Annotated in this window: 92 protein-coding genes and 1 pseudogene (2 of these 93 cut by a window edge); 43 read left to right on the top strand and 50 right to left on the bottom strand. The window is 72.4% G+C overall.

The features are described 5' to 3' along the window. Positions 1-443, top strand: the final stretch of a protein-coding gene (locus AB0J55_RS12835; RefSeq protein WP_364246883.1) for a PLP-dependent transferase. Its footprint begins 883 nt before the window's first position; 443 of the gene's 1326 nt are visible here — the last part of the coding sequence; its start codon lies off the left edge, out of view; it ends in the stop codon at positions 441-443. Beyond that, on the top strand, positions 440-1198 hold the full coding sequence (locus AB0J55_RS12830) for a gamma-glutamyl-gamma-aminobutyrate hydrolase family protein (RefSeq protein WP_364246881.1): 759 nt from the start codon (positions 440-442) through the stop codon (positions 1196-1198). Before AB0J55_RS12835 ends, AB0J55_RS12830 begins: the two co-directional genes overlap by 4 nt. On the opposite strand, the gene AB0J55_RS12825 is transcribed toward AB0J55_RS12830, so the two are convergent. The 4 genes from AB0J55_RS12825 to AB0J55_RS12810 all read right to left on the bottom strand — a co-directional run bounded on the left by AB0J55_RS12825 (position 1126) and on the right by AB0J55_RS12810 (position 5599). Next, a complete protein-coding gene (locus AB0J55_RS12825) occupies positions 1126-1710 on the bottom strand; it encodes a hypothetical protein (RefSeq protein WP_364246878.1) in 585 nt (194 codons plus the stop codon). The two genes, AB0J55_RS12830 and AB0J55_RS12825, sit on opposite strands and share 73 nt — an antisense overlap. Beyond that, positions 1707-2822 (bottom strand): hypothetical protein, encoded by a 1116-nt coding sequence (locus AB0J55_RS12820; RefSeq protein WP_364246875.1) that lies wholly within the window; start codon positions 2820-2822, stop codon positions 1707-1709. The genes AB0J55_RS12825 and AB0J55_RS12820 overlap by 4 nt, the downstream gene beginning before the upstream one ends. Positions 2823-2953: 131 nt before the next feature. Next, on the bottom strand, positions 2954-4894 hold the full coding sequence (locus AB0J55_RS12815) for an NPCBM/NEW2 domain-containing protein (RefSeq protein WP_364246872.1): 1941 nt from the start codon (positions 4892-4894) through the stop codon (positions 2954-2956). A gap of 57 nt (positions 4895-4951) precedes the next feature. After that, on the bottom strand, positions 4952-5599 hold the full coding sequence (locus AB0J55_RS12810; protein ID WP_364246869.1) for a TetR family transcriptional regulator: 648 nt from the start codon (positions 5597-5599) through the stop codon (positions 4952-4954). Between the two features lie 74 nt (positions 5600-5673). Here AB0J55_RS12810 and AB0J55_RS12805 point away from each other — a divergent pair, with 74 nt between their 5' ends. Then, a complete protein-coding gene (locus tag AB0J55_RS12805) occupies positions 5674-6477 on the top strand; it encodes an SDR family NAD(P)-dependent oxidoreductase (RefSeq protein WP_364246866.1) in 804 nt (267 codons plus the stop codon). Position 6478: 1 nt separating this feature from the next. On the opposite strand, the gene AB0J55_RS12800 is transcribed toward AB0J55_RS12805, so the two are convergent. From AB0J55_RS12800 to AB0J55_RS12785, 4 genes are all read right to left on the bottom strand, one after another. Beyond that, on the bottom strand, positions 6479-7120 hold the full coding sequence (locus AB0J55_RS12800) for a Scr1 family TA system antitoxin-like transcriptional regulator (RefSeq protein ID WP_364246863.1): 642 nt from the start codon (positions 7118-7120) through the stop codon (positions 6479-6481). Beyond that, complete coding sequence (locus AB0J55_RS12795; protein WP_364246860.1) at positions 7117-7500, bottom strand: hypothetical protein; 384 nt, start codon at positions 7498-7500, stop codon at positions 7117-7119. The genes AB0J55_RS12800 and AB0J55_RS12795 overlap by 4 nt, the downstream gene beginning before the upstream one ends. A 182-nt stretch (positions 7501-7682) precedes the next feature. Further along, the gene (locus AB0J55_RS12790) at positions 7683-8219 is read right to left on the bottom strand and encodes a helix-turn-helix domain-containing protein (protein ID WP_364246857.1); all 537 of its coding nucleotides are present in this window, start codon (positions 8217-8219) and stop codon (positions 7683-7685) included. Then, the gene (locus tag AB0J55_RS12785; RefSeq protein ID WP_364246854.1) at positions 8216-8548 is read right to left on the bottom strand and encodes a hypothetical protein; all 333 of its coding nucleotides are present in this window, start codon (positions 8546-8548) and stop codon (positions 8216-8218) included. Before AB0J55_RS12785 ends, AB0J55_RS12790 begins: the two co-directional genes overlap by 4 nt. Positions 8549-8705: 157 nt before the next feature. On the opposite strand from AB0J55_RS12785, the gene AB0J55_RS12780 reads away from it, so the two are divergent. The 3 genes from AB0J55_RS12780 to AB0J55_RS12770 all read left to right on the top strand — a co-directional run bounded on the left by AB0J55_RS12780 (position 8706) and on the right by AB0J55_RS12770 (position 10015). Next, positions 8706-9569 carry a helix-turn-helix transcriptional regulator gene (locus tag AB0J55_RS12780; RefSeq protein WP_364246851.1) on the top strand — a complete coding sequence of 288 codons (864 nt, stop codon included), beginning with the start codon at positions 8706-8708 and terminating at the stop codon, positions 9567-9569. Positions 9570-9590: 21 nt separating this feature from the next. Further along, a complete protein-coding gene (locus AB0J55_RS12775) occupies positions 9591-9776 on the top strand; it encodes a DUF397 domain-containing protein (RefSeq protein ID WP_364246848.1) in 186 nt (61 codons plus the stop codon). Between the two features lie 65 nt (positions 9777-9841). Next, positions 9842-10015, top strand: coding sequence for a DUF397 domain-containing protein (locus AB0J55_RS12770; RefSeq protein WP_364246845.1), 174 nt, complete (start codon positions 9842-9844; stop codon positions 10013-10015). Here AB0J55_RS12770 and AB0J55_RS12765 read toward each other — a convergent pair. Both AB0J55_RS12765 and AB0J55_RS12760 read right to left on the bottom strand, forming a co-directional pair. Further along, positions 10008-10409: a YkvA family protein gene (locus AB0J55_RS12765; protein WP_364246842.1), complete on the bottom strand. Its 402-nt coding sequence runs from the start codon at positions 10407-10409 to the stop codon at positions 10008-10010. The two genes, AB0J55_RS12770 and AB0J55_RS12765, sit on opposite strands and share 8 nt — an antisense overlap. Beyond that, on the bottom strand, positions 10406-10957 hold the full coding sequence (locus tag AB0J55_RS12760) for a Chromate resistance protein ChrB (RefSeq protein ID WP_364246839.1): 552 nt from the start codon (positions 10955-10957) through the stop codon (positions 10406-10408). The genes AB0J55_RS12765 and AB0J55_RS12760 overlap by 4 nt, the downstream gene beginning before the upstream one ends. 142 nt (positions 10958-11099) lie before the next feature. On the opposite strand from AB0J55_RS12760, the gene AB0J55_RS12755 reads away from it, so the two are divergent. After that, the gene (locus AB0J55_RS12755) at positions 11100-11504 is read left to right on the top strand and encodes an STAS domain-containing protein (protein ID WP_364246836.1); all 405 of its coding nucleotides are present in this window, start codon (positions 11100-11102) and stop codon (positions 11502-11504) included. 18 nt (positions 11505-11522) lie between these two features. On the opposite strand, the gene AB0J55_RS12750 is transcribed toward AB0J55_RS12755, so the two are convergent. Next, positions 11523-12209 carry an SDR family oxidoreductase gene (locus tag AB0J55_RS12750; RefSeq protein WP_364246833.1) on the bottom strand — a complete coding sequence of 229 codons (687 nt, stop codon included), beginning with the start codon at positions 12207-12209 and terminating at the stop codon, positions 11523-11525. A 77-nt stretch (positions 12210-12286) separates the two neighbouring features. Here AB0J55_RS12750 and AB0J55_RS12745 point away from each other — a divergent pair, with 77 nt between their 5' ends. The 4 genes from AB0J55_RS12745 to AB0J55_RS12730 all read left to right on the top strand — a co-directional run bounded on the left by AB0J55_RS12745 (position 12287) and on the right by AB0J55_RS12730 (position 15673). Then, positions 12287-12856, top strand: a complete 570-nt coding sequence (locus AB0J55_RS12745; RefSeq protein ID WP_364246830.1) for a TetR family transcriptional regulator — start codon at positions 12287-12289, stop codon at positions 12854-12856. 71 nt (positions 12857-12927) lie between these two features. Next, the gene (locus AB0J55_RS12740; protein WP_364246827.1) at positions 12928-13653 is read left to right on the top strand and encodes a (Fe-S)-binding protein; all 726 of its coding nucleotides are present in this window, start codon (positions 12928-12930) and stop codon (positions 13651-13653) included. Positions 13654-13670: 17 nt separating this feature from the next. After that, complete coding sequence (locus AB0J55_RS12735) at positions 13671-15098, top strand: lactate utilization protein B (RefSeq protein ID WP_364248177.1); 1428 nt, start codon at positions 13671-13673, stop codon at positions 15096-15098. Continuing rightward, the gene (locus tag AB0J55_RS12730) at positions 15095-15673 is read left to right on the top strand and encodes an LUD domain-containing protein (protein WP_364246824.1); all 579 of its coding nucleotides are present in this window, start codon (positions 15095-15097) and stop codon (positions 15671-15673) included. The genes AB0J55_RS12735 and AB0J55_RS12730 overlap by 4 nt, the downstream gene beginning before the upstream one ends. Before the next feature lie 34 nt (positions 15674-15707). Here the strand turns inward: AB0J55_RS12730 and AB0J55_RS12725 are convergent, their stop codons facing one another. Next, a complete protein-coding gene (locus tag AB0J55_RS12725) occupies positions 15708-18407 on the bottom strand; it encodes a tetratricopeptide repeat protein (protein ID WP_364246821.1) in 2700 nt (899 codons plus the stop codon). Between the two features lie 3 nt (positions 18408-18410). Between AB0J55_RS12725 and AB0J55_RS12720 the strand changes: the two genes are divergently transcribed. Next, positions 18411-18755 carry a hypothetical protein gene (locus AB0J55_RS12720; protein ID WP_364246819.1) on the top strand — a complete coding sequence of 115 codons (345 nt, stop codon included), beginning with the start codon at positions 18411-18413 and terminating at the stop codon, positions 18753-18755. Between the two features lie 219 nt (positions 18756-18974). After that, positions 18975-19673 (top strand): VOC family protein, encoded by a 699-nt coding sequence (locus tag AB0J55_RS12715; protein ID WP_364246816.1) that lies wholly within the window; start codon positions 18975-18977, stop codon positions 19671-19673. Positions 19674-19715: 42 nt separating this feature from the next. On the opposite strand, the gene AB0J55_RS12710 is transcribed toward AB0J55_RS12715, so the two are convergent. Continuing rightward, positions 19716-22163 (bottom strand): glycoside hydrolase family 3 N-terminal domain-containing protein, encoded by a 2448-nt coding sequence (locus tag AB0J55_RS12710; protein WP_364246813.1) that lies wholly within the window; start codon positions 22161-22163, stop codon positions 19716-19718. A gap of 162 nt (positions 22164-22325) precedes the next feature. Beyond that, positions 22326-22976, bottom strand: a complete 651-nt coding sequence (locus tag AB0J55_RS12705; RefSeq protein ID WP_364246810.1) for a DUF4230 domain-containing protein — start codon at positions 22974-22976, stop codon at positions 22326-22328. Positions 22977-23071: 95 nt separating this feature from the next. Between AB0J55_RS12705 and AB0J55_RS12700 the strand changes: the two genes are divergently transcribed. The 4 genes from AB0J55_RS12700 to AB0J55_RS12685 all read left to right on the top strand — a co-directional run bounded on the left by AB0J55_RS12700 (position 23072) and on the right by AB0J55_RS12685 (position 28156). Then, complete coding sequence (locus AB0J55_RS12700; RefSeq protein ID WP_364246808.1) at positions 23072-23218, top strand: hypothetical protein; 147 nt, start codon at positions 23072-23074, stop codon at positions 23216-23218. Positions 23219-23246: 28 nt separating this feature from the next. Next, positions 23247-24128, top strand: a complete 882-nt coding sequence (locus AB0J55_RS12695; RefSeq protein WP_364246806.1) for a DUF1963 domain-containing protein — start codon at positions 23247-23249, stop codon at positions 24126-24128. 147 nt (positions 24129-24275) lie between these two features. Continuing rightward, entirely contained in the window at positions 24276-26564 is a 2289-nt protein-coding gene (locus AB0J55_RS12690; RefSeq protein ID WP_364246804.1) for a tetratricopeptide repeat protein, read from the top strand. 389 nt (positions 26565-26953) lie between these two features. Next, entirely contained in the window at positions 26954-28156 is a 1203-nt protein-coding gene (locus AB0J55_RS12685; protein ID WP_364246801.1) for a hypothetical protein, read from the top strand. 171 nt (positions 28157-28327) lie between these two features. Here the strand turns inward: AB0J55_RS12685 and AB0J55_RS12680 are convergent, their stop codons facing one another. Together AB0J55_RS12680 and AB0J55_RS12675 are read right to left on the bottom strand one after the other, a co-directional pair. Next, positions 28328-29074, bottom strand: a complete 747-nt coding sequence (locus AB0J55_RS12680) for a methyltransferase domain-containing protein (RefSeq protein WP_364246798.1) — start codon at positions 29072-29074, stop codon at positions 28328-28330. Positions 29075-29358: 284 nt separating this feature from the next. Continuing rightward, positions 29359-30093 (bottom strand): helix-turn-helix transcriptional regulator, encoded by a 735-nt coding sequence (locus AB0J55_RS12675; RefSeq protein ID WP_364246796.1) that lies wholly within the window; start codon positions 30091-30093, stop codon positions 29359-29361. Between the two features lie 54 nt (positions 30094-30147). Between AB0J55_RS12675 and AB0J55_RS12670 the strand changes: the two genes are divergently transcribed. Beyond that, the gene (locus AB0J55_RS12670) at positions 30148-31407 is read left to right on the top strand and encodes an MFS transporter (RefSeq protein WP_364246793.1); all 1260 of its coding nucleotides are present in this window, start codon (positions 30148-30150) and stop codon (positions 31405-31407) included. A 78-nt stretch (positions 31408-31485) separates the two neighbouring features. Here the strand turns inward: AB0J55_RS12670 and AB0J55_RS12665 are convergent, their stop codons facing one another. Then, positions 31486-32073, bottom strand: coding sequence for a TetR family transcriptional regulator (locus tag AB0J55_RS12665; protein ID WP_364246790.1), 588 nt, complete (start codon positions 32071-32073; stop codon positions 31486-31488). 96 nt (positions 32074-32169) lie between these two features. Between AB0J55_RS12665 and AB0J55_RS12660 the strand changes: the two genes are divergently transcribed. After that, entirely contained in the window at positions 32170-33216 is a 1047-nt protein-coding gene (locus AB0J55_RS12660) for an NAD(P)-dependent alcohol dehydrogenase (protein WP_364246787.1), read from the top strand. On the opposite strand, the gene AB0J55_RS12655 is transcribed toward AB0J55_RS12660, so the two are convergent. Continuing rightward, positions 33168-33596: a MerR family transcriptional regulator gene (locus tag AB0J55_RS12655; protein WP_364246784.1), complete on the bottom strand. Its 429-nt coding sequence runs from the start codon at positions 33594-33596 to the stop codon at positions 33168-33170. The genes AB0J55_RS12660 and AB0J55_RS12655 overlap by 49 nt on opposite strands. A gap of 14 nt (positions 33597-33610) precedes the next feature. Here AB0J55_RS12655 and AB0J55_RS12650 point away from each other — a divergent pair, with 14 nt between their 5' ends. Beyond that, entirely contained in the window at positions 33611-34423 is an 813-nt protein-coding gene (locus tag AB0J55_RS12650) for an SDR family oxidoreductase (RefSeq protein WP_364246781.1), read from the top strand. A gap of 9 nt (positions 34424-34432) precedes the next feature. Here the strand turns inward: AB0J55_RS12650 and AB0J55_RS12645 are convergent, their stop codons facing one another. Both AB0J55_RS12645 and AB0J55_RS12640 read right to left on the bottom strand, forming a co-directional pair. Then, positions 34433-34936: a GNAT family N-acetyltransferase gene (locus AB0J55_RS12645; protein WP_364246778.1), complete on the bottom strand. Its 504-nt coding sequence runs from the start codon at positions 34934-34936 to the stop codon at positions 34433-34435. Between the two features lie 4 nt (positions 34937-34940). Continuing rightward, a complete protein-coding gene (locus AB0J55_RS12640; RefSeq protein WP_364246776.1) occupies positions 34941-35882 on the bottom strand; it encodes an SMI1/KNR4 family protein in 942 nt (313 codons plus the stop codon). Between the two features lie 98 nt (positions 35883-35980). Here AB0J55_RS12640 and AB0J55_RS12635 point away from each other — a divergent pair, with 98 nt between their 5' ends. Beyond that, a complete protein-coding gene (locus tag AB0J55_RS12635) occupies positions 35981-36391 on the top strand; it encodes a Rid family hydrolase (protein WP_364246773.1) in 411 nt (136 codons plus the stop codon). Here AB0J55_RS12635 and AB0J55_RS12630 read toward each other — a convergent pair. Continuing rightward, positions 36369-37814, bottom strand: a complete 1446-nt coding sequence (locus AB0J55_RS12630) for an amidase (protein ID WP_364246770.1) — start codon at positions 37812-37814, stop codon at positions 36369-36371. The two genes, AB0J55_RS12635 and AB0J55_RS12630, sit on opposite strands and share 23 nt — an antisense overlap. A gap of 175 nt (positions 37815-37989) precedes the next feature. On the opposite strand from AB0J55_RS12630, the gene AB0J55_RS12625 reads away from it, so the two are divergent. After that, a complete protein-coding gene (locus AB0J55_RS12625) occupies positions 37990-38574 on the top strand; it encodes a hypothetical protein (protein WP_364246767.1) in 585 nt (194 codons plus the stop codon). A gap of 127 nt (positions 38575-38701) precedes the next feature. Beyond that, positions 38702-41386, top strand: a complete 2685-nt coding sequence (locus AB0J55_RS12620; protein WP_364246764.1) for a LuxR C-terminal-related transcriptional regulator — start codon at positions 38702-38704, stop codon at positions 41384-41386. A gap of 4 nt (positions 41387-41390) precedes the next feature. Here AB0J55_RS12620 and AB0J55_RS12615 read toward each other — a convergent pair whose 3' ends face one another. Next, positions 41391-42017, bottom strand: coding sequence for a TetR/AcrR family transcriptional regulator (locus AB0J55_RS12615; RefSeq protein WP_364246761.1), 627 nt, complete (start codon positions 42015-42017; stop codon positions 41391-41393). Between the two features lie 116 nt (positions 42018-42133). Between AB0J55_RS12615 and AB0J55_RS12610 the strand changes: the two genes are divergently transcribed. Genes AB0J55_RS12610 through AB0J55_RS12600 form a run of 3 tightly spaced genes read left to right on the top strand, consistent with a single transcriptional unit; the run spans position 42134 to position 45436 of the window. Then, the gene (locus tag AB0J55_RS12610) at positions 42134-43666 is read left to right on the top strand and encodes a long-chain fatty acid--CoA ligase (protein ID WP_364246758.1); all 1533 of its coding nucleotides are present in this window, start codon (positions 42134-42136) and stop codon (positions 43664-43666) included. Positions 43667-43676: 10 nt separating this feature from the next. Beyond that, positions 43677-44669: an LLM class flavin-dependent oxidoreductase gene (locus tag AB0J55_RS12605; RefSeq protein WP_364246755.1), complete on the top strand. Its 993-nt coding sequence runs from the start codon at positions 43677-43679 to the stop codon at positions 44667-44669. Positions 44670-44680: 11 nt separating this feature from the next. Next, positions 44681-45436, top strand: coding sequence for an SDR family oxidoreductase (locus tag AB0J55_RS12600; protein WP_364246752.1), 756 nt, complete (start codon positions 44681-44683; stop codon positions 45434-45436). Here the strand turns inward: AB0J55_RS12600 and AB0J55_RS12595 are convergent. Both AB0J55_RS12595 and AB0J55_RS12590 read right to left on the bottom strand, forming a co-directional pair. Continuing rightward, positions 45384-46412 (bottom strand): aldo/keto reductase, encoded by a 1029-nt coding sequence (locus AB0J55_RS12595; protein WP_364246749.1) that lies wholly within the window; start codon positions 46410-46412, stop codon positions 45384-45386. The genes AB0J55_RS12600 and AB0J55_RS12595 overlap by 53 nt on opposite strands. Before the next feature lie 59 nt (positions 46413-46471). Beyond that, positions 46472-46936, bottom strand: coding sequence for a VOC family protein (locus AB0J55_RS12590; RefSeq protein WP_364246746.1), 465 nt, complete (start codon positions 46934-46936; stop codon positions 46472-46474). Positions 46937-47046: 110 nt separating this feature from the next. Between AB0J55_RS12590 and AB0J55_RS12585 the strand changes: the two genes are divergently transcribed. Continuing rightward, a complete protein-coding gene (locus tag AB0J55_RS12585; protein WP_364248175.1) occupies positions 47047-48030 on the top strand; it encodes a WYL domain-containing protein in 984 nt (327 codons plus the stop codon). A gap of 5 nt (positions 48031-48035) precedes the next feature. On the opposite strand, the gene AB0J55_RS12580 is transcribed toward AB0J55_RS12585, so the two are convergent. After that, the gene (locus tag AB0J55_RS12580) at positions 48036-48695 is read right to left on the bottom strand and encodes a hypothetical protein (protein ID WP_364246743.1); all 660 of its coding nucleotides are present in this window, start codon (positions 48693-48695) and stop codon (positions 48036-48038) included. A gap of 132 nt (positions 48696-48827) precedes the next feature. On the opposite strand from AB0J55_RS12580, the gene AB0J55_RS12575 reads away from it, so the two are divergent. Then, positions 48828-51617, top strand: a complete 2790-nt coding sequence (locus AB0J55_RS12575; protein ID WP_364246741.1) for a BTAD domain-containing putative transcriptional regulator — start codon at positions 48828-48830, stop codon at positions 51615-51617. A gap of 35 nt (positions 51618-51652) precedes the next feature. Here the strand turns inward: AB0J55_RS12575 and AB0J55_RS12570 are convergent, their stop codons facing one another. Continuing rightward, a complete protein-coding gene (locus AB0J55_RS12570; protein WP_364246738.1) occupies positions 51653-52129 on the bottom strand; it encodes a hypothetical protein in 477 nt (158 codons plus the stop codon). 206 nt (positions 52130-52335) lie between these two features. Between AB0J55_RS12570 and AB0J55_RS12565 the strand changes: the two genes are divergently transcribed. Beyond that, positions 52336-53184 carry a hypothetical protein gene (locus tag AB0J55_RS12565; protein WP_364246735.1) on the top strand — a complete coding sequence of 283 codons (849 nt, stop codon included), beginning with the start codon at positions 52336-52338 and terminating at the stop codon, positions 53182-53184. Between the two features lie 4 nt (positions 53185-53188). Here the strand turns inward: AB0J55_RS12565 and AB0J55_RS12560 are convergent, their stop codons facing one another. After that, the gene (locus AB0J55_RS12560; protein WP_364246732.1) at positions 53189-56026 is read right to left on the bottom strand and encodes an XRE family transcriptional regulator; all 2838 of its coding nucleotides are present in this window, start codon (positions 56024-56026) and stop codon (positions 53189-53191) included. A 162-nt stretch (positions 56027-56188) separates the two neighbouring features. Between AB0J55_RS12560 and AB0J55_RS12555 the strand changes: the two genes are divergently transcribed. After that, positions 56189-56761, top strand: coding sequence for a hypothetical protein (locus AB0J55_RS12555; protein ID WP_364246729.1), 573 nt, complete (start codon positions 56189-56191; stop codon positions 56759-56761). Between the two features lie 126 nt (positions 56762-56887). On the opposite strand, the gene AB0J55_RS12550 is transcribed toward AB0J55_RS12555, so the two are convergent. The 5 genes from AB0J55_RS12550 to AB0J55_RS12530 form a co-directional block, all read right to left on the bottom strand. Further along, positions 56888-58873 (bottom strand): glycosyltransferase family 4 protein, encoded by a 1986-nt coding sequence (locus tag AB0J55_RS12550; RefSeq protein WP_364246727.1) that lies wholly within the window; start codon positions 58871-58873, stop codon positions 56888-56890. Between the two features lie 240 nt (positions 58874-59113). Next, on the bottom strand, positions 59114-59776 hold the full coding sequence (locus AB0J55_RS12545; RefSeq protein ID WP_364246725.1) for a DUF998 domain-containing protein: 663 nt from the start codon (positions 59774-59776) through the stop codon (positions 59114-59116). Between the two features lie 56 nt (positions 59777-59832). After that, positions 59833-61212 carry a HAMP domain-containing sensor histidine kinase gene (locus AB0J55_RS12540; protein WP_364246722.1) on the bottom strand — a complete coding sequence of 460 codons (1380 nt, stop codon included), beginning with the start codon at positions 61210-61212 and terminating at the stop codon, positions 59833-59835. Continuing rightward, the gene (locus AB0J55_RS12535) at positions 61209-61904 is read right to left on the bottom strand and encodes a response regulator transcription factor (protein WP_364246719.1); all 696 of its coding nucleotides are present in this window, start codon (positions 61902-61904) and stop codon (positions 61209-61211) included. Before AB0J55_RS12535 ends, AB0J55_RS12540 begins: the two co-directional genes overlap by 4 nt. Positions 61905-62017: 113 nt before the next feature. Next, positions 62018-65038 (bottom strand): LamG-like jellyroll fold domain-containing protein, encoded by a 3021-nt coding sequence (locus AB0J55_RS12530; protein WP_364246717.1) that lies wholly within the window; start codon positions 65036-65038, stop codon positions 62018-62020. A gap of 278 nt (positions 65039-65316) precedes the next feature. Here AB0J55_RS12530 and AB0J55_RS12525 point away from each other — a divergent pair, with 278 nt between their 5' ends. Continuing rightward, positions 65317-66873, top strand: coding sequence for a Na+/H+ antiporter (locus AB0J55_RS12525; protein ID WP_364246714.1), 1557 nt, complete (start codon positions 65317-65319; stop codon positions 66871-66873). 4 nt (positions 66874-66877) lie between these two features. Here AB0J55_RS12525 and AB0J55_RS12520 read toward each other — a convergent pair whose 3' ends face one another. After that, a complete protein-coding gene (locus tag AB0J55_RS12520) occupies positions 66878-69040 on the bottom strand; it encodes a hypothetical protein (RefSeq protein WP_364246711.1) in 2163 nt (720 codons plus the stop codon). Between the two features lie 107 nt (positions 69041-69147). Here AB0J55_RS12520 and AB0J55_RS12515 point away from each other — a divergent pair, with 107 nt between their 5' ends. Beyond that, positions 69148-69525, top strand: coding sequence for an STAS domain-containing protein (locus AB0J55_RS12515; RefSeq protein WP_364246708.1), 378 nt, complete (start codon positions 69148-69150; stop codon positions 69523-69525). Positions 69526-69537: 12 nt separating this feature from the next. Here AB0J55_RS12515 and AB0J55_RS12510 read toward each other — a convergent pair whose 3' ends face one another. The 3 genes from AB0J55_RS12510 to AB0J55_RS12500 form a co-directional block, all read right to left on the bottom strand. After that, positions 69538-69810, bottom strand: coding sequence for a hypothetical protein (locus AB0J55_RS12510; protein ID WP_364246705.1), 273 nt, complete (start codon positions 69808-69810; stop codon positions 69538-69540). A gap of 278 nt (positions 69811-70088) precedes the next feature. Next, positions 70089-71576 (bottom strand): non-reducing end alpha-L-arabinofuranosidase family hydrolase, encoded by a 1488-nt coding sequence (locus AB0J55_RS12505; RefSeq protein WP_364246703.1) that lies wholly within the window; start codon positions 71574-71576, stop codon positions 70089-70091. Positions 71577-71710: 134 nt separating this feature from the next. After that, on the bottom strand, positions 71711-72583 hold the full coding sequence (locus AB0J55_RS12500; protein WP_364246700.1) for a LysR family transcriptional regulator: 873 nt from the start codon (positions 72581-72583) through the stop codon (positions 71711-71713). A gap of 74 nt (positions 72584-72657) precedes the next feature. Here AB0J55_RS12500 and AB0J55_RS12495 point away from each other — a divergent pair, with 74 nt between their 5' ends. After that, positions 72658-73485 (top strand): TIGR03620 family F420-dependent LLM class oxidoreductase, encoded by an 828-nt coding sequence (locus tag AB0J55_RS12495; RefSeq protein WP_364246697.1) that lies wholly within the window; start codon positions 72658-72660, stop codon positions 73483-73485. Here the strand turns inward: AB0J55_RS12495 and AB0J55_RS12490 are convergent. Genes AB0J55_RS12490 through AB0J55_RS12460 form a run of 7 tightly spaced genes read right to left on the bottom strand, consistent with a single transcriptional unit; the run spans position 73478 to position 91193 of the window. Beyond that, a complete protein-coding gene (locus AB0J55_RS12490; protein WP_364246695.1) occupies positions 73478-74671 on the bottom strand; it encodes a glycosyltransferase in 1194 nt (397 codons plus the stop codon). The two genes, AB0J55_RS12495 and AB0J55_RS12490, sit on opposite strands and share 8 nt — an antisense overlap. A gap of 5 nt (positions 74672-74676) precedes the next feature. Next, on the bottom strand, positions 74677-76140 hold the full coding sequence (locus AB0J55_RS12485) for a serine hydrolase domain-containing protein (RefSeq protein ID WP_364246692.1): 1464 nt from the start codon (positions 76138-76140) through the stop codon (positions 74677-74679). A 2-nt stretch (positions 76141-76142) separates the two neighbouring features. Next, complete coding sequence (locus AB0J55_RS12480) at positions 76143-76823, bottom strand: hypothetical protein (protein WP_364246690.1); 681 nt, start codon at positions 76821-76823, stop codon at positions 76143-76145. After that, the gene (locus tag AB0J55_RS12475; protein ID WP_364246687.1) at positions 76820-78037 is read right to left on the bottom strand and encodes a cytochrome P450; all 1218 of its coding nucleotides are present in this window, start codon (positions 78035-78037) and stop codon (positions 76820-76822) included. The genes AB0J55_RS12480 and AB0J55_RS12475 overlap by 4 nt, the downstream gene beginning before the upstream one ends. A 10-nt stretch (positions 78038-78047) precedes the next feature. Next, a complete protein-coding gene (locus AB0J55_RS12470; protein WP_364246685.1) occupies positions 78048-78920 on the bottom strand; it encodes a TauD/TfdA family dioxygenase in 873 nt (290 codons plus the stop codon). Between the two features lie 22 nt (positions 78921-78942). Continuing rightward, on the bottom strand, positions 78943-87393 hold the full coding sequence (locus tag AB0J55_RS12465; RefSeq protein ID WP_364246683.1) for an AMP-binding protein: 8451 nt from the start codon (positions 87391-87393) through the stop codon (positions 78943-78945). Next, entirely contained in the window at positions 87390-91193 is a 3804-nt protein-coding gene (locus tag AB0J55_RS12460; protein ID WP_364246681.1) for an amino acid adenylation domain-containing protein, read from the bottom strand. The genes AB0J55_RS12465 and AB0J55_RS12460 overlap by 4 nt, the downstream gene beginning before the upstream one ends. A gap of 249 nt (positions 91194-91442) precedes the next feature. Here AB0J55_RS12460 and AB0J55_RS12455 point away from each other — a divergent pair, with 249 nt between their 5' ends. Then, on the top strand, positions 91443-96041 hold the full coding sequence (locus tag AB0J55_RS12455) for a DUF6531 domain-containing protein (RefSeq protein WP_364246678.1): 4599 nt from the start codon (positions 91443-91445) through the stop codon (positions 96039-96041). Positions 96042-96048: 7 nt separating this feature from the next. On the opposite strand, the gene AB0J55_RS12450 is transcribed toward AB0J55_RS12455, so the two are convergent. Next, positions 96049-97206, bottom strand: a complete 1158-nt coding sequence (locus AB0J55_RS12450; RefSeq protein WP_364246676.1) for a mandelate racemase/muconate lactonizing enzyme family protein — start codon at positions 97204-97206, stop codon at positions 96049-96051. Between the two features lie 72 nt (positions 97207-97278). Between AB0J55_RS12450 and AB0J55_RS12445 the strand changes: the two genes are divergently transcribed. From AB0J55_RS12445 to AB0J55_RS12425, 5 genes are all read left to right on the top strand, one after another. After that, complete coding sequence (locus AB0J55_RS12445) at positions 97279-98025, top strand: FCD domain-containing protein (RefSeq protein ID WP_364246673.1); 747 nt, start codon at positions 97279-97281, stop codon at positions 98023-98025. Between the two features lie 48 nt (positions 98026-98073). After that, positions 98074-99222 carry a Gfo/Idh/MocA family oxidoreductase gene (locus AB0J55_RS12440; protein ID WP_364246671.1) on the top strand — a complete coding sequence of 383 codons (1149 nt, stop codon included), beginning with the start codon at positions 98074-98076 and terminating at the stop codon, positions 99220-99222. An 88-nt stretch (positions 99223-99310) separates the two neighbouring features. Further along, positions 99311-100735 carry an extracellular solute-binding protein gene (locus tag AB0J55_RS12435; RefSeq protein ID WP_364246668.1) on the top strand — a complete coding sequence of 475 codons (1425 nt, stop codon included), beginning with the start codon at positions 99311-99313 and terminating at the stop codon, positions 100733-100735. Beyond that, entirely contained in the window at positions 100732-102741 is a 2010-nt protein-coding gene (locus tag AB0J55_RS12430) for an ABC transporter permease subunit (protein ID WP_364246666.1), read from the top strand. The genes AB0J55_RS12435 and AB0J55_RS12430 overlap by 4 nt, the downstream gene beginning before the upstream one ends. Then, positions 102738-103997, top strand: coding sequence for a mandelate racemase/muconate lactonizing enzyme family protein (locus AB0J55_RS12425; protein WP_364246664.1), 1260 nt, complete (start codon positions 102738-102740; stop codon positions 103995-103997). The genes AB0J55_RS12430 and AB0J55_RS12425 overlap by 4 nt, the downstream gene beginning before the upstream one ends. On the opposite strand, the gene AB0J55_RS12420 is transcribed toward AB0J55_RS12425, so the two are convergent. Then, a complete protein-coding gene (locus tag AB0J55_RS12420; protein ID WP_364246662.1) occupies positions 103994-104734 on the bottom strand; it encodes a ribonuclease activity regulator RraA in 741 nt (246 codons plus the stop codon). The two genes, AB0J55_RS12425 and AB0J55_RS12420, sit on opposite strands and share 4 nt — an antisense overlap. Before the next feature lie 109 nt (positions 104735-104843). Here AB0J55_RS12420 and AB0J55_RS12415 point away from each other — a divergent pair, with 109 nt between their 5' ends. Then, positions 104844-107027, top strand: coding sequence for a tetratricopeptide repeat protein (locus tag AB0J55_RS12415; RefSeq protein ID WP_364246659.1), 2184 nt, complete (start codon positions 104844-104846; stop codon positions 107025-107027). Between the two features lie 122 nt (positions 107028-107149). Continuing rightward, positions 107150-109426, top strand: a complete 2277-nt coding sequence (locus tag AB0J55_RS12410; RefSeq protein ID WP_364246656.1) for a tetratricopeptide repeat protein — start codon at positions 107150-107152, stop codon at positions 109424-109426. Positions 109427-109824: 398 nt separating this feature from the next. On the opposite strand, the pseudogene AB0J55_RS12405 reads toward AB0J55_RS12410, so the two are convergent. Then, positions 109825-110199, bottom strand: a pseudogene (locus AB0J55_RS12405) (class I SAM-dependent methyltransferase); the annotation flags it as partial. A 17-nt stretch (positions 110200-110216) separates the two neighbouring features. Between AB0J55_RS12405 and AB0J55_RS12400 the strand changes: the two are divergent. Beyond that, positions 110217-110648 carry an OsmC family peroxiredoxin gene (locus tag AB0J55_RS12400; protein WP_329048788.1) on the top strand — a complete coding sequence of 144 codons (432 nt, stop codon included), beginning with the start codon at positions 110217-110219 and terminating at the stop codon, positions 110646-110648. 40 nt (positions 110649-110688) lie between these two features. Here AB0J55_RS12400 and eno read toward each other — a convergent pair whose 3' ends face one another. Together eno and AB0J55_RS12390 are read right to left on the bottom strand one after the other, a co-directional pair. Beyond that, positions 110689-111972, bottom strand: a complete 1284-nt coding sequence (gene eno, locus AB0J55_RS12395) for a phosphopyruvate hydratase (RefSeq protein WP_364246652.1) — start codon at positions 111970-111972, stop codon at positions 110689-110691. Positions 111973-112046: 74 nt separating this feature from the next. Next, a complete protein-coding gene (locus AB0J55_RS12390) occupies positions 112047-113429 on the bottom strand; it encodes a PHB depolymerase family esterase (RefSeq protein WP_364246649.1) in 1383 nt (460 codons plus the stop codon). 144 nt (positions 113430-113573) lie between these two features. Here AB0J55_RS12390 and AB0J55_RS12385 point away from each other — a divergent pair, with 144 nt between their 5' ends. Continuing rightward, positions 113574-114563 (top strand): RNA polymerase subunit sigma-70, encoded by a 990-nt coding sequence (locus AB0J55_RS12385; RefSeq protein ID WP_364246647.1) that lies wholly within the window; start codon positions 113574-113576, stop codon positions 114561-114563. Between the two features lie 7 nt (positions 114564-114570). Here the strand turns inward: AB0J55_RS12385 and AB0J55_RS12380 are convergent, their stop codons facing one another. Both AB0J55_RS12380 and AB0J55_RS12375 read right to left on the bottom strand, forming a co-directional pair. Then, positions 114571-115137 (bottom strand): dihydrofolate reductase family protein, encoded by a 567-nt coding sequence (locus tag AB0J55_RS12380; RefSeq protein ID WP_364246644.1) that lies wholly within the window; start codon positions 115135-115137, stop codon positions 114571-114573. 88 nt (positions 115138-115225) lie between these two features. Further along, positions 115226-115343 carry the end of a hypothetical protein gene (locus AB0J55_RS12375; RefSeq protein ID WP_364246641.1) on the bottom strand. 623 nt of this gene lie beyond the right edge of the window, so only the last 118 of its 741 coding nucleotides appear in the window; the start codon falls outside the window, past its right edge — the gene reads right to left on this strand; its stop codon occupies positions 115226-115228.

The raw sequence follows: 115343 nt of genomic DNA, 5'->3' as shown, positions 1-115343 counted from the left end.
ACGCCTTCCTGCTGATCCAGGGCATCGAGACGCTGCCGCTGCGGATGCGGGCGCACGGGGAGAACGCGGCCGCGGTGGCCCGGTTCCTCGCCGCGCACCCGGCGGTGGCCTCGGTGCGCCACCCGGGCGTGACCGGGCAGGAGGAGCTGCTGGAGCGCTATCTGGGCGGCAACGGCGGGCCGCTGGTGCAGTTCGAGCTCACCGGCGGGCAGGCGGCGGGCCGCCGGTTCATCGAGGCGCTGCGCCTGTTCGCGCACGTGACGAACATCGGCGACGTCCGGTCGATGGCGACGCACCCGGCGTCGACCACGCACGCCCAGCTGCCCGAGGCCGACCAGCTCGCGGCGGGGGTGACCCCGGGTTCGATCCGGTTGTCGCTGGGCCTGGAGCACGCCGGCGACCTCCTCGAAGACCTCACCCAGGCGCTGGAGCGGGCCCGGTGAGCGCCCGGCCGCTGGTGGCGCTGGCCGCGTCGGCCGAACCGGTCGACGACGTCTCGCACATCGCCGTGCGCGAGGTCTACGTCCGGGCGCTGGAACGGATTTCCGGCTGCGCGGTGGCGGTCGTCGGCGGCCCGGCGCCGTACCTGGCGGACCTGCTCGGCCGGTTCGACGGCGTCGTGTTCGGCGGCCACCAGATCGACGTGCAGCCCGCCCGCTACGGCGGCCGGCCGCGGCTCGCCCCGGCGGACCCGGCTCGCGACGAACTCGCGCTCGGGGTGCTGCCGGCGGCGCTGCGGGAGGGGGTGCCGGTGCTCGGGATCTGCCGGGGCCTGCAGGAACTGAACGTCGCACTGGGCGGCACGCTGCGGGATCTGCCCGGTGGTGCGCACCGCGAGGACGTTTCGCAGCCCCGGGACCGCCAGTACCTGCCGGCGCACGAAGTCCGCCTGAGCGAAGGCGGCGTGCTACGGCGGTTGCTGGGCACGACGGCTGTGTCGGTCAATTCGCTGCACCACCAGGCGATCGACCGGCTGGCGCCGGGGCTGAGGGTGGAGGCGGTGTCGGCCGACGGCGTGATCGAGGCGGTCTCGACGGATTCGGGCTGCCTGGCGGTGCAGTGGCACCCGGAGTGGTACGCCGGCCGCGACCCGGTGTCCACGGCGGTGTTCCGCGAGTTCGGCCGTCAGGCTTTCGCCCGGTCCGTGTCCAGCATCGGCATGAACAGCTGGGCGAGCGGCCCGATGGCGCAGGCGTAGAGGACGGTCCCGATCCCGACGGTGGCGCCGAGCAGGAACCCGACCAGCAGCACGGCGAGTTCGATGCCCCACCGCACGGCCCAGATGGGGTGCCCGCGCGCGGCGAGCCCGGTCATCAGCCCGTCCCGCGGCCCGGGCCCGGCCCGCGCCCCGAGGTAGAGGCCGGTGGCGAACCCGTTGAGCACGATCCCGGCGACGAGCACGGCCCACCGCAGCCAGAGTGCCGGCAGCGGCGGCAGGACGGCGAGGGTGAGGTCCATGGCGGTGCCGACGAGCAGGACGTTGCAGAGGGTGCCGATCCCGGGTTTCTGCCGCAACGGGATCCACAGGAGGAGGACGGCGGCGCCGATGATGTTGGTCCAGACGCCGATGCTGAGGCCGATAGTGCGGGTGAGTCCTTGGGCGAGGGCATCCCAGGGTTCGACGCCGAGCCCGGCGGCGACGACGAGGGCGTCGCTGATGCCGTAGAGGACGAGGCCGGTGAGGAGCTGGGTGACCCGCCGGGTTTTCACTTGCCGCCTCTGGTGAAGTTCAGCGCCTCGGGGAATCGCGAGATTTCGTCCGGGTAATGACGGCTGACGGCGGTCAGCGCGAAGGTGGCCAGCCACGCACCGCCGAAGGTCAGGAAGGGAACGTCCACCGAGGCCGGGAAGATGTGGAAACGCCACTGCACCAGTGCTGCGGCCATCGGGATGACACTGACGGCCACCTTCACGGCCAGGCGTTTCGCCGAGGCGATGCGGTTGCGGATCGTGTAGGCGGCTCGGTCGGCATCGTCCGGCAGGTCACCGAGATTACCGGAGAGGAGGGTTTCGGCGAGCCGGATCGTCTTGATGAGGTAGCGCTCGCGGGTGCTCGCGTCCGGCAGGACCAAGGTGGCGCAGAGGATTTCGATCGATTGCCCGGCGTGCAGGCACCGTCGTTTGAGTTCCTCGACGGCGAGCGGGCTGCGCACCGGCATCGTCCGCCACAGCCCGTCCTGGAGGATGCGGGCGACCTCGTGCGTGTGGGTGACGATTCGGTACCTCGTTTGCCCTTGCCTGAACTGTTCGCGGTCGTGCGCGAGTTCGATACAGCGGAACAGGTCGTTCACCGCGTTGGCCGAAGGGTTCCAGCGCACCCGGCGCCGCTTTCCCGACCACACGATGATCGGCGCCAGGAGGAGAGCGCCGGTCAGGAACAACGCGAAGAGGAGGACGGCCTGCACCACGACTGACAGCCACGGGTTCGCCACGAGATCCCAGGTGGCCGAGTGGATCGGACCGCTGCCTCCGACCTCGCTGTACACGATCAACCCGGCCGCTGTCTCTGTCGCGATGAGAAAGAGCATCGACACGAGGAGTCCTGCCCTCGGGAAACGCCGAAGTCCCCACTGGAGCACGCCTGACAGCAGCAAGAGCAGGAGCCAGGACAGGAGTATTCCGCTGACCGTCGTGCCTCGCGTGGGGGATGCCTGGAAGTGATGAGCCGTCAGGTAGGAAAAAGGGAGGAGGACGACGAGGCACGTGAGCATGCCGAGGGTCCCCAGCCGCTCCGACCGGAGATCTTCCCCGATGACCCGAACGCGCAACCTCCGGTACTGCACCAGATCCAGGTCGACCGGCATCCCCAGCTCCGCGATCACCCCGCGGACCACCTGCTGCCTGCGGCGATCGCGCCTGACGAGGCTGCGGAGCCGGCCCACCCGTTTCGGCGAAAGGGGGCCCCAGCGGTCCCGTACCCGCCGGCGGATACGGGACCACCGGATCTGCACCGTCAACACGCGAGGTACGGCGACAACCAGTCACCCCAGTCGCCAACCGACCCGTCACTCGCGTCGTCCACCGCAAGTGCCAGCACCTGCACCCCCTTCACCGGCACCGCCAGGTACTGCGCCGCGTCCCCGTGCCGCATGTCCCCGGTCGCCTCCAGCTCCACCCCGTCACCCAGAACCCGGAACCCCAGCGTCCCGCCCGGCCCGCGGTCGTCCACCCCCACCGTCGCCGTGAACGTCTTGCACTTGCCGCCCAAGTAGTACCGCACCACCGAGGGGGCGTGCGCGCCGAGACCGCCGTGGGAATCCGTCTTGCCGTTGATCGTCAGCGGGTGGCCGTTGTCCGTGCTGTCGCGCTCGACCGGGCCCAGGCCGTTCTCGCTGGACATCCACGGCTGCGTGTTCAGCAACCCGTTGGTGTAAGGCTGGTTCGGCGCCAGCAGCAACGGCGCCTCCGCCGACGCCACCGAAGCACGCGAACCTGAAGCCGTCGTGTACGTGACGGAAACCGGCATCTTGAACGGCTGCGTCGCCGTCGAGACCGGGTGCAGCGTCACCGCCGTCTCCCACGTTGCACCCGGCTCGACCGTTCCGCTCGAAGCCTCGGGCGGGCTGTCGAACGCCCATTCCGCGGGCGCGGTCAGCTGCAGGTGCGCCCCCGTGACCGGCGTCGAGCCCGTGTTGGTGAACCGGACCGCCGCCGTCACCGGCTGAGCCGGCGGCACGGAGTCCGGCAGCTCCACCGTGAGCGACGTCCGCGGGGCCGCCGCCCCACTCGACGGCCACACCCGCAGCACCGTGGCCGCGTGCCGCCCGACAGTTCCGCCCAGAGCTCCCGTGGTTTCGGTCTCGTCGCCCGTCCACAGGTCGCGGACGCGGTAGCCGGCCGCCGCCGGGAGGCCGGCGTCGGCCACCGACGTGGTGATCGGTGCGGCCAGGTCGCCGCGGTTGAACAGCACCAGCACCGCCGAGCCGTCGGACATCGGTTTCGTCCACACCTCGGTCCAGCCCGTGTCGCGCACCTTGTGCCCGGCGACGCCCGCCCAGTCCTGGTCCACGGCGATGATGTCCGGGTTGTTCAGCTCGGCGGCCGGGAGGGTGGTGTCGGCCGCCAGCGCCATGTCGGTGATCAGGGGCGCGTTGAGTACCGCCCACAGCCCCAGCTTGGCTTGGCGCTCGCCGGTGTCGAGGTAGCTGAAGGTGAACGCGCCCGGCATGTTCCAGCCACCCGGGCCGTGGTAACCCCCCAGGCCGTACTGCTTGTCGAGGCTGCCCGCGGAATACCCGAAGTCGAACGTCGGGTTCTGGTACGTCCGCCAGACCTGTGCGCCGGCCGCCCGCGCCCACAGCCACGGGCTCAGGTTGCGGTCGGTGTCGTCGATCTCGAGGGTGATCGGCCGGCCGGTGCGGGCGATCGCGTCCGCCATCTTCCTGACCCGGCCGGGCACGTCGGCGGTGACGCTGGAACAGGTGTCGTAGCGCAGGTAGTCCGCGCCCCAGCCGGCGAGGGTCCGGGCGTCGAGGTCCTCGTGGTCGAGGGAGCCCGGCGCCTGGAGGCCGCAGGTCCGCTCGCCGGTGCCGCTGGTGAAGCCGATCTTCAGCCCGCGCGAGTGCACGTAGTCCACCAGCGCCGGGATGCCGGACGGATATCCGGGGCCCGCGGTGAGCTTGCCGTCGGCGTCGCGCTGCGCCGCCTGCCAGCAGTTGGGAAGCATGACGTACGTGTAGCCGGCGTCCCGCAGGCCGGAGCCGACGAGCTGGTCGGCCGCGGCCTTCACGCGGTCCTCGCCGAACTGGTAGAGGCAGTAGGAACTCCCGGCGCCCCAGGTGATCCCGAGCGGCGGTCTTTCCCCGGGCACCGGATCGGCCGGCGTGTCGGCCGCGGCGGGAACCGCGGTGGCGGTCAGGAAAACGGCGCAGAGCAGCACGGCGAGCCGTCGCATGGATCCCCCTCCGGAAGCCGACAAGACTCCCAGGATTGCGGGGCGCCCCAGAAGAGGTCAAGCAGGGCAAATTTCCCCTGCCGGCGGCCCGCCGCGGGCCAGCCCGGCCTCGGCGAAGGCGAGCACCTCGTCGACCAGCGGCGCCAGATCACTCGTCGCCGACTGCGCCCGGCCTTCGCGCGTCACGTAGATCTCGCGCAGCCCCGTCACGACGGTGACGGCCGTGAGCCGGGGGAGCAGCGCGTCCGCGGGCAGGCCGATGTCCTCGCCGATTCCGCCGGCCACCAGGACTTCCAGGTCGCGGTAGCCGGCGCGGGCGCGGCCGCGGAGGTCGTCGTCGGCCATGAGCAGGCGGGCGCGCACCGCGCGGCGCTGCCACACGTGCGCGGGATCCAGCCCGGAGTCGCGTTCGTCCAGCGCCCGCATGGTCGCGTGCATCCAGTCGCGGACCGCGTCGAGCGTCCGGCCCTGCCGCCCGCGCAGCCACCCGGCCAGGGACTCCGGCGTGAACGGGTCGTCGGCGAACAGCAAGTCCTCCTTGGCCGGGAAGTGCAGCGTCACCGTGCGCGTCGCGACGTCGGCCCGGGCGGCGATCTGCGCGATCGTCGTCTCCCGGTAGCCCTGGCTCGCGAAGAGGTCCAGGGCCGCTTCCTGGATGCGGGACCGGGTCTGGGCCTTCTTGCGCTCACGGCGGCCGTCACTCATGCCCAGTACCGTAGCATGCGACGCATTAATGCAGTCCATGCTACTGTTATGTCAGGACGTAGAGAGGAGCAGTCATGACGAAGAACTGGTTCATCACCGGGACCTCCAAGGGCTTCGGCCGGGAGTGGACCGAAGCGGCGCTCGAGCGCGGCGACCGGGTGGCGGCCACCGCGCGGGGCGTCGAGAGCCTCCGTCCGCTCGCCGACCGGTACGGCGACGCCGTGCTGCCGCTGCAGCTGGACGTCACCGACCGCGCCGCCGCCACCGAGGCGGTGCAGCGGGCGGCCGCCGAGTTCGGTTCGCTGGACGTGCTGGTCAACAACGCCGGGTACGGCCACTTCGGGATGGTCGAGGAACTCACCGAAGAGGAGGTCCGCGCGCAACTCGAGACGAACTTCTTCGGCGCCCTCTGGCTGACCCAGGCCGCCCTGCCGGTCATGCGCCGCCAGGGCCGCGGCCGGATCATCCAGGTCACCAGCGAGGGCGGTATCCGCGCGTTCCCCGGCATCGGCGCCTACCACGCGTCGAAGTGGGCCGTGGAAGGGCTTTCCGAGTCGCTGCGGCAGGAGGTCGCGGCGTTCGGGATCGACGTGATCTGCCTGGAACCCGGCCCGTACCGGACGGACTTCGGCGGCGCCAGCGTCCGGCAGAGCGAGCCGGACGCGGCCTACGACGCGGTGCGCGAGGCGACCCGGATCGAGTGGGACCTCGGCGATCCGCGGGCGACCCGCGCGCCGATGCTGGAGCTCGCGGACACCGACGACCCGCCGCACCGGATGTTCTTCGGCAAGTCGCTCGCGGCGGTCGAAGCCGAGTACCGGGAACGGCTCGACGGCTGGCGCAAGTGGGAACCGGTCGCGCTGGCCGCGTTCGGCTGAGTCACCGGGTCGGCGTCGCTGCTGCCTCCCGGGCCCGGTCGAGGGCTTTCCGGTGCAGCCGCGTGAAAGTCGCCCGGTAGCGGGCGATCGTGGGCGAATCGCCCAGGTGGATCCGGGCGTGCTCGTGGTCGAGGATCACCGTGATCGTGCCCGAGGCCAGTTCGAGGATCCGGAAGGCGTGGCTCGTGCCCGCGGCGTCCGGGACGACGTGGACCGTGACGTGCGCCGGCCGGGTCAGCTCGCCGGCCGCCCGCCAGGCGGTTTCGCTCACCAGGAGGATGCCCGGCGGAGCCGACGGCGGAATGTCCGGCACCTCGTGCGGGGCCCACTCCCATCCGCGGACCGCGTACCGTTCGGCCAGCGACGGCAGGCTGACGTCCTCGACGTAGGCCGGCTGGTCGCTCTGCCGGTGCAGGTGCATCAGCTGCCGGTACTCCGCCGGCTTCGCCTGCAGGGAGCCGAGGATGTACGCGGCGGCCTCGGCCGGGGGCCGCCGGGTGCCCAGTTCCCACGCCGACAGGTCGGCGGCGGCCAGGCCCAGCTTGCGGGCCAGGGCGCGCAGGCCCAGTCCCCGCGCGGTGCGCAGGTCGCGGAGACCGCTGCCCAGCAGGAGCAACGCCGGGCGCAGGGGCGGTTTCGTCATGCTGTTTCCCGATTCGTGTGGAAGAGGGGCCGCGGGGCCGCCAGGATCCCGGCGTCGACGTCGTCGGCGTGGGAGCGGAGCAGGTCGGCCAGGTCCTCGGCCTGGTCGGCGAAGGCCCGTTGCTCGTCCGGGCCCGCCGTGCCGTCGGCGAGCCGGGTGGTGAGCACGCCGAGCCGGGCCTGGGTGGCGCGGAGGAGGTCGACGAGGTGGTGCGTGGCGCGGGGCATGGCGGCTCCGGATGGGGCGGGACGGTCCGGAAAGGACAGTCGGCGTAGCCCGCCGAGGACACGGCACAGGAGCACGAACTCCGGGTGCTCGGCGAGCCGCAGGTCGGGTTCGGACGGCCACTCGGGTGCGGACGGCGGCACACCGGTCACCACCTCGGGACGGGATTCGGCGGGAACGGGCGTGACCGAGGGGGTTGACCCGCGTCGGTGACAAACGGCCGCGACCGGGCACCGGTTCGCTACCGTCGACGGGCCGGGCCCAGCAGCGCCTGGCGCCGGCGGCTTCCTTCCCGGACGTGGTTTCCCTCCAGTCTCCACGCCGGGGAGGGAGCCGCTCACCGGGGAAGCCCGCGGACGTGGGCAAACGACTCGTCGTAGCACCGCCGGATCACCTCCCCGGGGTCGAGGCCCAGTGCGTGGCCGACGATGGCGAACGCGACGAGCGGGATCGCCCGGCTGCCGCGTTCCCAGTGCCCGAGGATGGCCGGGCTGTAGCCGACGCCGCCGGCGGCGATGACCCGGGCCCGCGACCACCCGCGCAATCGCCGCGCCGCCAGGAGTTCCGCGCCGAGGGCGACCCGGAACTGTCGGGTGGACAGCGCGACGACGGTGCCACGCGGCGAGTGCAGCGTGGCCGGCCCGGCCGGGTTCGTCTGTCCTTTCGGGACGGTGCCGGTTTCCTGGAACACCCGCACCCAGCGCCGGATCGTCGTCGGCGAGACGTTCGCGCGGGCGGCCGCGTCGGCCTGGGAGCGGCCGTCGTACCAGTGCTGGAGGGCCGCGGCGCGGACGCGCCGGCCGCGGTCGGTGTCCCGCACGGCGGTGGCGAGGGTGCGGCGCTGCCGGTCCGACAGCGGGGGACGCAGGGTCATGGCGTCTCCTCGCCGGTCCAGCCCAGGACGGTGAACAGCACCTCGTCCGGGGCGCCGGTGACCGGGCCCCGCAGCGGCGAGGTGCCCTGCTTGCCCCAGTCGCCCGGGGCGAACCGGGCGCCGATGGCCTGCATCGGGTCCTTGCCGGCTTCGATGACCACGACGTCGTCGTGCGTGGCGGTGCACCGCCGCCCGAGCAGCTCGTGCGGCTCGGCCGAGCCGGCCGGGCGGGCCTGCCAGGTCCAGCCCCGTTCCCGGGCGACGGTGATGGCGCCGCTCGCCCGTTCCCACGCGGCGGGCACCCGTCCCCACGCATCCGCGCTGCTCATGTGGTCCTCCCCGGTCGGTTGTGCCCTCACTTTCAGGCAAAATTGCATGCCACGCAAGCGGGAAGAACTGTAAATTTACAGAGTCAGTCGATCGGGTGACCGCGCAAGTTGACGCGGCTGCCGTAGGCTCGGCGGCGGTTTCGAGGAGAGGAGCACCGTGCCCGACGAGGTCAAGGCGAAGACGTCCGGAGTCCGCATGCGCCGGATCGCCCGCACGATCCTGGCCTGGCGGCTGGAAAGCGGTCAGGACCAGATCGAGGTCGCGAAGGCGGTCGGCTGGTCGAACGCGAAGCAGTCGCGCATCGAGACGGCCAAGCTGCCGATCACCCCGGCCGACGTGATGACGCTGGCCCTGCACTTCAGCCGGCCACCGGACGAGCGCGACGCCCTGTTCCGCGACGCGCAGACCGCCCACAGTTCCCGCTGGCTGGAGCAGATTTCGGCCGACGCGTTCGCCGCGGACGTGCGCGAGTACGTGGCCCTGGAGTCCGAAGCGTCGGAGGTGCGGATCTTCAAGATCGATGTGGTCCCCGGCCTGCTGCAGACCGAGGAGTACGCGCGTGCCATCGAGGCATGGCTTCGAGCGCCCGGCGACGTGCAGCACGAGGATCGGGTCCGGGCACGCATCCGCCGCCAGGCTCGCCTACAGGACGAGTCACCGCTCGGCGTGCGCTGTGTGCTGACCGAAGCAGTGCTGCGGATTCAGGTCGGCGGTCGTGATACCTGGCTCGGACAGCTGCGCCGGATCGCCGAGCTCATGGAGCTGCCGAACGTCGAGATCAGGTTCCTGAAGAGCGAAAACGGCGCCTATCCGGCCATGGGATATCCGTTCAGCATCCTGAGTTTCGACGACAACGAGCCGGACATCGGCTACATCGAGCTGCTCGGAGCGGGCGTGTACCTGGAACGGGAAGGCGAGGTCGAACCCTACGTAGACTCGTTCGAGGAGCTGTGGCGCTCTGCCGAGGATCAGGGTGGATCTCGCAGCTTGCTCATGGAGATCATGGGTGCGAGCACATGATCAAAAGACTGGAGATGGACGATGGAAGACGTTCGTGTGAGGGAGAGTTCGTGGCGGAAGAGTAGCTACAGCGCTGCGGGCAACGAGTGCGTCGAGGTGGCGATCCTCGGCGATGGCGCTGCCGTTCGTGACTCGAAGGACCCGCACGGCGGGTTCTTCGCCGTGCCGGAAGCCGCCTGGACAACCTTCCTGGCGGCCGTGAAGTAGCGAAGTCCGGGCGAGTGCCGGGGCTGGCCGGCACTCGCCCGCTTCGCCGAGCGAAGGAGGCTGGCGTGGACGAAGCAGTGTGGCGCAAGAGCAGCTACAGCGGCCAAGAAGGCAACGAGTGCGTCGAGGTGGCGATCCTCCGCGACGGCGCCGCCGTCCGTGACTCGAAAGACCCGCGCGGCGGCTTCTTCACCGTCCCGGAGGCCGGGTGGTCGGCCTTCCTGGCCGAGATCAGCTGATCCCGGTCAGGCGCGCCAGCGCCGCGAACCCGTCGTCGGTGCCGGGCCAATGGGCGCGCACCGCGTCGAGCCCGGCCCGGCGGACGACGCTGCGCAGGACCGCCGTGACGATGATGGCGTCGTCGGCGTACCCGAGCACCGGGATGAAGTCCGGCACCAGGTCGATCGGCAGCGCGAGGTAGGCCAGCAGCAGCCCGAGCCGCACCCGGACACCGCGGGGGAGCGTCTTGTCGCCGGCGAGCCGCCGGATGAGCCGCAGGACGTCGGGCAGCAGCCGCAGCGCCTCCCGCAGCAGCCCGCCGCGCGGCCGGACCACCACCAGCGCCCCCACCAGGACGAGCCACGCCAGCAGCAGCGCCGCGGCGACGCCGATGAGCAGGTCCCAGCCGTTCATCGCCCGGCACCGGGATTCTCGGCCCGCAGCGCGGCTTCCTCGAACGCGGCCAGCTCCGCGGCGGCCTCCTCGACCGCCTCGCGGGCGGCGCGGCCGGCGGGGGCACCGAAGTAGTCGCGGGCGGAGATCTTGTCCAGCCAGCTCCGGAACCGCTGCAGGTCGGCTTCCGACTCCTCGACCTCGGCGTAGGTGGCGTTGCCGCGGGCCTGCTCGTCGGCGAGTTCCTGCCGCAGCTGCGGCAGCCGCTGGAGGACTTCGGCGTACTCGGAGTCGCGGGCGGTGTTGAAGTCGGTGATCACCGCCTGTTCCTCACCCGGATCGGTGAAGGTCATCGACAGCACCCGGACCGTGCCTCCCTGGTGGCGGATGCGGATGGTCAGCCGCCGGATCTCCTGCACCACCGGCGGTCGCGCGGGCAGCAGGCACACCGACTGCTGCAGGTAGAGAGCACCGAGCGAGCGGAGTTTCCGCCACACCTGCACCCGCAGCGAGTCCGGCGCACCCGCGGTCGACACGCTGACCACCAGCCAACCTGGTTCGGGAGTCACGTCGCAATGTTACACCCGTAACACCGTCGCCGGGTCCGGTGATCCGGGGTTGAACCGCAGGCGGGCTGGGCAGTAGCTCCACTGCCGGATGTCCGGCTGTCCGGGAGCCGCGGCCTCCCGGCCCGACGAGGAGGGCCACCTGATGCTTGCGACGCCCAGCCAGGTCGAGGTGTCCGACGTTCTCCCGGTGCGCACGCGCGTCACCGTGATCCCCACGGCCGGGCACACGGTCGTGGCGGTGACCGGCGACCTCGACCTGACGGTCACCGCGTCGCTGCACGAGCAGCTGGAAGCGGAACTGCGCCGGACACCGGAGGCCCTGGTCCTCGACCTGGCCGGGGTCACGTTCTGTTCCGCCGGGGCGCTGGCGGTGCTGCTCGACGTCGTCACCACCGCCCACGCCCGCGGCATCCCGTGCGCGATCATCGCCACCGGCCGTGCGGTGCTGCGCCCGGTCCGCGTGCTGCAGCTCGACCGCGTCCTGCCCCTGCACGCCGACCGCGCCGAAGCCGAGGACTGGCTTTCGCTCCTGCGCCGGCTGCGGTGAAGGCCGGCTCGCCGGCTGTCAGCGGGTGAGGAAACCGCCGTCGACGAACAAGTCGTGGCCGTTGATCCCGCCGTTGCGGAGCAGGAAGTCGGTCGCGTCGGCGATCTCGTCCATGGTGACCAGACGCCCGATCGGCGTGCGCTCGGCCTGTGGCCCCAGGTCGGCGTCGCGCCACCGGGGGCTGTCGCCGACCAGGCCCGGGTGCAGGGCGTTGACCCGGTGCGGCGCGAGCTCGATCGCCAGGGTCTTCACCAGGCCGGTGACGGCGCTGTTGAACGTCGTGATCACCGTCGAGCCCGGGTAGGGCCGTTCCTTGGCCAGGCCGCCGAAGAGGACGACCGACGCCTCCGGCGTGAAGTGCGCGCTCAGCACCCGGACGGCTTCGGTGTAGCCGACCAGCTTGGTCGTCACCGCGGTGATCGCCTCCGCGACGTCGAAGTCCTGCAGCGTGTTGGGGCGCTGGTGGCTGGCGGTGATCACCAGGTGGTCGAGCGGCGGCACGCCCGCGGCCGCGGCGGCGATGGTCTCCGGGCGGGCGAGGTCCAGGCCGAGGCCGGTGGCGGCGGGGCCGATCTCCTTCGCGACCGCCTCGGCGCGGGCCGCGTCGCGGCCGGCGACCACCACGGCGGCGCCGCGGTCCGCGTGCCGCTGGGCGATGAAGCGGCCGAGCCCGTCGGTGCCGCCGATGATCATCGTGGTGCTCATGGCTCTCTCCGTCCTGTTGACCACTTGGTCATTAACGAGCATAGAGGGCTTGCTGACCAGTTGGTAAATTGACCCGCATGACCCGACGCCCGCACCGCCGAGACCCGGAAGGGCACCGCCAGGACATCCTGGACGCCGCTCGCAGCTGCTTCGGCGAACGCGGGTTCGCCCGGGCGACCGTGCGGGAGATCGCGTCGCGCGCCGGCGTCACCCACGGCCTGGTCCTGCGGCAGTTCGGTTCGAAGGAACAGCTGTTCCTGGCCGCCGTGCCCGGCCACCGCGAGCTCGACGCGGTGATCGCCGGCGACCCGGACACGCTGCCCGAGCGCGTCGCCCGCGCCTACGTCGAGCGGATGGAGGCCGGCGCGGCCACCGACCCGCTCGTGGTCCTGCTGCGCAGCATCGCCTCGGACCAGCAGGCGGCGGCGAAGCTGTACGGCGCCATGGAAGAGAGCAGCATCCGGGCCTACCGCGAAGTCGTCGACGGCGAGGACGTCGCCATTCGCGTCGCGATGCTCGGGGCGCAGCTGATCGGCGTGACGGTCAACCGGTACATCGCCCGGACCGGGCCGCTCGCCGAGCTGCCCGCGGCCGCGCTCACCGACCGGCTCACCCGCGTTCTGCGGCACATCCTCTTCCCTACTTGAAACGTAATAATCGTCTGTAGTAGCGTCGCTGCACCAGAGAGTTGAAACCTTTTAATGGGGAAGGGGCGCGCGTGAAGGTCGCCGTCCTCGTCACGTGCATCAACGACGCGCTGTTCCCCGACACGGGCAAGGCGGTGTTCCGGCTGCTGCGCCGCCTCGGCGTGGACGCCGACTTCCCGGCGGCGCAGACCTGCTGCGGCCAGCCGATGGTCAACACCGGCTACCTCGACGAGGCCGTGCCGGTGGTCCGCGCGTTCACGCGGGCGTTCGCCGGCTACGACTACGTCGTGACGCCGTCGGGCTCGTGCGCGGGTTCGGCCCGGCACCAGCACGGTCTCGTCGCGCGGCGCGCGGGGGAGCCGCAGCTCGCCGAAACCGGACCGAAAGTGCTGGAGCTGAGCGAATTCCTCGTCGACGTGCTCGGCGTGACCGACGTCGGCGCCGCCTTCCCGCACCGCGTCACCTACCACCCGACCTGCCACTCGCTGCGCATGCTCGGCGTCGGCGACAAGCCGCTGCGGCTGCTGCGCGCGGTCCGCGGGATCGACCTGGTCGAGCTGCCCGCCGCGGAGGAATGCTGCGGCTTCGGCGGCACCTTCGCCGTGAAGAACGCCGAGACGTCCACCGCGATGGGCGCGGACAAGGCCCGGCACGTCCGCGAAACCGCGGCGGAGGTGCTCGTCGCGGGCGACAACTCCTGCCTGCTGCACATCGGCGGCCTGCTGTCGCGGCAGCGGTCCGGCGTCCGCGTGCTGCACCTGGCCGACGTTTTGGCCTCGACCGGGGAGGAACCGTGAGCGCCACGTTCGTCGGCATGCCCGCCTTCCCGGCGGCGGCCCGGGAGGCTTTGGCCGACACCCAGCTGCGCCGCAACCTCGCCCACGCCACCGGCACGATCCGGGCCAAGCGCGCGGCCGTCGTCGGCGAGGTGGCCGAGTGGGAGGAGCTGCGCCTGGCGGGCGCGGCGATCAAGGACAACACGTTGCGCCACCTCGACGAGCACCTGCTGACGCTCGAAGCGTCGTTGCAGGCCAGGGGAGTGACCGTGCACTGGGCGCGCGACGCCCGGGAAGCCTGCGACGTCGTCGCACGGATCGCCGTGGACCACGGCGTCGACGAGGTGGTCAAGGTGAAGTCGATGGCCACCCAGGAGATCGGGCTCAACGAGGCCCTCGCCGAGCACGGCGTCACGGCGTGGGAGACCGACCTCGCCGAGCTCATCGTGCAACTCGGCGACGACCTGCCCAGCCACATCCTGGTGCCGGCGATCCACCGCAACCGCGCGGAGATCCGGGACATCTTCCGCCGCGAGATGGCCGGTGCGCCCGAAGGCTTGACCGACGACCCGGCCGAGCTGGCCGGGGCGGCGCGGCTGCACCTGCGGGAGAAGTTCCTGCGGGCGAAGATGGCCGTCTCCGGCGCGAACTTCGCCGTCGCCGAGACCGGCACCCTGGTGGTCGTCGAGTCCGAGGGCAACGGCCGGATGTGCCTGACGCTGCCCGAGGTGCTGGTTTCGGTGGTGGGCCTCGAAAAGGTCGTGCCGACGTGGTCCGACTTGGACGTGTTCCTGCAGCTCCTGCCGCGGTCGAGCACGGGGGAGCGGATGAACCCGTACACGTCGACGTGGTCGGGCGTGACGCCGGGCGACGGGCCGCAGGAGCTGCACGTGGTGCTGCTGGACAACGGCCGCACGCGCGCGCTCGCCGACGAGGTGGGCCGGCAGGCGCTGCGCTGCATCCGCTGTTCGGCGTGCCTGAACGTGTGCCCGGTCTACGAGCGGACCGGCGGGCACGCCTACGGCTCGGTCTACCCGGGCCCGATCGGCGCGATCCTCAACCCGCTGCTCAAGGGCGTCGGCGTCGACGAGCAGACCGACTCCCTGCCGTACGCGTCCAGCCTGTGCGGCGCCTGTTTCGAGGCGTGCCCGGTCCGCATCGACATCCCCGAGGTCCTGGTCCACCTGCGGTCCCGGGTGGTCGACGCCCACCGCGGCGGAGCGCCGAAACCCGAAGCGGCGGCGATGAAAACGGCGTCCTGGATCCTCTCGGACGCCCGCCGGCTGGAGTTCGCCGAGCGCGGGTTGGGCATCGCGAGCCGGGCGTTGACGCGCTTCGGCCGCCGTCTGCTCCCGGGTGGACGCCGGGCCCTGTCCCGCCTGCCGTGGCCGGGTTCACTGTGGACGGACACCCGCGACCTGCCGGCCCCACCGCGCGAACCGTTCCGGGCCTGGTGGCGCCGATGACCGCCCGCGACGAAATCCTGGCGGCGGTCCGCGGCGCGCTGCGGAATGCGGACCGGACCGAAGCGGCGGTCCCGCGCACCTACCGCAGCGTCGCGGCGGCGGACGTCGTGGAACTGTTCGCTTCCCGCGTCGTCGAGTACCGCGCGGCCCTCACCCGCTGCACCGCCGCCGGACTGCCGGACGCGATCCGCACGGCGCTGGGACCGGCGCGGAAAGTGCTGGTACCACCGGGATTCCCGGTCGCCGTCGAGGGCGCGCCCCCATCCACGGCCCTGGCGGAGTACGACGCCGTGGTCACGACGGCGGCGCTGGGCATCGCCACCACGGGAACCATCGTCCTGGACCACGGCCCAGGCCAGGGGCGGCGGGCATCGAGCCTGGTCCCGGACGTGCACGTGTGCGTCCTGCGGGCGGACCGGATCGTCCCGGGCGTACCGCAGGCGGTGGCCGCACTGGACCCGGCCCGGCCGCAGACGTGGATCAGCGGCCCGAGCGCGACGAGCGACATCGAGCTGACCCGCGTGGAAGGCGTGCACGGCCCGAGAACCTTGCACGTCATCGTCGTGACGGAGTAAAGGCGGCGGGAACTTCCATCCCGCTCGCGCGAAGCTACTTCACCCGGACGCGGGCGGAGCCGGAGGAAAAACGACCACCCGGCAACGCTCCTCCCAGCCTGGCCAGAGCGGCCCGCACCGCCTTGGCCTCCGGAGCCTTCAGCTCATCGAACACGGCCAATGCCTCCTGCAGCCGGGCGACGCCATCCGCGACGTCCGCCGCGCGCAGGGAACACCGGCCGAGCCCCTCGAGCGCTCGTCCTTCCTGCAGGCGGATCCCGATGGCTCTCGACCGGTCGAGCGCCTGACGGTAGAACTCGAAAGCGTCGCCTGCTTCGGGCCACGCCAGGGCGAGACCGCCGAGGTTGTTCAGGTTTTCGGCCTGCCACGCCCGGTCGCCCCCGAACAGGATCCGAGCGCGCGTCAGATACAGGAGTGCCAGGCGGAAGTTGCCGCCCGCGTGGTGGAGCCGGCCGAGGTTGTTCAGGGCGACCGCTTCCCGGGTGCGGCTGTCCAGCCGGCTGTAGATCAGCTGGGCGCTGCTGTAACAGCTGTCGGCCTTTCCGTAGTCGCCGAGCTCGAAATGCATCCGGCCGAGGTTGTTGAGCGCCCTGGCCTCGGTGTAGCGGTCACCCAGTTCCCGGGACAGCGAAAGCACCTGGTCGAAGATGTCGATCGCGATCGCGTAGTCTCCGCAGACACCGTAGGTGCAGCCGAGGCAGAGCAGGCTCAAGGCTTCGCCGAGCCGGTTGCCGAGCTCGACGTACAGCGCCAGAGCCCGTTCGCCGTCGGCTCGGGCGGCGTCGTGCCGCCCGAGGCGGAACTGCACGCTCGCGAGGCTGCCGAGAGCACCGGCGATACCGAACGGGTTCTCCAGCTCTTCGTACAGCGCACGGGCCCGGGTGAGGTACTCGATCGCTTCCGGGTACTCGGAAAGCTCCATCCGGGCGAACCCGATCTCGGTCAACACGGCGGCCTCACCGAGCCGGTCACCGGACCGGGCGTACAGGTCCCGGGCCCGGAGCAGGTGCCCGACCGCGGCGGGGTGGTCGCCGAGCAGGCTCTGCACCCGGCCCAGGTCGGCGCGGGTGGCCGCTTCGTCCGTGAGGTTGCCCGCCGCCTGTTCCGCGGCCAGCACCGCCTGGTCGAGCCGGTGGGCGTCGTGCCAGTACCCGTGCTGCTCGAGGTACGGGTGGAGCGCGACCGCGAGTTCGGCGGCCCGGTGCAGGTGGTCGTGGACCGCGGCGTAGGTGATGCAGGCGCCGAGGTTCGCGCGTTCCGCGCTCAGCCAGGCGATCGCCTCGCCTTCCGACTCGAATTCGTGGGCCCCCGCCGGCGGCTCGGCGGCGATCTCCGGGCGCGGGCCGCGGGTGGCGACGAACCGGGTCGCCGACCGGACGGCGTGGAGGTAGTAGTCGAGGAGGCGTTCGAAGGCTTTGTCGTCACCGTCTTCGCTGCTCAGGGTCAGGCTGTAGGCCCGCGTCAGGTCGTGCAGGCGGTAGCGGCCGGGAGCCACCTCTTCCAGCAGGTGATCGAGGTACAGCGCGTCGAGACGGTCACCCGTGGGTTCCGGGTCTTCGCCGTCCAGCGCCGCCGCCGCGCGCGTGTCGATCTGGGTGCCGGGGTGCAGGCCGAGACGGCGGAAGAGGCGCTTCTCGGCCGGGCTCAGGTCCCGGTACGAGAGGTCGAACGCGGCGGCGACGGTCCGGTTGCCCGCGCGCAGCATCGTGATCCGGGTGCGGGAGCACCTGAGGTCGTCGGCCAGCTGCCCGGGCGTCCAGCAGGGGTGGTTCCGCAGCCGGCCGGCCGTGAGCGTGATGGCCAGCGGCAGGTACCCGCACATCGCCATCAGCTCGGCCACGGCCCGGGGATCATGCCCGGGCGCGCCGGTGTAGCGCTGGAACATCGCGGCGGCGTCCGGCGGCGGGAGGGTCTGCAGCGACACCGGGCTCGCATCGGCGACGGACTCGATCCGGCGCCGGCTGGTGACCAGCACGAGGCTGCCGGGGCTGCCGGGCAGCAGCGGCCGGACCTGCTCGTCCCCGACGGCGTCGTCGAGCAGCAGCAGGATCTTCCGCCCGGCCAGCTTCTCCCGCCACAACCGGGCACGGTCGTCCAGGCCGGCCGGGATGGCGCTCGCCGGGACGTCCCAGAGGAGCAGCAGCGACGCCAGCGCGTCGCCGGGATCCACGGGGGCCTGCCCGGGACTGTGGCCGTGCAGTTCGAGGAACACCTGGCCGTCGGGGAAGTGGGAGGCGAGCTGGTAGGCGGCGCGGACGGCGAACGTCGTCTTCCCGATGCCCGGCATGCCGTCGACGACGTGGACGGCCATCCCCAGGGTGCCCTGTCCCGCGGCGGTGGACACCGTCGCGGTGAGCTCGGCCAGCTCCGGCCCGCGGCCGGTGAAGGCCGGGAGGTCGCGGGGGAGCGTGGAGCGGCCGCTCGTCGACGCCGGGAAGGGCACCGCCTCCGGCCGCCGCGGCGGCGGCTCCGGTTCCACCGGAACGATCCCTTCGGTGTCCGGCGGATACGGGTGGTCCGGCCGGCTGATCCAGCCGACGGTCACCGTTTCCTTGACGGCCACCTGCACCGGCCGGAACGTCGAAGGATCCGCGACCGTGCTGCTGCGGACGACTTCGTCGAAGAACCACGCCGAAGTGATCAGCGCGAGCGTTCCCGGCGATTCCGCCAAAGCGATCTTGAGCTGGGGCGCCTCGATCAGGCGAAATGTCTGATTGATTGCGGGACCGGTCACCCCGTGGTCGTCGTAGGCGACTTCCCCCGCGTGAAGCGCCATTCTCAGCCGGATCTGCTCCTCGATTCGGTGCGTTTCATTGTGCCGCCGAAGCTCCCTCGCGAGCGACGCGGGAAGCACCTCGACAACCGGTCCTTTGAGGATCTGGGCCGGCACGAGCACGAGATTTCCGTCGCCGGTGCTCTCGTGCTTGCAGTCGAACCAGGGTACGCCGGCTTCCTTGAACGCCCGGCGCAGCGCGAGATCGAGACCTCGGCGAACCACCAGCCGATGCGGCGTGGTCCTGCTCCGGTGACCGTAACCTTCGATATCCACCGCGAGTATCGTGCGGTGCACGACCAGTCGTGAGTGCTCCATTTCCCCTCACACACACTTGCCCAGGATTCGAGTCTATGGACGGGCTCGTCGGGGCGGCAATCCTGTGGTCGGCGAACGGTGCCCTGGAGCGGATGAATGGTCTCGACGGTAAAACTGGCCTAAAAATGGTCAACGGTGCCACGGTCGCCGCACTCGATCACCTCGTTTATCGGCTTGCCTCCTCGCGGAGGTCGTGGCTACGTTCGGGTCATGCCTTCCCGACTGCTGGCACTGACGTCCGAGGCGGACGACCCGGCCGAACCGGCCCGCTTCTGGGCCGCCCTGCTCGGCCGGGAGGTCGTCGAGGACGACGGCGGTGTGCTGCTCCCGGGCGGGGAGACCCAGCTGGGCCTGCGGTTCGTCCCGGGCCGCGCCGGCCGGCCCGGCACGCACCGGATGCACCTGCACCTGACCAGCGCCGACCTCGAAGACCAGCGGCGCACGGTGGCCACGGCGGTCCGGCTCGGTGGCCGCCACCTCGACGTCGGGCAGCGACCCGAGGAGGGGCACGTCGTCCTGGCCGACCCGGCGGGCTACGAATTCTGCGTGATCGAGCCCGGCAACGCCTACCTCGCCGGGTGCGGCCCGCTGGGCGAGCTCACCGGTGCCGGCAGCCGGCAGGCCGGCGAGTTCTGGAGCAGAGCGCTGGGCTGGCCCCTGGTGTGGGACCGGGGCGAGCAGACCGCGATCCAGTCACCGGACGGCGGCACGAAAATCGCCTGGGACACGTGGGACAACGCGCCCGCGGAACCGCACCGGCAGCGCCTCGAACTGCTCCCGGCCGACAGCGGCCAGCAGGCGGCGATCGACGCCCTGATCTCCCTCGGCGCCACCCGGCTCGCCGCCCGCACCGACAGCACCGCCGCCCTGGCGGATCCGGACGGCACCGAGTTCCGCGTACGGACCTGACCGGCCGGCGGGGCGACGCGCCGGCGTCGCCCCGCCACCGTGCTACTGGATCACGAACGGCGCCGACACGTCCACCGCGTACGGCGTCGTGCTGTTCTTGTCCAGCTGCAGCACATAACTGCCCGGAACCACGACGGGCGGGCCGGACGCGTTGATGTCCGCCGCGCTTTCGGCCAGCGCGGCCGCCGGGAAGGACACGCGCACGACCTGTGACCGGCCCGGGTCGAGTGTCACCCGTGCGAAGCCGACCAGCCGTTGCGGCGGGACGACCACCGGGCTCACCGGCTGGGCCACGTACACCGGCACGATGTCGGTGCCCGCGCGGGTTCCGGTGTTGGTGACGGTGAACGTCGCGGTGGCCGTGCCGTCACGCCTGACCTTCGGCGTCACCGCCAGGTTCGTGTGGGTGAACGTGGTGTACGACAGGCCGTAGCCGAACGGGAACTGCGGGTTGTAGGCGTTGCCCGGACCGGACCCGGTGCTGGGCAGCTGGTCGAAGAACTTCGGCTGGTCGCCCAGCGGCGACGGGGCCGTGCCGGCGAAGTCGGCGCCGACGGCCGGCGCGTCGGACGGCCAGCTGATCGGCAGCTTGCCCGCGGGGTTCGTCTTGCCGAACAACACATCCGCCACCGCCGTGCCGGCTTCCGTGCTGCCCTGGTAGGCCATCAGCACGGCGTTCGCCTTCTCCGCCGGGCCCAGCCCGACCGGACGGCCCGCGACGACCACGACGATCACCGGTTTGCCGGTCGCCTCCAGGGCCGAGACGAGGGCCTGCTGGTCGGGCGCCAGTTCCGGCGCCGGGTTGTCGCCCAGCCCTTCCGCATAGGCCTTTTCCCCGACCACCGCCACGTAGGCGCTGGTGTCCGCCGCGGCCGCGACGGCACTGGCCTGGTCCGGCGCGTAGACCGCGGCCGGGTCCGCGGCCCGGATGCCGTTCAGCACGGTGGTGCCCGGCGGGATCTGGTTCTCGGGACCCATGCAGCACACGTGCCCGGCGCCGGCCACGCCCTGCCAGCTCACGCTCCAGCCGCCGAGCTGGTTGGTCATCGAGTCCGCGCTCGGGCCGGTCACCACGACCTTCGCGCCGGCCGGCAACGGCAGCGCGTTGTTCTCGTTGCGCAGCAGCGTGATCGACTCCCGCGCGGCTTTCAGCGTCTGGTCGCGGCTCGCGGTGACGGCGGCGTTGGCGGCGTTCGCGTCGACGCACGGTTTCGCCGGGTCGGCCACGCACGGCTGGTCGAACAGGCCGAGCTGGAACTTCAGCGTGAGGATGCGGCGCACGGCCTGGTCGATCCGCTGGGGCGGGATCCTGCCCGTGTCGACGGCCTGCAGGATAGCGGCCTGCCAGCCGGCCGGGTCGGAGACCTGCATGCTCATGTCGACGCCCGCGTTCACGGCGGCGGCGATGGCACCCGGGAGGTCCGCCGCGATGTGGTAGGCGGTCTGCAACGCGGTGACGTCCTGGTAATCGCTGATCACGACCCCCTGGAAGTGCATCTGGTTGCGGAGGATGTCGGTCAGCAGGTAGCGCGACGCGGTGGCGGGAACGCCGTTGATGGAACCGGAGTTGACCATGACCGTCCCGGCGCCCGCGTCGATCCCGGCCGCGTACGGCGGCAGGATCGTCGTCTGGAGGTAGTTCATCGGCAGCAGCGCCTCGGCCCGGTCGTGGCCGTTGATCGACTGCGAGTAGCCGGCGAAGTGCTTGACCGTCGCGCTGACGTTCAGCTCACCGCGCCTGCCGGGCGCCTGCATGCCCTTGATGTTCGCGGCGCCCATCGCGGCCGCCAGGGCCGGTTGCTCGGCCCACGTCTCGTAGGTGCGGCCCCACCGGTTGTCGCGCGCGATGTCCTGGACCGGGGCGAAGTTCCAGGTCCAGCCGGTGGCGCGCAGGGCGTCCGCGGTCGCCTTGCCGCCGGCCTGGGCGAGCGCGGGGTCCCAGGTGGCGCCCATGCCGATGGACTGCGGGAACAGCGGCGCCTGCCACGGGTGGCCGAAGCCGTGCACCGCGTCGACGCCGAACACGACCGGGAGGTGCAGGCGCGAGTTCTTGATCGCGAACTGCTGGATGATGTTGTACTCGGTGGCCCAGTCGTATCCGGTGTTGCCGACGCCGCCCTTGCCCGTGGTGTCGACCGGGTTTTCGGTCCCGCCCGCGAGAATCGAACCGACGTGGGCGTCGATGAGGACTTTCCGCAGGCAATCGGGATTGGGAAGGTTGAAACCGTTGTTCCCGCACGTGGTGCCGTTCGGATCGGTCAGCGTGGTGACCAGCTGCTGGTCCATCTGGCCGACCTTCTCGGGCAGCGTCATGGCGTGCAGCAGCGCCTCCACCCGCGCGGGCACCGGGCGATGGGTGTCGAGCCAGGGCGTGGCGCCCGGATCGATGGCGGCACTGCTGCTGGCGGTGAACGCGGGAACGGCGAGCAGAACCGCCGCCGCGAGCACCGTGATGGTGGCGCGGGTACTGCGTCTGTGGTGGCGGAACACCTGACCTCCTTCAGCCGTGAACGGCGCGGACCGGCCGCGTGGTGCGAGCGCACCGTAGGCACCTTCCGCCGGGCTGTAAAGCGCCGAACGGCCGCGTCGCCGGTTCAGGAGGGCAGGTCGGCCGGCACGCCGTGGAGGTCGGAGGTCAGGGTGGCGCCGGGGTCAGCCCGCGGCGTTGTCGGCGTACTTGACGGTGATGTTCTTGAAGCCCAGCGACTGCAGCAGCCCGACGAGCATCGTCCGGGTGTTGCGCTCCGCGTCGGCCACCAGCGAGCTCTTCGCGGCCGCCGCCTGGATCTGCTTCTGGGCGAGCTCGTAGAGCGCCTGCTGCGAATTCGGGTTGCCGGTGAGGAACTCGTTGATGCGCGTGAACAATCCCTGCTGCTGGGCGTACACATGCGACTCGTGGACGTCGAGGGTCGCCGGCTCCAGTTGCGCGTGGGGCAGCGTGATCGTGGCGGACTGGCGGTCGTCGGACACCTGGACCGCGTCCCCCTTCAGCCGCGAGAAGTCCACAAAGGCGTTGTCCGTGCCGACGCCGATGAACATCGTGTCGCTGCCCACGAGGAAGCTCGGCAGCGCCGAGCTGGTGGTGATGTCGACGACGACCTGGAACGACCCGCTGGCGGCCTCGTAGCGTGAGAGCTCGACGATCGACTGCAGCAGCACCGGGCCGGAGTGCTCCTCGGTCTGCTGGGCGAACGGATTGCGCAGCTGGGGTAACAGGTGCACCGCCGAGGCGACCAGTACCGCGGCGAGCAGAACGATCACGGACACGGCCAACGCGACGAGCCGCTTGCCCCAAGCACCCATACCGGGAGGTATACCCAATTCGTCACCCGGCTAAGCGACGGCCGCGGCGGTACGGTGACCTCGCTCGAATCTCTCCGACGACGAGGGGAACCGCCGTGCGCAAGTCCCTGTGGCTGTGGATCGTGCTCGCCGTTTTCGTCATCCTCCTGCTCGCCATGATCTTCGGCGGCTACCGCAAGGGCACCAAGCTCGGCGAGCCCGCGAACCGGGAGCCCGTGGCGGCGTGGTTCGTGGTCGGCTGATCATCGGGGTGTGCGAGAGTGCTCGGCCATGAACCATCTCGAACAGCTTCGGAGTGCGGCGGCCGAGCGCGGCATCCCGGCCGAAGCGGCCGACCGGATCGGCCGTTTTCTCCGGGTGGCGATCTGGGTGTGCAACGCCCACCGGTACGGCATCGGCCCGGCCGAGCGCGAAGGTGGTGTGGTCGGACAGAACGGCGGCCTGCCCCGCCTGCCGGCCGGCGCGGAATGGCCGTACGCCGACATCAGCGGCCCGGACCGGTTGCCGCTGCCGTTCGTCGCTTCGGTCGACTGCGCGAAGCTGCCGCGAGCCGACGGCCTGGAGCTCCCGGCGGACGGGTCGCTGTTGTTCTTCTTGGCGCACGAGCACGACCTGCACGCGCCCGGGTTCGCCCGGGTCGTCCACATTCCGGCCGGCACCGCCACCGTGCAGGTAGAACAGCCACCACCCCACGACGAGGTGTTCCTCCGGCCGCAGTCCGACCTCGTGGCGCTGGTCCAGCCGGAGATGCCGGGCTGGTTCGACGAACCCGAGAACCTCGAGTTCGAGTCGGACGCCGTCCGCCGGCAGGTCGGCGACACCACCCACCTCGAAGAGCTCCGCACCGTGTTCAAGCAGCTTTGGCCGCAGGTGACGACGGGCGCCGACCTCTACCTCGGCGGCTATTCGACGGAGCTGGGCATCGGCGAAAACGCCGAGTACGAAATGGCGGAGGACTCGACCCCACCGGACGCACCGGACCGCGACCGGCTCGTGGAGGAGGAGACGATCCGGCTGATGAGGGAGTGGATACCGCTGGCTCAGTTCCAGACGGAGGACCAGGTACACGTCGGCCGCTTTTTGATCCGCCACGAAGACCTGGCGGCTCGTCGCTTCGAGCGGGTTCGGTCGCTGACTATGTTCACGGAGTAGCTGAGGACCACGGGGCGCGACGTCTCCGCCGTTCGCGGAAGCCGTGAGCCCCCGCCGGCGGGCCGGTGCGGAGCGACTGGAACGTGCGCTGACGCCGACGAGGGAGTGCTCGATCGGAAACGATGACGCAGGGTCGATAATGTGGTCGTGACCGAGTCGCGTAACCAGCTGGCGGGCGATTTCATCGGAGGCGTCGTACAGGCCGGAAAGGTCGGCGCCGTGCATTTCCATGCACCCGCGCGAGCGGCATTGGCAGGGCTGCCAGCGGACGAGGGATTCACCGGACGCGAGGCCGAACTGACCGCGCTGGCAGCGGTGCTGGCGCCCGCTGAAGCAGCGACCGACGTGGCGCTGGTATGCACCGTCGCCGGACTGGCGGGCATCGGCAAGACCGCCCTGGTCGTGCGGGCGGCCCGGCGCGCGGAGGAGGCGGGCTGGTTCGTGGGCGGAGTGCTGTTCATCGACCTGCACGGTTACGACCGCGCACGGCGCATCGACGCCACGTCGGGGCTGGCCGTCCTCCTACGCGCTCTCGGCGTGGCCGGCGAGCACATCCCACCCGGTCACGCCGAACGGGAGATCCTGTACCGGTCGGAACTCGCCGCCCGGGCTGCCGAGGGCCGGCGGGTGCTGATCATCGCCGACAATGCCGCCGCACTGGATCAGGTCCGCCCACTGCGGCCGGGCAGCACTGCGCACCGAATGCTGGTGTCCAGTCGTCATACTCTGCCCATCGCCGGTGCCCGGCGGGTCGAAGTAGACGTGCTGCCGCAGGCTGAAGCCATCGCCGTCCTCGAACAGGCGTTGACCGCCGCACACCCGACCGACGCGCGGGTCAGGAATGACCCGGACGCGGCGGCCTTGCTGGCGGACCTGTGCGGATACCTGCCGCTCGCCTTGCGGATCACCGCCGAGTTGCTAGCCGATCAACCCGGCCAGTCGCTTGGCGAACTGGTCGATGTGCTCTCGACCGGTCGGGACCGGCTCGGAGAACTGGCCTACGGTGACTCGGTCGCGGTACGGATGGCGTTCGACGCGTCGTATCGACACCTGCCTACCGAACAGGCGCGACTGTTCCGGTTGCTGGCACTGAACCCGGGGCCCAGAGTCAGCCTGGGTGCGGCGGCAGCGCTGGCCGGCGCGCACGAGGACACAACCCGCCGCGAACTGAACGGGTTGCGGCGGGCACATCTGATCCACCACGCCGCCGAGGTGGCGGGCTATCGCATGCATGACCTGCTACGGCTGTATGCCCAGGAACGCTGCTACCAGGATGAGCCGGCGACCGATCGCGATGCCGCTCTCACCCGGCTGCTGGGCTACTACCGCGACGTGGCCCACGCGGCTGACACGCACCTGAATCTGCGTCTGACTGCCAATGACCGTGCCATGCGGTTTCCTGACCGCGGAGCGGCGTTGTCGTGGCTGGACGCCGAACGCGCCAACCTGGTGGCCGTTGTCACCGTTGCCCACCAGACCGGTCATGACGAACACGCACGCGACATCACGCTGAGCCTGTTCTTCTACTTCGACCTCCGCAAACACTGGTCCGACTGGATTGCCACCAACAGGTTGGCCCTGACTTCCGCACGTCGCCTGCGTGACCGCTACGGCGAAGCGGCGTGCCTGGGCAATCTCGGCATCGCCTGCCGGGAAGTGCGCCGTTTCGGCGAAGCGCTCGATCATTACCAGCAGGCGCTCACGATCCGCCGGGAAATCGGCGACCGGCACGGAGAAGGAATGAACCTTGCCAGCCTGGGAATCGCCTACCGGGACCTCGGAAAGGCCGACCAGGCAATCGACTGCTACCAACGGGCGTTGACCGTCTTCCGACAGGTCGGCGACACGTACGCGGAAGGGCGCACGCTGAACAACCTCGGCGTCGCTTACAACGATCTCGGCCAGTTGAGTGACGCCATATTCGCCTACCGGCGAGCGCTCGCCGTGTGCCGAGCGGGTGGCGACAGGTACGCTGAGGGCCGCATACTCGCCGATCTCGGTACCACGTATCGCGATCTTCGACGATTCGACCAAGCCCTCGACCACTATGAAAAATCGCTCGCCATACGCCGTGAACTGGGTGATCGGTATGGTGAATCCCGCGCGCTGTACGATCTGGGCGTCACGTACCGCGGACTCGGGCAACTCGACACGGCAGCCGACTGTCATCGACGGTCGCTTGCGGCCTGCCGGGAAATCGGCGACCGATACACCGAAGGTCATGTTCTGACTGATCTCGGAATTGTGTATGGCGAACTGTCACGATTCGATGACGCGGCGGACTGCTACCAACGAGCTCTTGTCCTGTTGCGCCCGCTGAACGAACCCGACAAAGTCCAACAGATCCAGGCCGCAACCGCCGAACTTACCGTGAAATGGGCAAAAGATCCATCGACAGCAAGGACCGATGATCCAGGACAACGCGACCAGCAGTGACATGGCATCCGAGTCCGTCAAGGCCGAGATCGTGAGTAGCGATGGCGGGGTTGTTTGATCAGGTTCGGCGGATTTGGTCCAGGTTCTGAGGTACGACCTTGGCGATGGGATGGTCGGGTTCGGAGACGGCCTCTGTCGGCGAGAGTGGCTTCCTGCAGCGGGATCGGCCCTGCCCGCGTCTCCTGCGGCCCGGTAGCGGTAGCGTGTCGCGGCACGCGGCTGTCCAGGGCCTCCAACTGTTGCCGGCGGGCGCGCGGCAGGCCTTCACCTCGTTCACCAGCGCGCGTAGCGGCACGACCTCGTGGACCTCGTCAACTGGACGGGTGACGTGGGTAACGCCAAGGCTTGCCGGAGTGATCGAGTAGAGAGTCGACACAAAGGAGCGGCTGATGTCTGAAGGCGACGGTGCGAGCCAGATGCGGGATGAGGTGCGAGCGAGGCTGAACCGCGTCATGCGCGGGTTCGGTCCCGCCGAGTCCAGCGCGCCTGGGTTCGCGCGATCCAGTGCTACGCCCTCGTGGCGCTTTTCCGTCAGCCGCGAATCTTTGCCCTTGAGCCCCGTGGTCAAGCTGATCTACATCTTCCTCGGGTGTCACGGCCTGGGCCGTTCGGAGAAGCTGGACTGGGAGTTTGTCTTCCAAGTCGGGCAGACGACCTGCTCCATCGCGTCGGAGAAGTTCGGGCTGCGTGTCTACGTCGACCGTACCGGCATTGCCGAGGAGGCGGAGGCGAAGAGACTGTTCCAGTGCATTGTGCAGGCCACAGTCAAGGGCCAGAAGGTGATCGAGAAGGATGTGTTGGAGCCGATCAGCAAGGAGCAGGTCAGCGCGGGAGACGTTGTGATCGGCAACCAGTACCACCGGTTGCGTGAGGCCTACCGCTACTTCCGCGACGGCGCGGAGATCGCCTTCCGGGGCGACGGCCGTGTGGAGGTGCTGACGAACGCGGATGACGCTTCGAACATCCTTGTCGACGCCTTTGCGGCTTGGCGCCGCCAGGCCGATGCTGACGCAGAGGGCTGGTGGAACACGTTCGCCATGATCATGGCGTACTTCAGCCTGCTCGAGCACACCCTCGTCGGGTGCCTGGCGTTCGCCGACTTCAACCCCGAAGAAGAGACCGTCACCGGCTTCATCGGCCTGAACTGGGGCGACAAGTTCAAGCGCTTGTTCGACCTGAACGCCGACCTGGTCGCCCAAAAGAAGTACGAGGCGTTGCGGGACCTCGCCGAGACCTACCGCAACACCTACGGCCACGGTGGGTTCGACAAGCGCGGCGCGACCGTGCACTTCCACGTTCCAGGAATCGGTGTCATCCCCGCGACACTGAGCAAGATCAGCAAGTCGCCGCACTTCGGCCTCGTGCCCGCCGTTGTCGAGGACTACAACAGGATCTGTGCGGTCTTCGACGACTTCGACTCCTGGATCGCCGCGGGCGCTTACCGTAACGCCATCAAGTGGATCGAGGACGGCATGGACTACGCCTTCGACGCCAAGACCCGTGCTGAACTCGCAGCGAACGCGCACGATTTCGACGCCTACCTGGAGGCGATGAGCTACCGGTTGGATCAAGTTACGAACATGGACTGGTGATCGTCCGGTCTGGTGGACCGACGAACCACCGGTGGCCGTACCGGCGGCACCGATTCGAGGCTGAACAAATGTCCGCTCATGCCGCTGACCGGGTCGTCCAGCGGACGCGGGCTCATGCCGATGCGAGTGAGTCCCGGTGCCGTGGCGCCGGGACTCACTCGGCCGCCGGTGTCAGCGGTCCATCAGAGCGAAAACACCCCAGCCGAGGTATTCGCGTTGATACCGGGCATGGCGCGCCGGAGCGGCGGTGAGTTCCGCGCGCATCCCCCCGGCCAGCTCGTCGTCGGGATTCGCGTCCAGCCAGCGGCGGGTGTTGAGCCACTGGGCCGCGGCGTAGCGGTCCCAGCTGTCCTGGTCGGCCAGGACCATCTCCACGACGTCACAACCCAGCTCCCCGAACTGTTCCAGCAGCTCCGGAAGGCCGCGGAAGTCGGCTTCGCTGGTGGCGTGGCAGGCTTCGACCGTGGCCTGGTCCGGGGGATCCCTGCGCCAGTACGGTTCCCCGATCAGCATGATGCCGCCAGGCCGCAGGCTACGCCGGAGCAGGTCCACGGTGCCGGCAACACCGCCTCCGATCCAGGTTGCGCCGAGGCATGACCCGATGTCGACCGGGTCGTGGGCGACGTGGCCGGACGCGTCGCCGTGGATGAAAGCGACCTGTTCGGTGACCTTCAGCTCGGCCGCTCGTGCCCGGGCCTTGGCCAGGAACACGGTGCTGATGTCGACGCCGGTTCCGGTGATGTGGTGATCGCGGGCCCAGGTGCACAGCAACTCGCCTGAGCCGCAGGCCAGGTCGAGCATCCGGGTGCCGGGGGGTGGGTTCAGCGCCTCGCCCAGGTCGGCCAGTTTCCGGCTGGTGAGCGGGTTGTGGATGCGGTGGCTGCTCTCGCGGATGGTGAAGCTACGGGGTAGATCCACTTCGGGGATTCCTCACGTCCAAGGGGGAGTGCACGGTGATCAGCGCTGGGTCGGCCGTCGACGGCCGGGCTGGCTGGACATTCATGCAATGCACCTCTTCGGACGGAAGGCCACACGGGTTCTGCGGAAGGCTAGGCGGATCGCCCGTGCCGGTCCACCGGTTATCGCGTCGACCCCGATTCGGGCGGCGGACTCGGTCACGTTGCCGGTGAGCCGATGGGCGACGACGTCAGCCGAACACGGCCCAGCCGATCTCCGTTCGCCGGCTGGCCGGGTCCGGGTTGTCACGGTCCCTGACGCCGAGGCTGCCCGGCCCGGTAGGAGCCGGGTGTCCGCCCCATCGTGCGGGTGAACGTTTCGACGAACGCGCTCGGCGTGGCCCAGCCGCACCGGTGTGCGGTCCGGGTGACGCTGGCGCCCTCCGCGAGCTGGATCATCGCGTGGAACACCCGCGTCGTGGTGCGCCACTGCGGGTAGGTGGTGCCGAACTCGACGCGGAACAGCCGGGACAGCGTGCGCTCGCTGGTCCCGGTGTGCCGGGCCAGCCACGCCGTCGTGCGGGGCCGGCTGAGGTCTTCGGTGACGAGGCGGCACGCGTGGGCCAAGCGGGGGTCGCGGGCCACGGGCAGGGTCAGCGGCCGGTCGTGGGCGCGGCGGAGGCGGTCGCGCAGCACCGAGTGGAGCCGGGCGGCCTCGGCGGCACCGAGGCCGGGCTCGGTGGCGGCGATGAGGAGCTCCCGCAGCAGCGCGTTGACGGCGATGACCGCGGGTGCGGTGCCGTCCAACGGCGCGTCGTGGCTGGGGAACATCAGCGTGAGCACCTCGGAAGCGCCGTAGACGCGGTGTTCGTGCCAGGTGCCGGCGGGCATCCAGACGGCGCGATCGGCGCAGGCGACCCACGCGCCGCGGTCGGTGCGGACCGCGAGCACGCCCCGGATGACGTACACCAGCTGGTGCTCGTCGTGCCGGTGGCGCTCGATGACCTGCCCGGCCGCGTGCTGGTGGCGGTTTTCTGACACAAGTCGACAGATTATCGGAAGTGCGGCCCCGGCGGTCGCTGCGAACGTGAGCGCATGACGACCAGCGCTCCGAAGAACCGCCTCCGCCGGCTCGCCGTGGACACCCGGCCGCTGGCGAATCCCGTGTTCCGCCGGACCTTCTTCGGCCAGGGCGCCGCGGTGGTCGGGACGGTGGTGACCGAAGTCGCCGTGCCGGTGCAGCTCTACGACCTGTCGCACTCGTCGTTCGACGTCGGTCTCGCCGGGCTGGCCGGGCTCGTCCCGATCCTGGTGTTCGGGCTCTACGGCGGCGCGATCGCCGACGCCGTGGACCGGCGCCGCCTGTACCTGGTCTCCTCGGCGCTCACCTGGACGGTCACGCTCGGGTTGCTCGCCCAGGCGGTGGCCGGGGTCCGGTCGGTGCCGCTGATCCTCGCGCTGGTCGCCGTGCAGTCCGGCGGGTTCGCGGTGTCGTCCGCGGTCCGCGGCGCCATCGTCCCGGCCCTCGTCACGCCGGATCTGGTGCCCGCGGCCAACTCGCTGAACTACACCGCCTCGACGGTCGGACAGGTTCTGGGTCCGCTCGTCGCGGGTGTTCTCCTCGCCCTGCCGAACGGGTTCTGCTACGCCTACGGCGCCGACGCGGTGCTGTTCACCGCCGCGCTCTACGCCACCTTCCGGCTCCCGCCCCTGCCGCCGGCGGCGCCCCTCGGCCGCCCCGGCCTGCGCTCGGTCCTCGACGGCCTGCGGTTCCTCGCCGGCCGCCAGGTCCTGCTGATGTCCTTCCTGGTCGACATCGCCGCGATGGTGCTGGCCATGCCGACCGCTCTGTTCCCCGAAGCGGCCGAAACGCGGTGGGGCGGCGGAATCGGCCTGCTCTACTCCGCGATCGCGATCGGCTCGGTGCTCGCCGGGCTGTCCAGCGGCTGGATCGGCCGGGTGCGGCGCCAAGGCGCCGCCCTCACCGCGGCGGTGGTGGTCTGGGCCGGAGCCGTCGCGCTGGCCGGCCTCGCCCCGAGCCTGTGGCTCGCGGTCACGCTGCTCATCGTCGCCGGCGCGGCCGACCTCGTCAGCGCGGTGTACCGGCAGACGATCCTGCAGACCGCCGTCCCCGACCGGATGCGCGGCCGGCTGCAGGGCGTGTACACCGTCGTCGTCACCGGCGGCCCCCGCCTCGGCGACCTCCGCGCCGGCATCATGGCCTCGGCGCTGCCCCTTGCCGTGGCCTGGTCGGCGACCGCATTGACCTGCGCGGTACTCGTCCTGACCGGCGCGGTCCTGGCGAGGTCGTTCTGGCACTACACCCCGGACGAAGAATCGAGCGGGCAGAGGTGATCGGCGCGGATCCTCGGCTTCGGCTGGCACACCATCCGGTCGGGCAGGGCGATCGGTCACGAGCTGCATCAGCCGCACTCAGCCCGTCATCACCGCCCGCCGGACGGTTTCCCGCAGCAACGCGCGGCGTTCCTCGTGCCGTTGGCGGGGTTCGTCCGCAGTCGCCGCGTAGACGTTGCTGACCGGGGACCATGCCATGGACATGGCGATGACCACGGCCATCACGTCGAACGGGGCGCCGGGCCGGACGAGGCCGTCGGCCTGGGCCGCCGCGATCGCGCGTAGCTTTTCGTCGTCGAGGCGGTCGGCGTCCGCCACCAGATGGCCGGCCGGCCGCCGCTCCAGGCGGGCCCAGGTGGCCAAGCGGATCAGGTCGGGGCGGCGCAAGTACTCGTCGTAGAGGCGCACCGCCCAGTCCGCGAGATCGGTGGCGTCGATCGGGACGACGTTCACGATCCGCTCCAGCGACGCGAAGAAGATCGCGTCGAACAGCCCGTCTTTGCTGCCGAAGTACGCGTAAAGCTGCGCCTTGTTGGTCCGGGCCGCGCTCACGATGCGATCGATGCGGGCGCCCGCGATCCCGTACTCGGCGAACTCCCGGGTCGCCGCCTCGAGGATGCGGTCGCGCGTCGCGGTGCCGCGAGCGGTCGTGGGGTGGTCGGCCATCGGGCGACCCTACCAAACAGAACAGTTGGTTTGCTTTCCTCCAGGCTCGGCGCTACGGTGAAATAGACCGAACAGTCTGTTTGCCAAGGAGAAGACATGCGCACGACCACGGCATGGGGAGCGGACGGCAACGCCGAGGTGCTGCACCAGGTGCGCCTGCAACGCCGGGGCCTGCGCTCCGACGACATCGCGATCCGGGTCGACTACTGCGGCGTCTGCCACACCGACCTCCACTCGCTCGACGCTCATTCCGAGGGCCTGCTCGTGCCGGGGCACGAGTTCACGGGAGTCGTGACCGAGGTGGGCTCCGAGGTCACGCGGTTCACCGCCGGCGACCCGGTCGCCGTCGGCAACATCGTCGACTCGTGCGGCGTCTGCGTCATGTGTGAAGCCGGACAGGAGAACTTCTGCCGCGAGTTCCCCACCCTGACCTACGGCGGCACCGACCGCCATGACGGCTCGACGACCTTCGGCGGCTACGCCCGGGAGTACGTCGTCCGCGAGCGGTTCGCCTACCGCCTGCCCGCCGGGCTCGATCCGGCGGCCGCGGCGCCCCTCCTCTGTGCCGGGGTCACCGTGTGGGAGCCGTTGCGCAGCCTCGAAGTCGGGAAGGGAACGCGCGTCGCGGTCGCCGGTCTCGGCGGACTCGGGCACCTCGCGGTCAAGTTCGCCGTCGCACTCGGCGCGGAGACGACGGTCATCAGCCGGACGGCGGGCAAAGCCGCCGACGCCCGCCGGCTGGGCGCCGAGGACGTCGTCGTGTCCACGGACGCGGAGCAGCTGGCCGCCGCCCGGGACCGGTTCGACGTGGTGATCGACACCATTTCCGCACCGCACGACCTCGGCCCGTACCTCGGTCTCGTCGCCTTGGACGGAACCCTCAGCCAGCTCGGCCACCTCGGACCGGTCACGGTCGGCACCATGGACCTGCTCGTGGGCCGCAAGAAGCTGACCTCGGCCGGCAGCGGCGGCCGCCCCTCGACCGCCGCCATGCTGGAGTTCTGCGCCGAGCACGGCGTCACGGCCGACGTGGAGGTGCTCCCGTCGGCGCAGGTGAACACCGCCCTGGACCGGTTGCGGCGCAACGATGTCCGCTACCGCTTCGTGCTCGACCTCTCCGATCTGCCGAGTTCGGCGCCCTGATCGTCGAGGCTCAAGAGGCGACTGCCCGGACGCGTCTCATAGCCGTCGGCGAGATAGGTGTCCAGCCGCCGGCGACGCTCGGCGATGTGGTGTTCCTGCCGCACGAGTTCGTCGCGGACCTGCCGCACGCGCGCGACGAGTTCGGCGCAGTCGCCACGCGGGCGCTCATCCCAGGCGCAGGGGAGGATGTCCCGGATGACGTCGGAGGACAGGCCGGCGTGGAACATGTCCTGGACGAACGCGACGACCTCGATCGACTCGGGGCCGTACTCGCGGTACCCGTTGGGCCGGCGCTCGCTGCGCAGCAGGCCCTGCTGCTCGTAGTAGCGCAGTGCCCGGCTGCTGACGCCGGTCGCCTTGCTCAACTCGCCGATGCGCATGCCCCGAGTTCACCTTGACCTTGACACGGACGTCAAGGTTTACCGTCGAGATCATGACCACAGCAGCGCAGATGCGCGACAAATTCGCCGTCGTCACCGGCGCCTCCACCGGCATCGGGGCGGCCCTCGCCGAGCGGCTGGCCGCCTCCGGCGTGCACCTCGTCCTGGTCGCCCGCAGCGCGGGCAAACTCGACGAGGCGGCCGCGCGGCTGAGCCGTCGTCACGGCGTGACCGTGCGCGCCGTGGCGCTCGATCTCGCCACCGCCGACGCGCCGACGCGGCTGGCCAAGACCCTGGCTGACGAAGGTATCGAGGTGGAGATGCTGGTCAACAACGCCGGTGTCAGCGCGCGAGGCCCGGTGCTGGAAGGAGATCCGGCCGGGTTCCGGTCGATGATCGACGTCAACGTCAACGCGTTGACGGAGTTGACCACGCTCCTGATGCCCGCGATGGTCGCCCGCGGCCACGGGGCCGTCGTCAACATCGCCAGCACCGGTGGGTACATTGCTGCCCCCTACCTGGCGGTGTACGCGGCGACGAAGGCGTACGTCGTCTCGTTCACCCGGGCGCTGTGGGCCGAGACCCACGGCACCGGGGTCCGGGTGGTGGCGGTCAGTCCCGGTCCCACGAAGACGCCGATGAATCCTCGCGGCGCTCGGAGTGCCGAGGCTGTCGCGGCTACGGTGGTGCGTGCGCTGTCAGGCAAGGGACCGGCGGTCATCGACGGAAAAGCCAATGCGCTGACCGCGTTCCTGTTCGGCAGGCTGCTGCCGACGCGCCTTTCTCTTGCCGTCGCGCGAAGGATAATGGCCAAAGGTGACGTCTGAGCGGTTGCGCTAGAGCTGTTTGGTGGCGAACAAGGTGGCCCCGTGGACCGGGTCGACTTCCTTCAGGCCGGTCTCGGTGAAGCCCAGCTTGCCCAGCACACGACGAGAAGCGGTGTTCCACTCCCAGACCGTGGCCCGAAGACGTCCGTACCCGCACGACCTGGCCCAGTCCAGCACCGCCATCGACGCCTCCGTCGCGTATCCTCGATTCCAAACCCGGCGCAGCAACTCGAAAGCCAGCTCCGGTTCCGTCTCGGACCCCGGTCTGCGGCCGATCAGCCCGCAGTAGCCGATGACGTCGCCCGCGGCCTTCCGCTCGATCGCCAGCAATCCGCTCGATGACGGCCGGCCGGCGCGAATCGCCTCCTCGAGTTCCGCCACCGTCGGGTGCCCGTCCGCATCGATCCGGCGGTGCGGCGGCACTCGCGGATCACGTTCGGCCCACAGCTCACGCTGCACGACCGCCTCGCCCGCTCGCCAAGGTCTGAGCAGCAGGCGTTCCGTCTCGAGCACGACTTCACGCCCCGGTGTCGCTGCCACGAGAACCACGCTCCCACAGGGGAACCGTTCCCTGCCGGACGGCCGCGTGCGGGCCCGCCCACGGGATGCCGGTGCCCGGCTCGGCAGTACGTGCGTCCCACCGGTCCGGCGGACGGCGCCAGATCGCGTTCGCAGCTTCGTGGACGGCGTCGAGGGGACCGCCCTCGTCGGGATCGAGGCCGGTTTCGAACCACAGGACGAGAAAATCGCCGAGACTGCGCGCCTGGAGCAGGACCACCGGCGGATCGTGCGCGATGAACAGGACCTCGGCGGCCCGGCCGTCGCGGACGTCGACGACCCAGTGGTTGCCGAACCCGTCGGTGGCGATCGGCAGCCCGTCGGGCGCGAGGCCGGTCAGGTCGACCCCGAACGCGTCCTCGGTGAAACACAGTTCCTCTCCCGAAAGTTCCACCCGGACGACATCCGTGCCGAACACCGGATGGACGGCGTCCGACCGCTCCACGACACACTTCGCCGCGTAGTGCGCGACGATCCCGTCCACGCCCGCATCGGCGCTCGGACGACCGGGCCCGGCTCGGCGGCGCTTCGGCTTGCCGACCTCGTCGATGGACGCCGCGAACGGGCGGACCCCGGCCGTGCGATCCCAGCGGAACACCTGGTCGGACAGCCGGCCCGAGACCGGGTCCGGCAGCAGCACCAGCTGGTCGGCCATCGAGTAGTCGTGCGCGATGGACACCGCGTCCCCGGGAAAGCCCGGTTGGCGCCGGGCGAGGCGGGTCAGGTGCGCGATGTCCTCGGCGGTCCGCTTGAGCGTCCGGCGATCGGAGGGATCCCGGACCGGGTGCAGCCGCCACTCGCCGAGCCGGCCGCCGTTCTGCCGCAGCAGCATGGCCCGCAACGCCGGGGGCAGGGCTCGGCCGAGAGCCTGTTCCAGTGCCGCCACGTATTCCTCACGCACCGGGCCGGCCGAACCCGGTCCTGACGCAGCAGCCTGAGATGACATGGCCGATGCTTACCACGTCGCCCCGGCCACGAGCCGCTGGGCATGCTTGGCCCATGCCCTCGAAAATCACACGCGTCAACCCGGCCCGGCTGCACACGCCACCCGGATACCACCACGTAACCGTCGTCGAGGCCGGGCGGATGGCCTTCCTGGCCGGCCAGTGCCCGATCGACACCGCCGGCGACCTGGTCGGCGAAGGTGATCTCCGCGCCCAGATCGACCAGGTCGTCGCGAACGCGATGATCGCGCTCGGCGCGGCCGGGGCCGGGCCGGGGGACGTCGTGCGCAGCGTCGTCTACGTCGTCGGCGATGACCGGCGGGCGCTGAGCGCCGCGTGGAGGCGGCTGACTCAGTCGCCGCTCGGGCCCGCCTTCACCACCGCCAGCACCTTGCTCGGCGTCGCCCAGCTCGGGTTCCCCGGTCAGCTCGTCGAGGTCGACCTCACCGCGGCACTGCCCGGCTGACCGGACCGCCCTGGAACCCGCCCATCTTCTCCTCGAGCAGCTCCGCCAGCCTCAGCGGTGTCCGGTCCTCGAACATCGGGCCGATCAGCTGCACCCCGACCGGCAGGCCCTCCGGCGACCGGCCCGCCGGTACCGCCGTCGCGGGCAGGCCGGGCATCGTCGCCAGCCCGGCCCAGACCAGCTGGTCGAAATACGGGTACTCGGCGCCGTCGATGGCGATGCGGCGTTCCAGGGGGTTGGGGTGGTGGTCGTGGGGGAACGCCGGGGTCGGCGTCACCGGGCACGCCACCGCGTCGAACTCGGTGAACACCTGGCGCCAGGCGTGGCGGTGGAGCTCGCGGCGGTTGTTCGCCTCGAGCCAGTCCGCGTGGCTGAACGCCATGGCGCGCAACCGGACCGCGTCGAGGCTGTCGGGGTCCGCCGGCGCGTACGAGCCGACCGGGAACCGGGCCACCGAGCCCGAAATCAGCAACTGCATGTAAAGCGTCGCGGCTTCGGCCAGGTCGGGGAGCAGGGGGCTGTGCCGCTCGACGCGGGCGCCGCCGTCGGTGAGAGCTGCCGCCACCCGGTTCACCGCGTCGCGGACCGCGGAACCGGCCGGGATCAGCGGGTGGTCGTCGAGGACCAGGACCCGGAAGCCGCCGAGCCGGTCGTGGCGGGCAGGAGGCAGGGCCAGCCGGTGCGCCACGCCGTAGGTCAGCGGGTCCGGGCCGGCCATGACGTCGAGCAGGAGCGTGAGGTCGCGGGCCGTGCGGGCCATCGGGCCGACGACGGCCAGGTCGAACTCGGCCGGCAACGCCGGCTCGGCGGGCGGGACCATGCCGCGGCGGGCCACCAGGCCGAGCGTCGGCTTGTGCGCGTAGACCCCGCAGAAATGCGCCGGGGTGCGCAGCGAACCCGCGAGGTCCGAGCCGATCGACAGCGCGCCGAACCCCGAAGCCAGCGCCGCCGCCGAGCCGCCGGAGGAGCCGCCCGGCGTCCGGCCGGGGTCCCACGGATTGGCCGTGGTGCCGTAGATGTCGTTGAAACTCTGGATGTCCTGCAGTCCCAACGGGACATTGGTCTTGCCCAGGATCACCGCACCGGCCTCCTTGAGGCGCGACACCTGGACCGCGTCCTCGGCCGGCACGTAGTCCCGGTGCGCCGGCATGCCCCACGTCGTCGGCAGCCCGGCCACGTTGTACGACTCCTTGACCGTCACCGGGACGCCGAGCAGCGGCCGGTCCGCACCCCGCGCGCGGGCCCGGTCGGCCTCGCGCGCCGCGGCTCGCGCCCGGTCGAAGTCCGCCACGCAGATCGCGTTGATCACCTCGTCGTCGCGCTCGATGCGGGCGATCGCCCCCTCGGTCAGTTCCTCGGCCGTCACCGCACCGCCGCGCAACGCGGCCACGAGTTCTCCGGCCGGCTGAAAGCTCCATTCCATGAATCCGACGCTATCGGCCGGCCGCCGAGGGCACGAAATTTCTTTTCCCACAACGGAGTTGCGTGTGGAATTCGGTAATTTCACGCAAGACCCCGGCCCCCGCCGATCCCGACAATGGCCGACACGCCGGGTGCCTCGATCGCACCCGGGCGGTCGACAGGAGGGATGGGAGCACGTGAAGACTCCACGAATGATCCGCCGCGTGAGCTGCGGCGTCGCGACAGTCCTGGTCGCCGGGCTGGCCCTGGTCGGGCCCGGCACGGCCTCGGCGAGCGTCGCGCCCGCCGAAAAGGGCGCGTACACGACGATCAGAATCCAGTCCGGCGCGGGGATCGGCGCGCAGGCGAAGTCGGCCATGGGGCTCATCACCACCCGGGCCCCGCTGCCCGCCACCCACCAGCCGGGCGCCTACATCCTCTGCGAACTCGGTTCGCCGCTGGGCATCCGGAGCACCGGCGTCAACCTGGAGGCCGAGTTCAGGATGGCCTGCCGGTGGACCGACGACCGCACGCCGGCGCAGGAGGTCGCCCTCAACGAGGTGGACTGCGCGATCCGGGAGAGCGCGACCGGCGCACCGAACTTGGGCCTCGCCCGGCAACCGGGCGGCGGGCCCAACGGCGGCTGCCTGACCGCGACCCCGCTGGCCCCGCTCTTCGGCACCTACCGCGGGGTCGTCCAGGCGCTGGTGTACCTGTCCGGTGACCCCACCGGGTACGTCAGCCCGGTGTACTACACCGCGAACAGCGTCACGGTCGTGTGACCCGCCGGCCCGCCGCGCATTGCGGACCGTGCCAAACGGCCCCACCGGGGTTTTCGCTTCGTGACGAAGCGCCGGTGGGGCGCCGGATGGCACGGTGACCTGTCGCCGACCTGCGACAGGAGGGCCGATGACCGGAGCGCTGGCGGGCCGGACCGCACAACTGGAGCTGCTCGATAGGGCGGTGGCCCGGGTCGCCGGCGGCGGGTCCGTGGTGGTCGAGGTGGGCGGCGAGGCGGGCCTGGGCAAGACCCGCCTCCTGGCCGAGCTGGGGCGGCGGGCGGCCGGTGCGGGGCTGCTCGTCCGCTCCGGGCGGGCCACCCAGTTCGAGCAAGGGGTGCCGTTCGGCGTCTACGAGGCGATGGCGGCGGCGCCGGGCAGCCGGCCGCGGGTGGCGGCCGGGGTGCGGCGGGTGCTCACCCGGACCACCGCGGCCGGCATCGCCTTGCTGCTCGACGACGTGCATTGGGCGGATTCCGCTTCCTTGGCACTGACCGAAGATCTGATCCTCAAGCCGCCACCGGTCCCGTTGCTGCTGGCGGTGGCGTTCCGCAGCGCGTGTCCGCCGGCCCGGCTGGTGGAAACCATCGCGCGGCTCGGTTCGGAAGCGGTGCCGATCGACCTGCCGCCGCTGGGGCCGGCCGACCTGGCGGTGCTGCTCACCGGCGTTCCCCGCCGCCGGCGGGAGCTGATCGGGACCCTCAGTCTCGGTAACCCGTGGTACGTCCAGGCGTTGTCGCGGCTGCCCGACCACACCTTGGAGGGCCTGGCGAAGAGCCCGGCCGACGCCGATTGGCTCGCCCACGCCCGGAACCACGTCCTCGCGGGGCTCGCCGCCGAGCTCGCCGCGCAGGAACCACCGGTGCAGCAGGTGGCCCAGGTGGCGGCGGTCGTCGCCGACCACACCACCATCGATCTGGTCGCCCACGTCACGCAGCTGCCGATGGACACCGTGGCCGCCGCGGTCGACCAGCTCGGCCGGCTGGGCCTGATCGAGGCCGACGGCGCCCGGCTGGCGTTCCGGCACCCGCTGATGCGGGCCGCCACGTACGCGCTGACCGGCCCGGCCCGGCGGTTCGAGACCCACGCCCGCACCGCCGGATACCTGCGGAGCCGGCAGGCGTCACGACAGGTCGTCGCCCACCACACCGAACAGTCGGCGCGGTACGGCGACGAGACGGCGGCGGCCGTGCTCGTCGACGCCGGTGTCGCGTTCGCGCACGAGGCGCCCGCCCAGGCCGCCCGGTGGCTCGGCACGGCGTTGCGCATCATGCCCGACGGCGGCCCGCGCGACGATCGCCGGGCCGCGGCCGCGCTGTGGTACGCCCGCGCCCTGGGCCGCAGCGGCCGGCTCGACCGCAGCCGCGAGGTGCTCCGGCAGCTCGGCCGCGCCGCGGAACCGGTCCGCGGTCAGGCCGCCACCTTCGGGGTGGCGATCGCCCGGCAGCTCGGCGATTTCCCCGAGGCGGCCGCGGTGCTCCACGGGCAGCTCGCCCGCAGCGGGCTCGACCCGGTGGGCGAGGCCAAACTCCGCGTCGAACTGTCCGCCGTCGAGGCGTTCCGCGAGGATCCGGCCGCGGCGGTCCACCACGCGCAGCGGGCGCTGGAACTGCTGGACCGAGACCGGTCCGTCCTCGTGGCCACGGCCCACGCCCTGCAGGCACTCGGCGTGCTGTACGGCGGGGACACCACCCTCGCGCGCCGGCACCTCACCGACGCCGTGCGCACCCTCGACGCGACCGGCGACGCCGACCTGCGCCCGTACGCCGAGATCATCTCCCCGCTGGTGCTGACGGAGATCCAGCTCGGGAACCTGGCCGACGCGGGCCGTCACCTCGCCCGCGCCCGGCGGATCCTCGGCACGCTCGGACCGAGCAGCGCCTTGCCGTACCTGCTCGTCATGGAGGTGCTGCTGCACACCCGAGCCGGCCGGCTGGCCCGGGCGGTCGAAGTCGCCGACGAGGCGACGGCCGCCGCCGAGCGCGTCGGCAGCACCGAGATGCGCGCCATGGCGGCCACGGTGCGGCTGCGGCCCCTGCTGTGGACCGCCGGGCCGGCCGCGGCCCTCGCCGCCGGCGCGGGGGAGGCACCGCAGTCGCGAGCCTGGTGGCGGATCAACCAGGTCGAGCAGGCCCTCGTCCACACCGTGGGCGGTGACCACCGCGGCTGCCTCGAATTCCTCGCCGACCGGACGGCCCCGCCGTCGGCGCACCCGCTGCTGCTCCTGGAACGCCAGGCGATCGCCGTGCTCGCGCACGCCGGTGCGGGCGACCTCCCGGCGGCCGAGGACGCCGCCGGCCGCGCGAAGGCACTGGCCGCCGCAGCCGATCCGCTCCACGCCCGCGCCCTCGCCGGCCTCGGCCAGGCCGTCGCCGCCCACCGGATGCGCCGGCCCGGCCGGGCGGCGACGCTCGCGAACGAGGCCGCGGCCGGATTCGCGGCCGCCGGGATGCCCGTGGAGGAGGCGCTGGCGTACCACCTCGCCGGCGCCGCGCAGCTCAGGGCGGGCCAACGCGGCATCGAGGCTTTCGACCGCGCCGCGGCCGGCTACACGGCGTGCGGCGCCCGCTGGCTGTCCTCGGTCCTGGCCGGCCACCGTGCCCGCGTCCCGGCACCCCGCACGACGCTGACGAGACGGGAGTGGGAGGTCGCGAATCTGACGGCAACCGGTTTGCGGAACGACGAGATCGCCGCGCGGCTGCACCTGTCCCGCCGGACCGTCGAATCCCACCTGGCCCGGATCTTCGCCAAGCTGGACGTCCGCTCCCGCACCGCGATGGCTTCCCGGCTCCCCGCGCTCGCCGGCGGGAACTGAGAAGTCAGCCGCCGAGGCGGACCAGGCGGGGGAACAGCTCCCGGACGCCGCGCCGGAGATCGTCGAGCGCCGTCTCCTCGCCCGAGAGGTGGCGCAGCAGCGCCTGCTGGAACAGCCCGTCGAACAACGCGTACGCGTCGGCGGGGGAGCAGGTCGGCTCCGTGCCCGCCAGGCCGGCGTACGCGCTCACGTTGCGCCAGATCATGTCCCGCAGGCTCTCGTCGATCTCGGCGACGTCGTCGCGGAAGGCCGGCTCGAACAGCGACTGCGTGCGCAGGTCGTACCACATGCGGTGCATCAGGGGCGCCTCGGCGAGCGCCGCCGCGAGACCGTCCGCGCAGGCGACGGCCAGCTCGCCCGGGGTGGCCGCGTCGCCGACGCCGCCCTCGTACCGCTGCACGCAGGCGGCCTTGTAGCGCCGCACGCAGTAGGTGATCAGCTCGACCTTGTCGGCGAAGTAGTAGTGCAGCAGCCCGTGGGAGAACTTCGTGTGCTCGGCGATCGTGCGCAGGCTCGTGCGGGCGTAGCCGAGGTCGGCCAGGGCCAGGAGCGCCGCGTCGGCCAGTTCCCGGCGGCGGTCCTCGAACTTGTCGGCCGGGGTCCGGCGCCTCACGGCGGGTGCGCTGGTCACGGCTCCGAAGATACCATCCGGCGGCTTTCTGACCAATCGTCCAAGAAAATCTTGACATTCGTCCAAACGGCGGTCATGGTCGTCACCAGCCGCCGGCGAAGTCGGGAGGGACGACGATGTCTCTGTTCTTCTACCTGGAGAAAGGCGCCTCCCTGGACCTCGGGGCGCCCTGCTTGACCCTCGACGGGGTGTCCCGGTCCTACGGGGAGGTCGTCGAGCTCGCCGAGGCCGTCGCCCGCGCGTTGCGGCGCTCCGGCGTCGCCCCCGGGGACAAGGTGGGCATCCTCTCGGCGAACGACCCGACCGCGTTCACCTGCGTCTTCGGCATCTCCCGCGCCGGCGCGGTGTGGTGCCCGATCAACCCGCGCAACGCCGCCGGCGAGAACGCCGAGCTCCTGGACCTCTTCGACTGCACCACCCTGGTCTTCCAGCCCGCCTTCGAGGACCTGGTCCGCAAGATCGCCCCGCAGCTGCCGAAGCTGACCACGCTCGTCCGCCTCGGCGACGGCGACGGCTTCGCGCCCGGGTTCGACGCCTGGCTCGACGCGGCCCGCGAAGACCCCGCCGCCGCGGCCGGTCAGCCCGGCGACGTCGTGGCCCTCGTGGGCACCGGCGGCACCACCGGGCGGCCCAAGGGCGTCATGCTCACCGACCGCAACCTCGAGGTGATGTCGGCAATCACGCTGATGAGCTACCCCTTCGAGGGACGCCCGGTCTACCTGGCCCTCGCCCCGCTGACGCACGCGGCCGGTGTGCTGTGCTTCCCGGTCCTGGCCCGCGGCGGCGAGGTCGTGATCATGGCCAAGCCCGACGTCGGCCGGTTCCTGGAGCTGATCGAACGGCACCGGGTCACCCACACGTTCCTCCCGCCGACGCTCATCTACCTGGTCCTCGACCACGAAGCCCTCGACGGCACGGATCTCTCGTCGCTGCAGTGCTTCTGGTACGGCGCGGCCCCGATGTCGACGGCCCGGCTGACCGACGCGCTCGACCGGATCGGGCCGATGGCGCAGCTGTTCGGCCAGTCCGAAGCCCCGATGATGATCTCGACGATGTCGCCCGCCGACCACCGCCGGCCCGACGGCACCGTCCACACCGGACGGCTGGCGTCGGCGGGCCGGCCGTCGCCGCTGGTCACCGTGGCGATCCTCGACGACGACGGAAACCCCGTTCCCCCAGGCGAACGCGGTGAGATCTGCGTGCGCGGCTCACTGGTGATGGCCGGCTACTACCGCAACCCCGAAGCCACCGCGGAGGCGTCGGCCCACGGCTGGCACCACACCGGGGACATCGGTTTCCTCGACGAAGAAGGCTTTCTCCACATCGTCGACCGCGCCAAGGACATGGTCATCACCGGCGGCTTCAACGTCTACTCCGCCGAGGTCGAACAGGCGGTGCTGGCCCACGAGGCGGTCCGCGACTGCGCCGTGATCGGCCTGCCCGACGACAAGTGGGGCGAGCGCGTCACCGCCGTCGTCCAGCTCCGCCCCGGCAAGCACCTGGACCGCGGCGAGCTGATCGCGTTCGTCAAGGACCGCATCGGCAGCGTCAAGGCGCCGAAGCAGATCGAAGTCTGGCCCGACCTGCCCCGCTCGGCCGTCGGCAAGGTCCTCAAGGCCGAAATCCGCACCACCCTCGCCGCCCGCTGAAGGAGAACCCATGAAACTCGCGCTCTACCTGCCGAACTTCCGGGACGAGGTGACCGTGCGGGAACTCGAGGACCTCACCGCGCTGGCCGAGGACCTCGACTTCGACTCCGTCTGGACGCTCGACCGGATCATCGTGCCGGAAACGTCGGACAGCCAGGAGATGCAGCACTCCTTCGGCATGATCGAGGGCTTCCCCAAGGGCCTGCCGGTCAGCTCGCGCGGCCAGTTCCTGCAGGGCATGCCGCTCATCCCGTGGCTCGCGGCGAAGACGTCGAAGGTGCGGATCGGGATGAGCATCATCGACACGCCCTACCGCTCGCCCGGCGTCCTCGCCGCCGAACTCGCGACCATCGACCACCTGTCCGGCGGCCGGCTCAACGTGGCCGTCGGCTCCGGCTGGATGCCCGAGGAGTTCGCCGCCGCGAGCGCGTCGCACATCTTCCCCAAGCGGCACAAGCACGTCCGGGAAACCCTGGAGATCATGCAGGGCATCTGGACCAACGACCTGTTCGAGTACCACGGCGAGTTCGCCGACTTCCAGCGCAGCGGCTTCGGCGCGAAGCCGGTGCAGAAACCGCACCCGCCGATCTTCTTCAGTGGCCTCAAGGACGCGAAGCGCTCGGCCGCCCGCATCGCGAAGTACGGGCTGTCCGGCTGGATCGGCATCCAGGACTCGCCCGAGGACATCCGGCGCTGGCGCACCGAGATCCAGCGCGAGCTGGAGGCCCTGGACACCCCGCGTTCGGTGGACGACCTCGAGATCTCCAGCATGATCTGGTTCGTCATCACCGACGAGGACATGGACCAGAGCCCGCTGGGCAAGGGCACCAACCTGCTCGTGGGTTCGCAGGCGCAGATCACCGACCAGCTCAAGCGGTACCGGGAAGCCGGGCTCACGATGCCGTTCCTGTGGCCGCCCTTCCAGGACGTCCCGGTGGCGAAGACGCTCGACGACATGAAACGCCTCAAGGAAGAGATCCTCCCCAAGATCGACGCGATGTGAAAGGGACCAGCATGTCCGAACTCGAAGGAAAGCGCGTTTTCGTCACCGGCTCGGGCGCCGGTATCGGCAAGGCCATCGCGGCGCTGTTCACCGAACGCGGCGCCCGGGTCGTCGTGAGCGACCTCGACTCCCTCGCGGCCAAGCAGGCGGCCGGCGAGATCGGCGCGGCCGGCGTCGCCAACTGCGACGTCACCGACGAAACCCAGGTCCAGTCGACGATCCAGCAGACCGTCGACCTCCTCGGCGGCCTCGACGTCCTGGTCAACAACGCCGGCATCGAGGTGTCGTCGCCGTTGCTGCAGCAGCCGACGGAGAGCTTCGACCGGATCTTCGCGGTCAACGTGCGCGGCACGTTCGTGACGATGAAGGCGGCGACGCCGCACCTGGTGGAGTCCAAGGGGAACATCGTCAACATCGCGTCGATCGCCGGCCTCGGGGGCAGCCCGCTGCTCGGCTCCTACTGCGCGACGAAGGCGGCGGTGATCCAGCTGACCCGGGTGGCGGCGGTCGAGATGCGGCCGACGGGTGTCCGGGTCAACGCGGTCTGCCCGGGCTTCGCGGACACGGCCATGGTCGAGCGCCTGGTCCCGGACTTCGAGGCGGCCACCCAGGTCCCGTTCGGCGACCTCGTCGCGGCCAAGCAGGGGCGCCTCGGCACGCCGCAGGACATCGCCGAGGTGACGGCGTTCCTGGCGTCGGACCGGGCGAGCTGGATCACCGGCAGCCACTACGTCCTCGACGGCGGGCTGACGGCGTCCCTGGTCTGAGGTGCGGCGGCACGTAGGCCACGTCGACGGGGCCGAGGTCCGTGCCGGGCGGGACGATCTCGTCGATCCGGTCGAGGAGATCGTCCCCGGCCGGGTCGACGGCTCCGGCCAGCAGGTCGTCCAGCTGCTCTTCCGTGCGCGGGCCGATGATCGCCGAGGCGACCGCGGGGTGGGCGGTGACGAAGGCCAGCGCGAGGTGCCGCAGGGGAGTTCCCGCCTGCTCGGCGAGCGAGGTGAGGGTTTCGACGGCGGCGAGCTTGCGCGGGTCGGTCAGGTGCTTCGGTGCCCAGTGCAGGCGGCCCGCCGAGGCGGTTTCCTTGCGGTAGCGGCCGGTGAGCAGGCCCATCGACAGCGGGCTCCACACGAGCACCCCCAGGCCGTACCGGTCGCAGACGGGCAGGATTTCGTGCTCGGCGCCGCGGTTGAGGATCGAGTAGTGCAGCTGCTCGGTGCGGAACCGGGCCAGGCCACGGCGCTGCGCGACCCATTGGGCCTCGACGATCTCCGACGCGGGCAGGTTGGAGTGCCCGATGGCCCGCACCTTGCCCGCGCGCAGCAGGTCGGTCAACGCGCTCAGCGGCTCCTCGATGTCGGTGCCGGGCTCGGGGTGGTGGAGCTGGTAGAGGTCGATGTGGTCGACGCCGAGGCGGCGCAGCGACCCTTCGACGGCGGAGATGATCCAGCGCCGCGAGTTGCCCTGCCGGTTCGGGCCGGGGCCCATCGGGCCGTTGCCCTTGGTCGCGAGGACGACGTCGTCGCGGCGGCCGCGCAGGGCTTTGCCGAGGATGCGCTCGCTTTCGCCGTCGCCGCCGTAGACGTCGGCGGTGTCGATGGTGGTGATGCCCTGGTCGAGGGCGCGGTGGACGATGCGGACGCAGGCGTCGGGGTCGGGGTTGCCGTAGGGGCCGAACATCATCGTGCCCAGGGTGAACGTGCTGACCTGGATGCCGGTGCGGCCGAGGGGGCGGGTCTGCAAGGAAGCCTCCGGGTGGTCGGGTGCGGTGGGATGCCGGGGCATCCCACCGCCGTGACGCCTCAGCCCTGGTACTCGGCGGCGACGTCGACGATCCAGGTGACGCCGAACCGGTCGACCAGCATCCCGAAGGCGGGAGCCCACGGGGCCGGCCCGAACTCTTCGACGACGGTCGCGCCGTCGGCCAGGCCCTTCCACACCGGGGCGACCTCGTCGACGGTCGCGCCGCGGACGGACAGGAAGAACGGCTCCTTCGTGATGGTGGTGCCGTTCTCGCGGCGGGTCGTGGGCGTGGCCGCGACGGCCGGGCCGTCGGCGCCGGGGACGTCGTAGGCCATCACGCTGAAGCCGTTGTCCGCGGTGACCTGGCCGAACACGACCTTGCCCGCGTCGGGCAGCCCGGCGGGCATGCCGAAGTCGCCGTAGGTGACGACGGTCGCTTGGCCGCCGAAGACCGACTGGTAGAACTCGAGCGCCTCGCGGGCCTGGCCGGTGAAGTTGAGGTGGGCGACAGCCGTGAGCGACATGGTGTTCCTTCGGAGTGTGATTCCGCCGCCGGAGGGGTTCCGGCGACGAGAGCCACGATGGCAGGGGTAGCGGTCAGGGAACGTCCGCTTCTCGTGGCACCATGAAAGTCGTGCCGATCGCGTCGTCGACGGCGACCTCGGGTCGCCTGCTCTCGCTGCTGTCCCTGCTGCAGGTCCGCCGGGACTGGCCGGGCGCGCTGCTGGCCGGCCGGCTGGGGGTCAGCGAACGGACCGTGCGCCGCGACGTCGACCGGCTGCGGGAGCTCGGCTACCCCGTGCAGGCGGTCAAGGGGCCGGAGGGCGGCTACCGGCTCGAAGCCGGCGGCCGGATGCCGCCGTTGCTGTTCGACGAGGAGCAGGCGGTCGCGCTCGCGGTGGCGTTGCGGATCGCGGCCGGGACCGGCGCGGGGATCGAGGAGGCCGCCGCCCGGGCGCTGGCCACGGTCCGCCAGGTGATGCCGGCGCGCCTGCGGCAGCGCGTCGACCAGCTGGAGCTCACCGCGGCCGGGCGCGAAACCCAGGTCGGCACCGACGTCCTGCTGGCTCTGAGCTCGGCGGTCCGGGCCACCGAGGAGGTGCGGTTCGACTACGACTCACCGTCGCGCCCGGCCGAGGCCGGGCCGCAGCCGCCCCGCCGGGTGCAGCCGCACCACCTCGTCGTCCGAAGTGGACGGTGGTACCTGGTCGGCTGGGACGCCGCCCGGGAGGACTGGCGGACCTACCGTGTCGACCGGATGCGGCTGCGGGTGCCGAACGGGCCGCGGTTCACCCCGCGGGAGGTGCCGGGCGGCGACGTCGCGACGTTCCTCGCCGCCCGGTTCAAGGGTTCCGGCACCGCGGATGCGTGGCCGTGCCGGGGCGAAGTGGTCCTCGACCTGCCGATCGCCGAAGTCGCGCCGTTCGCCGGCGACGGCGTCGCCGAGGAAGCCGCCCCCGGCCGCACCCGGCTGCGGACCGGCTCCTGGTCGTGGCCGGCCCTGGCGGCGAGCCTCCTGCGGTTCGGATGCGACGTCGAGGTGACCGGCCCGCAGGAGCTGCGGACGGCCTTCGCCGACCTGGCCGCCCGGGCCGCCCGCGCGGCCGAGCCCGGCTGAGGCCGTCAGGCCGGGTAACCGGCCGCGGCAACGCGCCCGGCGACGTCGGCCAGCGTGGTGGCGGGGTTGAGCGCGGTCACGACGGCCGGGGTCAACGGCTGCCCGGCGTAGAAGTGCCGCACCGCACCGAGGTCGACCGGCGTTTCGTAGTAGTCCTGCGCCCAGTCCTGGAACGCCTCGGGCGTGCGGTCGGTCAGCAGGGCGAACAGCCAGCCGGCGCCGTCGTCGCCGTCAGGGGGAAATTCGATGGTCCCGTGCCGCCAGGCGGTGTCGGCGTGCTCGCGCCACAGGCAGACCGTGACGTACGGCGTGCCGAATTCGTCGCAGAACGCCGGATCCGCGACCCACTTCCGGAAAACGTCGGGCAGCTCGTCGAGGACTCCGGGCCAGGGCTCCTGATCGTCGGTGGCGTAGGGACTCATCGGCGACTCGTGGTCGAAGCCGCGCAGGCAGGCTCCCGCGGCGGTGAACACGATGGAGTATTCGTTGCCCGAGCCGTCCCGCATGGACGCCAGCTCGGTTCCGGGCGCCCACGCGGTGTTGTAGTGGTGGTGACGGTCCTCGCTGCCGGGATCCAGCACGACGTCCAGGGCGGCCAGCGCGCGGCACAGTGCCTGCAGGTCGGGAATGGCGGGCAGGGCACCGGCGAGGTCGTCCACGGTCACGGCGACATCCAAGCAGACGGCGGCGATGCCCGGGCCGATGTCGTGCGGATCGCCGGTCGCGGTTGCTGCGCGATCATCTCGGCCGGTGACCGTATTGTGGACCGTGGTGCCGGTTCGGGGAGGGATGGCGCGGTGCTGCGTTTGCTGGGCGAGGTGGGCGCCTGCGTCGACGGCGCACCGGTCGACTTGGGCCACCCCAAGCAGCTCTGCGTGCTCGCCGCACTGGGTGTGGAGCACGGCCGGGCGGTGCCGATCGAGCGGCTCGTCGAGCGGGTGTGGGGCGGCGCCGCGCCGAGACGCGGCCACGAGACCGTGCACAGCTACGTGTCGCGGCTGCGGCGCGCGCTCGGTCCCGTCGACGGCGTTGCCATCGTCCGGCGTCCGGGCGGGTACGCGCTGACGGCGGACACCACGCCGGCCGCCGTCGACCTGTACCGCTTCGAGGACTTGCGCGCGCAGGCCGAGACCGACACCGACGACGAGCGGGTCGCCGCCCGGTTGAGCGAAGCACTGGCGTTGTGGCGGGGCCGGGCGCTGACCGGCCCGACCGGTTACTGGGTCGAGGCGGAACGCGAGCGGCTGGAACGGGAACACCTCGCCACCCGGCTGGAGCTGGTGGAGACCCGGCTCCGGCTCGGTCAGGGCACGCGGCTGGTGACCGAGCTCGCCGTCCTGGCCGCCGCGCACCCCTACGACGAGCGGATCGCCCGCCAGTACATGACGGCCCTGCACCAGGCCGGGCGGACGGCGGACGCGCTCGACCACTACCGTGCGGTCCGCGCCCGGCTGGCCGGCGAACTGGGCATCGACCCGGCCGCCCCGCTGGAGGACCTGCACCGGCGGATCCTGGCCGTCGCCCCACCCGAGCCGGCGCCGGTTCCGCCCGCGCCCGTGCCGCGCCAGCTGCCGCCGTCGATCCGGGACTTCACCGGCCGGGCGGACCACCTGGCCGCCCTGGACGCCCTGCTCCCACCCGACGGCGGCCGCGACGGCGGGCACGCCGTCGTGATCTCCGCGCTGGACGGCTCAGGCGGCATCGGCAAGACCACCCTCGCCGTCCACTGGGCCCACGGCGTCCAGCACCGCTTCCCCGACGGCACGCTTTACACGAACCTGCGCGGCTACGGTCCGGGCCGTCCGGCGAGCGCCGACGAGGTCCTCGACGACTTCTTGGTCGCCCTCGGAGTTCCGGCAGCGGCCCTGCCGGCCGGGCCCGGGGCCCGGGAGGGGCTGTTCCGCAGCCTGCTGGCCGGACGCCGGGTCCTCGTCGTGCTGGACAACGCGAACAGTGACGAGCAGGTGCGGCCGCTCCTGCCCGGAACGCCGGGCTGCATGGTGCTGACCACCAGCCGGGACAGCCTCACCGGGCTCGTGGTCACCGAGGCCGCCCACCGGCTGACCGTCGACCTGCTCACCGAGCAGGAGGCGCTGCGGCTGGTCACCGGCATCATCGGCGCCGTGCGGGCGGCCGCCGAGCCGGAAGCCGTGGCCGAGCTGGTCGCGCTGTGCGCGCGGTTGCCGCTGGCGTTGCGGATCGCCGCCGGGCGGGCGGCGGCCCACGAGCACGTCTCCGTCGCCGACATCGTCGCCGAACTCACCGACGACCACTCCCGGCTCGACGCGCTGAGCTGGGGGCGGGACCCCCGAGCGGCGGTCCGTACGGTGCTGGGCTGGTCCTACGACCGCTTGCCACCGCCACAGCAGCTGCTGTTCCGCCGCCTCGGCCTGCACCCTGGCCCGGACGTCTCCCCGGCTGCCGCCGCGGCGCTCGTGGGCCGTTCGCCGCGCGAGGTGCACGTGCTGCTCAGGGCCCTGGCCGACGCGCACCTCATCGAGCCGGTGGCCGGCGGCTACTACCGGTTCCACGACCTCCTGCGGGCCTACGCGGCCGAGCAGGCCCGTGAGCACGACACCCGCGCCGACCGGCGCTCGGCCCTCGACACGCTGCTCACCTGGTACAGCCACACCGCGAACGTCGCCGACCGGCGGCTCTACCCCGCGAGCACCCGGCTGGTGACCGGCCTGGCCGAACCCGCGCATCCGCACGTCCTGGCCGACCGCGACCAGGCCTGGACCTGGTTCACCGCCGAGCGGGCCAACCTGGTGGCGGTCCTGCACCACGCCGTCGCCGAGGAAATGGACACGCACGCCGTGCACTTGGTGGACGCCTTCGGGTTCCTCATCCTGATGGGGGCCTGGGAGGAACGCATCGAGACGGCCGGCGCCGCGCTGGTCGCAGCCCGCCGGTCCGGCGACCAGGCGCACGAGGCGAACGTCCTGCTGGCCCGCGGTGAGGCGTTGAAGCAGCTCAAGCGCGCCGAGGCGGAAGCCGACCTGGTACGCGCCGTGGAACTGGCCCGGGAAGCCGGTGTCCCGCACATCCGGATCTCCGGTCTCAACGACCTGGCCCAGCTGTTGCGCAACCAGGGACGGCACACGGAGGCCCTGGGGCACCTCGATGAAGCTCTGGTACTCAGCCGTGGCATCGACACCGGCCGGTGGGAGGCCATCCTGGAGGGGATCATCGGCGCCGTCCACGCCGATCTCGGAAACCATCGGCAGGTGATCGAGCACGGCGAGCGCAGCGCTCGGCTGCGGCGCCGGATCCGGGACGCCGACGGCGAGGCGTGCGCGCTGGCCGTCCTGGCCAGGGGCTGGCAGGGGATCGGGGACCACGACCGGGCCATCGTGCACTGCCGGCGGGCGATCGCCCTCGGCCGCCGGTCACTCGGCAGCCAGGACGAAACACTCGCCGAGCCGCTGGAAATCCTGGCCACGTCGCTGCACCGGCTGGGTCAGGTGGCCGAAGCCGTGGCCTCCTGGCGGCAAGCCGCCGCGATCTACGCGGAGCGGGGGAAGGACGCCGATGCCGCGATGATCGACGGCCGGATCCGGGCGGCCCGCTCCGCGGTGGGCGGCTGAGCGCCCGGCCCGGTTCTCCGGGCCGGGCGGTCCGGTCAGCGGATGATGCCGGTGTGGCCTGCGGCGAGCAGCGCGCCGGTGTGGCTGCTGTACTTCTCCGAGTACGCCTGGAACGACCAGTGCCCGCTCAGCCCGGTGAGCTTCGGCGTCCAGCACCGCGTCTGGCCCGGTTCGATGTACCCGTTGCCACCGGCGTTGTCGCAGGTGATCGTCTCGGTCAGCGTCCCGTCGCGGAAGCGGTTGAGGTAGACCTGCGCGTACTCGCTGACCGTCATCGGGCTGTTGTAGATCGCGAAGCCCCAGTAGTTGTAGTTGCTGTCCCGGCAGACCTCGACGGTGCCGACCCTGGCGCCCCCGACCACCGCCGTGATCGGGGCCGGCGGCTGCACGACGACTCCGTAGCTGCTCCCGTACTGGCAGTCCGGCGCGGCCTGGGTCTGCGCCGAGGCCGCCGGGGTCAGGCACCCCAGGGCCGCCGCCACACCGAGCGCCGTGATGACCTTCTTGACCATGTGTTCCTCCGCATCCGTCGAGCGGCGGTCGCCGCGGTCACCAGGATGCGCAGGCCGGCCGTGTGCCGATCTTGCGAAAATCTGGAATGCCCTGGTCAGCGGTCCCTGGCCACGAGCGGCCGGCCCGATGGCGACACCGATCCCATCGCAGCGGTGGGTGCCGCGGAGGGGCTCTTGCCGTACCGACCGGATGGTATGTTCTCCCGGTGATCGACACGGCGCGCCGGACCTGGCGATTCCTCGAGCCCTACCACGGCATGATCTACTTCGCCCCGGAAGCCGTTGCCGCCTACGAAAAACTCGGGCTCCGCGGCCGCTCCGGCTACTTCGCGTCGAGGGCGGCGGCCCTCGGCGTGGTTCCCGCGCCGGTCGTGGTGGCCACGTTCTACAACTTCAACCCGGTCCTCGTCACGGCCTCCATCGCCGAAGCCTGGTCCACGACCGACCCGGCCGCTGTCCTCGCGGCCCGTTACGCCGCCGCCGACCTGGCCTTGCGGGGCACGCTGGGGGACGCGGTCGGCTCACCCGAGATGCGCCGGGCCGCCTCTCTCCTCCGCGAGGCCGCCGAGGCCGTCGTCGGCGACGTCACCGGCCGGCCGCTGTTCGCGGCCCACGCCGCCCTCCCGTGGCCCGACGAACCCCATCTCGTCCTGTGGCACGCCCAGACCCTGCTCCGGGAGTACCGCGGCGACGCCCACGTCGCCGCCCTGCTGACCGCCGGCTTGAGCGGCATCGAAGCCCTGGTCACCCACGCCGCCTCCGGTGCCGTTCCGGCCGAGACCCTGCGGACCTCCCGGGCTTGGTCCGAGGACGACTGGAACACGGCCGTCACGGGCCTTCGGGCGCGGGGCTGGCTCACCGGCGACGCCGATCCGGCGTTCACCCCCGACGGCACGGCGCGCCGAGCGGACATCGAGAAGGCGACCGACGAAAACAGCGTGACTCCGTACGCGCACATCGGCGAGTCCGCCTGTGCCGAGCTGCAGACCCTCGTGCGGCCGTTCAGCCGGGCACTCGCCGAGAAGCTGATGCCGTGGGCGCTCGCGCGGCAGTAGCCGGTCAGCAGGGCGGCTGGTAGCCCACGCCCGGAAAGTACGTGTCCCACTCCTGCCGGGTGATGGCCGGGCGGGCGATTTCGCAGGCCCGGGCGGCGGCGCGGCCGGGGTCGGTTTCCCACAGCAGCGCCGTGTGGTCGTCGCCGGCGGTGGCCAGGAGGCGGCCGTCCCGGCTGTACGTGGCCCACTCGACCGCGCCCGTGTGGCCGGTCAGCGTGGCCGACGAAGCCGGGGTGGGCCGGGTGATGTCCCACAGCCGGACCGAGTGGTCGTAGCTTGCCGACGCCAGCAGCTGCCGGTCCGGGCTGAACGCCAGGGACGAGACGACGTCGGTGTGGCCGGTGAGCACCGCCGGCCGGGCCGGGCCGGTGACGGTCCACAGCCGGACCGTGCGGTCGTCGCCGCCGGAGGCGATGATCCGGCCGTCGCGGCTGAAAGCCACCGTGACCACCAGGTCGGTGTGCCCGGTGAGCACCGCCCGTTCCACCGGCCGGGCCGGGTCGCCGACGTCCCACAGCCGCACCGTGCGGTCGTCGCCGCCGGAGGCCAGCAGCCGGCTGTCCGGGCTGAACGCCACCGCCTTGACGTTCTTCGTGTGGGTGGTCAGCGTCGGCAGTCCGACCGGCCGGGCCGGCACGCGCACGTCCCACAGCCGCACGGTGTGGTCGTAGCCTGCCGTCGCCAGCGTGCGGCCGTCCGGTGCGTAGGCCAGGGAATAGATCGAATCCCGGTGGCCGGTGAGCAGCGCCAGCGGAGCCGGGTGCGCGGCGTCGCGAAGGTCCCACAGCCGGACCGTGCGATCCCGGCCCGCGGTGGCCAGCACCTTGCCGCCGGGGTCGAACCCCACCGCGTGGACGGCGTCGCTGTGGCCGGTGATCGCCACCAGCAGCGCCGGGTGGGCGGGATCGGCGATGTTCCACAACCGCACGCGGTGGTCGGCGGAGGCGGTCGCGAGCAGGCGGCCGTCCGGGCTGAAGGCGGCCGCGTCGACTTCCTGCGGGTGACCGAGCGGCACGGCGACCGCGCTGACCAGGGCGTCCCGGTTGCGGGGTGTGGGACGGAGGCGGTAGGCGGCCAGCGCCAGCTGCGCGGCCAGCGCCGGTTTGCCGGCCCGGAGCGTGACGGCCTCTTCGGCGACCTGCTGGGCCAGGACAGTGTCCCGTTGGGCGGTGACCAGGTCGTTGGCCCGGAGCGCGGCCACCGTGGCCACCGTGGTCGCCCCCAGGAGCGCGGCCAGCAGGACGACCAGCACGCGCAGGAGCCGGGACCGGCGCCGCGAGGCGGTCTGCTGCGCGGATTCGGCGGCCAGGCCGGCGTCGAGGAAGGTGCGTTCGCGCTCGGTGAGCGCAGTGTCGGCGAGTTCGCGGGTCCGGGCGAGGCGGCTGCCGCGGTAGAGGGCGTCCGGGTCGCGGTGCAGTGACTCCCACACCGCGGCGTCGCCGGAGAGCTGCCGGTGGAGCCGCAGCGCCTCGCGGTCGCTCGCCAGCCATTCGCGCAGCCGCGGCCAGTGCTTGATGAGCGCCTCGTGCGTGACTTCCACGGTGTCGTGGTCGACGGTCACCAGGCGGGCGGCGGTGAGGGCGCCCAGCACGGCCCGGACGGTCGCGGTGTCGTCCAGTTCTGTGCGCGCGATGCGGCGCTTGGTGTCTTCGGTGCCCTCGCCCAACGCGGTGAGGCGCACCAGGATCTGGCGGGCCATCGCCTGCTGCGGCTCGTCGAACCCGACGTAGACGTGCTCGGCGGTGCGGGCGAGGGCGTGCCGGATACCGCCGGCCTGCTCGTAACCGGCCACGGTCAGGGCCATGCCCTGGCGGCGGTGCCAGGTCTCCAGCAGCGCGTGCGAAATCAGCGGCAGCGCGCCGGGCTGGTCGGCCGCCTCGGCGACCAGGCGCGCCACCAGCTCGCTTTCGACGGTGTAGTGCGCCGCGGCGGCCGGTTTGACGATGGCCTCCCGCAGCTCGCCGGGGCTCATCGGCCCGACCAGGACCTGCCCGGGGCCGAGGGCCGGCTGGAGCCCGGGGTGGCGGGCGCAGTGGGCGAAGAAGTCCGAGCGCACGCCCAGCACCACCCGGGCCTGGCTGCGCGGCGCCGTCGCCGCGTGCGTGAGAGCCGTGATGAACGCCTGGCGCTGCGCGACGTCGGTGCACAGCGTGAACAGTTCCTCGAACTGGTCGATCACCAGCAGCAGCTCGGTGCCCGCCGGGTGGCCGGCGAGAGCCTGCCGGATGTGCAGGTGCACCGCCGTGGGGTCGTCGGTGAGCTCCCGGTGCAGCGCCGACGCGGATTCGCCGGCGAACGCGGCCAGGTGCAGCGCGCACTCCTCGATCGGCGAGGCACCGGGGGTGAAGGTCACGGCCGGGCGGGCCCCGGTGCCGGCCAGGCCGGCGTGCAGCAGCGAGGACTTCCCGGATCCCGACGCACCGAGGACGGCGACCAGGCGGTGGTGCCGCACCCGGTCGAGCAGTGTGCCGAGCAGGGCGCCGCGGCCGAAGAACCGGTCGGCGTCGCCGGTCCCGAACGCCGACAGCCCCAGGTAGGGCGGCCGCAGATCACCGGGATCGGCGGTGTCGGCCGGGGTGAGCAGCGTCTTGGTTTCGCGCCACCGCCGCTCCCACGCGGCCGGATCGCCGCCGCAGGCGCGGACGTAGGCGAGGGTGACCGCCAGGCTGGGCAACGTCTTCCCGCCGGCGGCGTCCGACAGCGTCGTCACCGAATAGTGGGCCTCCCGCGCCAGCCGCCGGTACGGCGGATTACCGGCGGACTCACGCAGTTTCCGCAGCTCGCGGGCGAACAACGGCAATGGCTCGTCGCCCGTGTCCAGCGGGCGTTCCGGTCGCGGCATCGGTCCTCCCCCGGCCCTTATTGTCCGGGGCTCGGTTGTCCGGTGTCACGTCGTCGGCGCCGGACAACCCGAATGCCCTAGATCTGATTCCCGGGCCGGCAACAGGGGGGCCCGAACGTGCACCGATTCATCTCGTGCACATTTCCGGGAAGGGGAATTTCCATGATGAAACGTTTGCTCCATTCGATCGCCGGCCTGGTCGCCGCCGGCGTGGTCGTGGCGCCGGCGACAGCGTCCGCGGCCGAAGCGCCGGCGGGCCCGCAGGCGTTCATGGCGCAGTCCAGGGCCGCCGGACTGACCGGCGAGCAGGCATCCTGGCTGCAGGCCGAAGCCGAGCGCTACCTGGCCGCGATGGGCGGCAAGCAGGTGGCGCCGAACCGGATCGACGTCGACGGCCGCGCGGAGGTGTCGATCGCGCTGCCCGGCGACGCGCACCCGCGTGACCTGAGCGGCCGCGGCGCCGCGACCCTGGCCGGGCCCTGCGACGGGGGAACGGCCTACCGTCATTTCTGCGCCTACCAGCACCAGTTCGGGACCGGAACGCAGATCGACATGTTCAAGTGCGGCGCCTACCCCCTGCCCAACTGGACCGACTTCGGGTCTTGGGGCAACAACCAGACCCGGGGAACGGTCGCGGTGTTCTGGGGCGAGTTCTTCCAGTACGACTCCAACACGGCGCCGTCCAACGACCAGTCCTACGACTGGAACCCGGTCTATACCGTGTTCAACTGCTGACGGGCCACGAGATCCCGGCAGGGGGGTGAGCGCCTCGAAGGGGCGTTGCGCCGGGTGCGGCGCTGGTCCGGGGGCACCCGGACCAGCGCCGCCGCGTTCAGCTCGGGCGCGGCTCGCCGTCGTGGCTCACGCCGCCTGCCCGGCGGCGGCCGGCGCCGGCCGCCCGGCCAGGATCCGGTACTGCGTCTCGAAAGCGGCCAGCACGCCGTCGATGTCGTGGCGGGCGACGATCGCCCGGGACGCTTCGCCCATGCGGGCCCGCCGAGCCGGGTCCGCGGCCAGGTCGGCGAGGTACCGGGAGATCGCCGTGATCGCGCCCGGTTCGAACAGGTAGCCGTTCTCGCCGTGGCGGACCAGGTGGGGGAGGGCGAGCGCGTCGGCGGCGACGACCGGGAGGCCCGCGGCCATCGCCTCCATCGTGGCGAGGCTCTGCAGCTCGGCCGTGCCCGGCATGCAGAACACGTCGGCCTCCGCGTACCGGCGCACGAGCTCCGCGTCCGGCACGAACCCGTGGAACCTCACGCGGCCGGCGACGCCCAGCGCGGCGGCGAGGTCCTCCAGTTCCCGGCGGCGGGTGCCGTCGCCGACGAGGTCGGCGCGGACGTGCGGCAGCGGGGCCAGGGCGTGCAGCAGCCGGCCGACGTTCTTCTCCGCGTCGAGCCGGCCCACGAACAGGACCGACATCGGCCGGTCGAGTGGCCGGGCCGGGGCCGCGTAGTGGGCGAGGTCGATGCCGCAGGAGACGACCTCGGCCGGCCGCCCGAGACCGATTCCCGCGAGGACTTCGGCCGCTCGCGGGGTCGGCGTGGTGACGATGCGGGCGTGGCGGTACACGCGCACGAGGTCCTTCCACGCCCAGCAGGCGAGCGCGTCCTTCACCCGCCGGGGGAACGGCGTGTACCCGAGGAGGTTGTCCGGCATGAAGTGGTTCGTGGCCATGCCCGGCACACCGCGTTCGGCGGCGGTTTGAAGCAGCGCGCGGCCGACGCCGAAGTGGGCTTGGACGTGGACGACGTCCGGGCGGACCCGGTCCAGGATCGCGCCGGCGGCCGTGCGGGCGCGGCCGGGGGTGCAGAACCGGTAGCCGCCGTGGAACGGGATGGCGTGCGAGCGGATCCGGTGGACCGTGTAGCCGTCGCGCTGCTCGGTGCGGGCCGGGCCGTCGCCGGACGGGCAGGCGACGTGGACGTCGTGGCCGCGGCCGGCGAGCCCGCGGGCCAGGCGCTCGGCGAAGAACGCCGCGCCGTTGATGTCGGGCGGGAACGTGTCGGCGCCGATCAGGATGCGAAGGCCGGTCGGGTGCACGGGATTCTCCTCGGATTTCGGTGGGGCTGCGGGAACGGCACCGGCGAGCACGCGCACGCCGGCGAGAGCGACGGCCGCGGCGAACGCGGCCGCCGCGGGCGGGACCTCGCCGTAGGCCAGGGCGGCCACGGCGACGGCGGTGAGGGGATCGAGCACCGTCGCGGTGCCGACGACGACCGCGGCGGGCCCGGCGGCGTACGCGCGGTGCAGGAGCACGCCGCCGGCGCCGAGCAGCAGCAGGGCCTGGGCGCCCAGCAGCGCTGCGGTGACCGGCGGCTGCGACGCGGCCGCGTGCACGACCGCCGAGCCGAGTCCGAAAAGGACGGCCGCCGCGGCGGCCGGCGCGGCACAACCGGCCCGGGCGAACCACGCGAGGGCCGCGAGCACGAACCCCGTGACGGCCACGCTTTCTGCAGTCCCCGCGCCGATCGCGGCGGCCGGGGCGGGGACCGCCGCCGCGAAGGCCACGAACCCGGCTACCCCGGCCACCACGAGCACGACCGCGGTCACCACCCGGCGGGAGCGCGCCCGCCGTCCGAAGAGGACGGTCAGGACGAGGCTGAACACCCCGAGCGGCTGGACGACCGGAAGCGGGGCGAGCGCCAGCGCGACGAGGTGCAGCAGGCTGCCGCCGGCCGCGAGCCCGGTTCCCGCCCACCAGCCGGGAGAACGCAGAAGCCGGGCCAAGGAGCGCAGCCCGGGCGGGCCGCCGGCGGCCAGACCGGCGACCTCGGCATGCTGCCGGGTGGCGGCCACGGCGAACAGGACGGCAGCGAGGAGGGCACAGGCGATCCCGGCGGCGATCATCGGACCGCCCGCCGGGGTCCGGTGGCTTCGGTGTGGTGGCCGATGGCGGCGAAGGGCGCGGCTGTGATGGTCGCCGGACGGCGGCGGGGTCTGTTGGCGGCCGCCGCGGGTCGCTCGGTCGTGGCCGGGCGAACTGGGCGAGCACTGCGCACGCGGCTGGTCATCGGGTGACCCGCCGCGATTCGTTGGCGGCCGCGGGGTTCTTGGTGGTGGTCGGGCGAGCAGTGCGCGGGAGGGTGGTCATCGGGCGACCCGCCGGGATTCCGCGACCGTTGCCGCAGTTTCGCTCTGCCGAGACACAGCCGGCGGGCGAACCGCCCGCCGCAACGCGATCGCCATCGTGGCGACGATCGCGAACTCCGCCAGCAGTGCGGCGCGTTCGAGCAGCCCGGCCGGGAGCCAGCCGACCACCTGGGCCAGCCCGAACCCCGCCGCCGTCACGACGCCGGCGATCGCGCCGCGGCGGAGGGCCCGTGCCGTTGCCATCCAGGGTGGCTCGGTCCGCAGCCGGGCGCTCAGGGTCCACGCCGCGAGCGGCAGGCTCGCGAACAGCACCGCTCCGCCCGCGCGGTGGATCTCGCCGGACAGCGTGACCGCGTCGAAGTTGCTGCGGAAGAGCAGCACCACCGCGATTCCGGCCGTCCAGAGCAGGAACAACGTGCTCGCCAGCGGGTCACGGGGCAGGGCGGCCGACCGGGCGGCGGCCGCCAGCGCGGCCGCCGCGGCGAGCAGCAGCAGGAGCGCCAGGGTGAACAGCAGCCCGCCGCCGCGGTGCCAGGCGTAGTCGCTGACCGGGGCCCGCCAAGGGTCGACGTGGCCCGCCAGCCCGAAGGTCAGCCCGGCGATGATCGCCTGTGCGGCGGTGGCCATGACCAGGCTCAGCGTCGCGGTCCGTGGAGTCACCCTTCAGACGGTGTCGGCCGTCCATGAGAGTTCGGTGAAGATCGCGCGGGGTTTCCTTAAGAAGCGGCCAGCGGGAAGACGAGGTCGAACCGCGCGCCCCCGCGGTCGGCGCGCGCGGCCGAGACCCGGCCGCCGTGCTGCGTCACGACCTGTTCCACGATGGCCAGCCCGAGCCCCGAACCCGGCAGCGCGCGGGCGGTGTCGGCCCGGTAGAACCGCTCGAACACGTGCGGCAGGTCCGCCTCGGGGACGCCCGGCCCCTCGTCGTCGACCCGCACGCACACCGTGCCGCTCGCGGCCGACATGGTCACCCGGACCGTTCCGCCCGGTGGCGACCACTTGGCGGCGTTGTCGAGCACGTTGAGCACCGCCCGCTCGACCGCGGCGGGCCGCACGAGCACGTCGGCCCCGGCCAGCTCGGCTTCGAACGAGACGGCCGGCCACCGCGACCGGGTGCGTTCGACGGCCGAGGTGACGATGTCGGCCAGTGCCAGGCGCTCCTCGGCTTCGGTCGGCCGTTCCCCGGTGGACAGCTCGACCAGCTCGCCGATCAGCGCGGTCAGCTCGACGGCCTGGGTGTCGAGGTCGGTCAGCAGCCGGGACCGGTCCTCGGCCGACAGCTGCCGCCCGGGGTTGGCGTCGGCGTGGATCAGCAGCTCGATGTTGGTGCGCAGGCTCGTCAACGGCGTCCGCAGCTCGTGCCCGGCGTCCTCGACCAGCCGGCGCTGCTCGTCGCGGGAGCGGCTCAGCGCGCCGAGCATCGCGTTGAACGACGTCGCCAGCCGCCCGATCTCGCCGCTCGCGGTGACGTCGATGGCCGCCGACAGTTCCTGCGTGCGGGCCACGTTTTCGGCGGCGGAGGTGAGCTCGTCGACCGGCTGGAGCGCCGAGCGGGCGATCGCCCGGCCGACCACCGTGGCGCCGAGCACCCCGGCGGCCGACACCACGAGCAGCCAGGCGCCCAGCCGGCCCAGGCTGTCTTCGACGTCTTCGGAGTCCTGGGCGACCTGGACCGTGCCCCCGCCGGGCCGCGAGGCCGTCCAGATGCGGAACCGTTCCTCGTCGAGGTGGACGTTGGCCGCGCGGCCGGCGGAGAGCGGCGCTTCCGGCGGCAGGTGCGGGAGTTCCGGGATCGGGCCCGCGATCCCGGTGACCGCGCCGGTGGCCGAGTTGAACTGGACGGTCAGTCCGCTGTTCCGGTCGGGCCCGGGCTTGGTGGTGTCCCGCAGGGTCTCGAGCGCTTCCTCCGGCGAGGCGGCCTTCGCGGCGAGCTGGGCGTAGGACTGCAGCCGGGCGTCGAACTGGTCGTAGAGGTCGGCGCGGGTGATGCCCCACGAAATCGCCGAGACCGTCACGACGGCGAGCGCGACCGCGGCCGCCACCAGGACGCCGAGCCGGGCCCGCAGGGACAGCGTCTTCCAGCGGGGCCGCTTCACAGCGGCTCCTCCCGCAGCACGTAACCGACGCCGCGCACGGTGTGCAGCAGCCGGGACCCGCCGCCGGCCTCCAGCTTGCGGCGCAGGTAGCTGACGTAGACGTCGAGCCCGTTGGACGCGGCCCCGAAGTCGTAGCCCCACACGTGCTCGAACATGACCGAGCGGGTCAGCACGATCCGCGGGTGGTGCAGGAACGTCTCGAGCATCGCGAACTCGGTGCGGGTCAGGTGCAGCGCGCGGCCGTCGCGGAAGACCTCGCGGGTCGCCGGGTCGAGGGTGACGTCGGCGAACCGCAGCGCGACGGGAGCGGGTGGCGCGGGCGGGGCGTGGTACCCGGTGCGGCGCAGCAGCGCGCGCACCCGGGCCAGCAGCTCCTGCAGCGCGAACGGCTTGACGAGGTAGTCGTCGGCGCCCGCGTCGAGGCCGGCCACCCGGTCGGTCACGGCGGTCCGGGCGGTCAGCATCAGGACCGGCACGGTGTTGCCTTCCGCCCGCAGGACCCGGCACACCTCCAGGCCGCCGAGCACCGGCATCGTGACGTCGAGCAGCACGCCGTCGGGCTGCTCGGCGCGGATCGCGGCCAGCCCGGCGGCGCCGTCACCGGCGATGGAGACGGTGTAGCCCTCGAACCGCAGCGTGCGCGACAGCGAATCCTGCACGGCCGTCTCGTCGTCGACGATCACCAAGTGCACCCGGCGTCCCTTCGTCCGGCGACACACGGTGACTGTAGCCGAGGTTTTCGCGCAGGCGCCGGACTCTCATCGAAGATTAACGAACGCCGGGCGCCCGCCCGGGTGTCCGCGAGTCACCGGGTCCGGCCGATCTCGTCCGCGGTCAGCACCCGGTTCCACACCCGGACGTCGTCGATGCCGCCCGGCCAGAAATCGCTGTGGTTCCCGCCGGAAACCGCGCGGCCGATCGCCAGCGGGCCGGGGGCGGCTTCTCCCGCCTGCTGGTGCCACGTCCTGGCCTGGGCGACGCCGTCGACGTACAGGACGTAGGTTCCGGCGTCGGCGTCGTGCACCCCGGTGAGGTGGTACCAGCGCCCGGGTTGCGGGGCGGTGTCCGACAAGGCGCGGCCCGAGCTGGTCGAGAACGCCAGCCGGTCGTCGGCCGCGGAGTACTGGAGGTAGAAACCACTGCTCGGGTTGCCGTCCTGGCTGACCGCCGTCGCCCAGGAGCCCGTGCGGTCCAGGCGGACCCAGGCGCTGACCGAGAAGTTGCCGGTGGTGTCCACGACCGGGCCGCCGGTCGCCGCGTACTGGCTCGACCCGTCGAGCTGCAGGGCGGTGCCGGACGTGCCGGAAACCCACGCGGCGGCGCCGGTCAGGGTGGCGTCGTGCGGTCCCGCGCTGTCGTGGGCGACGGTTCCGCTGCCCTCGTCGAACTTCCAGGCGCCGACCGGGTCGTGCTGACCGGCCGGGTGCGCCACCTGGAGGCGTTGGAGCGCATGCGTGGTCTCCGTCCGGCCGCCGGGGCCGCGGTAGGACACCGTCGCCGCCATCGCCGCGGCGCTGCCCGGCTCGGCACCCGGCGGCGCGGTCACCGTGTAACTCCAGGTACTGGCGGAACCGGGCGGGATCACGGCGGGCGCCCGGCTGCCGGACGTGACCGACCAGCCGTCCGGGACGGCGAGGCTCAGTCGCGGGGAGACGAGCGGGCCACCGGTGGTGTTCTGCACGGTCACGGTCAGCGGCGTGCTCCGGCTGACCGTGACGACGCCGTCGGCGTTGGCGGGACCGGCGGTGATCCGGGCGTCCGGGCTCGACGGCGTCCACGACTGCAGCTCGGTGACCCCGGCGAAGGCACCCGGCGGGTTGGTGAACACGAGCCGGATCCGGCTCGTGGTCAGGGTCGGGAAGGTGCTGCGGTTGACGCCGTTGCCCACCGGGTTTGCGGGCTCGCGGACCTGGCCCGGGACCTCCTGCCAGGCCGAGCCCGTCCAGTACTCCAGGCGGTAGGCCGCGGCGGGTCTGACGCCGCCGCCGTCGTCGTAGCCGTGCCAGCGGATGTCGCCGACCGGGATGGGGACGCCGAAGTCGACGCCGTAGAAGTCGCTCGGGTTCGGCGAAGCGTAGTTGGTCCAGCGGGTGTTTTCGGGAACTTCGGCGTACCAGACCTTGCCGTCGAGGGCGTTCCAGGGGTTGTCGTACGGCCACGTGTACGACGTGATCGGCCGGGGGTAGCCGGTGCGCAACGGATTGGCGGCGTCGTTGACGAGGTCGTCGGACCGGGGGAGCAGGGTCGGGCCGACGTCGATCGTGGTGGCGCGCAGGGTCGTCGAGCGCTGGGCGAGCCGTCCGTCGACGTAGAGCCGCATCCCGGCGCCCTGGCCGTAGTGCGTGCCGTCGCGGTCCCACAGCACGGTGACGTCGTGCCCGTGGTACGGCACGTTTTCCGCCGCGAAGTGGTCCCATGTGGACGGTGCCAGCGGCTGGACGCGCAGCGTGGTGCCGCTCTGCGGGCGGAGGCCGATCAGTCCGGAGAGGACCAGATCGGTGTAGGTGGAGTGGTTGTAGTCCTCGCTGTGGCCCGGCCCGTCGTAGATCCACGCGTCCCGGTCCGGGTCGTGGGCCTCGGCGACGTAGGGCCTGCCGTTCTTGGTCTGGGTACGGGCGTACCTGGCCAGCGCGGCCGCGTAGTCCTCTTTGGACACCGTCGTCTGGGCCGGGTAGTCGTCCAGGAGGTTCGCAAGGCCGGTCAGGGTCTGCGCGGTGGCGAAGGGCCAGCTCGGCCCGTCCCAGCGGCAGCAGGAACCGGCGTCCTTCATGAAGAACGGGCTGCGCCGCTCGGCCGTGGTCGGCCCGTAGGCACTCGCGAAGCCGCCGGGGTCGAGCAGCTGGGACCACGCCGCGCTGTCGGCGGGCTCGGCCGCGCCGAACATCCAGGGCAGGTACCCGATCTGCTCGCGGCTGCCGGAGAGCCGGTGGTCCGGGTTGTCGTCGCGGGCCATCGCGAAGTAGAAGCCCCGGCGCGGGTCCCACAGCCACTTCCGCAGCGCTGCCTTGAGGTTCGCGGCGCGCCCGGCGTACTCGGTGGCGAGCCGGTGGTCGCCGGCCGCGTCCGCGATGCGGCTGATCGCGAGGGCGTCGCCGTACTGGTAGGAGTTGAGCGTCGGCCGGAAGCCGGCGCCGCCGTGGTAGGGCCGGGGCGACTCATAGGAGGAGGCGGAGTACTCCATGGCGTCCCACACCGGGACCGACCAGTAGAGGCCGAGGCCGGCGTCGAACTGCTTGTCCCAGCCCCGGTACTGGCGCACGAGGGCGGGCAGCAGCGCGCGCAGGGTGGCGAAGTCGCCGGTCACCTGTGCCTGGCCGTAGGCGGAGGTGGCCAGCCAGACGCTGTATTCGTGCGCCCAGTCGGTGGTGTCGGGGTTGACGTCCTCGGTGGCGGGCTTGGCGCCCGCGCCCGGCCCGGTGAGCCAGAACCGCAGGTAGTCCCGGCCGTAGCCCGGGTCGCGCAGCCACCGCCCTTCGGTCAGCTGGTGCCCGGCGGCGGCGTTGATCGCCTGGTAGGGCGCGGCGTACCCGCAGCAGTCGAGGAACTCCGTCGAGATCCAGCCGTCGGCGGGGTTCGTGTAGCGCAGGTGCTCCTTGAAGACGCGCCAGCGGTAGTAGTAGACGCTCTGCATCGTGGCGTCGGGAAGGTCGACGAACGGGATGTTGGCCTCGTACCAGCCGGGATCGGCGTACCCGGCCAAGGCGGCCTGATGGTCGAGGAAGTGCGTCCCCGGACCGGGGGCGGCTTCGGCCGTCGCGGTGGCGCCGGCGAGTCCGGCCTGCGCGAGCAGCACGGCGACGGCCAGCCAGGTTCTTCCCCGGCGCATGGGGCCTCCCTGATTTACAACGTTGTAAAACTCAGACTCGACCACTATCGCCCAAAATCCCCCAGAAGGGAACACCCGGCTGCGGGGCTGCGGCCATTCGCCGGGAACTCTGCGCCGGCTGTCCAACAGAATTCAGCTCGGGGACCGGTCCGGGCGGCGTTCGCGGCCGGTGAGCCGATGGTGGTCGTCGGCCGCGCGCCCGGGCGCGTCGCGTAGGCTGAGCCCGGCGCGCCGGGAAGTCTGGTCGGCATCCGGATTCGGATCGGAAGGGCCGGCTGATGCGCGGGGTCGAAACCGTACTGTTCCTGGTGGTCGTGGCGACCGTGGTGGCCACCTTCGCGCGGCGGCTACGGATCCCGGCGCCGTCGCTGCTGGTCGTTGCCGGGGTCGTCGTGGGGCTGGTGCCCGGTGTGCCCGCCGTGCAGGTGACCCCGGACGTGATCAGCCTGGTCGTGCTGCCGCCCCTGCTGTTCGCCGCGGGGGAGGAGCTGCCGTGGCGCGACCTGCGGGCGGTCGGGCGGCCGGTTGCGGTGCTGTCGGTCGGGCTGGTGCTGCTGTCGGCGGCCGCGGTGATCGGGGTTGCGGTCGCGGTGACGCCGTTGCCGGTCGGGATGGCGTTCGTGCTGGGCGCGGTGCTGGCGAGCACGGACCCGGTCGCGGTGACGGCGCTCGCGCGGCGGCTGGCGCTGCCGCCGCGGGTGCAGGCGCTGATCCAGGCCGAGAGCCTGTTCAACGACGCGACCAGCCTGCTGCTGTTCCGGGTGGCGCTGTTCCTGGCCGTCGCCGGCGGCGCCGCGTCCTGGGGCCGGACGCTGGGGGAGTTCGGCGTGCTCGCGGGCGGTGGCGTGGCGGTCGGGGTGCTGACGGCGCTGGGGGCGTTCGTGATCCGGCGGCGCACCGAGGACCCGGTGCTGGAGACGGTGATCTCCCTGGTCACGCCGTACGCGGGCTACGTGGTGGCGGAGTCCGTCGGCGGCTCCGGGGTGACCGCGGTCGTGGTGGCGAGCGTGATCCTCGGGACGCAGGCCGAACGCCTGACGACGGCGCGGATCCGGTTGCAGGTCGGCGCGGTGTACCAGACCGTGGTGTTCCTGCTGGAGAGCGTGGTGTTCGGGCTGATCGGCCTGCAGCTGCCCGTCCTCGTGCGCCGGGTGGCCGGCGGCGGGGCGTGGTGGCTGCTGCAGGCGGTGGCGATCGCGGCGACGCTGGTGCTGGCGCGGCTGCTGCTGGTGTTCGTGCTCTCGGCGCTGCGGCAACGGCGGGAGGACGGCCGCATCTCCTGGCAGGTCCCCGCCGTCGTCTCCTGGGCGGGGGCGCGGGGCGTGGTGCCGCTGGCGGCGGCGCTGTCCCTGCCGGTGGCCACTTTGGACGGTTCGGAGCTGCCCGCGCGTGACCTGGTCCTGCTGCTGACGACGGCGGTGATCGTGCTGACGCTGGTGGTCCAGGGCTTCACGCTGGCGCCGCTGGTGCGGCGGGCCGGCATCGCGCTCGACCCGGCCGACCTGCGGACGGAGTACGGCACCGCGCGCCGGAAGCTCGCCGAAGCCGGGCTGTCCCATTTGGACCACCTGCTGGAGACGGAGTCGGCGCCGGCGTTCGCCGTCGACCGGCTGCGGGCGAGCTGGCAGGCACGGCTGGACCACATCCGCAGCGACGGCCCGGACGAGCCCGGCGACCCGGTGCGCGGAGCCGGCTACCGGGCGCTGCGGCGCGAGCTGATCGACATCGAGGCGGCCGAGCTGACCCGGCTGTTCGAGGCGGGCGAGATCACCGACGGCACCCGGCGGCGCATCCAGCGGCTGCTGGACCTGGAACACGCGGGGCTGGAGGACTGAGCGGTCATTGCAGGTGCCGGCGCACCTGGTTGCGGAGCCGGCCGGGAATCCGGGAATCGCCGTCGAGGATCCGCAGCGCCGCGAGGCCCGCGGTCTTGTCCTGCCGCTTTGCCTGCAACGCGGCCTGGAACCGGAGGTCGGCTTTCGCGTGCCGGTCTTCGGTGATCCGCACCAGCGCCTTGACGGCGTGCTTGCCGCGCAGGGCCAGTGCGGCCTGCAGCCGCAGTTCGTCCGGGCGGCCCTGCTCGGCGAGGTCGCGGAACACCGGCTCGGCGGCTTTGCGGTGGTACCGGTCCAGGGCCTTCGCGGCCTTGAACCGCAGCTCGTCCGCAACGGCGGTGTCCGTGGCCAGTTCGCGCAGCACCGGCGCGGCGGCAGCGCCTCCTTCGAGGGCCGCGGCCACCCGGTCCTGGTGGCCGGCCGTGGGGCGCGCGGCGAGGTCGGCCATCAGCCGTTGCCCGCGGACCGAATCGAGGGCCGCCACCTTGCGGGCGGCTTCCCTCGCGCCCGCGTCCTGGCTGGTTTCGGCGATCGCGCTGTACAACCGGATCCGCTTGCCACGGTCCAGCTTCGCGCCGATCGCTTCGACCACCTCGATCCGGCTCTCCGCCGGCGTTGCCGAGCTCCTCGCCAGCTTGTCCAACGCCGCGTACCCGACCGCCGGATCGAGGTCGAAGGCCCGCTTGAGGGCGTCCGGCCGGCGCGGGGCGATGGCGACGAGCAGGCGGGCCCCGGTGGCCGGCTCGGTCTTCCCGACCAGGGTCGCCGCCCGGATCCGGGCCCCTTCGGGAGCGTCCTTGTCCTCGGCGAGACCGACGAGCGCCGTGATCGTGCCCCCGTGCTTTTCGACGATGTGCCTCGCCGCGGCGAAGCGGACGTCCCCGCCGGCCGCCGGATCCTCGGAGAGCCGGTGCAGGGCCGGGATCGCCTGGTCCGGGGCGAATTCGCCGATCGCCTTCACGGCGTGGAAGCGTGTCTCGCCGCCGGCGGCCGACCACGCCACGCTCTCCACGATCCGCATCGCCGCGGCGTGGTCGTGCGGGTGCACCAGCGCCGCGACCCGCGCGGGGGTTTCCGGCTCGGTGGCGGTCGCGACGATCAGGTCCGCCGTTCCCGCGCCGGCGTCCCGGGCCAGGAGTTCCGCGAACAGCTTCAGCCTGCCGTCGTCCGCCAGGCCGTGCCGGGGCTCGGTCAGCTCCCGCATGACCTCCACCGAACCGGCCGCGATCGCCGCCGGCACCCGCAGTTCCCGCATCGCGGCCGACCGGGCGAGCGTCAGCATCGCCCGGGCACCCAGTGCGGCGTCCCGCTCGCCGATCAGCCGGGCGGTTTCGAGGCGGTCCGCCGGCTTGCCGACGAGGCCGGTCGTCGCGAGGACCGCGAGGTTCTCCCGCGCCCGCGGCGGATCGTGTTCGGCCAGCTCGTCGACGGCGAGGAGCTTCCGCTGCGGCCGGCACCCTTCTCGGGGCGTGCGCACGAGCTCGTCCAGCAACGTCCTGGCGGCCGCGGGATCGAGCGTGGACAGCCAGCCCGCCCCGGCGAGCCAGTGGTCGTCGTCCGCGAGGTGGTCCCCGCGCAGCGCCTCCCCGAGGACCGCGGTGGCCCGGCCGGTGAAGTCGTTGCCGGGAACGAGGTTGCGCCGCAGCAGCTCCAGCACGAACTGGATGTTCGGGTACCAGTGCTCGTCACTCAGCAGCCGGTTCAGCCGCCGCTCGACGGCCGCGCGCGACTCCCGCCACCACAGCCCGGCGAGGTAGAGGTGGGTTTCGAGAGCGGGCCACGGCCAGTCCTTCCGCGGCGCGAGGTACCGGCCGGTCCACGGCTGCCACCACTTCGGTCCCCGCGGGTGCCGCTGAGCGACGTGGCGCGCGGCGAGGAAGTGCGCCAGATCCTCGTCGGCGAAGGAAAAACCGCGATCCTCGGCGGTGAACACGCCACAGCCGCCGAGCAGCCGCACGACGTCGGCCCGGTCCGCCCCGGCGAACCGGCGCGAACCGGTCACCAGGTCGAGGACGGTCCGGGGATCTTGGCGGACCACGCGGGCGTAGGCGATTCCGGTGAGCACGGCGAAGGCGTCGTCGGCGGTCAGGTGCGGTGTGCCGGCGAGTTTTCCCGCGCCCAGCCGGGCAGTCCACTCGAGCTGCTCCAGCGTGTCCCCAGCGGCCATCCCCGTAACGTAACGGCCCGCGCGGCGGCCGGTCCAGGACGAAAACACGACAGTATCGGCATCGGCGCCGGTGTACCGTGGCCTCACCCGACCGGACGGAGGTGGACATGCCTCCGAGCCGGCGGTGGTCTTCGCCGATCCTTTCCGTCGAACGCACGCGGGTCCGGCCCGGTCTCCTGGTCATCAGCGCGGTGGGGGAGATCGACGCCTCCTCCGTGCGGTTGCTGCAGCGGGCGACCTGGGGCGAGCCGGCCCCGGTGACGGTGCTGGACCTGGCCGGGGTGACCCTGCTCGGCGCCGCCGGGCTGCGGGCGCTGGCCGTGGTCGCCCGCCGTGCCCACACCGAAGACCGGATGCTCGCGCTGGTGAGCCCGCCGCACCCGGTGTCCGTGGTGCTGCTGACCTTCTGGAACGACCGGCGGGTGCTGCTGTACTCGACGCTGGCCGAAGCCCTGCGCGCGCACCCGGCGGCGATCGGGCCGTGACGGTCCCGCTCGTCAGCCGGTGCGGCCTCGGGACGTCAGGACGGCCCAGACGACCTTGCCGCCGGACCACCGCGGGCTGCAGCCCCACTCCGCGGCCGACTGCGCCACGATGTGCAGCCCGAGCCCGGACGCGCCGGGCGTCGGCCGCGGCCGCAGCACGGCCGGGCGCGGGTCGTCGGTTTCTCCACTCTCGTGGAGGATCCACAGTGGACAGACGTGGGGCGCCTGCGCCGACAATTTCTTGTCCGGTGGCTTGTGAGGAGACGGCCGGCAGACGATCGCCATCCTGCCGCTATGGAAACCCACGACCACGCCATGTTCGCCGGACCAACGCCGCGTTCTCCGCGCAGTTCGCCGGCATCACGCCCGCATCGCCGGGGGTACGCGTCGATCGCCATCGCCCCGCAGGTGGCCGCCGGGCTCGGGCACGTCGAAGTTCACCGCCCGCCACTGCGCCTGACCCAGGAGGCGCAACCAGGTCAACACCCTCATCCGGCTGTGACCCGGGCACGGTGCCGAAGCCGGCGGGGTCGCCCGGCCGGCGCGGCCGGGCGACCCAGTGGTCAGCGCTGCAGCGTCAGCACGCCCGGCCGCCAGGGCAGGTGGTTGTAGTCGGTGCCGTCCGAGGCGGGGTTCCTCCCCTGGTAGAGGAGCTGAAGGTGGCACGGGTCGACGGTCTTGGTCTGGTCCGGGTTGGTGCGGACCAGGTCGCCGTGGCTGATGTCGTTGGTCCAGGTTGCTCCGCTGTTCGCCTTGCCCGCGAACGGGTTGCTCTCGGTCGCGGCCTGCGGGGTCCACGAACCGCCGAGGCTGCTCGCGGTGAACGAGCGGAAGTATCGGCCCTTCGCGCCCATCGCCTCGACGAGCATGAGGTACTGGTTCTGGCCCTGGACCTTGTACACCTCGACGGCCTCGAAGAGGTTGGCCTGCGTGTCGCTCATGATCGTCGTGTAGTTCGAGCCGAAGCTGCCCGGGAAGTTGCCGATCGGCATGCTGGCCCGGTAGATGTTGCCGTTGTCGCCGGCGAAGAACAGGTACATGTTCGTGCCGTCACCGATGATGGTCTGGTCCAGGGGAGCGCCGCCGGGGATGGTGCCGGTGAACAGCGTCTGCGGTGCGGACCAGCCGTTGGGGTTGGTGGGGTCGTTCGAGGTCCGGTAGCTGAAGGTGGTCGGGCCCCACTGGTAGGCGAGGATCCAGACGTTCTTCGGGGCGAAGTAGAACAGCGTGGGCGCGACGGTGCCGGTGGTCATCCCGGTCTGGCCGGCCGAGGCCATGTCGGACCAGTTCGTGAACGGGGCGAAGCCCATCGAGCCGTAGCCCCCCGACGCGTCGGTCGTCGACCCGTACACCACGTGCTTGCCGTTGTAGACGACGTTGGTGAAGTCCTTGAGCGCGAGCCAACCCTGCTTCGGTTCGGCGAGCGAACCCGTCGAGGACCAGTGGTACGTCGACGGAAGGGCGCAAGAGGTGGTGTCACCCAGCTTGACGAGCTGCCACTGCTGGTTGGCCCCCTGCCAGTCGCCGTACTGGACGACGGCGGCCCCGTCCGCGGTCGACGCGCCCGTCACCTCGACCGCCTTGCCGCTGTTGCGGTTGACCAGCCGGAGGTAGCCGCCGTCGGAGTCGGCGAGGCTGAACTGCTGGTTGGTGCCGTTGAGATCCGTCCACTGCTGGACTTTCCCGCCGTCGGCGGTCGACCAGCCGTCGATGTCGAGGACCTTGCCGGAGTTCTTCGACTTCAGCCGGTAGTAGCCGCCGCCGGAGTCCACGAACTGCCACTGCTGGTTGGCCCCGTCGTGGCGGCTCCACTGCTGCACCGCGGCCCCGTCGGCGGTGGACGCGCCGGAAACGTCCAGCGCCTTGCCGCTGTTGCGGTTGACGAGCACGTACCAGGCGTTCGGGTCGACGGTCGCCGCCGACGCGGAGCCGGGGGTGAGCGCGACCGCCGCGGCGGCCGCGAGGACGGTCGTGAGCAGGGTGATCAGCGTGCGGCTGCGTCCTGCGCGGCGTGGTGTTCCGCCCGGTGGGGCCTGATCCAGCGAACTCATGGTGATGCTCCTTTGCGTCACGCAGTGTTAGCGCTAACAATGTAAGCAGATCGGTCGCCGTGGTTACAAGAGCGTTCGCCGATTTCGATTGTGCTGCACCGGTGGATCCGGGATCTGGTCCTTTGTGGACTGTGTCAGCCGGGTGGCTCGTCGCGGAAGGTCCCGACCACGCACTCGGCCGCGCTGCTCGCACTGTCCTTCGCCACGACCACGCTCCCCGTGATCGTGATCGGCGGGTCCAGGGGGATCGCCCGGATCCGCGTCGAGTGGATTTCCGCCACCTGGTCGGCCGGGAGGACCGTCCAGCTCCGCGGGTCCGAGCCGACTTCGACGATCGTGTCCTGGAGGGTTCCCGTCGGGCGGCCCGGCTTCGGGGGCAGGCCGGTTTCGCGCAACGCCCGGATCACCGCGTCGTGCAGGGGTGCGTCGTGTTCGCGGGCCGGTACGCGCAGCGTGTCGCCGGCCAGGTCGGGCAGGCCGATCTCCCGGCGGTTCGCGGCCGGGTGGTGCCGGGACACCACCGCGTACAGGCGTTCGGTCCAGGTCGGCAGCACCGTCAGGCCCGGTACGGCGCCCACCCCGCGAGTCAGCGCCAGGTCGAGTTCGCCCTGCCGGAGCGCGTCGAGGCGGGCTTCGACCGGCAGGTCGACCAGGACCACGTCGAACTCCGGTGCCCGCTCGCGGAGCGCGTCGATGCCGCGTTCCAGGCGGGCGGTCAGGCCCGCGGCGGTGCCGATGCGGACCGTCGTCATGCCCTGCTTCGCCGCGACCGGCACCCGGTCCGCCGCGGAAAGGGTGGCGCGCGCCGCTTCGAGGACGCGTTGCCCGGCCGCCGTGAGCCGGACGTGGCGGGGTGACCGGTCCAGGAGCCGGACCCCGAGTTCCCGTTCCAGGCGGGCGATCTGCTGGCTGACGGCGGGTTGGGCGATGTGCAGCCGTTCGGCGGCCCGGCCGAAGTGCAGCTCGTCGGCGACCGTGACGAAATAACGCAGCGCCCGCAGCTCCATGATAAGCCGAGCTTATCGCAGCGCGTGGCGGTTGACGCTGGCCGGCGTCGCCGCCGGGTGCTGAAGTCGTGATCATGACCATCGCACTGGGCCCTCTGGGGGCCTACCTGACCGCCGCCGAGGCGACCGCGGCGGACGCCGTCGCACTGGAGGAAGCCGGCTACGACGCGGTGTGGCTGGCCGCGTCGCCGTCCGCCGATCTCCTCGCCGCCGGACGGCTGCTCGACGCCACCAGCCGGATCGTGGTCGGCACCAGCGTGCTCAACGTGTGGCAGGCCGACGCGGACAAGGTCGCGGACGCCTACCACCGGATCGCGGAAAAGCACGCCGGCCGGCTCCTCGTCGGCATCGGCGCCGGCCACCGGGAGATCGACGCCGGATACGCGTCCCCGCTGGCGAAGATCGCGAGCTACCTGGACACCTTGACCGCGGCGGGCGTCCCCGCCGGCCACGTGCTGCTGGCCGCCCTCGGGCCGAAGATGCTCCGGCTGGCGGCCGACCGTGCCGCCGGCACGCTCACCCTCCAGGTCACCCCGGAGCACACCCGGCGGGCCCGGGAGATCGTCGGACCGGACAAGCTGGTGGTACCCGGGCACGGCGTGCTGCTGGACACCGACGCCGGCCGGGCCCGGGCGACCGCCCGGGCCGCAGTCCGGCCCATGCTGGGCATCGCCAACTATGCCGACAACCTCCGGCGCATCGGCTACACCGACGAGGACCTCACCGGCCCGTTCAGCGACCGCCTGGTCGACGCACTGGTGCTGCACGGCGACGCCCCGGCCGTCGCAACCGGCATCCGCGCGGAACTGACGGCCGGGGCGAGCCAGGTCGGCTTGCACGCGCTGGGCGACGACCCGATCGGCGTCCTGCGCGCGGTCGCCCGGGCGATGCGGGTCAGCTGAGCAGATTGCGCAGCAGGTGCGCCGCCACCGCGGCCCCGTCGGTGCGGATTCCGGTGCTCAGCGCTTTCGCCCGGGGTTCCGAAGCCAGCGCCAGCTCGAAGGCCGCAGTCAAGGACTCCCGAGTCGCCGCCGGGCCGTCGAGCGCCGCGCCGATCGCGTTGGCGGCCACCCGACCGGCCCAGTACGGGTTGTCCGCCACCGGCAGCGGGACCACGACCTGCGGGACGCCGGACCGCGCGGCCACCTGCGTGGTCCCCGCGCCGCCGTGGTGGATCACCGCCGCCAGCTCCGGGAACAGGCGCTGGTGGTTGACCTCGCCCACGGCGAAACAGTCTTCTTCGCCGTCGAGCAGGTCCAGGCCCGCCCAGCCGCGCGAGACGATCACGCGGTGTCCGTGAGCGCGGCTGATCTCGACCGCCCAGCGGGCCACACGGGGGGCCGGGCCGATGCTCCCGAAGCCCACATAGACCGGTGGCGGCCCGGCCGCCAGGAACGCCGCCAAGCCGGCCGGGAGCGGACGCTCGTCCGGCTGGATCCACGCGCCGGTCTGGACCACGTCGAGACCCGGGGTCTCCGGCCACGGTCCCAGGGCCGGGTCCGCCGCCAGCCACGGCCGGTCCGAATAGACGTGGTCGCGCACGCCGTCCACCGGAGGCAGGCCGAGCGCGGCGCGGTGGCCGTTGAGCGGGTCGCGGAACTGGGCGTCGACCAGGCGGGCGTCGTGCTCCCACCGCGCCGCGTTGCCGGCCTCGGCCGGTGCCGGCCAGCCCGGCCGCGGCGGCGGGGCGTGGTGCGGTGACGGCAGGTTGACCGCCGCATACGTCACGTACACGTAGGGGATGCCCGCCGCCTCGGCCACCGACCGCGCCGCGACCTGCGCCAGACCGGCCACGACGAGCGCGTCGCAGCCTTCGGCCGCCGGAGGCAGGACGGCGAACTGCGCGTCGAGCAGCTCGCTGCGGTACCGGGCCAGCTCCGCCGCCGACGGTGTGCCACGCATCAACGCCCGGATCGGGGGCCCGACGGGCACGGCGTCGATCCCGAGCCCGGCCAGCCGGTGCGTGAACTCCTCGTCCGGCGGGATGCCCATCCGCACCTCGGCGCCGAGGGCCTGCAGCTGCACGGCGAGGGCCCCGAGCGGTTCGACGTCACCGCGTGTTCCGTACGTCGAGAGCAGTACTCGCATACGGGTCACCGCGGTGTGCGGGCGTAGAAGCCGACCGGCATGGTGAGGTCCGCGCTGGAAGCTCCGCATTCGAGCATCCACAGCGCCGCGGCCGGCCCGAGTTCCCGGCCCAAAGCTCCGAGCGCGTCCGGGTCCGGGGCGACCGCCCGCGCCAGCTCCACCCCGCGCGCGAACGCGTCCGGGTCCCAGCCGTCCGCGTCCCCGTCGCCGAGCGAGCGCGCCCCTCCGGCCAGTGCCCGGACCGGCAGCGGTCCGGGCACGCCGAGCAGGCCGTGGGTGCGCTCGCCGAGCAGGACCCCCATCCAGAGCGACGTTTCCGGGGTGGGCCGGGGACCGGTCCACCGGGGCCGCCCGTCGGTGTCCGGGAGTTTCGCCGGGGCCCCGGACCGCGCCCACCGGCCCGTCCACTCCACGGCCAGGCCCGGGGCACTGCGGGTGGCGGGGTTGTGGAACCGGGCCATGTCCCACCGGTTGCCGACCGCGACCGCGGCCAGGTCGCGGTGCGGCCAGACCCGGGCCTCCCACCAGAACCCCCACGGGAACGCCGCGGTGTGCCCCCACCACCAGTCCTCGCCGAGTTCCGGGTCGGCGAGTTCGAGGGTGAGGCCGGAAAACGAGCGGACGCCGTGCGGGCTCGGCCGCTCCACGCGCGGGGCCGTCATGGCCGCGAGCGAGTCCGGCCCGACCAGGCCCCGGTCGCCCCGGGCGGTGCGCAGCAGGGACTGCAGCAGCCGCGCGAAGTCCGCGGCGCTGGTGTACATCCCGACACCCGGGTAGGCCGACGTCCGCAGCGGCGGGCTCGGCAGGCACCAGTCGCCGAACGCCAGGTATCCGGTGGCGCCGCCCGGGGTGCCGGTGCCGTCGTCGATGCTCGTGCCCGTCATCCCGGCCGGGGCGAACACCTCCCGGCCGACGCGGGCGCGGTACGGCTCGCCGGTCAGGTGCTCGACCACCCCGCCGAGCACCCCGATGCCGAAGCTCGAGTACGAGTACGCCCCCGGCGCCGTCGCCAGCGGCCGCACCCCGCCGTACTCGACGGCCCGGCCGCTCTCGTGCCGGCGCCGGACGTAGTCCAGGATCGGCTCGGCCGGCGCGGCGGGCGCCACGGCGGTCACGATGTCGCTGGAGTAGCCACCCTGGTGGGCGGCCAGCATGGCGGTGGTGACCGGGGCCGCCCCGGGCCCCCGCAGCCCGGCCGGCAGCACGTCGTCGACCGGCGTGTCCAGGCCTGCCATCCCCGCCTCGGCCAGCTGCAGGAACGCCAGCCCGGTGACGGGCTTGGTGAGCGAGCCCGCCGGCGCGACGGTTCCGGCGGTCATCGGCGTGCCCGCGGCGAGGTCGGCGAACCCGGTCGCGGCCGTCCGCAGCTCGTCGCTCGTCGCCACCGCGACGGCGACCCCGGGCGTGCCGGTGACCGCGGCCAGCCGCGGCAGGACGGCGTCGAGCGCCGCCACCACGTCGTCGAGCATGCTCATCCTTCGGTGGTGTTGTAGTTGACGATCCGTTCGACCATGTGGGCGCGCGCCCCGGCCAGCGGGCTGGCCGCGTCGCGCCGGGCCACGTCCGGCAGCCGGTGGGCCTCGTCCTCGGCGACCGCCACGATGCCCCAGAGCGCGTTGAACCCCGACGGGTCGGCGGGCTTCTCCGCGGCGGCCTCGACGGTCACGACACCGTCCGCGCCGGTGACGGTGAGCGCGCCCATCTGCCGCAGCACGCCGGGATCCCGCTCCGGCGCGGCCACCACGCTCCAGCCCGCCACCGCCGTCTCCGCCAAGGCGGCGAGCAGGCTGCCCACGTCGCTGACGACGATGTCCGGCAGCACGAGCGCCACCGGCCCCCGCGTCATCGGCAGGGCGCACCGGATCGCGCCGTCGAGACCCGGCGCGGTTTCGCCGTCCTGGTAGACGAAGACCAGCTGGAAGATCCCGGCGTAGCGCGCCAGGTACTTCACCGTGTCGAGCTTGTGCGTCCCGAACACGACGACCACGCGCACGCCGAGGCCGCTCTTCACCAGCTCGACCGCGGCCTCCAGGCTGCGGTCCAGCACAGTGACCCCGGGCGCCAGGCAGTGCAGTTCCTTCGAGTACGGCGCGCCGAACCGCGTGCCGAAACCGGCGCAGGGCAGGATGACCGAGACGTCGGGATCGTTCACCGCAGCCACACCTCCAGTGCGGTCCGATGGCGGGCCCGGGGCAGTGGCACCCAGGCCGGCTCGCCGGCCGGGCGCACCGCGGGGAACCGGTCGAACAGGCTGCGCAGCGCCACTTCGGCCTCCACCTTCGCCAGGGCGACGCCGAGGCAGAAGTGCGGGCCCCAGCCGAACCCGACGCTGCCTTCCCGGCCGCCGTGCTCGGCCTGCCGCCGCACGTCGGCGTGGTGCGGGCAGGCGAACTGCGCCGGGTCGCGGTTGGCGGCGCCGAGCACCGCCTGCACCGGATCGCCCGCGCGGATCCGCACGCCGGCCACCTCGAGGTCGGTGGCCGCGTAACGCAGCCTGGCCAGCTGCACCGGGCCGTCGGTGCGGACCAGCTCCCGCACCGCGGCGGGCCACAGGTCCGGTTCCGCGCGCAGGAGCTCCCGCTGGGCGGGGTCGCGCATCAGCGCGAGCGCCGCGTTGGCCAGCATGTGCGCCATCGTTTCGTGCCCGGCGAGGACCAGGAACACCACGAGCGCCACGGCGTCGACGTCGGTCAGGTCGTCCTGGGCGACGACGTCGCTGAGCAGGTCCTCGGCCGGTTCGGCCCGGCGGCGGTCGACCAGGGTGTGGCAGTACGCGAACATCTCGCCCAGAGCCGGGGTGATCCGCGCCGGGTCGCCCTCGACGAGGACCTTGCCCCACCGGTACCAGTCCGGCCGGTCCGCCGCGGGGACGCCGACCAGTTCGCAGACCACGGCCATGGCCAGCGGGTAGGCGTACTCGTCGAGCAGGTCCACGGTTCCCGTGGCGGCGCCCAGGGTTTCGAGCAGCTCGTCGACGAGCTGCTGCACCCGCGGCCGGAGGGTGGCGACCCGCGACGCGCTGAAGGCGGGCAGGATGCTGCGGCGCAGCCGCGTGTGCTCGGCGCCGTCGAGGCTCAGCAGGCTCGCCCGCAGGTACGGCAGGTGCTCCGGCGGCGTGCCCAGCGCCAGGAACGTTTCCTCCTGGGTCCGCGCGCCCGGCCCGGGCAGGCCGGTGGGGTCGTTGCGCACGGCCGGATCGGACAGGACGGCGCGGACGGCGTCGCTGCCGGTGACGAGCCAGCCCTCCTCGCCGTTCGGCAGCCGGGCCCAGCAGACCGGCGCCTCGGCGAGGATGCGGTCGTACCCGCCCATCGGGTCGGCGAGGACGGCCGGATCGCGGACGTCCACCACGGGGTCGGACGACATGGGACTCCTGTCAGCCTTTGAGCGGGCCGCCGTTGATGGCGACGCGGTGCCCGAACCGGGTGTGCGGGTAGTAGTCGTAGGTGGCGTGGTGCTGGACGCAGCGGTTGTCCCAGAACACCAGCGTGTTCGGCTCCCACCGCACCCGGCAGGCGAGCATCGGCCGGTTCGGCACGACGGAGAACAGCAGGTCGAGCACCGCCTGGCTTTCGTCGGCCGACAGCTGCGGGATGCGCGAGGTGTAGGCCGGGTTGACGTACAGCAGCGGCCGGTCGGTTTCCGGGTGCCGCACCACGACGGGGTGCTCGCTGACCGGCGGCTCGTAGCCGTCCGGGATCCTGTGGCCGCGGAACGCGTGGGCGCCGTCGTGGATCGCGGTCAGCCCGGTCAGGAACTCCTTCAGCCGGGGCGACAGCATGTCGTAGGCGAGGTGCATGTTCGCGAAGAGCGTGTCGCCGCCGCTGCCCGGGGCCGGCATCTCGGTGATGTGCAGCATCGAACCCAGGGACGGCTCTTCGTCGGCGGTGCCGTCGGCGTGCCAGCCGTTGCCGAACACGGTGGCCGCCTCCGGGGCGGTCGCGACCTCGAGGATGTAGGGGTTCCCGTGCTCGGGCGGCGGGTTCACCGGCCGCAGCTCGCCGAAGTGCGCGGCCAGGCGCTGGTGGTCGTCCGGCGTGATGTCCTGGTCGCGGAACACCAGCACGTGGTGGTCCAGGAAGGCCGTCTTCAGCTCGGTGAGCTCCTCGCCGGTCAGGTCCCGGGTCAGGTCGAGGCCGGTGACCTCGGCGCCGATGACCGGGGTCAGGCCCCGCACGGCCAGGGTCCGGTAGTCCCGCGCCGGCCGCGTCGTGATCCGCTTGACGGCGTCGAGTTCGTACTGCTCCATGGTTTCCTTCCCTCGATGGGTCTCATCGTCCGATGGCGGCGGCCACCGCGGTGACGTGCGGGGCGCGCACGATGCCGTAGTGGGTGGCGGGCAGTTCGTGCCACTGGGCCGGCTCCGGCAGCAGGGCGCGCCAGCCGTCGCGGCCGGCCACCGGCAGGCCGGGCTCGGGCTCGGTGGCGAGCCAGACGTGGCTGGGGGTCGCGCTCAGCCGGGGCAGGTCGTGCCCGGCCATGCTGCGCAGGTTGGCCCGGCACGCGCGGGCGAGCCGCCGGGCGTGCTCGCCGGCGGTGCCGCCGGAGGCGCCCAGCTCGCGCTCGAAGACCGTCTCCAGCTGGGCGTCGCTGTAGTCCGCGGCGCTCGCGCCGGGCGGCGGCGGGTCGATCAGGTGCAGCGTCCGCACGGGCTGCCCGGCCGCCTCGGCCTCGGCGGCCATCCCGGCGGCGACCCAGGCGCCGAAGGACCACCCGGCCAGCATGGGGGTGCGGCCGGGGAGTTTCGCTTGCAGGGCAGCGTGATAGCGCCGGGCACGGTCCGCGATGGACCAGCCGGGTGGTTCCGGGCGGCTCAGCGCGGGATCGGCGATCACGCAGACACCGAGCGCCGGATCCAGGGCTTCGACGAGCGAGCGGTAGGCGCCGACGTCCCCGCCGACCGGGTGCACCAGGCAGACGGCTTCCGGTGCCGTTCCTTCGCGCCAGACCTGGACCTCGACGTCGCCCGGGCCGGCGGCTTCGGACAGCTTGGCCAGCAACCCGGCCATCGTCACCTCCGGGCCGAGCCAGGCGAGGTCGAGGTCGACGCCGTGGAGGCGTTTCACCGACTCGACGATGTCCAGCAGGGTCAGCGAGTCGGCGCCCAGGTCGTACAGCGGCACGTCCGGGTCCAGTTCGGCGACGCCCAGCAGGGCGCACACCTCCGCGGTCAGGTCGGCTCCGGCCTGCGGTGCCGGGCTCGGCGCCGGGCCGCGTTCGTGGAACTGCCGGGCGGCGCCGAGACCGGTCGTCGCGACGAGCACGTGCGGCAGTCCGGAGCCCAGGGCCCGGGCGAAGGCGCGGCGGCCCTCTTCCACGCTCAGGCCGACCGCCAGGTGCGCTTGGTGCCGGGCGTCGGTTTCCAGCGCGGTGACGGCCATCCCGGTGTCGCGCCAGACGTCCCAGCCGAGGGAGAGCCGGACGGTCGGGCCGTCGCGGTGGGCGAGCGCGTCCAGGAACCCGTTGGCGGCGGCGTAGTCCAGCTGGCCGGTGCCGCCGAACTGCGCGGACAGCGACGAGCAGTAGACGGCGTACGCGGGCCGGTGGCGTTCGACGAGCTGTTCCACGAGCAGGGCGCCGGCGAGCTTGACGTTCTGGGTGCCTTCGCCGCGGGTGGCGATCAGGCTGCCGTCCGGGTTCCCGGCCGCGTGCACGATCCCGGCGAGGGGGAGGTCGATTTCGCCGGCGGTGATCGTGGTGAGGTCGGCGGCGAGCAGGTCGACGCGGTCGGCCCACGGCTTGAGCGCTTCGGGCAGGTAGGGGTGGCGCGCCAGCAGGACGACCCGGCCGGTGGTGCGGCCGAGCAGCTCTTCGGCGATCGCGGTGCCGATGCCGCCGGTACCGCCCAGAACCAGGTGGTTCCCGTCCGGCACGACGGGCTCGCCGGGGTGGACGGGCGCGCTTTCCTGCGTCCACCAGAACCCGGTGCGCAGGGCGACGCGCTCGGGCGGGGGCGGGCCGGTGAGGAGGTCGGCGAGGGGGTCGAGGTCGGGGCCGGGCAGGTCGACCCAGTGGCCGGGGACGCCGCTTTCCTGCGGGCCGACGCTGGTGATCCCGGCGAGGAGGCCGGCTTCGGGCCGCGTGACGGCGATGGCAGGGGTGGCTCCGGCGGAGATCCACCAGGTCCGGAGTGGACGGTCCCCGGACGCGCGCAGGAGGGCGGCGGGGGTGTCGAGGCAGGCCCAGGCCGCGTGGTTCAGCGAGGTTTCGCCGACCGGGCCGGTGATACCGAGGGGCAGGGTGTGCAGCCAGTCGACGTCCCGGGCCGGCAGCGCGTCGAGGACCTGCCGGAGGTGGGCGGCGTCGGCGGGATCGGCCTCGAAGGTGTCGGGGCCGAGCCGGGCGAAGCGGTCTGCGGCGTGGACCCGCACGACACGCGGGTAGGCGGCGTCGAGGGCGGGCGCGGTCATGGGGCCTTCGCCGGAGATGACGAGGACGCGGTCGGTCCGGGTGGCGGCTCCCGCCCGGCGGAGGCGGACCCAGGTGGGCTGGTGCAGCCACTCGCTTTCGGGCAGTTTCGCGACGGCGGCCTTGCGCGGGAATCCGAAGTCCCGCTCGGCGAAGGCCGGCGGCGGAAAGTCCCACGGCGCGGGCGCGGGGGAGTGCCCCCACTCGACAGACGCCCCATCCAGCCACGCAGCAGCAACCTCCCGCACCTCCCCGGCCGGTTGGTCTGCCGCGGCCGGTCGTGAGTGGGAAACAGGGTTAGAACCCTGTTTCTCACTCACGACCTCTTGAGGCTCGGCCGTGCGGAGCCACTCGACCGCGGCCTCCGCGTTCTCGCAAGCGGCCGCCAGGCGCCAGCGTTCGTGGGGGCGGCCCGACTGGAGATGCCGGAGCACGTCCACATAGGACTCCGGGTGCGCGGTCAGGTACTCCGCCACGCGGGTCGCTTCGAGCCGCAGGGCCGCCGCGCTGCGGGCCGAGAGCACCAGGCACCGCAGCGGATCCGGGCGCGGGGGAGTGGCCGGGCGGACCGCCTCCAGGACCACGTGCGCGTTCGTCCCGCCGATGCCGAAGCTGCTCACCCCGGCCACCCGCGGCCCCGCGGGCCACGGCTCGGCGGTCGTCGGCACCCGGAACGGCCCGAGATCCAGGGCCGGGTTGGGGACGCGGAAATCCACCGTCGGCGGCAGGATCCCGTGGTGCACCGCCAAGGTCGCGCGGACCAGGCCCACCACCCCGGCCGCCGCGCCCAGGTGGCCGAGCTGGCTCTTCACCGAGGACAACGCGCAGGCCGCCGCCTCGGGCATCGCCTCGCGCAGGGCCGCCACCTCGATCGGGTCGCCCAGGCGGGTGCCCGTTCCGTGCGTTTCCACGTACCCGACGTCGGCTCCGGAACGCCCCGCGCGGCGCAGCGCCGCCCGGATGGCCGCGCGTTGCCCCGCCGGGGACGGCGCGCTGTAGCTCTGTTTGACCGCGCCGTCGTTGGTCAGGGCCGAACCGGTGATCACCGAGTACACCGTGTCGCCGTCGCGGCGGGCCGCCGAAAGCGGCTTCAGCACCACCACCCCGACGCCACTCGCGCCCACGGTGCCGTCCGCGTCGTCGCTGAACGGGCGGCAGTGCCCGTCCGGCGAGAAGATGTGCTGTGGCCGGTACCGGTAGCCGTCGGCGAGGGTGACGTCGACGAGCACCCCGCCGGCCAGCATCACGTCCGCCTCGCCGGCGCGCAGCATGCCCGCCGCCTGGTGGACCGCCACCAGCGAGCTCGAACACGCCGTCTGGGTCGTCAGCGCCGGACCGGTCAGGTCGAGGTGGTAGGCCACCTTCGTGGCCAGGAAGTCCTTCTCGTGGTGGAGGGCGAGCTGGAAGCCGTCGGGCAGCGCGGCCGGGTCGGCCTCGCGCAGCATGTGCTGGAAGTAGGTGTTCTCGCCGCAGCCCGCGATCAGCCCGGCACCGGCCCCGGACGTGATCCCGGCGTGCGCCAGTGCCTCCACGCAGGCCATCAGGAGCTGCCGCTGCTGGGGGTCCATCAGCGCCGCGTCGCGGTGGCTGATCCCGAAGTGCTCCGGGTCGAAGCCCAGGGGATCGTCGAGGAGGCTGCGCGCGCCGACCAGGCCGTCGGCGGCCGGGAACTCCTCGATGCCCCGGCGGCCGGCGACGACCAGGTCCCAGAACGCCGCCAGGTTCCGCGCGCCCGGCAGGCGCACGGCCATGCCGACGACGGCCACCGGCTCGTCGGCCGCGCGCCGGGACGGCGACGTGGCCGCCGCCGACCCGCCCTCGAGGTGCCGCGTCAGATCCCGGAGGGTGACGTGCTCGAAGAGGTCGGCCGCGGTGAAGCGGTACCCGGCTTCCGCGCAGCGCAGGTGGAACCGCATCAGCGAGAGGCTGGTCGCGCCCGCGGCGAAGAACGTTTCGTCGGGACCGATCGGCGCGCCGGTCACCTCCTCGAACAGCGCGGCCAGCTCACTCGGTGGCGCCGGGGACGTCTTCCGCAGTTCGGAGCCGGGGATGCGGAAAGCGGCGTCCCGGTCGAGCTTCCCGCTGGGCGTGCGCGGCAATGCGGCCACGACGCGGAAGCGTTCGACCCGCGCGTGCGGCGGCAACAGCGGCCGCAGGTGGCCGGCCAGCTCCGCCGCCGAAGGTGTCCGGCGGCACTCCAGGACCGCGGTCAGCCGGCCGTCGGCCACGGCGACGACCGCGTTGACGACGTCGGCGTGCCGCAGCAGGGCGGCCTCGACCTGCCCGGGTTCGAGGCGGTGCCCGCTGAGCTTGACCTGCCGGTCGGCCCGCCCGTCGAAGTGCAGCAGCCCGGCGCGGTCGAAGTGCGCGAGGTCGCCGCTGCGGTAGTACAGCTCCGGCAGTTCGGCGAACTTCTCCGGCGCCGCGTCGCCGAGGTAGCAGCGGTTCGCCGCGAGCCCGCCGATGAGCAGCTCGCCGGCCTGTCCCGGCGGCAGGGGCGCGCCCGCGGCGTCGGCGACCCGCAGGACGGCGTTCGCCACCGGACGGCCGATCGCCGGCCGTTCGGGCCACCGCGCCGGGTCGCCGTCGAGGGTCAGCGCGCTGACGACGTGGGTTTCGGTCGGGCCGTAGTGGTTGTGCAGGCGCGCGCCGGGCAGCCCGGCGAACCACCGGCGGATCGCCGGCGTGCACACCAGCTGCTCGCCGGCGGTGACGACGTCCCGCAGCCGCGCCGGGTACCGGCCGAGGCGCACGCCGTGCTCGGCGAGCAGCTGGAGGGCCACGTACGGCAGGAAGATCCGTTCGATGCCCGCGTCGTCCAGCTGCCTCAGCAGCGCCGGGATGTCGTGGCGCCACTCCGGGCGGACCAGGTGCAGCGTCCCGCCGCCGCAGAGCGTCGTGAAGATCTCCTGGAACGAGACGTCGAACGAGAGCATCGAGAACTGCTGGGTGGCCGCGGGCGGCGCGTCCTGCCACTGCAGCAGGTTGGCCAGGGTGCGGTCCGGGACGCGCACGCCCTTGGGCACGCCGGTCGAGCCCGAGGTGAACAGCGTGTAGAGCGGCCGTCCGGCGTGCCGGGCCGGGACGTCCGGCACCGGCCCGCCGGTGAGCGTGACGTGCCGCTGCTCGACGTCGGTTTCGAGGGTTTCCTCCGGGGCGAGCAGGACGCAGCGCGGCCGGACCTGGTCGAGCATGGCGCGCAGCAGCTCGGGTGGGTAGGCGGGATCCAGCGGCACGGCGGTGATGTTCAGCCGGGCGAGCGCGAGCAGCGCGACGACGTGCTCGGCCGACGGCCGGAAGTACAGCGCGATGTCGGTGGCGTCGGCGGGCAGGGTGGCGGCGAGCCGGGCGGCGTGCGCGTCCAGCTCGGCGTAGGTCAGGGTGGTCCCGCCGGTCAGCGCCGGTGCGCCGGGGGTCCGCGCGACCTGCCGGGCGAACCCTTCCGCCACGGTTTCCCAGTCGAGTTCCGCGGTCGCTCCGCGGCCGGGGTCGCCGTGGTCGGGGGTCCGGGCGTCACCGTGCAGCGCGCGGTCGAAGACCTCGCCGAGGAGCGTCGCCTCGGCCTCGGTGAAGTGACCTTCCCCGTACTCCCACAGGCAGTCGAAGCCGTCCGGCCGTTCCACGACGGACAGGGTCAGCGCGCACTTCGCCTCGGCCGCCTCGATCCACTGTGGACTGACCGTGCAGCCGGGCAGCCGCAACGTCCCGAAGTCGGTGTTCTCCAGGACGAACAGGAAGTCGAAGGCCCCGTAGCCGGGGTCGAGGTCGGCGAAGGCGACGTCCTGGTCGTCCAGGGCCGCGCCGGCCGCCGCGCCGAGCCGGCGGAGCTGGGTGTCCAGGTCTTCGCCGGGGTCCACGGTCAGCGGCAGCCGCACGGTGTTGGAGAACATCCCGACGCTGTCCTCGAACGCCCGCACCGGCCGGTTCGCCACCGGCGTGGCGATCCGGGGCCGGGGCCGCCCGGTCACCGCGTGGAGAGTCCACGCGAACACGCCGAGCAGCAGCTGGAACCGCGTCAAGCCCAGCTCCGCGGCCCATTCGTCGACGCGCTCGCGGTCGATCCGGGTCGTGTGCAGCCGCCCGGCCAGTGACGCTTCGCCGAGGGGTTCGGCGTCGTCGGCGCGGCCGGTCAGCCGGTCGCGGTAACCGGGGGAGGCGAACCAGCGGGACTGCCAGGCCGCGAAGTCGAGTGGCGTGTGTGCGGCCGGTCGTGGTTGCCCTCCGGACAGCTCCCGGAACAGGATGTTGAGCGACCAGCCGTCCACCGCGATGTGGTGCAGGCACAGGAGGAATGTGCCGTCGGCGCGCCAGGCCGCGCGCAGCAGCCGGCCCGACGCGAGGTCGAAGGGCGCGGTGAAGAAGTCCTCGCCGGGCTCGGTCCACGGGTCGTACGCCGGTTTCACCACCTGCCGCAGGCCGTCGGAGGTGGCCTCGAACGCGGTGCGCAGCGCCGGGTGCCGCGCCACGAGCGCCCGCACGTCCCGGCGCAGCGCCTCGACATCGGGCGAGCCGGTGATCGTGAAGGCGAGCGGTACGTGGTACGCCGTCGAGGCCGGATTCCGTTGCTGCAGCAGCCAAAGCCGCTGCTGTTCACTCGTGGCCGGCGCCGACTTCGCGGTCGTCGGCGGTCCCGGCTCCGGGTACACCGCCCGTCCCGCGGCCGCGACGGCGGCGGCGAGGTCGGCGAACGTCCCGCGTTGCACGACCGAAGGCGCCAGGTCCGCGCCCCAGCGTTCCCGGATCGCGAACCGCAGCCGCAGCGCCTTGAGCGAGTCGCCGCCGGACCGCAGCCACGTGTCGCCGGGCCGGAGATCCTGGACGTCGAGCACCGCCGACACGACGTCCAGGACGTCGCGCTCCCACCCGGTCGCCTCGCCGCCGGTGTCCGGCCGCCACGCCGGGAACCCGCCGGCCAGGAGCGCGGTTTCGTCGACCTTCCCGTTCGCGTTCCGGGGCAGCTCGCCGACGCGGAACACGTGGTGCGGCCGCATGTAGGCGGGCACGGTTTCGGCCAGGTGCGCCTCGAACGCGTCGAACGACAGCTCGCCGGCCACGACGAAGGCGAGCAGCTCGGCGGTGGCCGCGCGGCGCACGGCCACGTGGGCCTGGCGGATCTGCGGGTGCGCGAGCAGCCGCTGCTCCAGCTCGCCCGGCTCGATCCGGAACCCGCGGACCTTGACCTGCCGGTCGGTGCGCCCGACGTAGGCGTACCGGCCGCCCGGGAGCACGCGGACCAGGTCGCCGGTGCGGTAGAACCGCGCGCGGCCCTCGTCCAGCCACGGCAGCCGGACGAACCGCTGCCCGGTCTCCGCGGGCAGCCCGCGGTAGCCGAGGGCGACTCCGGCCCCGGAGAGGTACAGCTCGGCCACTTCGCCTTCGGTGGCCACGCGCTCGTCCCCTGTCACCGCGACCGCGCCGGTGCCCGGCAGCGGGCGGCCGATCGGCACCACGTCCCCGTCGAAGCCGCGCGGGATGGCGTAGCTGAGCGCGAACGTCGTGGTTTCGGTGGGGCCGTAGCCGTTCTGCAGCCGCGTCGGCGACTCCGGGTTGGCCCGGTACCAGCGGCGGATCAGCGGGGCGTTGAGCTGCTCGCCGCCGATGACGACCCGGCGCACGGTCGAGAAACTGCCCGGCACGGTCTCGGCGACGGCGTTGAACAGCGTCGCGGTGACGAACATCGTGTCGATGCGTTCGCGCACCAGGGCGTCGGCGAACGCCTGCGGGTCGCGGACGGTGTCGTCGCCGAGGATCACGCAGGTGCCGCCGGTCAGCAGCGGCACCCACACTTCGAAGCTGATCGCGTCGAACGCGGGGTTGGCCAGGCAGGCGAACCGCGTGCCGATGTCGAGCCAGCCGGGTTCGGCCAGGCGCAGGACACCGGCGTCGCGCACCTCGACGCCCTTCGGCCGCCCGGTCGTGCCGGAGGTGGTGAAGAGGAACGACGCCGGCGCGGGCTCGGCGGGCAGTCCGGGCTCGGTGGGCGGCAGGTCGGGCAGCTCGGCCACGACGACGACCGCGCCCGCGTCGGCGAGGATGCCGTCCCGGCGGGCGGGCGGGCTCTGCCGGTCCAGCGGCACGACCTGGGCACCCAGGCGCAGCACACCCAGCATCGCCAGGACGAGGTCCGCCGAGCGCGGCAGGTCCACCGCGACCGCGTCACCCGGGCGGACTCCCCGGCGGGACAGGGATTCGGCGACCGCCGCGGCGCCGGCGTTGAGCTCGGCGTAGGTGAGGCGGCGGGCGCCGTCGGACACGGCGAGGGCGTCCGGGTGCCGCAGGGCGCGGTCGTGGACGCGGCGGGCGATCGAGGTCATCGGGCCGCCAGCTCGGCCGAGATGAGCTTCGCGACCAGCGGCAGCGCGTCGCTTTCGAGCATGTCCCAGTGCCCGCAGTCCGCCGGGACCACCTCGAACCCGCCGCGGGCGCGGCGGCGCCAGAACTCGGCGGTGCCGGGGACGGTGTCCTCGCCGACGGCCTGCACGAAGACCACTCTCGCCGTCGTCTCGCCGGGGTCGTGTTCGCGTGCGGTCAGCCGGTTGTGGTTGTAGGTGCGGTGGTAGCGCTCGATCTGCGCGTCCTCGATGCCCGGGTACATGCCGTTGAACCGCACCAGTTTCTCGCGGAATTCGGCCGCGGGCACCGGCTCGATCGCCGCCTTCGCGGCCGGGTCGTCGGTGGCGGTCGTGTCGAGCAGGACGACGCTGACCCGCGGGTGGTGGCCGGCGAGCCGGCGGCCCATCTCGTAGGCGACCAGGCCGCCGTAGGACAGTCCACAAAGGACCAGCGTTTCCTCCGGCCGCGGGCCGACGAGCCGCAGGTACTCCTCGGCCATCGCTTCGACACTGGGCAGCGGTTCCTCGCCCGGACTGAGCCCGGGGGACTGGATGCCGAGCACCCCGGCGTCCCCGGGCAGGAGAGCGCTGAGCGGCAGGTAGCAGAACGCCGTGCCGCCGGCGGGGTGCACGCACACCACGCGCGCCTGCCCGGCGCCGCGGCGGAATTCGATCAGGCTGCCGGTCTCCGGCGGGCGGCCGGTCCGCAGCAGCGCCGCCTGCGCCTCGATGGTCGGGTGCAGGATGACGTCCCGGATCGGCAGTTCGCGGCCGAACGCGGTGCCGATGGCGTGCGCCAGCTTGATCGCCGAGATCGACGTGCCGCCGACGTCGAAGAAGCCGTCCGAGACGCCGATCGCGGGGTGCAGCAACAGGTCCTGCCAGATCTTCAGCAGCGTCAGTTCGACGTGGTCGCGCGGGGCGGCGGTGTTGACCGGGCCGCCGGGTGCGCTCGTGCGGGCGTGCGCCAGGACGGCGTCGCGGTCGAGCTTTCCGCTGCGGCTCAGGGGAAGCCGGTCGAATTCCGCGAACACCGACGGGATCATGTAGTCCGGCAGCCGCCCGGCCAGTTCGGCCCGCCACTCGTGCGGGGTCCGGCCGCCGCCGCCCGCCACGCCCGCGACGAGCCGGGGTTCGCCCTCCCGGTCGACCAGCACCGCGGCCTCCCGGACCCCGGGGACGGCCAGCAGCGCGGCCGTCACCTCCCCGGGTTCGATGCGGAACCCGCGCAGCTTGATCTGGTCGTCGCGGCGGCCGGCGTACTCGGCTTCGCCACCGGGAAGCCACCTCGCCAGATCACCGGTCCGGTACATCCGCTCGCCGGGCACGAACGGGTCCGCCACGAACCGTTCCGCCGTCAGCCCCGGCCGGTGGAGGTACCCGCGCGCCAGGCCGGCACCGGCCAGGAACACCTCGCCCACGACGCCCGGCGGCACCGGGCGGAGCCGCTCGTCCAGCAGGTACAGCCGTGAGCCGGGCAGCGGCCGTCCGATCGGCGCCGGGCGGTCGCGGAGCTGCGGGTCGAAGTGCGCGGTGGCGTAGAGCGTGGCCTCGGTCGGCCCGTAGCCGAAGCAGATGCGCAGGCCGGGCAAGGCGGCGGCGAACCGCGCGAGGGCCGCTTCCGGGAGTGGTTCGACGCCGGTGAGGACCTGCCGCAACGCGAGCCCGCGGACGCGCGCGGGATCTTCGTCGATCCACCGGACGTAGGCGGGTGGCAGGAAGGCCTGCACGATCCGGTGGTCCCGCAGCCACGTCATCAGGGCCGCGGGGTCGGGCCGGACGTCCTCGGGCACGACGTGCAGCACGGCGCCGGTGGTCAGGGGGAGGAGCAGCTCGTGCACCGAAGCGTCGAAGCCGATGCTCGACCACGCCGACGTCGCTTCACCGGGCGTCGCGCCGAAGCGGTCCAGCCACTGGTCGAAGAGGGCGAGGACGCTGTGGTGGGTGACGGCGACCCCCTTCGGCCGCCCGGTCGACCCCGACGTGTAGATGACGTAGGCCGTTTCGCGGGGATCGGTGCGGACGGGTCTCCGGATTTCGTCGCCTTCGGCTTCGAGGGCGGCGACGTCGTCGCCCAGGACCAGCACCGGCCGCGCGTCCTCGACCATCGCCGTCCGCCGGGCGGCCGGCTGGGCCGGGTCGAGCGGGAGGTAGGCGGCGCCGGTTTTCAGCACGCCCAGCACCGAGACCACCAGCTCGGCCGACCGGCTCTGGTGGATGGCCACGACCCCGCCGGGCCCGGCGCCACGGCGGCGCAGGGCGTTCGCGAGTTTCGTGGCGCGGCGGTCGAGTTCGCCGTAGGTGAGGGTCCGGTCGCCGCAGACGAGCGCGGGCGCGGCCGGGGTCGTTTCGGCGTGGGCGGTGAACCGGTCGACCAGCCCGCCGGGGCGCGGGTGCGGCCGCGGACCGGTGCTCCAGGTGAGGATTTCGCGGCGTTCGGCGTCGTCGAGCAGCTCGTAGCTCGCGATGGCGGCGTCCGGTCGCGTGGCCAGCTGGTCCAGCAGCCGCACGAGGTACCGCCCGTACCGCTCGGCGGTGGCCCGGTCGAACAGGGCGACGGCGTAGTCGAGGTGCCCGGTGACGCCGCCGTCCTCGTCGGCCAGGTTGAGCGCGAGGGCGAACTTCGCCGGGGCGAACCCGGCGTCGAGGGGCTCGACGTCGACGTCCGGCAGCTCGAGGAGGTCGTGCAGCGTCGGGACCCAGGCGAACATCGTCTGGAACAGCGGGGTGTGGGCCGGGCTGCGCGGCGGGTTCACCAGCTCGACGACCCGCTCGAACGGCAGCCCGGCGTGGTCGATCGCGCCCCGCAGGGCCGCGCGGACCTCCTTGAGCAGCACCGCACCGGTCCGCGAGCCGGACAGGTCGGCCCGCACGGCGAGGGTGTTGACGAAGAACCCGATCGTGTCCGGGTGTTCCCCGGCCGCCCCACGATTGGCCGTGGGGACGCCGACAACGATGTCAATTTGCGTGGAAAGCCGGTTAAGCAGGATGAACCAGCAGGTCAGAATGGTGGAGTAGAGCGTGACCCCGTGTTCGCGCGCCACGGCTTTCAGGCGGGCGGTGAGGTCGGGCCCGAGGGCGACGGGCACCCGTGCACCGCGGAAGTCCTGCCGCGCCGGCCGCGGCCGGTCGGCGGGCAGGTCCAGCACCGGCGGCACCCCGGCCAGCCGTTCCCGCCAGTAGTCCTCGTGCGGCGCCGGCCCGTCGCCGGCCAGCCAGTCCTGGTGCGCCAGCGCGTGTTCGCGATAGGGCCGGGCGGGCGGCAGGCCGGGATCGGCGCCGCTCAGCTGGGCGGCGTAGAGGACGCCGAGTTCCCGCAGCAGCAGCGACCGCGACCAGCCGTCGAAGACGACGTGGTGCACGGTGATCAGCAGGATGTGGTCGCCGGCCGGGAACTGTCGGTGGTCCCCGGTAGCGTGGAAGCCGGGGGGCGGCGCCCCGGCCACCAGCCGCGCCCGAGCCAGCGGCGCCCGCGCGAGGTCGAAAGGCTCGGCCGGCTCCTCCCGCCACACCCCGTCCGCCCCTTCGCTGACGGCGAGCGGAAAAGGCCGGCCGGCGGGTTCGACGATCTGCACGGGCCGCCCGTCCTCGACGACGATCCGCGTGCGCAGGGCTTCGTGCCGGTCGGCCAGGGCGTCGAAGGCCCGTTGCAGCGCGCCGCGGTCCAGGGGGCCCCGCAGCGCGAACGCCATGGTCTCGTTGTAGGCGGCCGCGGCCCCATCCAGCTGGGAGACGGTCCAAAGGCGCTGCTGACCGGACGACAGCGGGGCGGACACTCGCATCGAGGACGGCCTTTCCGGGCGGGGCGGGGCGAACCGGTACTGCGTTGTGCCGTCGCAACCGAGGTCGGGGAAACGCTCTCTGTCTGTCCCGACAGTTAACACCACACCACCGTGCGCTGACGAGTGTGATGACCGAAGTTTGCCCGGAAGTCTCCCCGGAGGTCCGAACGGGCTCTTCCGGCGGGACTTCCGCGCAGTTCCCGTGTTGTTAACCCCCGGTTGGGGTTGCCGACTCGTTAAAGTCACCTGGTGGCGAACCCGCTGGTAGCTGAGCGCAAGGACTCCACCACGGCCATCTCCGGGGTGCCGTTGCTGGAGTCCGCGAACGACCTCAAAGAGGGCATCGAGAAGGGCGACTGGGCCTCGGTCGCGATGGGCGCCGTCGGCGTCGCGCTCGACACCCTGTCCATGGCGCTGGATCCCTTCGGGGCGATCCTCGCTGCGGGGGTCGGGTGGCTGCTGGAACACGTCGGCCCGCTGTCCGCGGCGCTGGACGCCCTGACCGGGGACGCCGACGAAATCAAGGCCCAGTCCCAGACTTGGGCGAACGTCGCCAAGGAACTCGGGGCCGTCGGCGAGGACCTGGCCGGCATGGTCAAGGCCGACCTGCAGTCGTGGAGCGGGAACGCCGCCGACCAGTACCGGCAGCGAGCCACCGACACCGTCGACATCCTCACCGCCGCCCAGAAAGGCTGCGAAGGGGCCTCCAGCGGGGTCAAGACGGCCGGTGAGGTCGTCGCCGCCGTCCGCATGCTCGTCCGCGACATCATCGCCGAGCTCGTCGGCCACCTCATCAGCTGGGCCCTGCAGGTGGTGTTCACCCTCGGCATCGGCCTGACCTGGGTGGTGCCGCAGGTCGTGGCCGCCGTCGCCAAGACCGCGTCGAAGATCGCCGACCTCACCAAGCGGCTCGTCAAGGCGCTCCAGGCCCTCGTGCCCCTGCTCAAGAAGGCCGGGACGTTGTTCGACGACGCCGCCAGCGCGCTGCGCAAGATCAAGCCCGGCAAGGTGGACGCCCCGAAGCCCATCAAGGACATCAAGGGCGGCGGCAAGAAGGGGGACGGCGGACCCGACCCCAAGAAGGACAAACCGCGCGACGACGACAGCACGTCGACCTCGAGCGCGGGCCACGGCGACGCCGGCAAGGGCGGCGGCGACGGTCACCGCAGCGGCGACAGCGGTGCGGACAAGAACGGCCCCAAGAACGACGGCGACCAGACGAACACCAGCGGCGCCGGAAGCGGCGGCGGCAAGGCCGGCAAAGGTGGCGGCAACGACACCAAGCCGAAGGACAAGTCCGACCGTTCGACACCCGACAAGGCGAAGAACTACTGCGGCGACCCGATCGACGTCGCGACCGGTGAGGTCGTGATGACCCAGGTCGACGTCACCCTGCCCGGCGAAGCCGCGGATCTGGAGATTTCCCGTACGCACCTGTCGTCCTACCGGGCCGGCCGGTGGTTCGGTCCATCGTGGACGTCCACTTGGGACCAGCGGCTGGAGTTCGGCGGGAACCGGGTCCGGTTCCACGCCGAAGACGGCATGGTGCTGGACTACCCCGTCCCGGGCGAGGAGCCCGTGCTGCCGGCGCAGGGGCCGCGGCACCGGCTGCGCCGCGTACCGGAGGGTTTCCGGCTTTCGTCCGGCGATCGTGAGCTGCTGTTCTCCGGCACCGGCCGCGTGCTGCCGGTCACGGCCATCGAGCAGGACGGCGAGCGCACCGAAATCGACTACGCCGCCGACGGTTCGCCCACCAGGCTCCGCCGGCCCGGCGGCGTCGAGCTCCTGGTCAGCACCGAGCGAGGCCGGATCGTCGCGCTCGGGGTGCCGGGGCAGCCGCCGGTGGTGCGGTTTTCGTACAACCGGCACACCCAGCTGAGCGCGGTGACGGACTTCGCGGGCCGCTCGATGGCGCTCGACTACGACTTCGACCACCGGCTCGTCGGCTGGCAGGACCGGGTCGGCACCTGGTACCGCTACGTCTACGACACCGCGGGCCGCTGTGTCCGGGCGGTGGGCGCGAACGGCTACTACAACGCGGCCTTCGCCTACGAACCCGGCGCGACGCGGCACACCGACGCCCTCGGCCACACCTGGACCTACCGCCTGAACGAGGCCCGCCAGCTGATCGAGCGCATCGACCCGCTCGGCCATTCCCGGCGCTATACGTGGAACCGCCGGGACGAACTGCTGTCCCAAGTGGACGAACTGGGCCGCGAGACGCGCTACGAGTACGACGACGACGGGCTGGTGGCCGTCCACCGCCCCGGCGCGCCCGCGGTGCGGCTGACCCGGGGCGAAGACGGCGCGGTGTGGCTGCAGGCCGGCGAAGGCGACGACGAGATCGAGCGGCTGGTGGTCGAGTTCGACCCGGCCACCACGCTCCTCGGCAACGGGCTGCCGGTCGACGTCCTGGAGCCGGCCGACCCGTTCGAGGACGCTCCGGCGACCGACCGGGCGGCCCGTCCCGGCGACCGCGACTCCTACGGCCGCCCGCGCCTCGCGCACACCGCCTCCGGCGGCGCCGCGCGGCTCGGCTGGACCGCCGACGGCCGCCGCGCCTGGCGGCTCGGCCCGCACGGCGGCCGCGAGACGTGGGTGCACGACGCGGAAGGCAACGTCGTCGAATACCGCGACGCGGCGGGCTCCGCCCGGCGCCGCAAGCACGGCCCGTTCGGCCTGGTGCTGGAGGAGACCGACGCCGCGGGCGGCCGCACGCTGTTCACCTACGACGGGGAGCTGCGGCTCACGTCGGTGACCAACCCGGCCGGCCTCACCTGGCACTACGTCTTCGACGCCGCCGGACGGCTCGCCGAGGAGACCGACTTCGACGGACGGCGGACCACCTACGCCCACGACGCGGCGGGACAGCTGCGGCGCATGACCACCGGCGCCGGCCGGGTGGTCGAGTACGACTACGACGTCGCGGGCAACGTCGTGGCGCGGCGGACCCCCGACGACGTCACGACCTACGGCTACGACGCGCTCGGCCGGCTGGCCGTCGCCGAGAACGCCGAGTCGCGGGTCGAGATCCGCCGCGACGGCGGCGACCGGGTCATCACCGACACGATCAACGGGCTCGGGGTGTGCTGGCGCGACGAGGGTGACGCGGTCGTCCGGCGGACTTCGTCCGGTGTGGACAGTGAGTGGCGCTTCACCGATTCCGGGCGCCCGGGGTCGCTGCGGATCGCCGGCCACCACGTCGAATTCGGCTACGACGACGCCGGGCGGGAGGTCGTCCGCAGCGTCGACGGCGAGGTGGTGCTCCGCCGGCGGTTCGACGAAGAGGACCGGCTCGCCGAGGAGGACGTCGCCGGGGTCGGGCGGCGCACCTACCGCTACCGCCCGGACGGCAGGCTCGCCGGCGTCGACGACACGATCCGGCCGTGGCAGCTCTCCTACGACGCGGCCGGCCGGGTCAGCGAAGCGCACGGGCCGGACGGGGTCGAACGGTTCACCCGCGACGCCGCGGGCACCATCACCTCGGCGACGAGCCCGCCGGGCCCGCGCGGCTACGAGCGCAACCGGCTCACCGGCATCGGGGACCTCCGCTTCGGCCACGACGCCCACGGCCGCGTCACCGGCTGGCGCCACGGCGACCGGTCGTGCGCCTACACGTGGGACCACCTCGACCGGCTGCGTTCCGCGCGCACGCCCGACGGGGCGCTCTGGACCTACCACTACGACCCCATCGGGCGGCGGTTCGCCAAGCGCTGCTGGCTGAGCGGCCCGGACGCCGAGCCCGAGCTCGCCCTGGACGTGCGGTACCTGTGGAGCGAGCTGAACCTCGTCGAGCAGGTGGAGTACCGCCCGGGTGACGGGTCCTACCGGTTCCTGACGTGGGAGCGCTTCGGCGACGATCGTCCCGTCGTGCAGGTCGAGCACGCCGGCGTCGCCGAGGAGGCCCGGTTCCGGGTGGTGATCACCTCGCCCGCCGGGACGCCGACCGAACTGCTCGACGAGCGCGGGACGCTGGTCTGGCAGGACCGCAGCAGTTTCTGGGGCCTCCCGGCGGCCGGTGCCGACACCGCGGCGATGCCGCTGGCGTTCCCCGGCCAGACCCGCGACGAGGAGACCGGGCTGCACTACAACGTCTTCCGCTACTACGACCCCCGGACCACGCGCTACCTCAGCCAGGACCCGCTGGGCCTCGCCGCGGCACCGAACCCCGTCGGCTACGTCGACCAGCCGCTGCTCGAGGCCGACCCGCTCGGCCTCGCCCCGCAGCGGTGTTTCAAGGGGAAGGTCAAGGACCGCGCGAAGCGGCTGCGCGACCGGAACACGAAGAAGCAGGTGGCCCAGCCGGCGATCCGGAAGAGCCCGCGGAAGAAGCCCATCCGCGTCGACAACATGACCAAGGAGGAGTTCGAGAAGTTCAAGCCGGAACTCGACAAGATGCTGAAGGCCGACAAGCACTTCTTCTGGTCCGGCGGCCACATGCAGCGGGTGCCCGGGAAGAACAACCCGGACAAGTACCTCGGGTCGATGGAGGACAAGGCCACCGAGATCGCGAAGAAGCACGGCGGCAACACCCTCGAAGGCACCCTCAAGGACAACAAGGTGCAGATGCCCGGGTGGATCAAGGACCCCAACGACCCGAAGCGGCCGCTGGTCCAGGAGAAGTGGGACTACGTCTCCGAGACCTTCGCCAAGAACGCCGAAGCCGGCAAGACGCACGTGGTCTTCCCGAGCTACCCGGGCAAGGGCCACGACATCTACCCGTACCGGCGTTCGGACAACGTGTTCGACGTGACCGAGTACCCGCGGCTCAAGCAGGACGGCAAGGGGGACATCACCAAGTTCCACGACCGGACCGACTACGAGCGCCCGTACCGCGCGCCGAAGTGAGAACGTCCTATTCGAACACCCCGAAGCCCGCGACGGCGTGGGCCCGGACGCCGTCCAGGTCGGGTTCCACCCCGATGCCGGGCGTCTCGGGCAGCGTTATGTAGCCGTCCTTGACGATCGAGCCGCTTCCGTCGGGGGCGTGGACGTAGCTGTCCCACACCGCGCGCTCCTCCAGGGCGTGCCATTCCTGGACGAAGAAGTTCGGGATCGCCGCGCACTGGTGGGACGTGGCCATCGTGCCCAGCGGGGTCGAGACCAGGTGCGGGGCGAACGGGATGTAGTGCAGCTCCGCGAGGTTGGCGATCTTCTTCGCCTCGGCGAGGCCGCCGCACTTGGGCACGTCCGGCTCGATCACGTCCACCGCGCCGCGTTCGAGCAGGTCGCGGAAGCCCCAGCGCAGGTACAGGTTTTCCCCGGCGCAGATCGGGGTGCGGGTCTGCGCGCGCACCCGCACCAGTGCGTCGACGTTCTCCGCCGGCACCGGTTCCTCCAGCCACATCAGGCGGAACGGCTCGAGTTCCCACGAGATCCGGCACGCGCTCGGCACGTCGTAGCGGGCGTGCAGGTCGATGGCCAGATCGACGTCCGGGCCGATCGCGTCCCGGACGGCGGCCACGCGCTCCACCATCGAGCGCAGCTCCGCGGCGTTGACCGTGTGGTTGAAATCGTCGAACTTGTCCGGGTGGCGCAGGTCGTCGATGTCGAACTTCAGGGCGGTGAAGCCTTCGGCGACCATCCGCTGGGCCCGGTCGACGCACCCGGCGACCGACCCCGCCGGGTCGTCGCCGTCGCCGCAGTCGGCGTACAGCCGGATGCGGTCGCGGAACTTCCCGCCGAGCAGCCGGTGCACCGGCTGGCCCGCGGCCTTGCCCGCGAGGTCCCACAGCGCCAGCTCGATCCCGGACAGGGCGATCACGAACACCCCGCCCTGTGCGCCCGCGAAAACCTTGCTGCGGCGCAGCTTCTCCCAGCACCGCTCGACGTTGCGCGGGTCCTCGCCGAGCAGCAGCGGCGTCAGCGACCCGATCATCCCGACGACGGCGGCCGCGCCCGCGTCGGGGTTCGCCTCGCCGAACCCGCTGAGCCCCTCGTCGGTGTCGATCCGCACCAGCGTCGCCTGGCCGTGGTAGGCCACCACCGCCGTCGTGACGTTCACGATCCGCATTGTTCTCCCGCCGCCGGGTGGTGCGTATGAACGGACTAACGCGACGTCCAACTTGTCCTATAAGCTGCTCACATGCCAAGGAGACAAGAGTCTCCGGACGCTGTCAAGGTCCGGACCCTTCCGGTGCAGGTGGCGGCCCACCTGACCCGGCGGATCGTCCGCGGCGAAATCGACGAGGGCCGGGCGCCGTCGGAGATCGAGATCTCGGGTGAGTTCGGGGTGTCCCGCGTGGTCGCGCGGGAGACGCTCAAGATCCTCGCCTCGCTCGACATCGTCGACGTCGCGCAGGGCCGCCGGGTCGCCGTCCGGCCCCGCGCGGAGTGGGACTACCTGAGCCCGTTGCTGATCGAGTGGCTGCCCACGGAGATCGTCGACGAGCTGCTGCAGGAACTGCACCAGATGCGCGCCCTGCTGGAGCCCGAGCTCGCCGCGATGGCGGCGGCCAGCATCACCGACGAAACCCTGGGGCGGCTGGAAAACGAGATCGGGCGGATGGCGGCCCTCGAGACCGATCCCGACGCCTACCTCGAAGTCGACCACGAATTCCACATGGAGATCTGCCGGGCGGCGGACAACCGCATCCTCGACCGGATCATGTACTCCGCCCGCTGGCTCGGCACGGCCAGCCGCCGCCTCACGAACGCGGCGCCGGCCGGGCTGCGCCGAGCCACCGCCGAACACACGGAAATCTACGAGGCCCTCGTGGCCCGTGATCCCGAAGGCGCCCGCGCCGCGATGCGCCGGCACCTGAGCAACAACTACTCCACGCTCCTGTCCGAAAAGGAGCAGCGAAGCAAGCGGGCCGCCAAGCGGCGTTAGGCACTGCACGACCGAGATCCGTGACCTGCTGACGAGGACGGACGAGGCATGGCAGCACCGGGGATCCCGCCCATCCGGCTGGGGCTGATCGGCACCGGGCTCGCGGTCGAGAAGCTGCACTGGCCGGCGTTGCGCGGGCTCGCCGACCGGTACGTCGTCACCGCGTTCACCGACCCTTCCGACGAGCAGCGCAGGCGCTTCACCGGCTACAGCGGGACCGACCCGGCCCTGGCCACCGCCGACCGCGGCGCGTTGCTGGCCCGCGACGACGTGGACGCCGTGCTCGTCTCGGTGCCCATCCCGCACCTGTACGAAGTGGCGCGCGACGCGCTCGACGCGGGCAAGGACGTGTTCTGCGAAAAGCCGGCCGGCGTCGACGCGCAGCAGGCCGCGGCCTTCCTCGCGCTGGCGGCCGCGCACGCCGACCGCACGTTCGTGGTGGGGGAGAACTACTTCTACCGCGACGACCTGCGCTACGCCCGGGCGTTGCTCGACGACGGCGCGATCGGCCGCCTGCACCTGATGGCGTGGCGGTACGCCGGCCAGTCGGTGCCCCGGCCCGGCGGGTTCACCAGCACGCCGTGGCGGCACCGGCCGCAGTACCGCGGTGGCGTGCACCTCGACTTCGGCGTGCACCACATCGCCCAGATCCGGCTGCTGTGCGGCGACATCGCGCGGGTGCACGGTGCCGTGCAGGCGGCCAACAGCACGATCGACGCGCCGTCGGACCTCGCGCTCACCCTCGTCTTCACCGGAGGTGCCATCGGCAGCTACACCGCGTCCTTCCCCGAAATCCCGCTGCCGCCGGAGCCCAACGACATGCGGCTCTACGGCACCGAGGGCATGCTCGTGCTCGCCGGCTCCGAGTCGGAGCGCCGCGTGACGCGCAGCAGCCCCGACGCCACCAGCCACACGACCGTCTTCCGCGGCAGCGACAACGGCTACCGCGCGGAGCTCGCCGACTTCGCCGACGCCGTGCAGTTCGGCGCGCGGCCGGCCGGCAGCGTCGCGCAGAGCGTGGCCAACGCGCTGGTCGTCCAGCGGGCGCTCGATTCCGCGGAACAGGCGGCCGCCGTGGCGCTCGAACCCGTGCCCGGCGCCGGCCCGGTCCCGCTGTGGCGGCCCCGCGGCTCGGCCGGGCTGTTCGACGGCCTGCCCGGACAGCGCATCAGCAGTTCGGCGTCCTTCGCCGCATGAACGACCCCAGCTTCGAAGATCCGCAGCGCGGCGCTCGCCTCGCTGTCCCGCCGGTTGCAGAGTGGCCCCGTCGGTACGAGGAGTTGTCATGGAAGAGAAGAACGACCTGTCGAGACGCACGTTCCTGGGGTTGAGCGCGGTGGGCGTGCTCGGTCTCGCCGGCTGCAGCAGCGGCCCCGCACCCGCGCCCCAGGTCGACGTCCAGGTGCCCCAGCCCCTGCTCGACCAGGCGGCCGCGCTCCGCGGCGGGTCCGTGGGGATGCTCTCGCAGAAGCTGTATTCGGAGGCCGCCAACAAGGCGCTGGACAAGTCGCTGCAGGCGTTCGCCCAGGCCACCGGCACCACGATCCGCAACGACCTGGTCTCCGGCGACGCCGGCGACATGGTCGCGAAGATGGACGCCGAGGTGAAGGCGGGCACCAACCGCGACCTGGCCTTCGTGAGCGACCGGCGGTTCGTCGGCCAGCTGCACAACCTCGGTGCCCTGACCGACGTCACCGACGTGGTCGACGACATGAAAGCGCTTTACGGCGAGCCCGCGACCGAGGCGAACGACTACTGCGTGTTCGACGGCCGCTGGTTCGCGATCCCGTACCACTTCATCGCGTCCGGAATGTACCTGCGCAAGGACTGGTACCAGGAGAAGGGTCTCCCGCTCAAGCCCTACTACACGTGGGAAGAGCTGCGCGACAACGCGTTGGCGGTCTCCGACCCGGCGAAGCGGCGCTTCGGCTGGGGACTCACGGTGAACCGCTCCGGCGACGCCAACGGCTTCATCCAGAACGTCATCAACACCTACGGCGGGGCGATCGCGGACAACACGGGCACGAAGGTGGTGTTCAATTCGCCGGAGACCGTCGCCGCCGTCACGTTCATCGGCGACATCTACACGAACCCGAAGTACGCGCCGATGCTGCCACCCGGGATCGGGAGCTGGACCGACTCGAGCAACAACGAGAACTGGCTGGCCCAGATCCTCGGGCTCACGCTCAACCAGTTCAGCGTCTACGCCGACTCGAAGACCAAGAAGAACCCGGTCTACGCCAACACCCACGTGTTCAACGGCGCCACCGGACCGGCGATCGACCGGCCGCTCGCGTTCGGCGAATCCAACTCGTTCGTCGTGTTCAAGGGAGCGAAGAACCCCGCGCTCGCCAAGCTGGTGGCGAAGTTCATGGTCGGCGGGAGCGCGCTGCTGGGGGTCGCGAAGGGCGCGCCGTGCCTGGTCAACCCGTCCTGGAGCAAGGTGTGGGACTCCGACCCGTACTACACCACGGGTGACCCGGCCTTCCCCGCCTTGCGGGAGCAGACCCGCGCGCAGCTCCCGGTGAAGACCCGGACCGGCTACGCCTTCCCCCAGGCCCCGAGCCCCGGCGAGCAGGCCGCCCTCGCCGCCTACCTGCTGACCGACATGATGCAGTCGGTCATCCAGGGCACCAAGCCGGCCGACGCCGTCGCCGCGACCCACGGCCGGATCGTGCAGATCTTCGAGCAACAGGGCTACCGGCAATGACCACCCTGCGCCAGCGTCCGGCGCCGGCCCGGCCGGCGCGGGCCGCGTCGTCCTCGCTCACCAGGTCCCAGCGGCTGCTCGGGCGCGACTGGCGGCTCGCCGCGGTGTTCACCGGACCGACGCTGGCGCTGGTGGCCGGCCTGATCCTGGTGCCGATCGGCAGCTCGATCGTCACCAGCGTCACCGAACGCCACGGTGCCGAGACCGTCTTCGCCGGGCTGGACAACTACACCGCCCTCATCGGCGACAGCCTGTTCCACCACGGCGTGCTCAACTCGTTCGTCTTCACCGCCTACGCCGAGATCTTCAAGGTGACCCTCGGGCTCATCGCGGCGTTGATGCTGCACCACGTGCGCCGCGGCCGGGCGATCATCGCCGGGATGATCCTGCTGCCGTGGGTGATCCCGACCGTCGTCACCGCCTTCACCTGGCGGTCCCTGCTCGACCCGGTCTTCGGCAGCGTCAACGTCCTGCTCACCGAATCGGGGATCGGGCCCGCCCTCGCCTCGATCGGGCTCGTCGACAAGTGGCCCGCTGAGTGGCTGTCCGATCCCGCGCTCGCCATGCCGGCGGTCATCCTGGTCAACGTCTGGAAGGGCATCCCGTTCTTCACGGTGACGTTCCTCGCCGGGCTCAAGGCCATCGACGGCAACCTCCACGAGGCGGCGATGGTGGACGGCGCCTCGCCGTGGCAGCGCTTCCTGCACATCACGCTGCCGGGGCTGCGCAACGTCATGATCGTGACGGTCCTGCTGTCCTCGATCTGGACGTTCAACAACTTCGACCTGATCTGGCTGATGACCCAGGGCGGGCCGGGGGACGCCACCGCCCCGTACGTGATGGTGGCGTATTCGAAGGCGATCCAGCAGCTGCAGCTGGGTGCGGGCGCCGCGGTCACGCTGGTGATGCTGCCGGTGATCGGCGTCCTCGTGGTGATCCTCGTGCGGATGATGCGCCGCAGCGACCTGCCCGGCGCGGCCGATCTCGGTCGGCGGCGGCTGACCGCCGGGCAGCGGCGGGCGCTGCCGTGGGCGATCGCCGCCGGCGTGGTGCTCGTGCTGGCCTGGGCGTCACCGCACATCGCCTGGAAGGCCGCGCTCGTGCTGGGGGTGTTCGTGGCGCTGGCGGCCATCGTCGGCCGGGTCGTCTCCGGGTTCGCCACGCGGGGCAACCGGGTGGCCGCGCGCCTGGTCGGGGGCGGCGGCTCGGGCATCGCGCTCGTCGCCCTGCTGGCCTTCGTCCTCGCCCCGCTCTACTGGATGACGGTCACGGCGTTCAAGTCCGACGACCAGATCGTCGCGCGCACCGACGACCTCTGGCCGACGCCGTGGACCACCGAGCAGTTCACCAACCTGTTCACCGGCCGGGCGTTCGGGACCTGGTACGTCAACACGATCCTGGTGTCGGTGGCGTCCACCGTGATCGCGCTGGTCTGCGCGGCGCTGGCCGGGTACGCGCTGGCCCGGCTGAAGTTCCGGGGTTCGGAGAGCGTCACGGTGACGATCCTGCTCACCTACGTGATGCCGGGCGCGCTGCTGTTCATCCCGCTGTACCAGCTGATGAGCGGCATCGGGCTCAACGATTCGCTGTGGTCGCTCGTGCTCGCCTACCCGACGTTCACCCTGCCCTTCGCGACCTGGCTGCTCGTCGGCTACTTCAAGTCGATCCCGGCCGACCTCGAGGAGGCCGCACTGGTCGACGGCTGCACGCGGTTCGGGGCGTTCCTGCGGATCGTGCTGCCGCTGGCCAAACCGGGCCTGCTCGCGGTCGCGCTGTTCACGCTGACCAACGCGTGGAACGAATTCCTGTTCGCCTTCGTGTTCATCACCAAGGACGACTACAAGACGCTGCCGGTCGGCATGCAGTCGATGATCTTCGGGGACGTCGTGCCGCAGGGGCAGCTGGCCGCGGCCTCGCTGCTGGTCAGCATCCCGGTGGTGCTCATGTACGGCTTCGGGCAGCGGTTCCTGACCGAAGGCCTGACCGCGGGCGCGGTGAAGGGATGAGCGCGATCACCGAAGAGCACGTCCCGACGGCGTCCCGGCCCAGCGACCTGCGGATCACCGACCTGCGGGTGGCGAACGTGGCCGGGGTGCCGTTCCGCTCGTCGATCATCCGGATCGACACCAACCAGGGCCTGTCCGGCTACGGGGAGGTGCGCGACCAGGCCAGCGCCACCTACGCGCTCGTGCTCAAGAGCAGGCTCGTCGGGGAGAACCCCTGCAACGTCGGCAAGATCTTCCGCAAGATCAAGCAGTTCGGCCACCACGGCCGCCAGGGCGGCGGGGTCTCCGGCGTCGAAATGGCGCTGACGGACCTGGCGGGCAAGGCGTACGGCGTGCCCGCGTACGCGCTGCTCGGGGGCCGGTTCCGGGACGAGGTCCGGTGCTACGCGGACACGCCGGCGGTGGCGGACCCGCACGAGATGGGCGCCCGCCTGCTGGAGCGCAAGCGGCGCGGGTTCACCATGCTGAAGATGGACGTCGGCATCGACCTGCTGTGGGACGTGCCCGGCGCGCTGATCGCGCCGCCGGGTGCCCGCGCGGACGTCACGACGATGCACCCCTTCACCGGCATCCAGGTGACGGCGAAGGGCGTCGACCACCTGGTGTCCTATGTGGACATCGTCCGGTCGGTCGTCGGCTACGACGTCGCGCTCGCCGCCGACCACTTCGGCCACATCGCCCTCGACTCGGGCATCCGGATCGGCCGCGCGCTGGAACCGTTCACCCTGGCCTGGATCGAGGACCTGATCCCGTGGCAGCTGACCGGCCAGTGGCGCCGGCTCACCGAGGCGGTCGCCGTCCCGACGTGCACGGGGGAGGACATCTACCTCGTGGAGGGCTTCCGCCCGCTGCTGGACGCGGACGCGATCCGCATCGTGCACCCCGACCCGGCGACGGCGGGCGGCATCGCGGAGACCAAGCGCCTCGGCGACTACGCGCAGGAGCGCGGGATCCCGATGGCCCTGCACCTGGCGGCGTCCCCGATCGCGACGATGGCGTGCGTGCACCTGGCCGCCGCGACGGAGAACTTCCTCGCGCTCGAACACCACGCGGCCGACGTGGCCTTCTGGAGCGACCTCGTCACCGGCCCCCTGATCCGCAACGGCCACATCACCGTGCCGGACACCCCGGGCCTGGGCTTCGGCGACCTCAACGAGGACCTGCTGCGCCACCACCTCGACCCCCGCGACCCGGTGTTCTTCGCCGAGACGACGCACTGGGACGCGGAGTCCAGCCACGACCGGCTGTGGAGCTAGGCGCGGCCCTGCTCGGCGCGCCAGCGCTCGTACTCGGGCCGGGCCTCGTCCGACAGCGGGTAGTACCGCCGCAGATCGCCGCCCTCGGCCAGCCGGATCCGGGAGAACTCCTCCCATTCCGCGTGCTCCTGGGCGTGGGCCACCAGGGTGGGGGCGAGCTTCGCCGGCACCACGACGGCCCCGTCGTCGTCGGCGACGACGATGTCGCCCGGCTCGACGACCGTGCCGCCGCAGGCGATCGGCACGTTGACGGCGGCCGGGACGATGCCGGTCTGGGCGTGGAAGTTCGGGGTGGCGCCCCGGATCCACAGCCCGAGGCCGAGCTGCTTGGCCTCGCCGGTGTCACGCAGGCAGCCGTCGACGACCACGCCGGCGCCGCCGCGGCCCTTGAAGTAGGTCAGCATCATCTCGCCGAACACGCCGCTGCTCATGTCCCCGCGCGCGTCGACGACGATCATGTCGCCGGGCCGGGTGTGGTACATGACGTGCCGGTGCAGCTGTTTCTCCGGTTCTTCGTACTCGTCGACCGGGTAGAGGTCCTCCCGTTTCGGCAGGAACTGCAGCGTCAGCGCGGGTCCGGCCACGCGCACCCCGGGGGTCACCGAAACCGGGCCGCGGATGAAGGCGCTGCGGATGCCCATCCGGCTGAGCTCGCCGCTGGCCGTCGCGCTGCCGATGGCCGCGATGGCCGCGCTGAGTTCGGCGGGCGGGCGGGTGATGTCGGGCGTTTCGACCACGTCGGTAGCTCCCTCGGATCCGCGCTGACCGCAACCATCGGAGATCTTCGAGCCTAGTCCGGCGAAGCGGCTTCCGTAACGGGCGGAGGCGAGCGGACGACCTCCCCGGATGACCGAAGACGGCCCCGCCCGCGAGCCCGGCGTGCTCTCGCACGTGCACAACACCGTGTCCGGCCGGACCGTTCCGGGCGTGGTGATCCAGGCCGGCACCGTGGCCGGGGTCGTCCACCAGCAGCTGCCGCCGTACCGGATGCCGATCCCGCGGCAGCTGCCGCCCGCGCCCGCGCAGTTCGTCGGCCGCCGGTCCGAACTGGACCGGCTCACCGCCGTGCTGGACGCCGGGGCGGCCCCGGCGGGCGCCGCCGTCGTGATCTCCGCGCTGGCCGGGACCGGGGGCATCGGGAAGACCGCGCTGGCCCTGCACTGGGCGCACGCCAACCAGGACCGGTTCCCCGACGGCCAGCTCTTCGTCGACCTGCAGGCCTTTTCCCCGGCGGGGGCGCCGCTGGAGCCGGCGGTCGCGGTGCGCGGGTTCCTGGACGCCTTCGGCGTCGACCCCGGGCGGATCCCCGGTCCGCTGCACGCCCAGGTCGGGCTGTACCGGAGCCTGGTCGACGGCAGGCGCATGCTGATCATGCTGGACAACGCGGCCGACGCCGACCAGGTGCGGTCGCTGCTGCCGGGGAGCCCGTCCTGCACCGTGATCGTCACCAGCCGGCGCCGGCTCGCCGGGCTGGTCAGTGTCCACGTCAGCCTGCTGGATCTCGACGTGCTGCCCGCCGCCGACGCCCGGAGCCTGCTGGCGAGCCAGCTCGGCCCGCAGCGGCCGGCGGCCGAGCCGCAAGCGGTGGCCGATCTGCTGGCCTGGTGCGCGGGGCTCCCGCTGGCGATCCGGATCGTCGCCGCCCGGACCCAGCAGCAGCCCGGTTTCCCCCTCGCCGTCCTGGCCGAGGAGCTGCGCGACGCGGCCGCCCGGCTGGACGGGCTGGACGCCGGGGACCTGCACTCGAACCTGCGGGTCGTCCTGTCGTGGTCGGCCCGCGCCCTGAGCGCCACGGCGGCGAACCTGCTCGGGCTGCTGGCGATCGCGCCCGGCCCGGACATCAGCCTGCCCGCCGTCGCCGCGCTGGCGGCCCTCCCGGTGTCCCGCGTGCGGCTGGTGCTGCGCGAGCTGGAATGCGCGTCCCTGGCCCAGCAGCACGTCCCCGGCCGGTACCGGATGCACGACCTCATCCGCCTGTTCGCCGCGGACTCCGGCCACGGGCGCGAGGACGGCGGGACGCGGGCGGCGGCGCTGCGGCGGGTGATCGAGTTCCACCTCCACCTCGCCCACGCCGCCGACCGCCTCCTGGACCCGCACCGCCCGCCCAGCCGCCTCGGGCCGCCCGCGCCCGGGGTGCCCGAGCCGCCGCTGTCCGACGCCTCGGCGGCGATGACCTGGCTGGACACCGAACACCCGACCCTGCTGGCGGCCCACCACGCCGCCGCCGGGAAGGGCTGGCACGACGCGGTGTGGCAGCTGGCCTGGGCGCTGGACACGTTCCACTTCCGGCGGGGACACCGCCGCGACCGGGTCCGGGTGTGGGAAGCGGCGCTGGCGGCCGCGGAGCACCTGGCCGACCCGGTCGCCCGCATCGACGCGCACCAGCACCTCGGCCACGCCTTCACCGCGCTGGGCCGCCCCGGGGAAGGCATCGAGCACCTGCAGAGCGCCCTCGACCTGGCCACGCACCACCGCGACACCGACCGGCAGGCCCAGAGCCACCGGAACCTCGCGTGGGCGTGGGAACACGCGGGAGACAACCGGCAGGCCCTGGTGCACGCCGTGCGCGCCCGGGACCTGTTCCGCGTGCTCGGCCAGCCGGTGCTGGAAGCGTTCACGATCAACGCGGAGGGCTGGCTCGCGGCCCGGCTGGGCCAGTACGACACCGGCCGCCGCCGGTGCCTGGCGGCGCTGGCCCTGCACCGGCAGCACGGCAACCCGATCGGCGAGGCGAAAACCCTGGACAGCCTCGGTTACATCGCCCACCACACCGGCGACTACCGGCAGGCGATCGACTGCTACGGGCAGGCCGTCGTCCTGCACCGGACCCTCGGCAACACGACCGAGGCCGTCAACACCCTCGATCGGCTCGGCCATCCGCACCTCGCCCTCGGCGAGGCCGGCTTGGCCCGCGCGGTGTGGCAGGAAGCCCGGCAGATGTACCAGGACCAGGGCCGTGACACCGACGCCGCTCGCGTCCAGCGGCTCCTCGACGACCTCGAGACTTCGACGGTGGCCGATTCCACCTGAATACGTCACTTCTGACCGGTTTCCCCGGGCGCGAACGCGGTTGAACCGGCACCGTCCGCTGCCCGACAATGGGCGGAGTGGCCGGTGCCGTTTCGGCGGCTGACCGTTTCCAGGGGGAGGAAATGGGCGGTAACGCCTTCGGCGAGCTTTTGCGCGACTGCCGGCTCTCGGCCGGCTGGACGCAGGACGAGCTGGCCGGCCGGTCCGGGGTGTCGGCTCACTCGATCAGCGTGCTGGAGGCGGGGCGGCGGCAGCCACGGCTGTCCTCGGTGAGCCTGCTCGCCGAAGCCCTCGCCCTCGATCCACACCGCCGCGAACAGCTGCTCGCGGCGGCGCGCACAGGCACCGCGCCGGTCCCGCCCCCGGAACCGGCCACCGGGCCGGAGCCGGTGCTGCCGCGGGCCGTGGTGCCGCGGCAGCTGCCCGGTGCGGTGGCGGGGTTCGCCGGCCGGGCTCCCCAGCTGAAGGAACTCACCGGGCTGCTGGACCGCAACGACACCGTGGCGATCAACGGCACCGCGGGGGTCGGCAAGACGGCGCTCGCCCTGCACTGGTCGCACCGGGTCGCGGACCGGTTCCCCGACGGGCAGCTCTACGTCAACCTCCGGGGCTTCGACCCCAGCGGCCGGCCGGTCCCGCCGGCCGAAGCCATCCGCGGTTTCCTCGACGCACTCGGCGTGCCGGCCCAGCGGATCCCGGCCGGGCTGCCCGAACAGGCGGCCCTGTACCGGTCGCAGCTGGCCGGCCGGCGGATCCTCGTCGTGCTGGACAACGCCCGCGACACGAGCCAGGTCCGGCCGCTGCTGCCCGGCTCGTCCCGGTGCCTGACCGTCGTCACCAGCCGCGACCACCTCGGCGGGCTGATCGTCAGCGAAGGAGCGCGGGCCCTGCCGCTGGACCTGATGACCACCGCCGAGGCCCACGACCTGCTGGCGAGCCGGCTGGGCCCGGAACGGCTCGCGGCCGAACCGCAGGCCGCCGGGGACCTGGTCGAGCTGTGCGTGCACCTGCCCCTGGCGCTGAGCATCGTCGCCGCGCGGGCCACCCTCGCCCCCGGCCTGTCGCTGGCCGAGCTGGCCCGGCAGCTGCGCGACGTCCGCGACCGGCTGGGCGCCTTGGACATCGGTGACACCAGCGTCGACCTCGGCGCGGTGTTCTCGTGGTCCTATCGGACGCTGAGCGCCGCGGCGGCCCGGATGTTCCGGCTGCTGAGCCTGCACCCCGGCCCGGTCATCTCGCTGTCGGCCGCCACCAGCCTCGCCGGAACCGGACCCGGCCGGGCGCGCGCGGCCCTGGCCGAACTGGTCAAGGCGCAGCTGCTCACCGAACCGGGCCCCGGCCGGTTCACCTACCACGACCTGCTGCGGGCCTACTCGGCCGACCGGGGCCGCCGGGAGGAGACCGGGCCGGCGCGGCGCGCCGCCCTGCACCGCATGCTCGATCACTACCTGCACACCGCGCACGCCGCGACGCTGCTGCTCAACCCGCCCAACGACCGGCTGTCCCTGACCGCGCCCCAGCCCGGGGCCGTCGTCGACGAACTCGCCGACGACGAGCACGCCTGGCAGTGGTTCACGACCGAGCGCCCGGTGTTCGCCGCCGCCGTCGACCGAGCCACCGACGCCGGCTTCGACACCCACGCCTGGCAACTCGCCTGCAGCGTCGCCACCTTCTGCATCCGCGCCGGGCACTGGACCCCCATGGTCGCCACCCAGCACGTCGCGATCGCCGCCGCCGAACGCGCCGGCGATCCGCACGGGCAGGCCTGGTCCCTGCGTGAACTGGGCCGCGCCTGCATCCGGCTCGGCCGCCACGCCGACGCCCGGGCCGCGCTGCAGCGCGCCCTCGCCCTCGACCGGCGGCTCGGCGACCTGATCGGGCAGGCCCGCAGCCACAACAACCTCGGCATCGTCTTCTACGCCCAAGGCGCCCACCCGCAGGCCCTGGAAGAGGGCGAGACGGCCTACGCGTTGTTCCACGCGGCCCGGCACCGGGCGGGCCAGGCCGAAGCGCTCAACGCGATCGGCTGGATGCAGGTCCAGCTCGGCAACCCCGCCGAAGCGCTGCGTTCGTGCTCGCGAGCCCTCGAACTGCACCGGGCGGTCGGCAGCAGGCACGGCGAGGCCGACACCTGGGACAGCCTCGGCCACGCCCACCACCACCTCGGCCGGCACGAGCAGGCCGCCGCCTGCTACCACAACGCCCTGGAGCTGTTCCGCAAACTGGGCGCCCGCCACCCCCAGGCCGACACCCTCATCCGCCTCGGCGAAACCCACCAGGCCGCGGGCGACACCGCGGCAGCACACCAGGCCTGGCAACAGGCCCTGCCCATCCTCGACGACCTGCACCACCCCGACGCCGACGTGCTCCGCGCCCGTGTTCTGCCGCTCCAGCGGTGAAACCCGGCCCGCGCGCAGCTCACCGGCCTACGCCGGCACGCTCGCGACCACGACCATCCGCCGGTGGTCAGCGGCCGGCCGTCTTCGCCGTAGCCGGACACCGCGTCGAACCCGGCCGCGAGGAGCCAGTCGCGGAGCTCGGGATAGGCGAACAACCGCTTGACGAACCGGATCCGGCGCGTCCGGCCGTCGCGGACCACCGTGCGCTCCGCCTCGAGGCGGCCGGTCGGCGCGTCCAGCCGGTACCGGTCGACGAGCATGTCGTCGTCGCCCCGCGTGGCCACCACCCGGGACGGGGTGTACGCCGCCAGGAACGCGGTGAGGTTGTCCAGGTCCATCGCCAGCCGGCCGCCCGGCCGCAGGCCGACGGCGATGCCCCGCAGGGTGGCGCGGTTGGTGCTGTCGTCGAAGTACCCGAACGCCGTCGACCAGCTGACCACCCGGTCGAAGCGGGCGGTCCACGGCAGCCGGCGCATGTCGCCGAGCACGTACTCGACGTCGGCGCGGGCGCGGGCGCGGTCCAGGAACACCCGCCGAGAGGAGTCCAGGCCCGTGACCCGGCAGCCGCGGGCGGCCAGGCGGTTCGCCAGGTCACCGGTCCGCAGGCGAGGTCCAGCACACGCAGGTCCAGCAACCGCCCCGTCAGTTTCGCGGCGGTTCGCCTGGGCCGTCCGCGGCGACGGCCTCGCCGGCCGGTGCGAAGAAGGGCAAGTAGTCGTCCTTTTGGCGAAGCCGGTCCGATCCTGATTGACTCTCGGACGAAGCACCGACATCGATCTCTGGAGGACGCATGCCCGTCTCGAAGGCCCACGCGAACTGGAACGGCGACATCCCCACCGGATCCGGGCAGTTCACCGCGGGCGGCGGAAGCATCAGCGGGGGCGTCACCTACAAGTCCCGCTTCGAGGACGGCCCCGGGTCCAACCCGGAGCAGCTCATCGCCGCCGCGCACGCGTCCTGCTTCTCGATGGCCCTCGCGAGCACCCTGGCCGGCGCCGGCTTCCCGGCCGAGTCGATCGAAACCGATGCGGCGGTGACGTTGCGGCCGGTCGACGGGGCGCCGACGATCCTCAAGATCGAGCTGACGACGCAGGGCCGCGTGGCCGGCGTCGACGAGGCGCAGTTCCGCGAGTACGCCGAGCAGGCCAAGGCGAACTGCCCGGTCAGCCGCGCGCTGGCCGGGGTCCCCGAGATCACGCTGCAGGCGACGCTCGCGGGCTGAGGCGGGCACCGCCGGCCCGGAGACCGGGCCGGCGGGCGGCTCAGCGGTGGCCGCTGATCGTGCTCGCGCCGGCGTAGCGCGCCTCGGCGCCGAGCTCTTCTTCGATGCGGATGAGCTGGTTGTACTTGGCGGTGCGGTCGGCGCGGGACAGCGAGCCGGTCTTGATCTGGCCGCAGTTGGTGGCCACCGCGAGGTCGGCGATCGTGGTGTCCTCGGTTTCGCCGGAGCGGTGGGACATGACCACGGAGTAGCCCGCCTTGTGCGCCGTTTCGACGGTGGTGAGCGTTTCGGTGAGGGTGCCGATCTGGTTGACCTTGACCAGGATCGAGTTCCCGATGCCGCGCTCGATGCCGTCGGCCAGCAGGTTGACGTTGGTGCAGAAGACGTCGTCGCCGACGAGCTGGACGCGGTCGCCGATGGTGTCGGTGAGCTGCTTCCACCCGGCGTAGTCGTCCTGGGCCACACCGTCCTCGATGGACACGATCGGGTAGCGGGCGGTGAGTTCGGCGAGGTAGGCGACGTGCTCCTCGACGCTGCGCTTGCGGCCCTCGCCGGTGTAGTCGTAGACCTCGCCGGTGTAGAACTCCGACGCGGCCGGGTCGAGCAGCAGGGCGATGTCCTCGCCGGGGGTGTAGCCGGACTGCTCGATGGCCCGCAGCACGAACTCGAGAGCTTCGTCGGCCGAGCTCAGGTTGGGCGCGAACCCGCCTTCGTCGCCGACGTTGGTGCTGTGCCCGGCGTCGTGGAGCGCCTTGCGCAGCGTGTGGAAGACCTCGGAGCCCATCCGCACCGCCTCGGCGAACGTCTCCGCGCCGACCGGCCCGATCATGAACTCCTGGAAGTCGATCGGGTTGTCCGCGTGCGCCCCGCCGTTGATGATGTTCATCATCGGCATCGGCAGCAGGTGCGCGAACACCCCGCCGGCGTACCGGTACAGCGGCAGCGAATTCGCGGCGGCGGCCGCCTTGACCACGGCGAGCGAGACGCCCAGGGTGGCGTTCGCGCCGAGCCGGGCCTTGTTCGCGGTGCCGTCGAGGTCGATCAGCGCGCGGTCGACGGTCGCCTGCGCCTCGGCGTCCAGGCCGACGATCGCCTCGGCGATCTCGGTGTTGACCGCGTCGACGGCCTTGCGCACGCCCTTGCCGTGGAACCGGGTCCGGTCCCCGTCCCGCAGTTCGACCGCTTCCCGGGTGCCGGTGGAGGCACCGGAGGGCACGGCGGCGCGGCCGAGCGAACCGTCGGCCAGTTCGACGTCGACCTCGACGGTCGGGTTCCCCCGGCTGTCCAGCACTTCCCGGCCCTTGACCCGGACGATGGCAGTCATCGCGCTCCTCGGTGAGTTCGCAGTAGCAGGGCGGCGCCACGGTGAGCCGCGAGACACCGCGAGGCTAGCAGAAATCACTGAATCGATCCCGAACTTCTTCGCGGGAGTTCTCCGTCCGGCGCCGGCGGCCCGAGACGGGCCGGCCGCGCAGCCGGAATGTCCGATGTGGACGGTGCCGTGCCGGAGAGCCGCGTTACTGTCGTGACGCCCGGCTTCACCGGCGCCGGCCGGCCATCCACTGCCAGAGGTGGGTACCGCCGGCGCTCGGGTCGTTGCGGGCCACGTAGATCCACGACCAGTGGCCCGGGAACCGGTGGCCGTTCCGGACGACCTGGTCGTAGAGCGTGACGGTCGAGCGGGGGATGAGGTCGTGCGCGTGGACGGTGTTGGCCTGCGGGTCCACCGTGTCGTCGTCCAGCGAAGCGACCAGCCACGTGGGGGGTGCCGATCGCGGCCAGTTCGGCGTCCGGGACCAGCGGCGGGTCGCCCGCCTTCCTGGCCGCGACGACGCCGCAGACCGGCACCGACGCGGCGAACGTCCGGGGGTACACGGTGGTCATCTTCAGGCTCATGTAGCCGCCGTTGCTGCAGCCGGCGACGAGAACGCGCCTGAGGTCGACCGGGCGCGTGCGGCTCACGTCGCGGATGATCTCGTGGATGAGCGGGGCGAACCGGGGACCGTCGTCCATCCAGGCGGACGTGCACTGCGGGGCGACGACGTGGGCGCCGCCGAAGATCGATTGCGCTTCCCGGGTGGCGAAGCCCAGCGCGCCCCGGTTGGCGCGCAGCGTCGTTTCGTTGTCGTAGTAGCCGTCGGGCAGGGAAGCGCCTTCACCACCGCCGTGGAGCCAGACGATCAGGGGACGCCGGTCGCCGTGTGACGCCGGGGAGTACAGCCGGTACTTCATCCCCGAACGTGAGGTGTGGTGGGTGAAAGCATCGGCTTCGGGGTTGAGCAGGCGCCCTTGGGTGAACGCGGTGAGGGTGACGGAACGGCCGTGGCGCAGGCGGACCGGGGAGTTCTGCTTGATGGTGTAGACCAGGTCGAGCCGGACGTTGCGGGCCTTGCCGTCGAGGTAGCCGAGGGTGCCGCCGCCGGCCTGGCCTTCGGCGTGGCTCAGCTCGAGCACGACATTGCCGTGGCGGTCGAGCCGGGCGGCGGTGACGGGCCGGTCGAGGTCGTAGCCGATGTCCTGGCCGCCGGTGCCGATCGGGCTGCTCGCCCGCGCGTGCACGCTGAACGTCGCGGGGGTCAGGCTCGCCGGGTCGATCGGCCCGATCCGGGCCGTCCCGACGGTGATCGAGGTGACTTGTTCGCCGCCGTCGAGCGTTTCGGCGCCGAGGGTGAAAGTCACCGCGCCGGGCTGGGCGGCCTGGGCGACGCCGGGCAGCGCAAGGCCGGCGGTGACACCCGCTCCGGCGGCCAGCGCGGTACGGCGGCTGAACGCTTTCACCATGCGAACTCCTTTGTCCGGGAAGGCATAGCGTATCGCCGCCGGCCCCGGCACTCCGACTGTCAGGCGGACGCCCGACCGATCAGAAATCCGGCGCCATCCCGTCGGTTCCGGGAGACCCTGGAACCGGTGGAAGGATCGACGACCATGACCCACGCCAGACCGCTGGGCGCCGACGAGGCCACGTTCATCGCCGCGGCCCGTTCGGGCGACACGGCACAGTTCGCGCTCATCACGGAGCGTTACCGGCGTGAGCTGCAGGTGCACTGCTACCGGATGCTCGCGAACTACGAGGACGCCCAGGACCTGACCCAGGAGACGTTCCTGCGAGCGTGGCACAAGCGGGAGTCGTTCCGGGGCCACGCGGCCCTGCGGACCTGGCTGCACCGGATCGCGACGAACGCCTGCCTCGACTTCCTCGACCGGCGCGACGACCGTACGCCCCTGCCGGGCGCGGAGGTGCGGTACCTGCAGCCGTACCCCGACCGGATGCTGCCCGAGGACCCGCAGGAATCGGTGGTGGCGCGGGAGACGATCGAGCTGGCGTTCATCGTCGCCGTCCAGCACCTGCCGCCGCGGCAGCGGGCCGCGTTCATCCTGCGTGACATCCTCGGCTGGCCCGCGTCGACGGCCGCCGGCGCGCTCGAGCTGACCGTCTCCTCGGTGACCAGCGCCCTGCAGCGGGCGCGCGTGACGATGCGCGCGCAGCTGCCCGGCCGCCGGCTCGACTGGCGCAGCCCCGCCGTCCACGAGCTGTCGAAGGAGGAGCGCGGCGTCGTGCAGGCCTACATCGACGCCCACGAGCGCAACGACCTCGACGGGCTGACCGCCTTGCTGCGCGACGACCTGCGCTTCGCGATGCTGCCCGGGCAGACCACCGTGACCACGACGGCCGGTGACGCGGTGGACGGCTGGGTCTCCGGCGGGCTCTTCCGGCGCGGCCACGACGACTGGCGCGGTGTCGTCACGACGGTCAACCGGATGCCCGCCGCCGGGCTGTACCTCCGCACCCCCGGCGACCCGGAGCACCGGCTGTTCGCCGTCGCGGTCCTGCACGTCGACGGCGGGAAGATCGCCGAGCTCACCGGGTTCGACGCCGCGGGCAAACCCTGGCTGGGCCTGCCCGCGGCCCTGTGACCCGTGCTCAGCGCCTCGTCTCGTACCGGGTCAGCACCACGCCGCCGGGGAACGTCCGCGTCTCCACGAGGTTCAGGTTCACCCGGCTGTCCAGCGCGGTGAAGAACGGCGTGCCGCCACCCACCAGCACCGGGTGGGTGGCCACGGCGTACTCGTCGACCAGCCCGGCCCGCACGGCCGCCCCGGCGAGCGTGGCGCCGCCGATGGTCATCGGGCCGCCGTCCCCGGCCTTGAGCCGGGTGATTTCGGCGACCGCGTCGCCGGTGACCAGGCGGGTGTTCTCCGCCACGACCTGGCCGATCGTGGCGGAGAACACCACCTTCGGCGTGTCCCGCCAGTTCCGCGCGAACTCGGCCTGCGCCGGGGTGGCCCCGGGCTGCTGGTCGCCGGTCGGCCAGTAGGAGCTCATCGTCTCCCACAGCTTGCGCCCGTACAGCGTCAGCGCGCTCGCCCGCTCGTGGCCGAGCCACCACTCGAACAGTTCGCCGCTCGGCTCGCTCCAGCCGATGTCATCACCGGGCGCGGCGATGTAGCCGTCCAGGGTCAGGTTCATGCCGAAGATCAGTTTCCGCATCGTGCCGGCCTCTCGTGAGTCGATTTCCCCCGTACAGACGGGTGGGGCGCGGAAACCTCATCGGTGCGAGCCGATCCGGTCGCCCGGATCATTCCCACGTGATGTCGCCGTGGATTTTCGCCTGGGGCGGCAGGAGGGGAGCACCCTCGGGCGTGCGGGTGACGATCTCGATCCGCGGTGCCCGTCCCATCACCACGGTTCCGTCG

Source organism: Amycolatopsis sp. NPDC049688, assembly GCF_040674975.1.
In the GTDB taxonomy this organism is placed as follows: Bacteria; Actinomycetota; Actinomycetes; order Mycobacteriales; family Pseudonocardiaceae; genus Amycolatopsis.
This window is presented reverse-complemented; position numbering and strand designations above follow the sequence as displayed.

Coding starts and splice junctions, on each gene's coding strand:
- AB0J55_RS12815 (WP_364246872.1), bottom strand. CDS start 4,894: ATGCGACGGCTCGCCGTGCTGCTCTGCGCCGTTTTCCTGACCGCCACC.
- AB0J55_RS12810 (WP_364246869.1), bottom strand. CDS start 5,599: ATGAGTGACGGCCGCCGTGAGCGCAAGAAGGCCCAGACCCGGTCCCGC.
- AB0J55_RS12805 (WP_364246866.1), top strand. CDS start 5,674: ATGACGAAGAACTGGTTCATCACCGGGACCTCCAAGGGCTTCGGCCGG.
- AB0J55_RS12800 (WP_364246863.1), bottom strand. CDS start 7,120: ATGACGAAACCGCCCCTGCGCCCGGCGTTGCTCCTGCTGGGCAGCGGT.
- AB0J55_RS12790 (WP_364246857.1), bottom strand. CDS start 8,219: ATGACCCTGCGTCCCCCGCTGTCGGACCGGCAGCGCCGCACCCTCGCC.
- AB0J55_RS12785 (WP_364246854.1), bottom strand. CDS start 8,548: ATGAGCAGCGCGGATGCGTGGGGACGGGTGCCCGCCGCGTGGGAACGG.
- AB0J55_RS12775 (WP_364246848.1), top strand. CDS start 9,591: ATGGAAGACGTTCGTGTGAGGGAGAGTTCGTGGCGGAAGAGTAGCTAC.
- AB0J55_RS12765 (WP_364246842.1), bottom strand. CDS start 10,409: ATGAACGGCTGGGACCTGCTCATCGGCGTCGCCGCGGCGCTGCTGCTG.
- AB0J55_RS12755 (WP_364246836.1), top strand. CDS start 11,100: ATGCTTGCGACGCCCAGCCAGGTCGAGGTGTCCGACGTTCTCCCGGTG.
- AB0J55_RS12750 (WP_364246833.1), bottom strand. CDS start 12,209: ATGAGCACCACGATGATCATCGGCGGCACCGACGGGCTCGGCCGCTTC.
- AB0J55_RS12745 (WP_364246830.1), top strand. CDS start 12,287: ATGACCCGACGCCCGCACCGCCGAGACCCGGAAGGGCACCGCCAGGAC.
- AB0J55_RS12735 (WP_364248177.1), top strand. CDS start 13,671: ATGCCCGCCTTCCCGGCGGCGGCCCGGGAGGCTTTGGCCGACACCCAG.
- AB0J55_RS12730 (WP_364246824.1), top strand. CDS start 15,095: ATGACCGCCCGCGACGAAATCCTGGCGGCGGTCCGCGGCGCGCTGCGG.
- AB0J55_RS12715 (WP_364246816.1), top strand. CDS start 18,975: ATGCCTTCCCGACTGCTGGCACTGACGTCCGAGGCGGACGACCCGGCC.
- AB0J55_RS12705 (WP_364246810.1), bottom strand. CDS start 22,976: ATGGGTGCTTGGGGCAAGCGGCTCGTCGCGTTGGCCGTGTCCGTGATC.
- AB0J55_RS12695 (WP_364246806.1), top strand. CDS start 23,247: ATGAACCATCTCGAACAGCTTCGGAGTGCGGCGGCCGAGCGCGGCATC.
- AB0J55_RS12685 (WP_364246801.1), top strand. CDS start 26,954: ATGTCTGAAGGCGACGGTGCGAGCCAGATGCGGGATGAGGTGCGAGCG.
- AB0J55_RS12670 (WP_364246793.1), top strand. CDS start 30,148: ATGACGACCAGCGCTCCGAAGAACCGCCTCCGCCGGCTCGCCGTGGAC.
- AB0J55_RS12665 (WP_364246790.1), bottom strand. CDS start 32,073: ATGGCCGACCACCCCACGACCGCTCGCGGCACCGCGACGCGCGACCGC.
- AB0J55_RS12660 (WP_364246787.1), top strand. CDS start 32,170: ATGCGCACGACCACGGCATGGGGAGCGGACGGCAACGCCGAGGTGCTG.
- AB0J55_RS12655 (WP_364246784.1), bottom strand. CDS start 33,596: ATGCGCATCGGCGAGTTGAGCAAGGCGACCGGCGTCAGCAGCCGGGCA.
- AB0J55_RS12635 (WP_364246773.1), top strand. CDS start 35,981: ATGCCCTCGAAAATCACACGCGTCAACCCGGCCCGGCTGCACACGCCA.
- AB0J55_RS12630 (WP_364246770.1), bottom strand. CDS start 37,814: ATGGAATGGAGCTTTCAGCCGGCCGGAGAACTCGTGGCCGCGTTGCGC.
- AB0J55_RS12620 (WP_364246764.1), top strand. CDS start 38,702: ATGACCGGAGCGCTGGCGGGCCGGACCGCACAACTGGAGCTGCTCGAT.
- AB0J55_RS12610 (WP_364246758.1), top strand. CDS start 42,134: ATGTCTCTGTTCTTCTACCTGGAGAAAGGCGCCTCCCTGGACCTCGGG.
- AB0J55_RS12605 (WP_364246755.1), top strand. CDS start 43,677: ATGAAACTCGCGCTCTACCTGCCGAACTTCCGGGACGAGGTGACCGTG.
- AB0J55_RS12600 (WP_364246752.1), top strand. CDS start 44,681: ATGTCCGAACTCGAAGGAAAGCGCGTTTTCGTCACCGGCTCGGGCGCC.
- AB0J55_RS12590 (WP_364246746.1), bottom strand. CDS start 46,936: ATGTCGCTCACGGCTGTCGCCCACCTCAACTTCACCGGCCAGGCCCGC.
- AB0J55_RS12570 (WP_364246738.1), bottom strand. CDS start 52,129: ATGGTCAAGAAGGTCATCACGGCGCTCGGTGTGGCGGCGGCCCTGGGG.
- AB0J55_RS12560 (WP_364246732.1), bottom strand. CDS start 56,026: ATGCCGCGACCGGAACGCCCGCTGGACACGGGCGACGAGCCATTGCCG.
- AB0J55_RS12555 (WP_364246729.1), top strand. CDS start 56,189: ATGATGAAACGTTTGCTCCATTCGATCGCCGGCCTGGTCGCCGCCGGC.
- AB0J55_RS12550 (WP_364246727.1), bottom strand. CDS start 58,873: ATGATCGCCGCCGGGATCGCCTGTGCCCTCCTCGCTGCCGTCCTGTTC.
- AB0J55_RS12530 (WP_364246717.1), bottom strand. CDS start 65,038: ATGCGCCGGGGAAGAACCTGGCTGGCCGTCGCCGTGCTGCTCGCGCAG.
- AB0J55_RS12525 (WP_364246714.1), top strand. CDS start 65,317: ATGCGCGGGGTCGAAACCGTACTGTTCCTGGTGGTCGTGGCGACCGTG.
- AB0J55_RS12520 (WP_364246711.1), bottom strand. CDS start 69,040: ATGGCCGCTGGGGACACGCTGGAGCAGCTCGAGTGGACTGCCCGGCTG.
- AB0J55_RS12515 (WP_364246708.1), top strand. CDS start 69,148: ATGCCTCCGAGCCGGCGGTGGTCTTCGCCGATCCTTTCCGTCGAACGC.
- AB0J55_RS12510 (WP_364246705.1), bottom strand. CDS start 69,810: ATGGCGATCGTCTGCCGGCCGTCTCCTCACAAGCCACCGGACAAGAAA.
- AB0J55_RS12505 (WP_364246703.1), bottom strand. CDS start 71,576: ATGAGTTCGCTGGATCAGGCCCCACCGGGCGGAACACCACGCCGCGCA.
- AB0J55_RS12500 (WP_364246700.1), bottom strand. CDS start 72,583: ATGGAGCTGCGGGCGCTGCGTTATTTCGTCACGGTCGCCGACGAGCTG.
- AB0J55_RS12495 (WP_364246697.1), top strand. CDS start 72,658: ATGACCATCGCACTGGGCCCTCTGGGGGCCTACCTGACCGCCGCCGAG.
- AB0J55_RS12490 (WP_364246695.1), bottom strand. CDS start 74,671: ATGCGAGTACTGCTCTCGACGTACGGAACACGCGGTGACGTCGAACCG.
- AB0J55_RS12485 (WP_364246692.1), bottom strand. CDS start 76,140: ATGCTCGACGACGTGGTGGCGGCGCTCGACGCCGTCCTGCCGCGGCTG.
- AB0J55_RS12475 (WP_364246687.1), bottom strand. CDS start 78,037: ATGTCGTCCGACCCCGTGGTGGACGTCCGCGATCCGGCCGTCCTCGCC.
- AB0J55_RS12470 (WP_364246685.1), bottom strand. CDS start 78,920: ATGGAGCAGTACGAACTCGACGCCGTCAAGCGGATCACGACGCGGCCG.
- AB0J55_RS12465 (WP_364246683.1), bottom strand. CDS start 87,393: ATGACCTCGATCGCCCGCCGCGTCCACGACCGCGCCCTGCGGCACCCG.
- AB0J55_RS12460 (WP_364246681.1), bottom strand. CDS start 91,193: ATGCGAGTGTCCGCCCCGCTGTCGTCCGGTCAGCAGCGCCTTTGGACC.
- AB0J55_RS12450 (WP_364246676.1), bottom strand. CDS start 97,206: ATGCGGATCGTGAACGTCACGACGGCGGTGGTGGCCTACCACGGCCAG.
- AB0J55_RS12445 (WP_364246673.1), top strand. CDS start 97,279: ATGCCAAGGAGACAAGAGTCTCCGGACGCTGTCAAGGTCCGGACCCTT.
- AB0J55_RS12440 (WP_364246671.1), top strand. CDS start 98,074: ATGGCAGCACCGGGGATCCCGCCCATCCGGCTGGGGCTGATCGGCACC.
- AB0J55_RS12435 (WP_364246668.1), top strand. CDS start 99,311: ATGGAAGAGAAGAACGACCTGTCGAGACGCACGTTCCTGGGGTTGAGC.
- AB0J55_RS12430 (WP_364246666.1), top strand. CDS start 100,732: ATGACCACCCTGCGCCAGCGTCCGGCGCCGGCCCGGCCGGCGCGGGCC.
- AB0J55_RS12425 (WP_364246664.1), top strand. CDS start 102,738: ATGAGCGCGATCACCGAAGAGCACGTCCCGACGGCGTCCCGGCCCAGC.
- AB0J55_RS12415 (WP_364246659.1), top strand. CDS start 104,844: ATGACCGAAGACGGCCCCGCCCGCGAGCCCGGCGTGCTCTCGCACGTG.
- AB0J55_RS12410 (WP_364246656.1), top strand. CDS start 107,150: ATGGGCGGTAACGCCTTCGGCGAGCTTTTGCGCGACTGCCGGCTCTCG.
- AB0J55_RS12400 (WP_329048788.1), top strand. CDS start 110,217: ATGCCCGTCTCGAAGGCCCACGCGAACTGGAACGGCGACATCCCCACC.
- eno (WP_364246652.1), bottom strand. CDS start 111,972: ATGACTGCCATCGTCCGGGTCAAGGGCCGGGAAGTGCTGGACAGCCGG.
- AB0J55_RS12390 (WP_364246649.1), bottom strand. CDS start 113,429: ATGGTGAAAGCGTTCAGCCGCCGTACCGCGCTGGCCGCCGGAGCGGGT.
- AB0J55_RS12385 (WP_364246647.1), top strand. CDS start 113,574: ATGACCCACGCCAGACCGCTGGGCGCCGACGAGGCCACGTTCATCGCC.
- AB0J55_RS12380 (WP_364246644.1), bottom strand. CDS start 115,137: ATGCGGAAACTGATCTTCGGCATGAACCTGACCCTGGACGGCTACATC.